This window comes from Hafnia sp. (assembly GCF_036648275.1).
GTDB classification, from domain to species: Bacteria; Pseudomonadota; Gammaproteobacteria; order Enterobacterales; family Enterobacteriaceae; genus Hafnia; species Hafnia alvei.
This window is the reverse complement of sequence record NZ_JAVXIQ010000001.1, coordinates 115,343-201,551: the sequence shown is the minus strand read 5'-3', so window position 1 is coordinate 201,551 and position 86,209 is coordinate 115,343. Positions and strand designations below refer to the sequence as shown.

101 protein-coding genes, 5 tRNA genes and 6 pseudogenes (1 of these 112 only partly in view) are annotated in these 86,209 nt (G+C 46.3%); 47 read left to right on the top strand and 65 right to left on the bottom strand.

Features of this window, described 5'->3' with window-relative positions:
• Nucleotides 1–439, bottom strand: a 439-nt coding sequence (locus RSC70_RS01110; RefSeq protein ID WP_332541413.1) for a nickel/cobalt efflux transporter, incomplete at its 3' end; no start/stop codon positions are given.
• A gap of 120 nt (nt 440–559) precedes the next feature.
• Between RSC70_RS01110 and rcnR the strand changes: the two genes are divergently transcribed.
• Nucleotides 560–832, top strand: coding sequence for a Ni(II)/Co(II)-binding transcriptional repressor RcnR (rcnR, locus tag RSC70_RS01105; protein ID WP_040047185.1), 273 nt, complete (start codon nt 560–562; stop codon nt 830–832).
• A gap of 65 nt (nt 833–897) precedes the next feature.
• Here rcnR and RSC70_RS01100 read toward each other — a convergent pair whose 3' ends face one another.
• A complete protein-coding gene (locus RSC70_RS01100; RefSeq protein WP_332541410.1) occupies nt 898–1,182 on the bottom strand; it encodes a YciI family protein in 285 nt (94 codons plus the stop codon).
• 1,003 nt (nt 1,183–2,185) lie between these two features.
• On the opposite strand from RSC70_RS01100, the gene RSC70_RS01095 reads away from it, so the two are divergent.
• Complete coding sequence (locus tag RSC70_RS01095; RefSeq protein WP_332541408.1) at nt 2,186–3,103, top strand: M14 family metallopeptidase; 918 nt, start codon at nt 2,186–2,188, stop codon at nt 3,101–3,103.
• Nucleotides 3,104–3,322: 219 nt separating this feature from the next.
• Here the strand turns inward: RSC70_RS01095 and RSC70_RS01090 are convergent, their stop codons facing one another.
• A complete protein-coding gene (locus RSC70_RS01090; RefSeq protein WP_046449200.1) occupies nt 3,323–4,207 on the bottom strand; it encodes a LysR family transcriptional regulator in 885 nt (294 codons plus the stop codon).
• 172 nt (nt 4,208–4,379) lie between these two features.
• Between RSC70_RS01090 and RSC70_RS01085 the strand changes: the two genes are divergently transcribed.
• From RSC70_RS01085 to RSC70_RS01070, 4 genes and pseudogenes are all read left to right on the top strand, one after another.
• Entirely contained in the window at nt 4,380–5,507 is a 1,128-nt protein-coding gene (locus RSC70_RS01085; protein WP_234619188.1) for an alpha/beta hydrolase, read from the top strand.
• 143 nt (nt 5,508–5,650) lie between these two features.
• A complete protein-coding gene (locus tag RSC70_RS01080; protein ID WP_332541404.1) occupies nt 5,651–6,844 on the top strand; it encodes an MFS transporter in 1,194 nt (397 codons plus the stop codon).
• A 1,474-nt stretch (nt 6,845–8,318) separates the two neighbouring features.
• Nucleotides 8,319–8,855: a cytochrome b gene (locus RSC70_RS01075; RefSeq protein WP_282806667.1), complete on the top strand. Its 537-nt coding sequence runs from the start codon at nt 8,319–8,321 to the stop codon at nt 8,853–8,855.
• Nucleotides 8,856–9,433: 578 nt separating this feature from the next.
• Nucleotides 9,434–9,610, top strand: a pseudogene (locus RSC70_RS01070) (integrase); the annotation flags it as partial.
• A gap of 667 nt (nt 9,611–10,277) precedes the next feature.
• Here the strand turns inward: RSC70_RS01070 and RSC70_RS01065 are convergent.
• The 3 genes and pseudogenes from RSC70_RS01065 to RSC70_RS01055 all read right to left on the bottom strand — a co-directional run.
• Nucleotides 10,278–12,974 (bottom strand): autotransporter outer membrane beta-barrel domain-containing protein, encoded by a 2,697-nt coding sequence (locus RSC70_RS01065; protein ID WP_332541402.1) that lies wholly within the window; start codon nt 12,972–12,974, stop codon nt 10,278–10,280.
• Nucleotides 12,975–13,824: 850 nt separating this feature from the next.
• Nucleotides 13,825–14,358, bottom strand: a pseudogene (locus RSC70_RS01060) (DUF4113 domain-containing protein); the annotation flags it as partial.
• 176 nt (nt 14,359–14,534) lie between these two features.
• Nucleotides 14,535–14,642: pseudogene (locus RSC70_RS01055) on the bottom strand (lysozyme); the annotation flags it as partial.
• Nucleotides 14,643–15,096: 454 nt separating this feature from the next.
• Here RSC70_RS01055 and RSC70_RS01050 point away from each other — a divergent pair.
• Nucleotides 15,097–15,567 (top strand): helix-turn-helix domain-containing protein, encoded by a 471-nt coding sequence (locus tag RSC70_RS01050; RefSeq protein ID WP_332541400.1) that lies wholly within the window; start codon nt 15,097–15,099, stop codon nt 15,565–15,567.
• A gap of 137 nt (nt 15,568–15,704) precedes the next feature.
• Here the strand turns inward: RSC70_RS01050 and RSC70_RS01045 are convergent, their stop codons facing one another.
• Complete coding sequence (locus RSC70_RS01045; RefSeq protein WP_025801670.1) at nt 15,705–16,217, bottom strand: YagU family protein; 513 nt, start codon at nt 16,215–16,217, stop codon at nt 15,705–15,707.
• Nucleotides 16,218–16,905: 688 nt separating this feature from the next.
• On the opposite strand from RSC70_RS01045, the gene RSC70_RS01040 reads away from it, so the two are divergent.
• Nucleotides 16,906–17,202 carry a DUF1883 domain-containing protein gene (locus RSC70_RS01040; protein ID WP_332541397.1) on the top strand — a complete coding sequence of 99 codons (297 nt, stop codon included), beginning with the start codon at nt 16,906–16,908 and terminating at the stop codon, nt 17,200–17,202.
• 1,417 nt (nt 17,203–18,619) lie between these two features.
• Here the strand turns inward: RSC70_RS01040 and RSC70_RS01035 are convergent.
• A pseudogene (locus RSC70_RS01035) lies at nt 18,620–18,733 on the bottom strand (antiterminator Q family protein); the annotation flags it as partial.
• Here RSC70_RS01035 and RSC70_RS21005 point away from each other — a divergent pair.
• Nucleotides 18,728–19,278, top strand: a pseudogene (locus RSC70_RS21005) (tyrosine-type recombinase/integrase); the annotation flags it as partial. The pseudogenes RSC70_RS01035 and RSC70_RS21005 sit on opposite strands and share 6 nt — an antisense overlap.
• A gap of 134 nt (nt 19,279–19,412) precedes the next feature.
• On the opposite strand, the gene RSC70_RS01025 reads toward RSC70_RS21005, so the two are convergent.
• The 6 genes from RSC70_RS01025 to uvrY form a co-directional block, all read right to left on the bottom strand.
• Nucleotides 19,413–19,499, bottom strand: a tRNA-Leu gene (locus RSC70_RS01025).
• 10 nt (nt 19,500–19,509) lie between these two features.
• Nucleotides 19,510–19,583 (bottom strand) — tRNA-Cys (locus RSC70_RS01020).
• A 51-nt stretch (nt 19,584–19,634) separates the two neighbouring features.
• Nucleotides 19,635–19,710: transfer RNA gene (locus RSC70_RS01015), tRNA-Gly, on the bottom strand.
• A gap of 158 nt (nt 19,711–19,868) precedes the next feature.
• Nucleotides 19,869–20,417 carry a CDP-diacylglycerol--glycerol-3-phosphate 3-phosphatidyltransferase gene (gene pgsA, locus RSC70_RS01010; protein WP_025801668.1) on the bottom strand — a complete coding sequence of 183 codons (549 nt, stop codon included), beginning with the start codon at nt 20,415–20,417 and terminating at the stop codon, nt 19,869–19,871.
• Between the two features lie 57 nt (nt 20,418–20,474).
• Nucleotides 20,475–22,307, bottom strand: coding sequence for an excinuclease ABC subunit UvrC (gene uvrC, locus RSC70_RS01005; protein ID WP_040047175.1), 1,833 nt, complete (start codon nt 22,305–22,307; stop codon nt 20,475–20,477).
• Nucleotides 22,300–22,956 carry a UvrY/SirA/GacA family response regulator transcription factor gene (gene uvrY, locus RSC70_RS01000; protein ID WP_025801666.1) on the bottom strand — a complete coding sequence of 219 codons (657 nt, stop codon included), beginning with the start codon at nt 22,954–22,956 and terminating at the stop codon, nt 22,300–22,302. Before uvrY ends, uvrC begins: the two co-directional genes overlap by 8 nt.
• 610 nt (nt 22,957–23,566) lie before the next feature.
• Here uvrY and RSC70_RS00995 point away from each other — a divergent pair.
• The 4 genes from RSC70_RS00995 (at nt 23,567) to RSC70_RS00980 (ending at nt 25,782) form a co-directional block, all read left to right on the top strand.
• Nucleotides 23,567–23,791 carry a DUF2594 family protein gene (locus RSC70_RS00995; protein ID WP_004094789.1) on the top strand — a complete coding sequence of 75 codons (225 nt, stop codon included), beginning with the start codon at nt 23,567–23,569 and terminating at the stop codon, nt 23,789–23,791.
• A gap of 128 nt (nt 23,792–23,919) precedes the next feature.
• Nucleotides 23,920–24,264, top strand: a complete 345-nt coding sequence (locus tag RSC70_RS00990) for a GlpM family protein (RefSeq protein WP_025801665.1) — start codon at nt 23,920–23,922, stop codon at nt 24,262–24,264.
• A gap of 118 nt (nt 24,265–24,382) precedes the next feature.
• Complete coding sequence (locus RSC70_RS00985; RefSeq protein WP_332541395.1) at nt 24,383–24,643, top strand: DUF2545 family protein; 261 nt, start codon at nt 24,383–24,385, stop codon at nt 24,641–24,643.
• Nucleotides 24,644–25,335: 692 nt separating this feature from the next.
• Nucleotides 25,336–25,782, top strand: coding sequence for a VOC family protein (locus tag RSC70_RS00980; RefSeq protein ID WP_040047172.1), 447 nt, complete (start codon nt 25,336–25,338; stop codon nt 25,780–25,782).
• Between the two features lie 102 nt (nt 25,783–25,884).
• Here RSC70_RS00980 and RSC70_RS00975 read toward each other — a convergent pair whose 3' ends face one another.
• Entirely contained in the window at nt 25,885–26,103 is a 219-nt protein-coding gene (locus RSC70_RS00975) for a DUF7661 family protein (RefSeq protein WP_332541393.1), read from the bottom strand.
• A 420-nt stretch (nt 26,104–26,523) separates the two neighbouring features.
• On the bottom strand, nt 26,524–26,901 hold the full coding sequence (locus tag RSC70_RS00970) for a HumD family translesion DNA polymerase (protein ID WP_332541391.1): 378 nt from the start codon (nt 26,899–26,901) through the stop codon (nt 26,524–26,526).
• A gap of 241 nt (nt 26,902–27,142) precedes the next feature.
• On the opposite strand from RSC70_RS00970, the gene RSC70_RS00965 reads away from it, so the two are divergent.
• From RSC70_RS00965 to RSC70_RS00955, 3 genes are read left to right on the top strand one after another with little or no spacing between them, the layout of a single operon-like run.
• Nucleotides 27,143–27,508, top strand: coding sequence for a GtrA family protein (locus tag RSC70_RS00965; protein ID WP_332541389.1), 366 nt, complete (start codon nt 27,143–27,145; stop codon nt 27,506–27,508).
• Entirely contained in the window at nt 27,505–28,431 is a 927-nt protein-coding gene (locus RSC70_RS00960) for a glycosyltransferase family 2 protein (RefSeq protein ID WP_332541388.1), read from the top strand. The genes RSC70_RS00965 and RSC70_RS00960 overlap by 4 nt, the downstream gene beginning before the upstream one ends.
• The gene (locus tag RSC70_RS00955) at nt 28,421–29,881 is read left to right on the top strand and encodes a glucosyltransferase domain-containing protein (RefSeq protein WP_224452357.1); all 1,461 of its coding nucleotides are present in this window, start codon (nt 28,421–28,423) and stop codon (nt 29,879–29,881) included. The genes RSC70_RS00960 and RSC70_RS00955 overlap by 11 nt, the downstream gene beginning before the upstream one ends.
• 56 nt (nt 29,882–29,937) lie before the next feature.
• Here the strand turns inward: RSC70_RS00955 and RSC70_RS00950 are convergent, their stop codons facing one another.
• From RSC70_RS00950 to RSC70_RS00825, 27 genes and pseudogenes are all read right to left on the bottom strand, one after another.
• Nucleotides 29,938–32,118 carry a hypothetical protein gene (locus RSC70_RS00950; protein WP_332541386.1) on the bottom strand — a complete coding sequence of 727 codons (2,181 nt, stop codon included), beginning with the start codon at nt 32,116–32,118 and terminating at the stop codon, nt 29,938–29,940.
• Nucleotides 32,119–32,171: 53 nt separating this feature from the next.
• Entirely contained in the window at nt 32,172–33,164 is a 993-nt protein-coding gene (locus RSC70_RS00945) for a gp53-like domain-containing protein (RefSeq protein ID WP_332541384.1), read from the bottom strand.
• Between the two features lies 1 nt (nt 33,165).
• Nucleotides 33,166–33,753: a DUF2612 domain-containing protein gene (locus RSC70_RS00940; RefSeq protein ID WP_332541382.1), complete on the bottom strand. Its 588-nt coding sequence runs from the start codon at nt 33,751–33,753 to the stop codon at nt 33,166–33,168.
• The gene (locus RSC70_RS00935; RefSeq protein WP_332541380.1) at nt 33,750–34,982 is read right to left on the bottom strand and encodes a baseplate J/gp47 family protein; all 1,233 of its coding nucleotides are present in this window, start codon (nt 34,980–34,982) and stop codon (nt 33,750–33,752) included. The genes RSC70_RS00940 and RSC70_RS00935 overlap by 4 nt, the downstream gene beginning before the upstream one ends.
• A gap of 8 nt (nt 34,983–34,990) precedes the next feature.
• Nucleotides 34,991–35,350 (bottom strand): hypothetical protein, encoded by a 360-nt coding sequence (locus RSC70_RS00930; protein WP_332541378.1) that lies wholly within the window; start codon nt 35,348–35,350, stop codon nt 34,991–34,993.
• A gap of 36 nt (nt 35,351–35,386) precedes the next feature.
• Nucleotides 35,387–36,091, bottom strand: coding sequence for a Gp138 family membrane-puncturing spike protein (locus RSC70_RS00925; RefSeq protein WP_332541376.1), 705 nt, complete (start codon nt 36,089–36,091; stop codon nt 35,387–35,389).
• Complete coding sequence (locus RSC70_RS00920) at nt 36,091–36,945, bottom strand: hypothetical protein (RefSeq protein ID WP_332541374.1); 855 nt, start codon at nt 36,943–36,945, stop codon at nt 36,091–36,093. Before RSC70_RS00920 ends, RSC70_RS00925 begins: the two co-directional genes overlap by 1 nt.
• Nucleotides 36,942–37,247, bottom strand: coding sequence for a phage baseplate plug family protein (locus RSC70_RS00915; protein WP_048220955.1), 306 nt, complete (start codon nt 37,245–37,247; stop codon nt 36,942–36,944). Before RSC70_RS00915 ends, RSC70_RS00920 begins: the two co-directional genes overlap by 4 nt.
• A complete protein-coding gene (locus tag RSC70_RS00910) occupies nt 37,247–37,831 on the bottom strand; it encodes a hypothetical protein (RefSeq protein ID WP_332541372.1) in 585 nt (194 codons plus the stop codon). The genes RSC70_RS00915 and RSC70_RS00910 overlap by 1 nt, the downstream gene beginning before the upstream one ends.
• 220 nt (nt 37,832–38,051) lie before the next feature.
• Complete coding sequence (locus tag RSC70_RS00905; RefSeq protein ID WP_332541371.1) at nt 38,052–39,845, bottom strand: hypothetical protein; 1,794 nt, start codon at nt 39,843–39,845, stop codon at nt 38,052–38,054.
• A gap of 211 nt (nt 39,846–40,056) precedes the next feature.
• Nucleotides 40,057–40,461, bottom strand: coding sequence for a hypothetical protein (locus tag RSC70_RS00900; RefSeq protein ID WP_332541368.1), 405 nt, complete (start codon nt 40,459–40,461; stop codon nt 40,057–40,059).
• 8 nt (nt 40,462–40,469) lie between these two features.
• The gene (locus RSC70_RS00895) at nt 40,470–40,910 is read right to left on the bottom strand and encodes a phage tail fiber protein (RefSeq protein WP_227658622.1); all 441 of its coding nucleotides are present in this window, start codon (nt 40,908–40,910) and stop codon (nt 40,470–40,472) included.
• The gene (locus tag RSC70_RS00890; RefSeq protein ID WP_332541366.1) at nt 40,911–42,389 is read right to left on the bottom strand and encodes a DUF3383 domain-containing protein; all 1,479 of its coding nucleotides are present in this window, start codon (nt 42,387–42,389) and stop codon (nt 40,911–40,913) included. It lies immediately after the preceding gene.
• Nucleotides 42,390–42,941, bottom strand: a complete 552-nt coding sequence (locus RSC70_RS00885; RefSeq protein WP_442904244.1) for a phage neck terminator protein — start codon at nt 42,939–42,941, stop codon at nt 42,390–42,392. It abuts the gene before it with no gap.
• Nucleotides 42,938–43,306 (bottom strand): hypothetical protein, encoded by a 369-nt coding sequence (locus RSC70_RS00880; RefSeq protein ID WP_332541363.1) that lies wholly within the window; start codon nt 43,304–43,306, stop codon nt 42,938–42,940. Before RSC70_RS00880 ends, RSC70_RS00885 begins: the two co-directional genes overlap by 4 nt.
• Nucleotides 43,303–43,755 carry a hypothetical protein gene (locus RSC70_RS00875; RefSeq protein ID WP_332541361.1) on the bottom strand — a complete coding sequence of 151 codons (453 nt, stop codon included), beginning with the start codon at nt 43,753–43,755 and terminating at the stop codon, nt 43,303–43,305. The genes RSC70_RS00880 and RSC70_RS00875 overlap by 4 nt, the downstream gene beginning before the upstream one ends.
• Before the next feature lie 2 nt (nt 43,756–43,757).
• Nucleotides 43,758–44,201 carry a DUF4054 domain-containing protein gene (locus RSC70_RS00870; RefSeq protein WP_332541360.1) on the bottom strand — a complete coding sequence of 148 codons (444 nt, stop codon included), beginning with the start codon at nt 44,199–44,201 and terminating at the stop codon, nt 43,758–43,760.
• Between the two features lie 2 nt (nt 44,202–44,203).
• The gene (locus RSC70_RS00865) at nt 44,204–44,545 is read right to left on the bottom strand and encodes a hypothetical protein (protein ID WP_332541358.1); all 342 of its coding nucleotides are present in this window, start codon (nt 44,543–44,545) and stop codon (nt 44,204–44,206) included.
• 3 nt (nt 44,546–44,548) lie between these two features.
• Nucleotides 44,549–45,586: a DUF2184 domain-containing protein gene (locus RSC70_RS00860; protein WP_332541357.1), complete on the bottom strand. Its 1,038-nt coding sequence runs from the start codon at nt 45,584–45,586 to the stop codon at nt 44,549–44,551.
• A complete protein-coding gene (locus RSC70_RS00855; protein ID WP_046450330.1) occupies nt 45,586–46,068 on the bottom strand; it encodes a structural cement protein Gp24 in 483 nt (160 codons plus the stop codon). Before RSC70_RS00855 ends, RSC70_RS00860 begins: the two co-directional genes overlap by 1 nt.
• A 1-nt stretch (nt 46,069) precedes the next feature.
• Nucleotides 46,070–47,266, bottom strand: coding sequence for a DUF2213 domain-containing protein (locus RSC70_RS00850; RefSeq protein ID WP_332541355.1), 1,197 nt, complete (start codon nt 47,264–47,266; stop codon nt 46,070–46,072).
• An 11-nt stretch (nt 47,267–47,277) separates the two neighbouring features.
• Entirely contained in the window at nt 47,278–47,973 is a 696-nt protein-coding gene (locus RSC70_RS00845) for a phage head morphogenesis protein (protein WP_332541564.1), read from the bottom strand.
• A 102-nt stretch (nt 47,974–48,075) separates the two neighbouring features.
• Entirely contained in the window at nt 48,076–48,516 is a 441-nt protein-coding gene (locus tag RSC70_RS21000; RefSeq protein WP_442904243.1) for a hypothetical protein, read from the bottom strand.
• Between the two features lie 27 nt (nt 48,517–48,543).
• Nucleotides 48,544–49,983 (bottom strand): annotated as a pseudogene (locus tag RSC70_RS00840) (DUF1073 domain-containing protein); the annotation flags it as partial.
• A gap of 69 nt (nt 49,984–50,052) precedes the next feature.
• Nucleotides 50,053–51,729: a phage terminase large subunit gene (gene terL / locus RSC70_RS00835; protein ID WP_332541354.1), complete on the bottom strand. Its 1,677-nt coding sequence runs from the start codon at nt 51,727–51,729 to the stop codon at nt 50,053–50,055.
• 1 nt (nt 51,730) lies between these two features.
• Nucleotides 51,731–52,240 (bottom strand): terminase small subunit, encoded by a 510-nt coding sequence (locus RSC70_RS00830; protein WP_130934947.1) that lies wholly within the window; start codon nt 52,238–52,240, stop codon nt 51,731–51,733.
• Nucleotides 52,241–52,431: 191 nt separating this feature from the next.
• Entirely contained in the window at nt 52,432–52,653 is a 222-nt protein-coding gene (locus tag RSC70_RS00825) for a head fiber protein (protein ID WP_332541351.1), read from the bottom strand.
• 245 nt (nt 52,654–52,898) lie between these two features.
• On the opposite strand from RSC70_RS00825, the gene RSC70_RS00820 reads away from it, so the two are divergent.
• Entirely contained in the window at nt 52,899–53,159 is a 261-nt protein-coding gene (locus tag RSC70_RS00820; protein WP_332541350.1) for a hypothetical protein, read from the top strand.
• Between the two features lie 122 nt (nt 53,160–53,281).
• Here RSC70_RS00820 and RSC70_RS00815 read toward each other — a convergent pair whose 3' ends face one another.
• From RSC70_RS00815 to RSC70_RS00730, 18 genes are all read right to left on the bottom strand, one after another.
• Nucleotides 53,282–53,686, bottom strand: coding sequence for a hypothetical protein (locus RSC70_RS00815; protein WP_332541349.1), 405 nt, complete (start codon nt 53,684–53,686; stop codon nt 53,282–53,284).
• Between the two features lie 14 nt (nt 53,687–53,700).
• Nucleotides 53,701–54,405 (bottom strand): phage antirepressor KilAC domain-containing protein, encoded by a 705-nt coding sequence (locus RSC70_RS00810; protein WP_332541347.1) that lies wholly within the window; start codon nt 54,403–54,405, stop codon nt 53,701–53,703.
• Nucleotides 54,406–54,579: 174 nt separating this feature from the next.
• Nucleotides 54,580–55,029: a lysis protein gene (locus tag RSC70_RS00805; protein WP_332541344.1), complete on the bottom strand. Its 450-nt coding sequence runs from the start codon at nt 55,027–55,029 to the stop codon at nt 54,580–54,582.
• Nucleotides 55,026–55,514 carry a lysozyme gene (locus RSC70_RS00800; RefSeq protein WP_332541343.1) on the bottom strand — a complete coding sequence of 163 codons (489 nt, stop codon included), beginning with the start codon at nt 55,512–55,514 and terminating at the stop codon, nt 55,026–55,028. Before RSC70_RS00800 ends, RSC70_RS00805 begins: the two co-directional genes overlap by 4 nt.
• A complete protein-coding gene (locus RSC70_RS00795) occupies nt 55,514–55,729 on the bottom strand; it encodes a class II holin family protein (protein ID WP_004094663.1) in 216 nt (71 codons plus the stop codon). The genes RSC70_RS00800 and RSC70_RS00795 overlap by 1 nt, the downstream gene beginning before the upstream one ends.
• Nucleotides 55,730–55,854: 125 nt before the next feature.
• Nucleotides 55,855–55,931, bottom strand: a tRNA-Asn gene (locus RSC70_RS00790).
• Between the two features lie 368 nt (nt 55,932–56,299).
• Complete coding sequence (locus tag RSC70_RS00785; RefSeq protein WP_332541342.1) at nt 56,300–57,085, bottom strand: antitermination protein; 786 nt, start codon at nt 57,083–57,085, stop codon at nt 56,300–56,302.
• Nucleotides 57,082–57,285 carry a protein ninH gene (locus tag RSC70_RS00780; RefSeq protein WP_061554985.1) on the bottom strand — a complete coding sequence of 68 codons (204 nt, stop codon included), beginning with the start codon at nt 57,283–57,285 and terminating at the stop codon, nt 57,082–57,084. The genes RSC70_RS00785 and RSC70_RS00780 overlap by 4 nt, the downstream gene beginning before the upstream one ends.
• Before the next feature lie 154 nt (nt 57,286–57,439).
• The gene (locus tag RSC70_RS00775; protein ID WP_332541339.1) at nt 57,440–57,667 is read right to left on the bottom strand and encodes a hypothetical protein; all 228 of its coding nucleotides are present in this window, start codon (nt 57,665–57,667) and stop codon (nt 57,440–57,442) included.
• A complete protein-coding gene (locus RSC70_RS00770; RefSeq protein ID WP_332541338.1) occupies nt 57,664–58,263 on the bottom strand; it encodes a recombination protein NinG in 600 nt (199 codons plus the stop codon). Before RSC70_RS00770 ends, RSC70_RS00775 begins: the two co-directional genes overlap by 4 nt.
• Nucleotides 58,232–58,600 carry a hypothetical protein gene (locus RSC70_RS00765; RefSeq protein WP_332541337.1) on the bottom strand — a complete coding sequence of 123 codons (369 nt, stop codon included), beginning with the start codon at nt 58,598–58,600 and terminating at the stop codon, nt 58,232–58,234. The genes RSC70_RS00770 and RSC70_RS00765 overlap by 32 nt, the downstream gene beginning before the upstream one ends.
• A complete protein-coding gene (locus RSC70_RS00760) occupies nt 58,587–58,760 on the bottom strand; it encodes a NinE family protein (RefSeq protein WP_332541336.1) in 174 nt (57 codons plus the stop codon). Before RSC70_RS00760 ends, RSC70_RS00765 begins: the two co-directional genes overlap by 14 nt.
• On the bottom strand, nt 58,757–59,179 hold the full coding sequence (locus tag RSC70_RS00755) for an ASCH domain-containing protein (protein ID WP_226228387.1): 423 nt from the start codon (nt 59,177–59,179) through the stop codon (nt 58,757–58,759). The genes RSC70_RS00760 and RSC70_RS00755 overlap by 4 nt, the downstream gene beginning before the upstream one ends.
• A gap of 274 nt (nt 59,180–59,453) precedes the next feature.
• Nucleotides 59,454–59,903: a DUF1367 family protein gene (locus tag RSC70_RS00750; RefSeq protein WP_332541334.1), complete on the bottom strand. Its 450-nt coding sequence runs from the start codon at nt 59,901–59,903 to the stop codon at nt 59,454–59,456.
• Nucleotides 59,904–59,938: 35 nt separating this feature from the next.
• A complete protein-coding gene (locus RSC70_RS00745; protein ID WP_332541333.1) occupies nt 59,939–60,790 on the bottom strand; it encodes an ATP-binding protein in 852 nt (283 codons plus the stop codon).
• A complete protein-coding gene (locus RSC70_RS00740) occupies nt 60,787–61,659 on the bottom strand; it encodes a replication protein (protein WP_332541332.1) in 873 nt (290 codons plus the stop codon). The genes RSC70_RS00745 and RSC70_RS00740 overlap by 4 nt, the downstream gene beginning before the upstream one ends.
• A 70-nt stretch (nt 61,660–61,729) precedes the next feature.
• Entirely contained in the window at nt 61,730–62,017 is a 288-nt protein-coding gene (locus tag RSC70_RS00735) for a CII family transcriptional regulator (protein ID WP_332541331.1), read from the bottom strand.
• Between the two features lie 98 nt (nt 62,018–62,115).
• Nucleotides 62,116–62,340, bottom strand: a complete 225-nt coding sequence (locus RSC70_RS00730) for a helix-turn-helix domain-containing protein (protein WP_046360911.1) — start codon at nt 62,338–62,340, stop codon at nt 62,116–62,118.
• 108 nt (nt 62,341–62,448) lie between these two features.
• Here RSC70_RS00730 and RSC70_RS00725 point away from each other — a divergent pair, with 108 nt between their 5' ends.
• From RSC70_RS00725 to RSC70_RS00615, 23 genes are all read left to right on the top strand, one after another.
• Complete coding sequence (locus tag RSC70_RS00725) at nt 62,449–63,129, top strand: XRE family transcriptional regulator (protein WP_332541330.1); 681 nt, start codon at nt 62,449–62,451, stop codon at nt 63,127–63,129.
• A 328-nt stretch (nt 63,130–63,457) separates the two neighbouring features.
• On the top strand, nt 63,458–63,727 hold the full coding sequence (locus RSC70_RS00720) for a transcriptional antitermination N peptide (protein WP_332541329.1): 270 nt from the start codon (nt 63,458–63,460) through the stop codon (nt 63,725–63,727).
• 100 nt (nt 63,728–63,827) lie between these two features.
• Nucleotides 63,828–64,259, top strand: coding sequence for a hypothetical protein (locus RSC70_RS00715; protein ID WP_332541328.1), 432 nt, complete (start codon nt 63,828–63,830; stop codon nt 64,257–64,259).
• A gap of 184 nt (nt 64,260–64,443) precedes the next feature.
• Nucleotides 64,444–65,019, top strand: coding sequence for a hypothetical protein (locus RSC70_RS00710; RefSeq protein ID WP_332541327.1), 576 nt, complete (start codon nt 64,444–64,446; stop codon nt 65,017–65,019).
• Between the two features lie 44 nt (nt 65,020–65,063).
• Nucleotides 65,064–65,258: a hypothetical protein gene (locus tag RSC70_RS00705; protein ID WP_316454285.1), complete on the top strand. Its 195-nt coding sequence runs from the start codon at nt 65,064–65,066 to the stop codon at nt 65,256–65,258.
• 32 nt (nt 65,259–65,290) lie between these two features.
• Nucleotides 65,291–65,455, top strand: coding sequence for a hypothetical protein (locus RSC70_RS00700; RefSeq protein ID WP_165490599.1), 165 nt, complete (start codon nt 65,291–65,293; stop codon nt 65,453–65,455).
• Between the two features lie 3 nt (nt 65,456–65,458).
• A complete protein-coding gene (locus tag RSC70_RS00695; protein ID WP_131390950.1) occupies nt 65,459–65,806 on the top strand; it encodes a hypothetical protein in 348 nt (115 codons plus the stop codon).
• Nucleotides 65,807–65,870: 64 nt separating this feature from the next.
• Nucleotides 65,871–66,176 (top strand): hypothetical protein, encoded by a 306-nt coding sequence (locus RSC70_RS00690; protein ID WP_332541325.1) that lies wholly within the window; start codon nt 65,871–65,873, stop codon nt 66,174–66,176.
• 494 nt (nt 66,177–66,670) lie between these two features.
• The gene (locus RSC70_RS00685) at nt 66,671–66,958 is read left to right on the top strand and encodes a hypothetical protein (protein WP_332541324.1); all 288 of its coding nucleotides are present in this window, start codon (nt 66,671–66,673) and stop codon (nt 66,956–66,958) included.
• Nucleotides 66,955–67,740, top strand: a complete 786-nt coding sequence (locus RSC70_RS00680; RefSeq protein WP_332541323.1) for a hypothetical protein — start codon at nt 66,955–66,957, stop codon at nt 67,738–67,740. Before RSC70_RS00685 ends, RSC70_RS00680 begins: the two co-directional genes overlap by 4 nt.
• Nucleotides 67,733–68,434 carry a lambda exonuclease family protein gene (locus tag RSC70_RS00675; RefSeq protein ID WP_442904242.1) on the top strand — a complete coding sequence of 234 codons (702 nt, stop codon included), beginning with the start codon at nt 67,733–67,735 and terminating at the stop codon, nt 68,432–68,434. Before RSC70_RS00680 ends, RSC70_RS00675 begins: the two co-directional genes overlap by 8 nt.
• An 84-nt stretch (nt 68,435–68,518) precedes the next feature.
• Complete coding sequence (locus tag RSC70_RS00670; RefSeq protein ID WP_332541319.1) at nt 68,519–68,839, top strand: hypothetical protein; 321 nt, start codon at nt 68,519–68,521, stop codon at nt 68,837–68,839.
• Nucleotides 68,840–68,849: 10 nt separating this feature from the next.
• Nucleotides 68,850–69,035, top strand: a complete 186-nt coding sequence (locus RSC70_RS00665) for a hypothetical protein (RefSeq protein WP_332541318.1) — start codon at nt 68,850–68,852, stop codon at nt 69,033–69,035.
• Nucleotides 69,035–69,736, top strand: a complete 702-nt coding sequence (locus RSC70_RS00660) for a hypothetical protein (protein WP_332541316.1) — start codon at nt 69,035–69,037, stop codon at nt 69,734–69,736. The genes RSC70_RS00665 and RSC70_RS00660 overlap by 1 nt, the downstream gene beginning before the upstream one ends.
• 2 nt (nt 69,737–69,738) lie before the next feature.
• Complete coding sequence (locus RSC70_RS00655; RefSeq protein ID WP_332541315.1) at nt 69,739–69,960, top strand: hypothetical protein; 222 nt, start codon at nt 69,739–69,741, stop codon at nt 69,958–69,960.
• Entirely contained in the window at nt 69,961–70,248 is a 288-nt protein-coding gene (locus tag RSC70_RS00650; RefSeq protein ID WP_332541314.1) for a hypothetical protein, read from the top strand.
• Nucleotides 70,249–70,560, top strand: coding sequence for a hypothetical protein (locus tag RSC70_RS00645; protein WP_332541313.1), 312 nt, complete (start codon nt 70,249–70,251; stop codon nt 70,558–70,560).
• A gap of 214 nt (nt 70,561–70,774) precedes the next feature.
• Complete coding sequence (locus RSC70_RS00640) at nt 70,775–71,059, top strand: DUF5405 family protein (protein WP_332541312.1); 285 nt, start codon at nt 70,775–70,777, stop codon at nt 71,057–71,059.
• Entirely contained in the window at nt 71,049–71,276 is a 228-nt protein-coding gene (locus tag RSC70_RS00635; RefSeq protein WP_332541311.1) for a DUF4060 family protein, read from the top strand. Before RSC70_RS00640 ends, RSC70_RS00635 begins: the two co-directional genes overlap by 11 nt.
• Nucleotides 71,273–71,815, top strand: coding sequence for a phage N-6-adenine-methyltransferase (locus RSC70_RS00630; protein WP_332541309.1), 543 nt, complete (start codon nt 71,273–71,275; stop codon nt 71,813–71,815). The genes RSC70_RS00635 and RSC70_RS00630 overlap by 4 nt, the downstream gene beginning before the upstream one ends.
• Before the next feature lies 1 nt (nt 71,816).
• Nucleotides 71,817–72,035: a hypothetical protein gene (locus RSC70_RS00625; RefSeq protein ID WP_332541308.1), complete on the top strand. Its 219-nt coding sequence runs from the start codon at nt 71,817–71,819 to the stop codon at nt 72,033–72,035.
• Nucleotides 72,035–72,382 carry a helix-turn-helix domain-containing protein gene (locus RSC70_RS00620; protein ID WP_332541561.1) on the top strand — a complete coding sequence of 116 codons (348 nt, stop codon included), beginning with the start codon at nt 72,035–72,037 and terminating at the stop codon, nt 72,380–72,382. The genes RSC70_RS00625 and RSC70_RS00620 overlap by 1 nt, the downstream gene beginning before the upstream one ends.
• A complete protein-coding gene (locus RSC70_RS00615; RefSeq protein WP_332541559.1) occupies nt 72,283–73,425 on the top strand; it encodes a site-specific integrase in 1,143 nt (380 codons plus the stop codon). The genes RSC70_RS00620 and RSC70_RS00615 overlap by 100 nt, the downstream gene beginning before the upstream one ends.
• A 10-nt stretch (nt 73,426–73,435) precedes the next feature.
• Here the strand turns inward: RSC70_RS00615 and RSC70_RS00610 are convergent.
• Nucleotides 73,436–73,511, bottom strand: a tRNA-Lys gene (locus tag RSC70_RS00610).
• A 120-nt stretch (nt 73,512–73,631) separates the two neighbouring features.
• Nucleotides 73,632–74,291 (bottom strand): gamma-glutamylcyclotransferase, encoded by a 660-nt coding sequence (locus RSC70_RS00605; protein ID WP_063587394.1) that lies wholly within the window; start codon nt 74,289–74,291, stop codon nt 73,632–73,634.
• A 612-nt stretch (nt 74,292–74,903) separates the two neighbouring features.
• Between RSC70_RS00605 and RSC70_RS00600 the strand changes: the two genes are divergently transcribed.
• From RSC70_RS00600 to RSC70_RS00580, 5 genes are all read left to right on the top strand, one after another.
• Nucleotides 74,904–75,473, top strand: coding sequence for a spore coat protein U domain-containing protein (locus tag RSC70_RS00600; protein ID WP_130934023.1), 570 nt, complete (start codon nt 74,904–74,906; stop codon nt 75,471–75,473).
• A 60-nt stretch (nt 75,474–75,533) separates the two neighbouring features.
• On the top strand, nt 75,534–76,016 hold the full coding sequence (locus RSC70_RS00595; RefSeq protein ID WP_332541557.1) for a Csu type fimbrial protein: 483 nt from the start codon (nt 75,534–75,536) through the stop codon (nt 76,014–76,016).
• A gap of 15 nt (nt 76,017–76,031) precedes the next feature.
• Nucleotides 76,032–76,793: a fimbrial biogenesis chaperone gene (locus RSC70_RS00590; RefSeq protein WP_332541307.1), complete on the top strand. Its 762-nt coding sequence runs from the start codon at nt 76,032–76,034 to the stop codon at nt 76,791–76,793.
• A gap of 68 nt (nt 76,794–76,861) precedes the next feature.
• Nucleotides 76,862–79,225, top strand: coding sequence for a fimbria/pilus outer membrane usher protein (locus tag RSC70_RS00585; RefSeq protein ID WP_442904241.1), 2,364 nt, complete (start codon nt 76,862–76,864; stop codon nt 79,223–79,225).
• On the top strand, nt 79,179–80,201 hold the full coding sequence (locus tag RSC70_RS00580) for a Csu type fimbrial protein (protein ID WP_332541305.1): 1,023 nt from the start codon (nt 79,179–79,181) through the stop codon (nt 80,199–80,201). Before RSC70_RS00585 ends, RSC70_RS00580 begins: the two co-directional genes overlap by 47 nt.
• Nucleotides 80,202–80,210: 9 nt before the next feature.
• Here the strand turns inward: RSC70_RS00580 and amyA are convergent, their stop codons facing one another.
• Nucleotides 80,211–81,692, bottom strand: coding sequence for an alpha-amylase (gene amyA, locus RSC70_RS00575; protein ID WP_332541302.1), 1,482 nt, complete (start codon nt 81,690–81,692; stop codon nt 80,211–80,213).
• A gap of 373 nt (nt 81,693–82,065) precedes the next feature.
• Here amyA and RSC70_RS00570 point away from each other — a divergent pair, with 373 nt between their 5' ends.
• Together RSC70_RS00570 and RSC70_RS00565 are read left to right on the top strand one after the other, a co-directional pair.
• Nucleotides 82,066–83,556 (top strand): efflux transporter outer membrane subunit, encoded by a 1,491-nt coding sequence (locus RSC70_RS00570; protein ID WP_332541300.1) that lies wholly within the window; start codon nt 82,066–82,068, stop codon nt 83,554–83,556.
• Between the two features lie 159 nt (nt 83,557–83,715).
• Nucleotides 83,716–86,097, top strand: coding sequence for a DUF3772 domain-containing protein (locus RSC70_RS00565; RefSeq protein WP_332541299.1), 2,382 nt, complete (start codon nt 83,716–83,718; stop codon nt 86,095–86,097).
• Between the two features lie 37 nt (nt 86,098–86,134).
• Here RSC70_RS00565 and RSC70_RS00560 read toward each other — a convergent pair whose 3' ends face one another.
• Nucleotides 86,135–86,209, bottom strand: partial view of a VasL domain-containing protein gene (locus RSC70_RS00560; protein WP_332541298.1) — the 3' end only. Its footprint extends 1,293 nt past the window's final position; the window shows 75 of its 1,368 coding nt (coding positions 1,294–1,368); the start codon falls outside the window, past its right edge; its stop codon occupies nt 86,135–86,137.

The window sequence follows — 86,209 nt, the reverse complement described above, 5'->3', positions numbered from 1 at the left end:
CGTGGTCGTGGTCGTGGTCGTGGTCGTGGTCGTGGTCGTGGTCGTGGTCGTGGTCGTGGTCATGATGATCGCCAGACTCTGTATTTGCCAACCAATTTTTTTCACCTTTCCACGTTCGCCAAAACATCCAAACGGCGGTGGCTAAAATGATAATGGCTGATATCAACTGAAGCCAAGGTTCAACGGACTGCGCGGTAAACTTCTGGCTCACATACATCCCACCAAATGCGATCAACCAAACAATAGTGGTATGAGAGAGCGTTGCCGCAAGCCCGAGCATAACAGCCTGCCGAACCGTACCTTTAATGGCAATAATAAATGCAGCCATCATCGTTTTTGAATGGCCAGGCTCTAATCCGTGTAACGCCCCCAAAAGGATCGCGCTAGGGATAAAAAACCACGCATTACCTTGCTGAAACAGTGACGTAAAATCGTTCATGATAATAATTCTTACTATTATGGGTGCAAAAAAGCATACTCCCCCCCAGTATCAAATACTACCCCCCAGTATAAATGAAGTGCTATATTGAGCACTTAAGAATGTTATGAAGGTGTTGCTGTGTCACATACGATTAGAGATAAAAAAAAGCTAAAAGCCAGAACCAGCAAGCTTCAAGGGCAAGTTGCAGCGCTCAATAAAATGCTCGACGAACCCCATGAATGCTCAGCCGTATTACAGCAGATTGCAGCTATTCGCGGTGCGGTGAATGGATTGATGCGCGAGGTGATTAAAGGCCACCTGACTGAACATATTGTGCATCAGGACAACGAGGGACAGCGCCAAGAAGATCTCGACGTTGTGTTAAAAGTACTGGATTCCTATATCAAATAACGCCAGATCAAATAAACCGACATCAAATAAATTGAGCCTTCGTTCTAGGAAAGCTCTCTTGATGATCAGATATAACGCTCAAATCCCTGCGCGTGTTTGACGGGCATAAACTCAGTTATCTCATACTGCGCAACCCCTGCGCGATGAAAAGGATCTTCCTTGATCAGAGTTTCTAACTCAGTTCGAGTCATTCCCTTTGCCAGAATCACCCTGCCCGTTCTTGGCTCTTTCGGCCCTGACGCAATAAAATACCCTTTCGAATAACAGGCATCTAAAAACTGTCGATGTTCGCTCAGACACGCTTCCACGTCAGCAAGTGGTTTTACATACGATAAAGAAACAATAAACACGCTACCTCCAACTCAATGAATCACATGAACAATATTGCTTGCAGTCGCTAGCGTAGCGCACCGGTAGTATTGTGGGTTGATACATGTCATGAAAGCTGATGGTGTTATTTGGTGGTATCAAAGACCTGAACCGATAGCCGCTCTTTAGCCGTCAGATTGCACGGGAAAACTGATTTTCCGTGCAATCTGAATTGAATAAATAACCGAAAAGGAAAGAGAGACCGTCTGATGATAGACATGTCCGCTAATTGCTCGATGCAGACCAGACAGTAACTTGATCTGTCCGCTTTGTGCTGTGAGTTCCACGTGCCAGTCCGTTCTGTGCCAGGAACGGACGTTTGTGGTTTTAGAAAGACTCCTATGATGTGGCCAGTTTTTGTGGACCAGTTCAAACCCAATGAAGAGAAGGTCAGCCGCTCTTAAGACGCTTGATGCTATTACCTTACCTGGAGTCTTTCATTGCATCCTGCTTCCCGGGATTGCATTGCTGTTTTGTCCCGGGAAGATAAAATTTTCCCGACCGGTCTGGATTGGTTCCGCCCGGACAACCCGCCCGGCCCGGAGCAGAAACAGTATTACTACCGTCTGATCCGTTGCCTCCATCAGAATAATTCCCGCCATTCCCGCCATTCCCGCCATTCCCGCCATCAGCAGCATTTACAGCAAATGCGCATATGATAAAAAAAAGCGCAAAAACACGCCAGATCATAAAAACTCCATTGTTTAACAATCAAATGTTCAACCTAGCCCCCATTGTAGGGCATGTCAAAGGATTAGGTCCGCTCCTCGCTAGATGCAGACCAGACAGTAACTTGATCTGTCCGCTTCGTGCTGTGAGTTCCACGTGCCAGTCCGTTCTGTGCCAGAAGCGGACGTTTAACCTTTGTCCCTTTAGGGAGGCTCCAGTTACTGGTACAGGCTTTTATGATAACGTTCCAGCATCACTATTTAATTTCGCTTGGGTACTTCAGACCCGATCAGCAACTAATTTAATGAGAACCTTATGACGGAACAGCAGGATTACCCTATAGGTACACCAGGTCAGCCTTGGACAGAATCAGAACTACAGCAGTGGCGGAAATGCCAGACTCGTTTTCGTAGCTATCAGAACGACGTGCTAAACACATTGGAAAATATCAAGTCTGTCTATGATGTTATCCAGTATGGAGAGCTAAGCTACGATGGGGATATCTATCCACTGATGGCTGTAAAATCTAAGTCCTGGGACGAAACCTTGCCGATTATTCTGATTACCGGAGGGGTACACGGTTATGAGACCAGCGGCGTGATGAGTGCACTGGAGTATCTATCAGGTGATGAGACAGGCTACGAAGGAAAAGCAAACTTACTGGTGGTTCCCTGCGTCAGTCCCTGGGCCTATGAACGCATATCCCGATGGAACTATAACGCCGTAGACCCAAATAGGCAGTTTTTTAGTGAGGGAAAAGCAGAAGAATCCAGTACATTGATGTCATTAATCTCCCCTTATTCGGGCCGGTTTGTCCTTCATGTTGATTTACACGAAACGACTAACACCGATGAAAGTGAGTTCAGTCCGGCACTGGCCGCACGAGATGGTTTGAAATATGACCCCGAAGAAATCCCGGATGGTTTTTACCTGGTCAGTGATTCGCAGAATTCAAGGCTGGATTTCCAACAGGCAATAATAAACGCAGTCTCGGAAGTAACACATATTGCGCCAGCAGATGTTGAAGGCAATATGCTTGGTTTTCCTGTGGTCAGCGAGGGTGTGATTGAATACGATAACAGTATCTATCATCTTTGCGCCACAATGACCGGCGCACCATTTACAACCACAACAGAAGTTTATCCAGACAGTCCTGCAACGTCTCCAGATGAATGCAACCAGGCGCAGATTGCCACCATCCGTAGTGCGATTAAATTCGCCCTGAGCGGATAGCAGTTTTTTGCCATCAGATTGCACGGGAAAACTGATTTTCCGTGCAATCTGAATTGAATAAATAACCGAAAAGGAAAGAGAGACCGTCTGATGATAGACATGTCCGCTAATCGCTCACTGCGGACCTTCAGCTCAGTCAGCAATGTTCGCGCTGTGTGCCAGAAGCAGAAACTGTTTAACGGTCCTGCTAAGTCTTATGTCATACATCGTCGTTATTCCTTAAACCCTCAATGTATCAATAACTGCTCGCAGAGCGGGGGACACATTGCGATGAGGATAATAGATGAATGAACCTTCAAGACGTAAGCTGTAACGTTGCAGAACCCTAATTAGATTACCTCGTTCTAAATCATCGGAAACTAACTCTTCCGGAACATAAGCCAGTCCCAGTCCTAAACTGGCAGCTTTTGCTTCCATATAGCTGTCAGCAAAAACCCACTGACCCTGCGGCCGATGGGTGATTTTTTTATCATCTTGATGTAGTTCCCATGCATACAGGCTACCATCACCGAATTGATAAGCGATACAAGGATGAGCCACTAAATCTGCGGGGGTTTGTGGAAAACCGTAGCGACGAAAGTGCTCTGGTGTACCGACAACAGCCATCTCCATATCCGGAGTGATGCGAACAGCAATCATGCCACTGCCAACTTCCGGACCTAGACGCACACCTGCATCGAATCTCTCCGCAATAATATCGACAAACCGGCTTTCGCTGATGAGTTCCAATCGGATATCAGGGTAGCGCTGCTTAAACACTGCAAGCTTCGGCAGGAGTACTTTATCAATAGCGTGCTGACTGGCATTGATGCGTACCGTACCTGATGGGGACTGACGATAATGGGCAAGCGTGGCTAGCCCCATATCTAAAGCGTCAAATCCTGACTCAAGGGTTCCATACAGTTGTTCACCTGCATGGGTGAGCGATAATTTGCGGGTGGTGCGTACCAGAAGTTGAACGCCCAGTCGTTCTTCAAGTTCGCGCACAGAACGGCTGATCCCTGATTGTGCCAGGCCAAGGCGTTGTGCCGCGGCGGTAAAACTCCCTTCCCGCACCACCTGCATGAACAGGTATAAATCGTTATAGCTTTCCCGTTTCGCCATAATTTCTCCCTCGCAGCCGCACCATTATTTAGAACAATTTGGTATTAATTCTAGCATTTTTTACCCACTAATCAGCACTTTTACTGCTAACTATAATGTGCTCATTGCAACAAAGCACAGCAGCGTTGTCCGTATGAAACCTGCATCTATCATGTTTTATGAGGAGATTTTGATGACTGCTTTCACCAAAAAACTGACAGGTGCCATGCTGCTATGCGCATCATTAAGTGGAGTCTCAAATATGAGTTATGCCGATACAACCAATCCGAACGCGCCTGCTACGCTGGTCGATAAATGGGATAAAACCTTTACTCAAAGCACGAAAGTTGCTCACCGTAAAGTGACCTTTCAAAACCGCTACGGGATCACCCTCGTCGGGGATCTCTACATTCCCAAGGATCGTGGCGAGCGTAAGCTGGCTGCCATTGCCGTCAGCGGCCCCTTCGGCGCGGTGAAAGAGCAGTCAAGCGGCCTGTATGCGCAAACGCTGGCAGAGCAAGGGTTTGTTACCCTAGCGTTCGACCCTTCTTATACGGGCGAGAGCGGAGGCTACCCGCGCAATGTCGCGTCTCCAGATATCAACACCGAGGACTTCAGCGCGGCGGTAGATTTCCTAGGTCTGCAAAAAGAGGTGGATCGCAACCGTATCGGGCTGCTGGGTATCTGCGGCTGGGGCGGCATGGCTTTAAACGACGCCGCGATGGATACCCGCGTCAAAGCAGTGGCAACCAGCGTGATGTACGACATGAGCCGTGCGATGGGACATGGCGTGGGAGATGGCAAAGATCGTTATACTACACAGGACCGTCGTGCCATATTGCAGTACCTGAATGCACAGCGCTGGAAGGATGCGAAAAATGGCGCTTTCGCGCCCGGCGGGCATGACATTTATGTTGATGAGAAAGGCAACGTCAGTGCGTCGAGTCGTATTCTGCCGGAAACGTTACCCGCCAATCCCAATCCGGTTCTTAAAGAGTTCTTCGATTACTATCGTATGCCGCGCGGTTTTCATGAGCGTTCGGTCAACTCAACCGGCGCGTGGAATGCAACCATGCCACTGTCATTTATGAATATGCCGCTGCTGAGTTATGCAAATGAAGTCACTATCCCTACGCTTATTGTGACCGGCGAAAAAGCCCATTCACGCTATTTTGCTGAAGATGCCTTTAAGGCGATCGGCAGCAAAGAGAAAGAGCTGGTCATTGTCTCAGGGGCAAACCATGTTGACCTGTACGACAACGTTGCGAGTAAGATCCCGTTTGCTAAATTTGAGCAGTTTTTCAAAACCAACTTAAAGTAATGGTCTGAAGCCGCCTGATATTTGCAGGCGGTTGTTTATTTCCCATACATCATCCCCGCCCACGTTTTTATCGTTATTCCCTGAATAGCGTCTATTTTTGCTGCGGCTAAGTCTCGCCGAAGCGATATAAAGAGATACTGATAATGTCCACAGTAAGTCATAAAACATCACCCACTAAAACAGATGCTCACTGGGGGGGCGTGTTTGCCATGACGCTCTGCGTTTTTGTGCTAATCGCTTCCGAGTTTATGCCTGTCAGCCTGCTTACGCTTATTGCCAACGATATGCACATCACTGAAGGACTGGTAGGCCAGGGGATCGCCATATCTGGTGCACTAGCGGTACTGACCAGCCTGACTATCTCTCGTATTGCCGGAAATCTGAATCGTAAATATCTTCTTCTGGGACTGACGGTCTTAATGGCCATATCGGGAATGGTCATCGCTATAGCGCCTAACTATCTAGTTTATATGCTGGGGAGGATTATGATCGGCGTCGTTATCGGTGGGTTCTGGTCAATGTCGGCTGCGACTGCCATTCGGCTCGTGGCGCAGCATCAGGTTCCCCGTGCGCTGGCAATTCTCAATGGCGGGAACGCGTTGGCGACCGTTGTGGCTGCGCCGCTTGGAAGCTATCTGGGGACGACCATCGGTTGGCGCGGGGCTTTTTTATGTCTCGTTCCCGTTGCCATAGCTGCGTTCATTTGGCAATGCATAAGCCTACCTTCAATGGAAAACGATAAAAGACAAAAGCAACAGGGATCTATGATTCGTCTGTTTAGAATCTCGAACGTACCTACGGGACTGGTGGCCTGCGGACTATTCTTTGTGGGGCAGTTTGCCTTATTTACCTACGTGTGTCCCTTTCTGGAGACTGTAACCAGCGTGGGCCCCTCTGGCCTATCCCTAATTTTGCTAGCAATAGGCGTAGCAGGTTTTGTCGGCACAATGATCGTATCGACACTCCTAAACGCTAGGTTCTATCAGACCTTAATTATGATCCCTCTGCTTATGGCAGCGATTGCCGGTACGCTACTGCTGGTAGGCCACAGCATCTGGGCAGTTGCCGTTTTGCTAAGCCTGTGGGGACTGCTTGCGACGGCTGCACCAACGGGATGGTGGACATGGATAGCACGTACGCTGCCCGAAGATGCAGAGACTGGGGGTGGTCTCATGGTTGCGGTCATCCAACTCTCGATTGCACTTGGTTCAACAGCAGGAGGCCTGGTATTCGACAGTTTGGGATGGCGAAGTACTTTCGGATTGAGTGGGATAATACTACTTGGCGCGGTAGCGATGACGTTTCTCACATCGCATAAAAATAGCAATGCGCGCTAGCGTAATCACGTTCGTCCAAGCGTCTGATTCTCACTCTTAGCGGCCCCTGCTACTCACCAGTTTGGCTGCTTAGCACCGAGCATTTTTTGATAGTTGTCCGTGAGGACGCACTCCAGCAGAATGAGACTGTTTTAAGCATGACTATTATTTATGCAGCCACACACTATTGAATATAGCTTCGATAGGGGTTACCGACTCACAACAGAAAGGATGCTGGAAATCGACCTATTCGTACTCATCTACTGAATATGTTCCGTACCGACCGATGGATTGCAGAAAGCCACTCAGAAACCCAAAAAACGTCTTAATAAAAAATATATGGATGCCGAGGCTTATACTCGATTTACCACCGCAATTTAGAGATAATGTTTTTAATAAATTTAATGTTTTTAATATATTCATTCAGAAGCAGGGTTTCAATCGGCTTAGATTCATTTATTCACGCGATCTTATTTAGGTTAACAAAAAATCATCTCATTTGGGTTTTGTTTATAGTTTATTCGCTAAATTATTAAGAAAGCATACTATTGAGAAACTAAAATGCCTATTTACCAAATTGCTTTGTTATGCACCATGCTGCTATCAACATCGAAATCGCATGATCTAAATTTATCTTATGAATCATTTAATTACGTAATATCAACCATAAGCCACGAACTAAAGGTTTCAGTAAAGGACATTATCGATATAAATGATGATTATGCAGATCCCCCAATTACTTCAGATATAATAATCAGCGAAGAAGAAGCGTTCTTAGGCGCAGAATATGATGACTCAAATGATATTCAAAATTATTTCTACAAATCGACCTAGATGATAATCTTTATAATTATTAATAACACCAAACGTTTGCGTAATAATTATCACATGGCATGAATAGCCAATTCTCATGACATTTTAGGCTCTATAGATAATAGTGACACCAGCAATAATCAAATATTTGAATAATGACTAACGTTATTTATGCTTATTTTTTAATAAATACATCTGGCTCTATATAGCAATACAAAATTAACACCCAACTATTTATAACCAAACCAATATATTAGCTAATCCAGAACTCTGAGTGATGGTATAAAAAGAATGCGTGTTTGATGATATCTCGAGTGTCATTCGTGGGTATTTCCAACTGTGTGGATGCTAAATTACTGTAGTACCGTATCAATTCTAGTAGCTCTAAGTGATTTGGATAGGCGTCTGCTCACACCTCTTCTACTGGTGTGATGGCCATCAACTTGCATTGCCTTAACTCGTTCGATAAATCGACAACGCCGCCGGTTTTGAGCCACTGTTTCGCCGCGTGATTCAGCATTATCGCAGGCACTTAGTGAATGTTTGGTGTGATGTAATAATCATCAGCATCACTTAAACAGAGCGTTGGCAGCTACAATCGCCCCCATAACCATATTCTTATTAAGGAATTGTTAAGTATTAGTTTGTAAACTTTATACTCTTAGTTTCAAAGGGCAAAACAATGACAAAATTCTCTACGCTACAAATACGACTCCACTGGCTCACACTAGCCCTCATTGCTGTGACTTATGCCGCTATGGAGCTGCGTGGCTGGTTCCCTAAGGATTCAAGTGCATATCTTGCTATGAGAGCAACTCATTACAACGCCGGTGTGTTTGTATGGCTACTCATGTTCTTTCGTTTAGGGCTGAAACATAAATACAAAGATCCGAATATTGTTCCACCACCACCACGTTGGCAGATGTACACCGCTAAGCTCATGCATATTGCGCTCTATGCAACCTTCCTTGCTTTACCCGTGCTCGGCATTGCTTTAATGGCCTATGGTGGCAAATCATGGAGCTTGCTAGGTTTTACTATTTCGCCTTTTGTGACAGCTGATGACGGAGTAAAAACGACAATAAAAGATCTCCATGAAACACTCGCTAATGCTGGCTATTTCTTAATAGCATTTCATGCCGCTGCGGCGTTATTTCACCACTACATACAAAATGACAACACGCTCTTGAGGATGATGCCGAATAAAAAGACTCAGTAACAAACTGCAAGAGCTAGCATTAGTGGTACAGCTCCTTAATCCGCTGCTGTGCCCAGCCTGCTGTTTGTGCATCTGTATTACTCACGCCCGAAGGATTCTGTTATCTCTGTATCACGGCCATCTCTCTGGCGACAAACGTATCATCATTAACGCGACTGACACACATACCGACAGGCGCCCTATTCAGCATCTCAAATAATCGACTTTGAGTTACAACTGTTGCTTGATCACCACACCTGAATTCCTTCCCCTGAGGCCCTGGCATTTCTAGCTTACCACGGGGAGAAGTAGAGCCGTTTATGGCCCAGTTTAAAGCACTAATTATGCATACCAGCCCAATACCTAACGTAATAAATATTGCTTTTACACCATTGGAAAACTTCACGCAGAGTTCCTTCCCAAAATAAAAGCGAAGATAACAGCATGAAGAGCATGGTTAAAATTGGTTGTATAGATCAATTATCGATTATTGATCGCTCAAAACGATCGGTATTGTAAAGGCATTACGTTGGTATCTAATTCTTTACTTCTGTAAATGAATTATAGATTAGATGAAGGTACAGAAAGCAGCAGCAGTGAAATATTCAGAATTAGACTTTAACTTCACCTTCCATGATTTGAAGGCAAAAGGGATATCAGATCTAGAGGGAACGCTAAATGATAAGTAGGCGATTTCTGGTCATAAAAATGCGACGCAAACTGCACGCTATGATAGAAAAATAGCAGTCGTTCCGGTCGTTGGTGGGCAGAAGTAACGGCAGTTAATGGAGAAAGCCAATGGCGAAACAATGGTGAAAGGCGGATTTTAGATACAAAAAAACCGCTTCTCGGCGGCCACAATTGCTTTGATTATTCTAGTAAATTTCCTTAGCACCCGGGACGAGACTTGAACTCGTACAGCCTTACAGCCGAGGGATTTTAAATCCTGTCTTTTTCAGATTTTTATCATATAGATAGCTTCGAATTTCGTAATATTAAGCTACAAAATAATATCGCAAAAACAATAGGTTATGGATCATCTTTAACCGCTATTACGAAGAAAATCAGCTAGAACCTCTTGCTTTAAATTCGATGGTTTGAGCCTACATAAAAATCTAACGTGGTCGTTTTATTTCAGCTAGCAGAATTTGACGTGATACACCTGACAGTAATTGAACTATTAATACTGAATGGATAATTGAAAGGCATGACATCTAGCCGGCTAACTGAACTACTGTCAATTTACCAGACAAAAAGATAATTATGACAATAGAGTTCAGAAGATGCTTACGAGCGATTGAATATGTTGATGAAGGGAGCGAACATCTAAACTCACAATTCAATTTTGATGAAGATTGCTTTTCGGTTGAGAATTTTTTGGATATTCAACACATAAAATAAAGAAAAAAGGCACCCACAGGTGCCTTTTAGATAGCCTGTCTACTAGAAGTTATATTTCAAACCTAACATTGCCTTTGTGTCAGAATACCCCTTATCGCCAACCTGTTGAGCTATATTACCCCACAAGTTTAGATTCTTATTAATCTGACCTTCTACACCCGTTTTCAATTCACCAATGTTGCCTACACCAGCTTGAGACACGCTTTCCCCATCCATTTTAACACCATAACTCTGAGTATTATGGATCCAGTTTGCCTCAACGAATGGCTGGAACTCACGATCTTTACCATCGTCTATTTTATTATGGCCATTTAAGAACGTTTTAATGCCTAAGCGAGTCTGAATATTATCATTTCCAGTGCCATTTACACGTGTACCATTTGATTCAACATGATCTTTTGCTTTGACCCCCATCCAGATAACTTGGGCCTTCGGTTGAATATACCATTCGTTAGTTGTACCAAGACTTCCAATGAACTCGCCCATTTTCTGAGTGTAACCACTTTCAAGTGAAGCAGTGAATCCATCTGATTTATAAGACTCACTGGCCAGACCTTCCCCATTGACGTGATTATTAAACCAACTGTATTGCAACCAACTATCTACATAGAGGCCATTTTTAGATTCATCGTTTTGATACCATGTACCGTACAGACCAGTGTTGTAGCCATTCAGCGACCCCTTTGACTTATAACCTGTTCTATTTGAGTCAGAATTACTTTTTTGGTTCCCGTAACCAACCATGATACCTAAATGATAACGGTCTAGTTCACTACTACTCCACTGCGCAATATCACCTCCAATCTGCAGAACATAACTATTAGATTGGGTAGATAATTGCCCTCCATTACTCTTCCAACGAGTATGGCTTCCTACATTACGCATCCACATACTAGTGACTTTCTTTTCGCCAGTTAATGCGTCTGTATATTGTGTTTCCCCCAAACGGTCGTGTAGACGGGCGTTAAACATTGTATTCGCAGCCATCAGATTCGAAATATAACTTCCGGCCTCAGGGCGCTCGTTTGGCTTATGAGGTGATGGCGGGTCTACTGGGTCTACTGGGTCTACTGGGTCTACTGGGTCTACTGGGTCTACTGGATCCCTATTTTCGTTTGTTAGATACCAATTATTTCCATTCTTAATCAGTGAATAATCGTAAGCGCCAGCTACAATTCTTCCATTCTGTGTGAACAAACCATCAGAGTTCCCTGCAACAGATATCAGTTCTATACCATTTATAGTTTTCGCACCTGATCCGCCGAGGTTATTAACACTGACAGATGTAGTTCCACTGGTATTGCCTTCAACAATTAACTTATCAACCGCTGAGTCATCTCCAGCCAACTTACCATTAAATAAAATGTTCCCTTCGTTCCCTACATAGTCTCCATGTACAGTTATTGTGTGGATAGAGTTAGTCGAATCAAATAACACTGTTCCACCATTTGTTAGGTTTTTAACATGTGAGTCATCAGTAGTTATCCATGCAGCATTATCAAGTTTTACGCTAGTATAGGCATTCTCGGTATCAATATTACCTGCATCGTTTAATGCAAAAATATTACCTGAGATGATTGAACCATTACTGGCATTAATTTTCATCTCTCCTTGGCTGCCGGTATTATTCACAATATCACCCATTATCTGAGACTTATCCAAATTAAGCTCAAGAGTGGATTGATCGTTATTAATAATACCCTTACTAAAACTTGATGCATCCGCCTGGGTTAGATTTAATGTTAAATCTGTATGATTTTGCGATAAATCAGTTTTCCCGAATACAACGAGATAATTACCATTAGTGTTATTCATGGTAACATCATTTATGTTAATCAGTGTTTTTGCTGAGCTAACTGAATTACCGTCCTGATTGGGCTCCATAGTACTAGAGATCAAATTTGAATTAGTAGTTTCAATCAAACCCGAATTTAAATTTAACGTGAATTCATATTCATTATTAATTTTTTCATTATTGGTTGTTAAAATACCAATTACAGAATCATCATTTTCAGAATTTTGACCATCTTTAATTGTTACATTATTTAAGTTAACTGTATTGCCATCATTTATAGCGTTCACTCCCGAACTTCCGAGTCGTATTATGCGCTTACCTTCAGATGTTAATAACGAGTTATCAATTGTGACAGTATTATTTATTCCACCAACGGCCAATGCAGTAGCTCCATCTTCTGGTGCCATTGGGTTAATTTCTCCAGCCAATATAGAACCAGATGCTATATTGAGCGTATTGCTTTCACCCTGCATAAGAACGGCACGAGATCCTGAAAGCTGAACGCTACCTAAGTTAACAGTATTATCTACTCCACTTAAGCTAACTCCATAGTATGATGCTTTCAGCTTTCCACCATCTCCAACAGAAACTGTGTTACCTTTACCTTGGACAACTAATGCACTACTCTCTGTTGAAGTTAAATTAGCATTTTCTCCTATTGTTACAGTTGAGTCATTTGCTAAAAGATGAATTGCCGAATACTTAGATTCCAGGTTTAGATTATCGCCACTAACCAATGTATGGTCTGAACCCATTATCTTAATGGCTGAGTTATCCTCAGCAGTAATGCTGGCATTATCACCCAATGAAATAAATGCCCCAGACGAGTTAGCATTGAACCCAATACCTGTTTGTTTCTTATTAACATTAATTTTTAGGTTATCAGTTCCATTCAATTTACTGCCATTACCCAAAATTAAAATACCACTTCCAGATTCAGCCACTGTTGAGTTAGTGGAGTCAACCGTTACATTATTTTCTACATTTAATGTACCGCCATTTACATAAATAATTCCACTTGGACCAACTTGCTGGTCGTAGATGGTATTTTCTGTTGCGGTCTCTGTTTTACCATTTGTGACGGAAGGTAATTTTTCTGCTATCGAGTTGTTGGAATTAAGGCAAGTCCGACTAATGATGCAATTAATGACTGGCGAAAAGGATGATTCATATAAATCCTATTATATATTTCAGACCATTAAAATTTAATGGTTTTTTAGATTAGTTATGTAACTTCTAATTTGACCTATGAAACAAGATTTTTGAACTATGCCAGCCCTCGACTATCGCACCAAATAGAAATCGAATATCAAGAAACTATCAATCATGTAAAATCGTTTCATAGTGTGACCATATTACATTTGATATAATTTTATGTAACTAAACATAAGCTAAACAATTTAATTAATTTTCGTTGACAATATTTTACAAAACCTGATCTATAGGATTTTTCTTGATTGCATTCGTTATTTTTCAGTTTTATTAAAGATGTCATTTATTAAACATGTATTTAATATATATCTCGCCCTACTACATTCATTCGAAACACGATTTCTATCTAATATTCGTAACTTAAATAGTTGAAATGCTTAACAGGTATCAAGAATGCGGGATGAGCTATCACGTGGGTGCTGAGACTAGCACTCGATTTGCCATCGCAATAGATATTGAGTTCAGGTGACCAGAAAGATGGTTGAGGAGATATTCGAGGAAATTGATGAATGGTTAGTATGTGAAGAAATTGAAATGGTTTAGTGTTTTTAGGCCGCTATATACAATAATGCGGCCTATGATTTACTTAGCAAACGCTATGGGCCACTCTGAAAACCGCGTGGTATAGGCTGGCGAAAGCATGTTTCGCTTCATCTGCCAGCCCTTCATGATCCCTTGCCCTGCAAACCAATCTTGCCCCTACCCTAATTGTTTATCTCATCTAACACCTTCATCAGCGCCTCGCTGTTTGGCTTTGGCCCCAACTCATCAAAAAGATTAAGCTGTGATACGCCTTTATCGGAAAAGTCACCAAGCATGATCCCCGCGTTTTGATACCAATTACCCGGCTGCCAAATTTTATCTAAACATGACAATGCGTGTTTGATGATATCTCGAGTGTTATTCGTGGGTGTTTATAGCCGTGAGGATGCCAAATTACTGTAGTAGCGTATCAATTCCAGTAGCTCTAAGTGATTTGGATAGTCGTCTGCCAACACCCCACTCCTCTTCTACTGGCATGATGGCCATCAGCTTGCATTGTCTTAACTTATTCGATAAATCGACAACGCCACCGGTTTTGTTCCACTGTTTCGCCGCGTGATTCAGCATTAACGCAGGCACTCAGTGAATGTCGGCTGTGATGTAATAAATCAACATCACTTAAACAGAGTGTTGGCGGCTACCCCCCCCGATAACCATACTATTATTAAGTGATTGTTAAGTTTTAGTTTGTAAACTTTATACTCTTAGTTTCAAAGGGCATAACAATGACAAAATTCTCTATGCTACAAGTAAGCAATAGTACGAACGCCCTCTTTCTCACCAAGAAACTGATCAAGGATTTTGTCAGTTGTAGCCCCACTGAGAACTAGTGCAAGAACCGCTGCGCTAAGTTTGGTTTAGTCGCTCCAGCATTTCCAGCTCTTCATTCACCGGCGCAGGAGCTATCACCTGACGGCTTTGAATCCATTCACGTTATAAGCGCTCACGGCGGCAGCGGAAATAAATCGCCGAAATAAGGCCAGCCAGAGTGCAAAAAATGCCAACAATGATGCCGACAACCATCCCCTCATTAGGTAATAAGTAATTAATCAGGCTGAATAGTCATGACGAAATCCCACTGGCGAGCAAGACATTATCGGCAGTACGTGTGTACATTCATTTCATCCTTCACCTCCACTAGCGAGGTTTTTTTAGAAAAAAAGCACTATCCCACCAGCACGAAAACAACAAAGCCAATCGTTAAATCTGCGCTGTCGGGTCATTGTCAGGTGAGTGTCAGGCCAAAGTCGTGTTAAAAAGAACAACATTGGTCAAACTAGATATGTGTTTAAAACAATCATGGTGGCTAAAATGACTAACAGCATTAAAAGGTTTCGTCTTGCTCGCGGATGGTCTCAAGAACAGTTAGCGGAAATCTGCGCATTAAGCGTTAGAACCATTCAGAGATTAGAAAATGGAGATAATGCAAGCTTAGAGACACTCAGTGCACTCGCGGCAGCTTTTGAAATTAATCTTTCTGAACTAGCAAACGAATCTCAGCCGTTGACTGAAACGAGCCAAGCTGCAGATGACAAAATCAATGCTGCTAGAGAGCGAGTTGAGGAAGAGCATAAATTTTTCCGTTCACTTGTTTCTGCGCTGATCGTCTGCGGTGTGTTAGTAGTTATAAATCTCGTCACTCCACATACCACATTCTGGTTTATATGGCCTATAGGCATATGGTTAGCATTCATTGTGGTTAAGGGGATTCGCGTTTTTTTACTGCGAAATTGGATCATTCAGTGGAAACAAAAACGACTCCAGCGCCTATTGAAAAGATAATCAAGAGTGTGCATCTGTAACTTACCTCATGTAGAAAACCTCATTATATGGATGTCTATTTAGTGGGCGCTATATACGAAAAAGGCCACATAGTATTGTGGCCAGCTAAACTACTTATTTAAGTTTAAATCTTAGGCTTAGATTTTTACCATTTTTTCTCTAAGCGCAATGCGTAGTAATTCAACAGACCATATCCATAAGCAGGTTCCTAGGACCTCAGATATGATTTCGTCTGCTGGCAGATGAATAACCGCTGGTGATAGCCCAAGTATCGGAAGCATAATCCCGTGACAGATAACAGCAAAAAGAATACCAAAAACAATACCTTGAAGCATCGTAATTCTAGGGAATATTTCGGCAACTACGCAATAAAAAACAGTCGCGGCAATAGAAAAAACAATATGTACAAAATTCCCACCCCAGTACACCAGTTGATCAGAATAACTATAAACAAGTGAGTGCCAATCAATGCCCATATCAGTCAGCATTTGTACAGGAGGAGCAATACGATCGGGGGTTCGAGGAGGAAGAATATCCTCCGTTCCAGACTTAACAAATGCCGAAATGATCCCTGTTATAACCCCTATGACTAAGGCTATAAAATAATGACGATTTTGTTTTGGTGTTGTCTCAAGAAGTTTAATTGACATGCTAAATCCTCTGTTAATCCTTGTAATGATTATTTAACATCGAAAAGATTAACAAAGCATATACTTTAGTTAAGTAAGGTTAATTTTAAGAAAAATCTTCTATTATGCATTTCGCTTATCATGCTACTGGGTGGCTACATCTACCACCTAGTTATTATGGTTAACCCGAGATCCCCATTCAGCTTAGCTCTATCCAGCTGTTGAAAGACACGCACCTGTTACCGATGCTACATCGAGATGCTCATGTGATTGGACAGCATACAACCCGTTCTAGGTTTTCCCTTCATCGCTGAGTAATATGCTGAAATCTGATGATAGAGCAAGCAACGAAGAAACCGGCTCAGAAAGCCACTACAACTTAATTATTAAATAACACTAATACATGAATAAACCTCAACTCTTTTTGTTAGTGCAAGCAGCTTTGAATATTAAGCATAAAGACAATTAACTAAGCAATAACAATGATATTTAGAAAGCATATTGTAATTAAATACAATACTTTACAAAAATTCAACATCCACTAATGACGCAGATCAATAGTTCAATAAATTTGATATTTTAAATGTTGCGCAAACAGAAATACCTATTTATAGGTATATAACCTTGTGTCGCTTAGTTTCCCTTAACTTGAGACTTTAATTGATAGGTCTTCCACTGCATCAAATCGGAGCAGTGGATTTTTTTGGACATGGAGTCCCATTGGATGAAATATAAACAACTATATCTAACCTCGAATAGCTACGTGAAAGTTGTCTGTTCAGAACCAGCTAAGGTTCTGCTAATCAATGATAAGTACTACGATCGCTTTAGCCAGGATAGTTGGCCAAATTACCATGGAGGCTTTTTTTCCTACTTTCCTGCAATAATCGAAGTACCCTATGAAGGAATTTGGAATATAGTTATTGAACCCCATTTCACTGGGCGATCACTTCCAACAATTGGTTTGACTGTCATACCACGTGATGATAATCAAATTTTAGATTGAGATTTGAAAGCAATACATGACCAGAGCTTCCATAAGGAAGCTCATACTCAGAAATGAATAACGATAATAAACATATATTATTATGAAAAAAAGTTAGGAAATTTAGATACGTTATTCACAAGAATATTACATCTAAGTTACTTCTTGTACATACCTTATTATTCTTCTTATTTGATGTAAGCCAACATAGTCTCTTTTTAGTAACTTACTCTTCGAGCTATTGTAATAAATTTGGATAGGTGAATTAGGCATTTGAGCAAGCATAACAAACCACATGCTGATGCCAGAGAAAAAAATTACTAGCATCAAAATAATTGGGATAATCTTTCTCATCTATAACTTATTCTGAAAAATTTTAGAATCCCATTATACAACTTAAAACCTAAACACTTTTAAACAAGAACTATAACTCATAGTTACTTATGTGATTCTAATGGAAAAAATACTAGCTCCTAAACAATGCTTAGTGAGATCATTTTATTCTTGTTACAAAATGCTGCTGTGACACTAGAATTGTAACAATTATAAAAAGTAGAGCAGTAAAAACTATACATGATGGGATTATTCCCATATCATTAAAATGATACAATATAACATATCAGGATAATTCAACCTAAAATGAAGTTTTTTATAGTTAAAATCACTGTTTTATTACTTATTTGCTTTACGTTGTTTACCTTTACTGTCTTTGGTTTATGCCTTTTGAATCACAAGAAGTGCTGTCGTTCTGCTACTAAAATTCTAGAAAATAGAATTCCACTAGCTAACAGAGCATTACGGCGTATATGCACAAACCGTTTAAATACACGATTAACTTGAAATCACTTGTGGTGGCCTTAAACTATCTATGTTGAAAGCGATGGTCCACCATAATAAGACTCTTAATTCTTTATAGTGAATCATCAATAGGAATTATTTAATCGAGGATATATTCAAATCATTAGTCATTTAGTTACGAACTTTGGCAGACGTCCTGCCAAATTCATTCTGATCTTGGCTATACATCATAATGACCAAAGTCGTCTTATGAAGATAGTGAATACATATCTTTTTTATGCCAAATGATGACAAACCACACTATTGTGCAGCACATCATACGCTCCAAACTCCTCCTCTTCGCTAAGTAATGTGCTAACTTAATTATAAAAAATACATGAAAAACAATATGTTAATATTAACAAAAATAATACCGCGACGTTAAAAAGATCCAAACCTACTTGTTTTTCAATTTTTATAATTAGTAAATATAAACCGTTCCGAAGTTCCATTAATCAAAAAATCGCCTAAGCGAGGTTTGATTTTGTAAGCAGTGTTACAAACTGACCACTCTTATCAGAATATCAGCGTTTTTACGTACGTAAAGCTATTAAGCAACCTTTTTTGGTTCTCTATCTTTTCGCACCAAACGGTCCATTTCTTAGCGAACATTCAATGCCATCAGTAAACCTTCGACAATACCTTCAGCTTTTTGTAGCAGCTTCTCAATATCGCCATCTGAGCAACTATGCTGCTTGGCTAACGCCATGAACGTTTTAAAGAGCAGGCGCGAACTAGATATATAACTGATGAAGAGTATGCAGCGCTTTATTGTGTGGCTCCAGATATTGTCACGGTTGCAATAGAGTTAGCTTATCGATGCAGTGCACGGCAAGGCGACATATTAGAAATGAAGAAAGGCCAACTCATAGACCGAGTAATTCTAATCCAGCAGAGCAAGGCAGCCTTATCACAAATCAAGGCATGGACAGATCGCTTAAGAGCTGCAAACGATCTATCAGACAAATTGCCCCTATCCTCAGCATGGTGAGTATTTTTGTGCTCCACCAGCAATCTGGTTCACGTTATACCCGAGATAGCTTCAATGCACATTGGATGAAGGCAAAGAAAGCAGCGGCAGTGAAATATTCAGAATTAGACTTTAACTTCACCTTCCATGATTTGAAGGCAAAAGGGATATCAGATCTAGAGGGAACGCTAAATGATAAGTAGGCGATTTCTGGTCATAAAAATGCGACGCAAACTGCACGCTATGATAGAAAAATAGCAGTCGTTCCGGTCGTTGGTGGGCAGAAGTAACGGCAGTTAATGGCGAAAGCCAATGGCGAAACAATAGTGAAACAATGGTGAAAGGCGAATTTTAGACACAAAAAAACCGCCTCTCGGCGGCCACGACACTGCTTTATTGCTTTGATTATTCTAGTAAATTTCCTTGGTACCCGGGACGAGACTTGAACTCGTACAGCCTTACAGCCGAGGGATTTTAAATCCCTTGTGTCTACCGATTCCACCACCCGGGCTAAGGAAATTTGGAGGCGCGTTCCGGAGTCGAACCGGACTAGACGGATTTGCAATCCGCTACATAACCGCTTTGCTAACGCGCCAAAATCTTCAGGCCTTTCAGCCACACCCGCAAATTGCCGATGTTTTAAATTTGGAGCGGGAAACGAGACTCGAACTCGCGACCCCGACCTTGGCAAGGTCGTGCTCTACCAACTGAGCTATTCCCGCTTAGCATTTTAGCTAGTAAATCTCACTAACTTAGCTGCTTGTATCTTCTGGCTTTTCGTCGTTGCCGTCTGATGCGATGCATTCTACTTATCTCACGAACCGCGTCAACATCATTTTTATCTCACAACGACTGTTTGCTGATTTTTAACGCATTTCGATCACGGTTCGAGCAAATCATTCCGTGCAGCGTTCAAATATTGGAACATTGACCAGAATGTCAGTACTGCCGCAATGTACAACGCGATGACGCCCGCAATGATCACATAGGTATCAGGACGCCATAACAGCCCCACTAAGGCCAGCATTTGTGCAGAGGTTTTTACCTTGCCGATCCAAGAGACTGCAACGCTGCTGCGTTTGCCAATTTCAGCCATCCACTCACGCAGCGCCGAAATAATGATTTCACGCGCGATCATCGTTGCAGCAGGCAAAGTGATCCACCAAACGTGATAATGCTCGCACACCAGCACCAGCGCCGTTGCAACCATCACTTTATCAGCAACCGGATCAAGGAATGCACCAAAGCGCGTTGTCTGCTTCCACCGGCGGGCGAGGAAACCGTCAAACCAGTCCGTTACCGCGGCAAACACAAAAATCAATGCGCAGGCGAATGAAGCCCAGGTAAACGGAAGGTAAAACGCCACAACAAAAAATGGGATCAGGACAACGCGAAACAGAGTGAGTAAGGTCGGTATATTTAATCGCATAGCGTGAGGTAACTATCTTCCATATGTGGATATTATTTGTATGTTGCTACAATGCCCCTAGTGTTTCAATGCATTGTGGATCTTTTCTGCCAAAGCCTGTGAAATACCTGGCACTTTTGCAATTTCTTCCACGCTTGCATTCATCAAAGGCTGTAGACCACCCATGTACTTCAAAAGCGTTTGACGACGTTTTGGCCCAACACCTTCTATAGTTTCGAGAGAGCTGGTATTGCGCACTTTTGCACGTTTCTTACGATGGCCTGTAATCGCATGATTGTGAGAATCATCGCGAATATGCTGTATCAGGTGCAGTGCCGGAGAATCGGGCGGCAATGAGAAACCCTCGCCCTCCGGTTGTAAAAACAGCGTTTCTAGACCTGCTTTACGATCGCTGCCCTTCGCGATACCCAGCAATAAAGGGCGATTTTTATCCCAAGGCACATCAAGTTCGGCAAAAACATCTTTCGCCTGCCCCAATTGACCTTTGCCGCCGTCGATAAAGATAACGTCTGGAATTTTATCTTCTTCAAGCGCCTTGCCATAGCGTCTGCGCAACACCTGATTCATCGCCGCATAGTCATCACCAGGCGTAATACCGGTAATATTGTAGCGTCGATATTCAGAACGCACCGGCCCGTGCTGATCGAAAACTACACAAGAGGCAACGGTTTCCTCACCCATGGTATGGCTGATATCAAAACACTCCATACGGCGAATGTCAGAAAGATGTAGCACTTTCTCGAGCTCCGTTAGCCGCTGATGAATAGTCGACTGTTGAGAAAGTTTGGTGATCAATGCCGTCTGCGCATTGGTTTTCGCTAATTTTAGGTAGCGAGCGCGATCGCCTCGTGGTCGTGTTTGAATATTCACCTTGCGACCAGCGAGCTCAGAAATAGAGTCAGACAAAATATCTTTTTCGGGCAGCGTAAAATCGAGCAAAATCTCACCCGGCAGCGTACGTATTTGGCTACCTTGCAAATAAAACTGCCCCACGAAGGTTTGCACGACTTCGCTCAGTTCAGTCCCACTAGGCACTTTAGGGAAATAACTACGGCTGCCTAATATTTTACCCTGTCGGATAAAGAGTACGTGCACACACGCCATACCTGAGTCAAACGCAACGCCAATAACATCAAGATCATCACTGTTGCCAGAAACGAACTGTTTCTCAGTAACGCGCCTTACTGCCTGAATTTGATCTCGAATCCGCGCAGCCTCTTCAAACTTGAGCGTTTTACTAGCCTCTTCCATTCGAACGACGAGTGAATCGAGCACTTGACTATCTTTACCAGACAAAAATAAGCGAACGTAGTTTACCTGCTGCTCATATTCTTCATCGCTCACCAAACCCTTAACGCATGGGCCAAGGCAACGACCAATTTGGTATTGCAGGCAAGGACGCGAGCGATTGCGATAAACGCTATTTTCGCACTGTCGAATAGGAAAAAGCTTCTGCAAAAGTGCGAGAGTTTCACGCACTGCATAGGAGTTCGGGAACGGGCCGAAATACTCCCCTTTCGCATGCTTTGCCCCACGGTGAATGGATAACCGAGGATGATTGTCAGCGCTGAGGAAAATAAGGGGATAGGATTTATCATCGCGCAACAATACGTTATAGCGCGGCTGATAGAGCTTTATATAGTTGTGTTCAAGCAGCAAAGCCTCTGTTTCCGTATGGGTCACGGTAACATCTATCTGGGCGATATTTTTAACTAACGTTTCCGTCTTGCGACTGCCCACGTTTTGGCGAAAATAGCTCGATAGACGTTTTTTGAGATCTTTGGCCTTGCCGACATAGATAACCGTCTCAGTGGCGTCATACATACGATAGACGCCGGGCTGGTTGGTCACCGTTTTTAGAAACTCTACAGAATCAAAACGTTCAGTCACTGTTTAACAGGTTCTCTGCATTGCACAATCCATGGCGAATTGCTAAATGAGTCAACTCGACATCACCGTTAATATTGAGTTTGCTAAACATACGATAGCGGTAGCTATTTACCGTTTTCGGGCTCAAATTGAGCTGTTCAGAAATCTCCGTCACTTTGCTGCCCTTAGTGAGCATCAGCATAATTTGGAGTTCGCGTTCAGATAAGCACCCAAACGGCGAATCTGTCTGCGGCGTCAATTGGCTCAGAGCCATCTGCTGTGCGATATCAGACGCAATATAACGTTGCCCAGAATGAACGGCTCGTATGGCGTTCACCACCTCTTGCGGCGCGGCACCCTTACTTAGGTATCCAAATGCGCCAGCCTGCATAACCTTCGCCGGCAACGGATTTTCCGTATGAATAGTCAGCATAATAACTTTGACGTCAGGGTTATAACGCAATATTTTACGCGTTGCCTCAAGTCCGCCAATGCCTGGCATATTCATGTCCATTAATACGATATCTGCGCTGTTACTGCGGCACCATTTGACAGCATCTTCGCCACATTGTGCTTCACCAACAACTTTGATCCCTTTGATATCTTCAAGAATGCGTCGAATCCCTGCGCGCACCAGTTCGTGGTCATCAACAAGAAGAACGCTGATCAAAGAAAAGTCTCCCAAAAGAAGGAATTAATGACATGTTTTTATTGCCAGTAAGCTTCGATAATACTGTTTTTTTAAGCAAGAATGAATAGTTTAATCACTTAATACTGATTTTATCTTCCTAAGGATACAAGGTTCTATTTCTCAACCCTAGTTATGCGCAAAAAACGGCTTAGTTAGTGAATAGATACAAAAACAAGGCTCTTTTATATCTATAAAAATCAAAGAGTTAATAATAATTCAACATTAACAACATCTTTGTATAATTAAACGTAAACAAGTCGTGAAGTTAATAGTTTTTTTGCTAAAACTTACTCTTTGACCCAACAGAAAATATCGTTTTAATAATGAAAACTATTAAGAACAATAACAATTTGAATATATTTTACCCACGCCGAACAAACATTAACCGTTTGAAACTATTTAACTCTCCCCCTGCGAGTAAAAGTTAAAACTCTGCTTTAATAAAAGCGATCGCTCTCATGCATCCTCAAAGTTTTTAACTTGTGGTATACTCTGCAGCTTAAAAAATTCCGTCCTTGATGAACAGCGCTTCCCATGCATTGATCCATTTAACTTCATCAAGGGCAAAACATTCCATTAAAGGTACAATATGAGCAACGTAGATTTCTCAACCGAATCCACTATCGAAACTCTGGCCAATGAAGTCGCGTGCTTAAAAGCCACTCTGACCTTCATGTTAAAAGCCATGGGCCAAGCCGATGCGGGTAAAGTTATTATTAACATGGAAAAATTTGCGGCTCAGCTCGAAGATGCCTCTCAGTCAGAGTCTTTCAAGCACGCTATTTGCCAGATTAAACACGCTTACCGTCAATAATCTGCTTAGATTTGGCTTGCACCTTGCTGTAGGCCAAATCTTGTACTGTTTTGTCCCTGAATAGTTCTCCTCCTTGCTTTATTATGCAATGATACTGCGTAAATATATAAGTATGAGCGTAACTAAAAATGGGATTGTTGTTCAAAGCATTACTAGGTGCATTCGTTGTTTTGCTGATTGCTATTTTGGCTAGAAGTAAAAACTATTATATTGCTGGCTTGATCCCTCTTTTTCCTACCTTTGCGCTGATCGCCCACTACATTGTTGGTACAGAGCGTTCTATTGAAGCACTTCGTTCAACCATCATCTTTGGGATATGGGCCATCATTCCCTACTTTATCTACCTTCTGTCTCTCTATTTTCTGATAGCACATCTGCGCCTCTCATTCTCTCTCATAATCGCCGTATTCTGCTGGGTTGCCTCTGCTTGGGCTTTAGTAACGTTGTGGAACAAATTTCATGGTGTTGGATAATCACCTTCGCTAGTTTTTTTATCGTCAGTAAAATCAAGTATCTTATGACTGAGGTTAATGTTTTGATGCGAGTTAAGAGCCATTATGTTAATTAACACTTAGCTAAAGGAGCTTGACGATGGAACCTCTCTACGGATTTGTCATTCTGTTACTCGCCATTCTTACCGTTAGTTTATTTGCATATTCTCGCAGAGGCGCAATATACGCGATATTCAGTTGCTTATGCATGGTGATCCTTGCCGCTGCTCTTTACTTTGCTGCATTTTATATCTCTGATGGAGCTGAACTGACTGCAGGAATAGCCACCTTATTATCGCCAATTGCAGGTGCACTTATCGTGTTCACTACTAGTTATGCAGTACGCGAACAGAAGCAATGAAAAGATTTCTCAGCTAGAAGAGCCTTTCGGCAAAGTACGATTTTAGATTTGTGACATGTGATGAAAATACATAGAAGAAGATACAAATAACAAGGCCACCTTGCGGTGGCCTCTTTTGTGAACTTATGCCCCATCCCGGCGCTTATCTCCGGCACTCGCTCTCGACGGTGTTAGCTCTTTAACGGGGCAAAATCACTATGTCATAATACCGTAAGTTATAATTAGCAATTATTGCTATCGCACTTAGTAATTAGTGCGCTAATTGATTCGCTGCTTGCACTCGCGACCTGAGCATCAATAAATTACGTTCAATTCCGGCGCTTATCTCCGGCACTCGCATTTTGCGGTGTTAGCTCTTTATTTGAACGCCAACGCACTATATAGACACTTGGCTAAACACTCTATGAACAAAGGATGATGATTTCTATTGATGCATTCTCATACTTAGTTATTGAGCTTAATTATCTGAATAATTGATATAAATTTTATCTCTATTTTCTAACAACCATTCATATAACAACTTTTAAAAACAATCAGACAAACTTAGCAACATAAATTAACCGTTAACATGTTTTTATATACAGTATTTATTTTTAATTCTCGATAAAATACAGCGACTGCAGGAATATCTTTTCTACATATGAACCCCTACATATAAATATTGAAACAACTAATTTTTGAAGGAAACAAAAATGGATAAACTCACCTGGTTCAACAATGTTGAAGATCGTACCCATCCATGGGAAGGCATGGGGCTAACTTGGTTAACCACCGCACTTAACGTTCCCAGTGTTAGTGCTGCCGTTGATTTCTACACCAATTCGATGGGGATGGTAGCGATTGCAGAACTGGAAGACGATAATGGAGAAATGTTATTCGCACGCATTCGCTATCGTGGAACCAACTTTACGATTAACAAGGAAGGCTGGGACTCTGACTTAAGCAGCCCACAAACATCAGGCTCCCCAACACCGTTCATTTTCTATATGTACGTTGATGACACGGTGGCGTTGGTAGAGGCTATGAAACAAGCTGGCGCCAGTGTGCTGAGTGAGCCAACTGAAATGTTCTGGGGCGATTTAAAAGCACGCGTGAAAGATCCCTTTGGCTTTATCTGGGATATTGCGCAGAAGATATAAGAGCCATGCTTTGGCTCATCGTCGACACTATAATGTGAAAGTGGATGAATGGGTCTACAGCTAGATAAGACTTAACAAAAGTCCGCTCATTGCGGATTTTTGCTATTCAACGCGATAAACATCAGGATGTTCCATCGTTGCTGCCTCATGATATATATCATCAAGCCATTGAGGTATTTCACCTTCGGCAATGAAATCAGGAATAATCACATCATATATTCGCGAACACTTATATTCCGCGCCTGAAACATTAAAAAGCAAATATCCCGCCTCACTTCTTTTAACACCGATAAGACGACCAAAAACATTGAATATCATCATAACAATCCCTCTAGCTCACTCTGCCTTTAGGCATAGTAGCACTGTTGCCCAAGGAAACGAGGCTGGTAGATTGCGATCTGGTCAAACAGACAGGGATAGCACTGGCACAAAACCGCTGTCGCCACTTTGTCGCCATCATTGATTTTAACCTAAGAGAAACCACTGGGGAGAATGTTTTATACTATTGATATTGAAGGATTTTGTTGGTGGGTCGTGGCGGGTTCGAACCGCCGACCAATTGATTAAGAGTGCGTAGAACTACCTTTTAAACCAGTAACTTACCGCATCTTCCGCCGCTCACACGTCCCAAGATGGAAAAGTTTGTAAAACCATTGAAGATGCATGAAAACACTATGAGTCCCAAATCTGTCCCAGAGAATTACCGCAGGCCACTCATGGGTGATCTGCGATAGTGCTCTCTCACATACACGGGTTATCATCAAACTCGCTCATCGACATATCATTGACGACATGCGTCACAACTCCGAATATCTCAAATCCCGCATCTTCATCTGCAAACGTCACATCATCATAATTTTCCAGCTTCGCAAGACAAGGCACCGGCATAGTTAATAATCTGCGCAAGACGAACTCTCCGCAGAGTGCAGCAACAACAACACTTCCATGGACAGGTCGCTTCGAGCTATCGATCACAAGTAGCGCATCTTTAAGCACACCGGCACTTGGACAGTAGTCTGGACACTTCATGAAATATGTTGCATGCGGTGTTTTAATGTATAGCTCGTCCAGACTAATTGGTTTGTCTGTGTAGTCTGCTGCTGGGGATGGGAAGCCCATATGTCACCTATAAAATAACTGTTAATTCATACAGTATATTTATGGCGTAGGCGGTTGTGAAGAGAGTAGACGAAGGAATGTTGGAAAGTTCTGATTAGGAAGGAAATAAAGATACAGCACACAAAACGCGCTCTGCACACGATAGCTCCCTCATAAATGATGGTGCCATGCGATCAATAGCTGATCAGAAGCGTCTCAAATGCTAAACTCTTCCATCACTTAAAATTACTCTTATTGACAAATGCTTAAGCTCTTTTCCAGATACATATCTGTTGGTGTTGTGAACACGGCCATCCATTGGATGGTTTTTGCCATAATTTTCTATGGTGTTAAGGATGATCAAGCCCTCAGCAACTTTGCTGCGTTCTGTGTTGCTGTAACCTTCTCTTTCTTTGCAAACGCAAGATTCACATTCAAGGCTCAAACTACTACCATGCGATATATGCTTTATATCGGGTTCATGGGGGCGCTAAGCGTCGCTACAGGATGGGCATCTGAAGCATGTGGTTTGCCACCAATCTTCACGCTAATCGCCTTCTCTGCAATTAGTCTTGTATGCGGATTCTTCTATTCTAAATTCATCGTTTTCCGGAGTGAAAAGCAGTGAAAATCTCGTTGGTTGTTCCTGTCTTCAATGAAGAAGACACTATACCTATTTTCTATAAAGCAGTTCGTGAATATGAGCCGCTGAAAGAATATGAAGTTGAGATTGTATTCATCAATGACGGTAGCAAAGACTCAACTGAAAATATTATTAATGCGCTAGCTATTTCCGATGAATTAGTTAAACCTTTAAGCTTCACTCGAAACTTTGGCAAAGAGCCCGCATTATTTGCTGGACTAGACCATGCCACTGGCGATGCCGTCATCCCTATTGATGTTGACCTGCAAGACCCGATTGAGGTTATCCCCTTTCTGATTGAGAAGTGGAAAGATGGTGCTGATATGGTACTAGCCAAACGCACAGATCGATCTACAGATGGACACTTAAAGCGTAAATCTGCTGAAATGTTCTATAAACTGCACAACAAAATCAGCACACCAAAAATCGAAGAGAATGTGGGTGACTTCCGCCTGATGTCGCGTGAAACAGTTGAGAACATTAAACAACTTCCCGAACGCAACCTATTCATGAAAGGTATATTATCATGGGTTGGCGGTAAAACTGAGGTCGTTGAATATTCACGTGCCGAGCGCTGCGCTGGTGAGTCTAAATTTAATGGGTGGAAACTATGGAATCTAGCGCTTGAGGGAATAACTAGCTTCTCAACATTCCCACTTCGTATTTGGACGTACATAGGTCTTGGCGTTTCCGCCTTTGCTTTTCTATATGCAGCATGGATGGTAGTAGATAAGCTTATTTGGGGAAACCCTGTACCCGGCTACCCATCACTAATGACTGCGATTCTTTTCCTTGGTGGTGTCCAACTCATTGGGATAGGTGTTCTTGGTGAGTATATTGGACGAATTTACATTGAGACAAAGCAAAGACCAAAATATCTCTTAAAGAGCTTAAAAAATGAAAAATAACATTAAGATTTACTTATTAAGCATATTCTTACTTGCGCTACCATTAATACTTGCAAATGTTTACTACAGCGATGATATGAGCAGAGCAATGAGCGGAGTAACTTATTGGGGTATTGATGGCCGGCCATTATCAGATAGATTAATGATTATCCTTAATTTTAACAATCATCTAACTGACTTGGCACCACTTCCTCTAATAATAGCATGTTTACTATTATCTATTTCATTTTATCTATTTCATATTAAAGTTTTTAATTCAGAAAGGCATTATCTATTTTTACCATTATCATTTTTATTAAGTCCATTTTTAATTGAACCCCTATCATACAGATTTGATAGTTTAACCATATCGGCTTCGATATTTTTTGCCTTTTCATTTATTTGCATAAACTATAATAATAAGGCACTTTCATTTATTTTACACTCTGCCTTTATAACCATTGTATTTTCATTTTATCAAGCATCTATCAATATAGTATTAATATTAATTTCTATAGAGATGTTTGTAAAAATAAAAAACAATGAAACCCCAATAAACATAATACAATCAATAGCATTTCGAGTTATTGAAGTATTAGTTGGTGCTATTATATATATGAAATTTGTATTGCCGTTAACTCATGTTAATGACAACAGCCAAAACCATCCTGGGATTGCTACAAATATCATAGAGATCATTCACAAAAATTTCACTATTTATTATGATTTCTACACTAACAACTTAACCCCTGAATATGGAAGAGAGTTATTAATTGGTAGTTTCATTGTATCATTTGCACTTGCTATTAAATTATTTTTTGTATACTTTAAAAAAAACAAGTGTAAAGCTTCTGTTTTTTTGGCGTTAATGGTAGTGCTATCATTACCGTTGACTTTCATATCATCAATGATTTCATTACTTTTCCTTGAAACGCCTCTAACGACTTTTGCAAGGGTTTACATTGGTTTTAACGGTCTTTTTCTATTTGTCTTTACCATTTTATATCTGTCCATAAATAACACAAAAGCTGTTAACGTTATACTTTTAATATTTATTTTTTATATATTTACTCTATTCTACTCCTATGGAAATGCTTTACGAGCACAGGATGATAAAAATAAGTACGTCGCTGAAATAATTGGGTTAGCGTTAAAAAACACCCCCGAAAATAGTGTTAATGTTATGTTTGATGGTAGTTCGCCAAAATCCCCTATACTACTTAATTCACAATTAAATTATCCACTATTCAAAACAATAGTACTCGACTACTTCTATAACTGGTACGGTTCTCATGTATACCTCAAGATTAGAGGTGTAAATCAAAAATATCCTGACTTTTCCAGTCAAAAAGTATCTATGTTTATGAAGAACTATTGTAAGTCAACATTGATTTATTCATCTAATGATATAAATATTTATCGTGATGATGATAATGTAATGGTGAGTTTTGATAATTCATTATGTAAATAAATTACACAATTAAATTAAGGCCGTTAACCATCAAAATGTTAACGGCTTTCTTATACCTAAATTAACTTAACATCAACATTTCCTGACGTTATAGGTTCCTCAAGAACAGATGCTATGAACCTTGCTACTGTTACAGCCCCAGTGCCTCCATAAACATAGCCTTTAGTTAGGTTTGGAGTTGTTCCTGAGTCTCTTCTTAAATTCGTAGAGATAATAGTGACATATAATCCAAATGAGTTTGTACCTTGATTCTCAAGCCTAAATATTGGTGAGGATATGACAGGATTCGCCGGTACAGCTTGAAGCTGACAACCACTTATCGAGATTGTTCCGTCAATAGTTGAGTTCTTGTCCTGAATCACCCTTAACCGTTCACCCTTGACACCTTCACAACCACAGCCATTCATAGAAATTCCATTAGGGTTATGTAGAAAATAAGAAATAGCCGTATTTTCCGAAGTTCCTGTCATTGGAATAATATTATCAGCCGTACAACAATTTAATGTGGAATAGTTTTGTGCATCTATCTGAAATGCAATTTGGTAGTTAACCACCCCCACTTGGTCAAGTAGATTGCTGGTACCTGATGTGTGATATATGCCATTTCTATATCTTGATAATGAAAATCCTGTTAACTGCCCAACTGCAAGCCCAAGAAATCCACAGCGCTCGAAAATGTTTGAAAAACAATCCTCCCCAATAAAACCATAATATCCGCACTCAACTCTAAGATCTCGCAGTAGACTAGATGCCAAATACGGCGCGTATATACCGCAGTAAGGTTGATTTTCACGACCTGTTATACCTTCCCGCATCAAAGTAACGCCTACAAATTCGATACCTGATGCATAATTATCAGAGTTAAATCCATCTACAACAAAGTTTTCAGGAAGGAGGGTGGCCAATGCATCAACTGCTACTCCATCAATAATATGGAATGCATTATTTGTTGTCTTAGCGATCTTTGTTTTATTCTGTCCTTGACCAATCAATCCAGACCAACTCTTGACAGCTACTGTTTCTGATGTCAGGTATTTGCCAGCTCCAAAATGAATTGGAGTGCTATGGTCATATCCATATGACATGGCCTTAGCTATTGCAGAAGCGTTATCGAAGCCATTTATAGGCTTTGCACCAAAGAACTCAACCCAAACATTACCTTCCACAATCCTCCGCCACGCCAGCGTACCAGTAGACGGCACAATCACTATTCCACCATCATCAGCAATCGGTGAAGTGCTATTGTCGAAAGACTGGAAGTAACCACCACCATAGTGCTTTTCTGTTGCCGTAGCGCTTGCCGCTGAAGCTACATAGACAATCTGCCCCGCCGCTGCCGGAACCTTTGCTCGCAACTCAGACAGATTTAGGAATCGGCCAACAAGGTTAAAGCCATCTTTTGCTGTCAGAGCCGCAATGCTCTGGTTCAATGAAGTAAGTGATTGCTGAACAGTAACGCTGCCCCCTGATAGGTTTGTAGCGCCTATAGTGGTAGCGCCAGCGTTAGCAGATAGCGTTGCCGTATTTGCCTTAGCATCAAGCAACTGCTGGACAGTGGTTGGATTGTCTTCATCATCTTTTGCGCCAATCATTGATGCACCAGACGATTGTGATAATTGGGTTAGTACATTATCAGTTAGTTGTACCCAGTTACTTAGCGTTGACGCAGGGTCTGCGCCGAGCATAAACGAGTATCCGAGATCTGTTCGTTTTGCTACATCCCCCACTTGAGCTGATAAGGCTAGCATTTCCTCTTGATTGCTAACAACGAATGGGACTGTCAAGGCAACTGATGGAATAATGGATACGGGGAGTTTCCCGGTTCCAGAGTCAATAATGGCGAAATCAGAAAGATTCTTTACATCTATGTTTGAGTTAGCATCAAACACAGGAACTGCATTTACCCTTGATGATGCTGCAGGGAGATCGCTAAGCAACTCGCCATCCGGAACCCTTATAGTTCTACCGATTGCTGAGGATGCAGCACTTCCAGCCTCAGCGGCTGATTCTGCGGCGCTTATTGCAGACTGGTTAGCTTGTGCCGCGATTCCGCTAACCACAGTCACGGTTTCAGATGCGGCCTGAGCAGAGCTGGCGGCCGCATTAGCCGCAGCTTCTGCCTGAGCTGCATAATCAGGTGCATTTTCTAGTTTGTCAGCGCTTAACTTCGCCTGAGCGGCGGCGACCTCTGCAATAGCAGCGTATCTTTGAGCTTTATTTGTTTCTGAAATGGACATGGCTGCCCCTTATTAAAGACTTTGTGTGATGCACGGCGTTTTAACTATTCGACTCACTCGCCAATAGCAAAAAATGAACAGTTTTGTAATGTTGAATACGTGTTCTGCAGGCTGAATTGGCTTCTTGAAATAACATCCGCATTGGCCGTTCCTGATGCTGGAATTTTGAATGACGCAGTTATTGATAGGGCGACATTAGGAAATGTAATAGGGAAGCTAAATGTCTGGACGCTATTCCCTGAAACAGGGAAAGCTCCCCATTGGAAAATTCTTCCTGATGGAAGCTTCTGCCATCCCGGACCAGATTCGAAGAACGACATATCTGGCACTTGCCCTGACCCATTGCCAACATCACGATAAGCTGCCGATCCAAATTCAGTTAATATGTTTGTCCCATCACCATAAACTTTAGCCGTAGAACCATTGGCAATAGTTACGCCTGTTCCTGACTGGGTTTTGCAAATAACACCGAAGATACCGGTGCAGTTATTTACAATCGTCCATGACTTGAGCCAGCTAGGGAGTACCAGATTAATATTTGAAGTTAGCGCACCGGACAACGTAATCCGGTCCTTTGATGCCTGCATTGCGGTTAATGTGATGGTACTGGACGTTATCCCGCTTAAGTTTGTGTAACCGTAAGAGTTAAATGGAACCCACGACGCACTTGCTACAGGTTCTGGTGATGTCAGATTATTATCTGAGAGCGACATCCAGACTCCACTTGAGGTGGAGTTTGGGAGCATCGAGCCTTTTGGATATCCGCTTATCTGGTTGGCAAAGTCCTGATTAAACGCATACGTCATTCCTGCGTTTTGCCACTGCTGCTGAAGTGTGACGGCATACAGCACGCCATTCATATCTTGACCTGATGGAGGGATGCCACCTGCGCTTTTAGGCTGCATTGTTATCGGCGGGAATCCCTTGTCAAAGGTGGCGATACCGTTATTGTCAGTGGATGAACTTGAATCAACAGGTACAGTATTCTTTAGGCCGTTAACGCCAAATGCTTTTAAAACGCGAGATGGTGAATCTGATGAGTTCATGTCATACCTGCTGGACTATATTTACAGTTACCCCTATGGGGGACGGGATGGCACCAGAGCTTTGCACAATGGCTAATTCTGCTGTTGATAATGGAAATTCGAAGACATAGCTCATCACCATATCCCCGTCATTCCTCACGTAGCACCTGCCGCTATCACCAAACATGAAGGTGAGTAATTTGTTTAAATTTGGAATTGTGCAATCAGAAATATTTGCCGCAGCTTTCATCATTATTAGCTTGCGGTATACATCATTTGTGAGTGTTACAGTTGATGTAGATACCTCACCTGTATAAAAAGGTGCCTGATTAAAAGGTTGGGGATCATCAACAACAGGAGGTGTAGATGAGGCTTCATCAAAACCGAAATATTCTTCGTTTTGTGTAACCGTCAGCTGCCTGCCGACAACCACTATCTTCCCCCATACGTCCAGTCCATAGGTGTCGGCTGTTTGGATGTTCCAGATGATGTCGTAGAAATCATCCAGAAAATCTTCGATACCTACGGCTTCATTGAACGAGTAAACAAGGGATTTAAGTTTCTGGCTGTCGGCATATTGCGTCAGTATTGTATCTGCGACGTTTATCATGCCAGTGTCACCGAGATGTTAGTTGCATCGAGCGTTGGCACCTCATCGATGCCAAAGGACGCAGAGGTCTGGTAGGTGGTCCCGTCTCTGCTGATTGTAATGCTGAAGATATCCACATTATCGCTGTCGATCGCCTGAACACCGGCATAGTAGCGTCCAGCGTAGATAGTCGAGCCAATCCTTGCCCTAGTTCCGCCGTCCTCGCCATTGAATGCACTGAGAACGGCGGTGCGAACTCTGTTTACGATATCGCCTGGCAGCGCGTTGTTATTGGCAAGCTCAACCTTAAAGTAAACGCTGACAGCCGACGGCGTTTGCCATTTGATTTCGTATTCTGGATAGGGCTGCACGTAGTTCACGTCGTCGACGACGGTATAGCTCGTATTGCCAACCATTGACGGGCCCGGAGGCAGTTTCTGCCAAATGGCTTTTGCAATGTCGGACGATGCTCCTCCGTACACGCTGACGTAGAGTGAATGAGGTTCAAGCTCAAAGTCCGTGAATCCCTTCTCCACTGCCAGCCCTGTGTTGTTCTGCGTAACATACGCATCAGTTACCCCTGGTACTGCGAGCACGTTCGCATACACTGCGCCGAGTTGATTATTCGAGTTGCCGGCTACCGACTGCTTGCGGCGGTATTCAAAGTTGGCCCGGCTCTCTACTTCATTACCGAGCACACCGGCGGTAGCATTGGTGATTCCAGACCAGCCAGATATGGCGCGGTAGATGGTGTTAAGTGCGCCGATAGGACAGGCGATCGGGCCAGTTGCCTGATTCTGGAAAACGATATCAACGGCACCAGATGCCGGGATAACCGCATCAGCCAGCGAGTAATAAAGATATCCGCTGGAGTCCTGCGCGATGCTGTTTGCTGGGATTACAGTTCCCACCAGACCGGTCGCCGTGGCCGTTACCGTCGTTCCGATCGCCGCAATGCGGTCAATGAAGTAAATCTGACCGACCGCATCCTGCATACGACCTTCAGCAAAGTCAGGGTTAATCTGGTTAACCAGCCATGCCAGGTTGTCATTCTTGTCGCCAATGATAGCCGTGTCGCTCATGGCGATCTGTCCCTGCGGCGTGGTAAGGCTCTTACTCATCCCGCCCCCCATAGCGGTATCAAGGTCAGTTAAACGCCCATTGAGAATGTCTATCTCATCAGGAACGGCGATGCCGGTATCGGAAAACGTGACGGAGGGGACGGCTGTGCTAACTGTTACTTCAGCCATTTGTTACCTCAGAATTGGATTGTGGTCTGGATATTGTTCGTGTCGGTGATTGTCATGACGCCAGATGCGAGGCGATCTACTTTTCCAACGGTGGCTGTGCAGAATGCCGACTGGACATATGGCAGTTTTTTGGCTTCGGTAGCCATCTTTGTATTGATAAGCTGAGTGCCCGGCCAGTGACCGAGGATGCGCTCGTAATACGGGATTCCCAGCGTTGTGTCGTACCATGCCTCACCAAGGAAGGTTGAGCACGCACAGGCTACATCCTGAGCCACTGCGTATGGATTTGAGGTGATCGCGATGCTTCCGGTGTCGTCCAGTGAGATGTCCCACTTTTCAGTCACCAACTGGAATGATTTAGTAAGCATGTAAACTCCGGGCAATAAAAAACCCGCCGGAGCGGGTTATGAAGGTAATGGTGCGTCTGATATTTCGTTGCCTCTCTCCACTCCTGGAGTCAGGTGATGCATCAGAGATACACCTCCCCCCTCTACATCCCCAGTTGCAGTAATTGATCCACCGAACGTTGCGTTCCCGGCATAGCTTCCCGATCCCTGTGTCCATTCCCCATTCGCCTCAATGATTGGTGCGTTGAAGGATATTTTCTCATCGGCGTTAACAACAACTTTGTTCCCGTTAACCTGCACGACCAGCGGAGAGACGATATCAATGCCGTCATTGGAAAACTTCACGTACTGGCTTGGCTCAGCATTCAGCACGCCGCCGAGGTAAATGGCATCAGAGTAACTGTGCGTTCTGTTTGATCCGGGTAGAGCGGCGTCTTTTGTTGCTTTTACCGCAGTGATGTCACGGTCACAGATTGCGATCAGGCCAATATCACCTACGACTGGAGGCATAATTACGGCGCTTGCCCCACGCTGCAGCCTCCAGACCGGAACCCCGCTTATCACGCCGGAAGGAATGCGATCGCCGCCGCCAGTGAAACCGTCGACCATTGGCTTAACTGATACCACCTCTCCGCTGTCATTGATGGCAGTCACCAGAGAGAGAGTGATGAACGCCTTACCCATGAGGAACTGATGCATCAGGAACTGCTGCGCATTTGCTTCTGACGATGTGTCCTGCGGTCGGTTAGTGAATAGATTCATCATTGCCTCACAGTAAGCTGACCAATAGACGCCCAGACGATGGTTGACCATGGCCCGCCCTCTGTCCATGTTGACAGGTGGTGGACTGCTGACTGAACCGTGTAAACACCGCTGCCATTTGGCAATGTTGTTTCCAGTTGAACCTTTCGACCTCTCAATATTAGATCGCTGTACTGGCACTGGAAGTTAATGCCATAGTTGCTGAACACGGGGTATCCGATGAGACCGTGCTGCGGAGAAATAAGTGGTATAGTGTCGTCAATACTTCCTCCCTGTGGCCAGATGTAGATAGCGCCAAGCCGGAAGTCTATTTCTATACCTGCAGCATGGGCGCACTGTTGAATCTGAGCGATCGGGTTTCCTTCAAAGTACGGATTTTCAAGCTTTGCCAGCACACCATTATTAACGACGGTATAGCCGATGCTTGAGGCTATCGTGGTGATGATTTCATTGACGCTGGCAACCCCCTCTTTTGAGAATGGCGCGGCGGTAATCGACTGGTCAAATCCGGTTGAGAACGCGCTGATAATCAGCGGCGCATCCGGCATCTGGTTCAGATCCGCGAAACAGTTCGTTATCGCCCCGAAGAAAACAGGGCGGTCATCGGCCCATACCTTCATCATATTCTGCTTGGCACCATTCAATTGGATGCCCTTATAACTGAGCAGAGCCATGTTATCGATGCCCAGACCATACACGCGAGCCTCAAGCGTGGTGCCAGTGATGCCACCGTACGCCCCAATCTCAATTTCTGCCTTGATGTTATCTATGGTGAGGATGTTGTTGCCAGATTCGTCAAACACGCCGTCTTTTAACGTGAACTCAAATTTTAGCGTTCTCTTTTTGTACGTCATGTCGCCATCTCTTCGGCTGTGGCGTAGAAGAGCTTGAATCGCGTTCCTAGCTCATCGTAAACCGGGTCAAGGCTTCCTTTCGTGTCGGCAAAGAAAAGCTCGCCACTAAACTTCAGGTAGGGGTATCGGACAATCTTGTTGCAGTTCAGGCAGAGAACGCCCTGCGCTATCCAGAGATTATCCACGCCAATGTCCATAAACAGGCCAGTGGAACGCTGCACGATACGCAGAGTTACTGACTGCCCAGCGAGGTTTACGCTAACTTCCTGCGCCTTTAAAGGTTTGAGGGATATGTTCTGCATCAGGATAACCCCGCAACCAGCTCATCGACCGTCGTAGATAGGTTGTTTATTGCAGATGTGGCAGCTCCATTAATGGCACTCGTAGCGCCTGATGTCACATTACTTACTGCGTTACTAACCGATGTAGCCACGGTCGTTGCTGCGCTTGATACCGACTCTTTCAGGCCGGTTAGCGCCCCCTTCACATCCTCAAGCGTGGAGTTGGTCGCGGTTGAGTTTGCCTTTTCCGTCACTGTACTGGCAGCCTTGCTCGTGGCATTGGCCGTTGTGTTGCTGTTGGCGGTAGTGCTGGTAAGAGTGACCTCCGCCTCTTCAAGAACAGACTGGAAAATAGCCTCGACGGTGAGAAGGGTCACATCGCGATCTGATGTCCGATAGTTATAACGAATAAGATCGTAATCCTCATACGTCGTGTCAGGGGTTTCAATGTCGTAAACCTGCGCATCAGCAACCATCGCATCCAGAGCAGCCAGCATGTCAGACCGGCTGGTCAGGGTGAAGTTAGTCAGGTTTGGAATGCTTCCGCTAAACCCAGTCCAACCTTCAAGAGTGAAGAGAACGCGAATAACAGGAGGACGTTTCACCTTGTTAAATGAACTGTACGACCCTTTTTCGATCGGTGCAGATACAACCGAGGCATCCGCACCATACTCAATCCCAAGAAACGATGAAGGAGACAGCGCCCTCAATCCAGACTTGAGATAAATCCCGTAGCCAGGATAGAGGGTGCTGTTAATGATAGAAAATATATTCCCGCTGTTTATCGCACTTAGTAACGTTGTTTCGTTCAGTGAAAATGCCATGTTAACCCTGCCCTGTCATTGCCGGTGTTACCAGGCGGTTTCTCTGAAGGTTTTTCTGGATGTCTGCGCCAAGCGCATTGGCACTACCGGCTGATGTCTGCATGTCGATTTTGCTAATGTTGATGTTTGTCTGGCTTCCAGATTGAGCTGGCGCGTTACGAGCCGCAGAAAAGCCAGCACCTAACTGAATGCCCCCCATAATGTCGGATGAGCTGATGTAGCCTTTCCCGTTTTCATGGTCGACAATCCCCTTCATCAGTCGCGCGATAGTTGTGGTATCTCCAGCATCAATCGCCTCATTAGCTCCTTTCCCTGTCGCTTTTGATAGGGCTGAAACGTACGCATCAACGTTGTTCCCATCTGACGCGGGGGCGTATTTTTTGACGATGGATGAAAGGGTGTTCACCCCTTTCTTGAAGTAAACCTGCAGCTGCTTATAGAGCGCCGCTACTCCGTGCTCCATCGACTCGAACACAGCAAACCGTCCGCCCTGACCACCTTCTTTCGTGGCTCCTGCCTGACCTGCGTAGTTAAGATTACCCGGGTTATTGTTTCTTATTCCCCGCGGTATATTTCGTTTATCAACCCAATTACCATTGGAATCATGCTGAGCGTCTCCTTCACCAAGAATGGCTTTCCCAAAATCGCTCCAGTTAGCCGCAGTACGAATTCTTTGGAAGTAATCACTACCACCAAACATCCCATTGAGAGCCTTATCTACATACGGCTCCGAGTAATACGCAGCGGCCGCCGCACCTGCGGTTCCAGCCATCATGCCAACAGATGGAATAGCCTTTCCGATCGATAGAAAACCTTTTGCTACACTACCAATAGCACCAAGCATTCCAACTGCCCACTTGGTAACAACGAAGCCTAGAAGGATTTCCAAGGCATTCTGCCAGCCGCCTACCGCATCAACTACTTTTCCAACTTCATCAGCTGTATTTGCAAAAAACTTTTCTATCTCAGGGCCATGTGTGGCTATCCAGTTACCAAACTTCTCAATGAGAGGGATTAGCTTTTCTACATAGGGAATGAGGGATTCATAAAGAACTTGCGACGCAGCAGAGAAGCTCTGCTTCATCTCCTCCAGACGACGATTAAATGCAAGCGCCTTTTCTGTTGCTTCGGGAAGTGCTCTGGAGATGTCTCTGAAATGATCAGCGTCTTTAACTAGCGCGCCACTTGATAACCCTTGCTGAGTTGCATTATCGAACCCGAACATCCCTCCGAATCTACGCTGCGCATCTTTGCTTAATTTGCCCCAGTTGGCGGCAATCTTGCGCATGATGGCTTCAGAGTTATCATTCTGATAATCGAAGTTCGCTCCGGTCGCGCCACCAAAAGAGGCAAGCGCTCCGAATAATGGATCATCCTGACCGCCACCGGTACGGATCTGGGTGAGCACCTTCTGGAATGAACCCAGAGTGCCAGCCATTTTCTCAGCACTGGAACCAGCAGCGGTCGCAGCTCTTTCCCACCCATCAAGAGACTTAGCAGAGATGTCCAGCGCACGGGACTCAATGCCAAGACGCATCAGATCCGATGTCATGGATGTGATGAACGTCTTAATGCCCTGCGCTGATAGAGTGACACCTACAAGCGCCAGCAACTCAGTGCGAATTGACCCAAAGAAAGAGGCCGCCCTTTTACCGGCAGCCTCCATATCTTTTGCGGTCTGGTCCGCGTTCTTTCTGGTATCGTTAAGGCCCTTCTTAACCTCATCCTGACCTTTTTTAAATCCGGATGGGTCAAGGCCGAGGGTAACGACCAGTGAATCAATAATCGTCGCCATCAGCCACTCTCCTGCGCCCTGTTGATGACCATCTGGTTGTAATTATCCACGGTGTTAATTTCCAGCAAACGCCACAAATCCTCTGTTCCGTAGACTGTGTCCAGTTCACAAAGGGTCGCAAGCTTTGAGGAGACGATGGTTGCGATCGTGCTTGGCACGTTTTCGTAATTCACCAGTCCGGCAACATCACTCCCCATTACTGGCGGAATGTCTAACCTGCGACGGTGGCGAAAAAATCGACGTGAAGCTTAAACACCTCACTGCGCAACTTAAGTCGAGTCACCACCTCTTCGGTGTCGTCATCGATTAGTCCGCGTTTAATGTTCTGATTGGTTGGGTCTGGTACAAACTGAATGCACTTCATCAGCTCATCCAGCAAAGGCCGCGCTTCGTCTGCAGAAATCTGAGCCACCATTTCGAGGCCGACTTTCGCCATGCCTGCCATGCCCATATCTGAAAAATTATCCGGAAGATTAACGCCGTTCTTAGCCATCGCCAGACCTGCGCGGATAGCCCACCATTCAGCCTGTGAAGCAGCCATTTCGCGAATGAAGAACACCTTTCCCTGATCGCGGCCTTTGTCCTCGACGGTGTAATAAATCTCTTTACGTGCCATGTGATCCCTTATGCGTTGTACGCTTCGCCCACTACTGTTTCCCAGTTGATTTGGAATGTCATTGCCTGAAGTACGCGCTGCGCATCTGGGATGGCCTTAACGCGCTGCAAGATTCCGTTTGTGAGCGTGAATTTACGGCTGATTGCCGGGAGAATGATTGTCGCGTTGCAGCGGAAGATTGCTTTTGACGTTAGCGACGTTAACTGCCACGTCTCGAACATGTCCCGAGATGGACTGTCTGGCATGATGGTGATCGTCTGGAGATACTCACCAAACACAAACCCACCAGAAAGTTTACCGTCGGCACCACGAACCCCCACAGCCATCTCTGTATCTCCAAGCGCAAACATCGCGTCAGCAGCGTAGCCCTCAAGAGTTTGGGCGCTTGGGAAAAGGTTGGTAACGGTGAGGGCAAAGATTGCATCAGCGCTTGTAATAGTGTTCGACATTTATTGCACCTCAATGCTGGCGAGAGTGATTTTCTGCACGCAACCGCCGTCGCAGTACCAGAGGGTCATACTTGGACTTGTGCGCTCCTGACGCTGGGTAGGCGTAGCGTCGGCGATATATAGGTAGTAGCCTTTCGCAATCAGCGATGGAGAGATATCCGCGCCGACTGCGTTCTGAATCTCCGAGATCTGAGAGCTTGAAAGGTTAACGCCTGTACGGATGCCGCCAAACGTGATGCCCTGATTCAGGGTGTCAGCGAATGAAGCCTCGATGATTGCCTTGCCGCGCGCGTTGTACGGAATGCTGCGGTTAGACTGGAACAGCTCGATCGCATCCTGCATCAGGTTGGCGTTCAGCCAAATCTGGAAGCAGAAGGAGTCGAACCATTTGAAGTCACCAGTTACGGTGCCATCGGCCCAGTATCGCGTGTCATAGTTGTTAGCCGTGTACGCGCCGTAGAAGTTGTAACCATTGGCGATCAGAGCATCGTAGTTCGCTGACGTGGTAACTTCCGGCAGCAGTCCACCCAGAGAGCGGAACTTAAACGGAACTCGGCCTTCCTGACGGTCAAAGTCGAGAGAGGCTGAGTATCCGAGAACACTGGCCGCATGACTTTGGTCACCGTATACCGGAATAACGTTCGAGTAGTCGTATGTGGTAATTATTTTATATGTCAGGGTGTCCGCTGAACCAGACACTAGAGCAGACTCTTCAAGGGTGAATGGCACGTAGCCAAAGCGATAGTTCTGCCCGTTAACCCATGCTGAGAACGCCAGCGCCTGTTCTTCATCCGGAGTGAACGAGGTGGTGAAGATTGCCCAGTTCTGAGATGCATCCAGTACAGCCTGCATTGCATCGGTCACCACCGCAGCATCAGCACCCTGTGACAGGGACGCGCCGGTAGTAGCAGTCAGCTTCAGCCCTGCTGACAATGTGCCGGTGGCGTAAGTAATGGTGCTGGCATCGCCTGCTGTTGCAGATGTGATGATGAAACGCTTCTGTGTGGTGTCGAACTCAACGGTAACGCTGGAGCCGATACCCGTTTCAATCAGGTCTGCGGCCTGTGCAAAGCTCGTTGCGGTGCTCAGGTCGATACTTGCGGAAGTATGCGATGTACCGTCAACTGACAGGGTAAGAACGCCACTCAGTAGTTTGAGCTGGTCTAGCGTAACAGCGGACATTGATCCAGAGCGAAGCCATGCCGCCGCCGGGTCAGGGTTGAATCTGGCAAACAACAATGCACCAGGGGTTTTGGTCGAATTGTCATAACCCTGAAAATACACTTCAGCCATACTGAATTCAGGAGATGCACTGCCAAAGTACAACGCGACATCTTCCTTTGTGGTAAACGAAATTACTGTACCTACCGGAGCATAACCGCTGTCGGTAAGGATAAGGCCATTCAGATCAAGCGCTGAACCGCCCGCAGGCAAAACGCCAGGGTTAATCTGGATATCTTTGCGTAATGGGATTGCCATTTATGCACTCTCCGGTGGGTATTTTAAATCTGCGGCAATTACGCCGACGGTGATGCTGTCCATAAAGTCCTGTCGCGTGGATACAGTCGGGTTGTATTGCCCGATGAAGTCCAGCGTCCAGCGGCTTTCGTATTGTTGCTCGCCGTTAATCATCGTGGTCTGATGAGGGTCTGAGCAGTAAAGAGGGGATAATGTGCTGCCATTCTGTCGGAACCATTCGCAAGCGAAATCTGACCGGATAAGTGTCCCAATCACCGCTGCGTTATCCGCTGCGTTATCGCCGTAACAGTCAATCTGACAGGGCCATTGCGTACTGCGCTGGTTCTTCTGCAATCCGTCTCCATATACGCCGTTATCGACATACTTCACGCGGTTTGTAGACAGTCCAATCTGTTTCATTGGAGTCATCACGATGAAGTCGCCAAGTGGCATTGGTGTTAGGTTCTGCTGCCCGTCCAGCACGTCGTCAATAGTGAGTCCGGTTATTTCCATCAGGAACGCCTGCAGCGGCACAAGCAGGTCAATCTCTTTTATATCGAGGGTTACCATTATGTTGACCTCTGAAGGTTAATGATTACCCGACACCAGTCAGGCCAGAGCTCTGGCACCTTAACGACCAGCCATTTCTCTTCGCCAATCATCAGGATGTCTCCGCCTTTTTGTTCAGGCCGATTCACACCGTTGAAATTGCCGTTCAGATAGGCGCTTCGCAGAATCCCCTGAATGTTGACGGAATCCACTTGCCGCAGGTCTGTAGATGAGAGTTCCTGAAGCTGCACGATCACATCGACGCTGTTGTACGAAGGTGCTCTCTTTCCTCCGGGTAGCGTGGTGAATCCAGTGTTAACCTGAAACACTCCCGGCACGTTCGGGTTGATTGTGTTGGTAGCTCTGTTAGCTATGCCTCTCAGGTTCATACGCCATCCTTAATGTCATAATCGACGCTATTTAGCATGTGAGAGGTTTCAATCAGCGGCTTTGAGAATCCCTTTTTGGCAATTGTGACTGGCGAAAGCGCTGGTTCCATCAGGTCTCTGATAGAGCCCTGTAACTGACCCTTGATGTGCTCTCCCATCAGCCCAAGCATTGTTTCAGCTTCGTAGCCGGTGGCTTCTGCAATCTTCACTAGGTCTTCTGGCCATTCCGGTGATTTGTCGGCGATCATGTTCCTGAAAAACGGTCTAGGAGGCCTGTTCATTGCTGGGTCGCCGAATTCGTTGGCCGCCGCAATCATGGGAACGGACTTCCCATCAGGGTATGTTGCACCCTCTAGAAAACCAACTCTCAAGGTTTTCCCTTCTCCAAGATTAGCGGCAATCTCCGCCAGTCGTTTTTGCAGTTCATCACCACCACTGAGCGTAGCCATAACTATCTCCGGGTAACTGGTCTGCGGTAATAGTGCGACGGGTAAAACGAAGGAGACGCACCTGGAACATACTGAATGGTTCGATAGGCCGCAGTAGCTTGCCAGTATGCTGCACCATAAGGAGTCTGCAGATACCACCATGAAGATGAGCTTGTAGGCACATCACCCGTGGATACCGAAACAGAACCCTCTGACGCACTGGCAATGCGTCCTACCAGTCCAGATGGTGCCTGACCTCCCGCGCCAGAATTTAGCGCAGCAAGGTGAGCTACCAGCATGTTCAGGTAGACGGAGCGAATCGTCGGGTCAACAACCGGGCTGCAATCGGTGTTATTCAGGTAGACCGTTGCCTCGACAAAATACGCATTCAGCAGCGAGTCACTTACGGCGTTGAACTCCGGGTAACGCTCACGAAATGCGTTAATGTCAAAGACAACGATCGCCATGATTACCCCTTAGCCTTCATGGCCTCTTTGTCTTTCTCAATGCCCGGTGCTGGCTTGTCTTGCGGAAGACCTTCGAGGCCAGAGTTAACCTCTTCGTTCTCTACAGCCTTAGCCTGTGCGCTCGACGACTTGGACTGAGCAAACACCAATTCTTTCTTCACGTATGGCTGGTCTTTGTGTACCTCCAACCATTTATCAAAGGCGTCTTTATCGACGCCCTCGGTCAGACCGTAACCGCCAACAACAATTGCTGAATTAGAACCGTTCAGGGTGACTGCATAGCCACCCATTTCAACCACCAGACCATTCGGGAGTTTGCATCCCACTACGATTTTCTCGGACATCAATTACACTCCTAGCATTGAAGCAATACCCAGTGGCTGGCGAATGATCGCCCCCCAAGTACCGCCGGATTTTTTCTGTTTCCATGAAGACTCTTCGACCACAACTGCGTGGGCGCGCATCTTCTCAGTGAACGCTGCGTAAGCGGTGTCCTGCTCACCCAAACGGTCGGCGATCAGCTGAACCATCTCGCCCGCGTCAGTGGAGTACTCCACCGCTGTTTCTACTCGTAGATTAGGGAAGTTTTTCTTCAGCAGGTCCGACACGTTCACGTTGTACATGTTGGTCTTGGTCAGGTTGACTTCAGCAGTTGGCGACATTGCCAGCGTCATAGAGTCGGTACGCTCGATCAGGCCTTTGGTCTGAGAAACCAGCTGTGCGTACAGCTTGCCAGCGATGTCGTCGTATACTGCTTGACCGTCTTTGCTTGCCCAAGTGATTGCGCCGCCGGTACCAGTTGCACCCGGGGTAACCGGTGCAGACAGAGACGGGTCGTTTAGCAGGCCATAGTTAGCCAGACCAGCGATACCGAAGAAGTAGGATTTGTTCTGGAACTTATTCAGAACCAGAGCAGACGCTACGTTCAGCTCCGCGGCGTAACCAATACGCGCTGCGCCGTACATATCCAGTTCACGCTCACCCCAGCGGGTATGGGTCTGGTAGTGGTAGGACTGACGCGCAACCCAGTTCACGTTTGCTGAGGTCATGCCGTTGTTGTTGAAGTCACCGTAAGAGCTGGTCTCACCGGTTGATTCGACGATCGGGAACTGAGAGCTCAGTGTGGTCCAGTCGCCTTTTTTGGTTTCGCCGATAATTTCTGCCGCCTTCATCGGGGTTACCAGAACGCGGATCAGCTCAGGGTCAACGTAGTTTGTGAAGTACGCCGGGATACCTGCGTTGTTTGCGGTAACCATGGTTGGTTGCGCATCCATCGCCAATTGGTAGTTCTGGGCGAAGTCAGGCTTCAGGTATTCACGTGCGCCCGGCAGGATGATGCCGTATTTGCCGCTTGCGGCTGAGTAGTGCTTCTGAAATTCGCTCATTACTTGCTCCAAGTGCTGATTTTGACAAGCTCGTTAGCGTCACAAGCGCTGCCAGCAGAGAATACGGTTTCGACGTAACCGGAAATGGTTGCGCCAGCTGCACCGGTTTGTACTTGTCCGGTTGTCAGCGATGCGAAGATTTTCTGTCCGCGAGTTGCTGCGGTAGAAGTGCGAGCCCAGAAATCACCGGCAGTCACCAGAGTGACTTCGCGCCCCGGTTGAATCAGCATGGACGCTTCACCAAGCCATGCGGTGATTGACGCCTGCCCATCACGAAGAACAAAGCCTGATGGCGCACCAGAGCCTGCGTTAGTCGCTTTGCCGTTTACGTCCCATGCGAAACGACCTACGGTTAGGCCGCCGGTGCCAGCTACTAGAGCCGCTTCCCCTGCGAGATATGTTGCGTGCGGGTTGGTGCTCGCAAAGCCACCTTCGACGCCCGGGGCTGGGTACTGATTAATTGCCTTCTGAAAACCTGACATATTAGAAACCTCGCTTCAGTTTGCTAGCGGTCGGGTATGCGCTCTCGAACTCGCTAATTGATGCGGAATCCTGAGCCAAAGAGGCAGGACGTGTGCTTTCTTTCTGGCTGATCGCCATTTTCACCAGTGACGGGAACGCGGACGGGTGGACGCCTTTGGTGTCAACGCCTGACTGCTCAAGCGCGGTGCGGTAAACGTCAGATGCAGAGTCCATCGCAACAACATCACCAATCAGTGGACGCACGGCCTGTTCAGCTTCGCGGATTTCGCGGAAGTTCTGAGCGGCCTTTTTGGTTGAGCTGTCAGCTGCTAAGCGGATCGCAGAGTCCATAGCCGTTTTGGAGACTTTGTCGTCTTTCTTGTCATCGTCTTCATCGTCTTCGTCATCAGCGGTCTTTTTCTTTTTGTCGTCGCTGTCGTCTTCGTCATCTTCATCGTCAGCGGTTTTCTTTTTCTTATCGTCCTCTTCGTCGTCCTCGTCATCAGCCGTCTTTTTGTCTTTCTCGTCTTCTTTTTCGGCTTCATCGAGAGCCAGAAGTGCTTTGCGAACTTCTGCTTCCAGATCCGCGTCTGCTGCCAGTAATGGCTTCAGCGTGGCGCGAATAGCCGCAGCTTTGCGTTTGCTCATGTGCTTTAACTCCGGTGGTAGTGAATCTGCGACCAATACGTCGCTTCCTGCGCGGCCTGTTTCGACCAACGCTACGTGGTTCCCGATAATTTCCCGCATGATGCCGTCATAGACTTCACCATTTGGTGTCGTGCCGGGGGTCATGTCAGCGACGTATTGGTACGACGAAGACAATTCTTCCTGCTCTTCCGTCTCGATACCGGCGATAGCGGAGTTGTCCCACACGGATAGGCCGTTAGTGAGATATGTTCCGTCAAAGTCAGCGTTCGAGTGAGTAACCCCTACGCGATATTCGCGAGGTGGGTCACCGGGGAAGTCAGGGGTATGGATTGAAAGGAGTGGGATGTTGTTGAATGTCGCTACGGCTTTCTTCAGTTCGTCAGGATGTCGCCAGAGGTAGTAAATCTTCTCGGGGTCCAGCCCTAATTTATCAGCGCCGGGAATCTCTCGCCCAAAGTAGGGGCAGACGTTCGCCTTGCTGATGTTGCTGACCTTTACCTGAAGCCTGCCGTTGCCATCAAAGGTGCGCACGGATGCGCGGTCAAATGCCAACCGTTCAGTTTGGTTCATAATGATTCCGTTTAGCTAAGGCCGGGGATTACTGCACGCCACCCGCATTTGCAGCCAGGTTCTTCTCCGGGGAGGATGTACTTCCCATCAATAAGGCAACCTTTATCAAGGCGGAATCGGCGCTTCTCTTTTCCTGCCTTAACGTGCGATGGGCGGGGATGTTTTCCAGCGCCAGAGTGCTCCCACTCCCCCTCGACAATTCCTAATGATTGCTGGCGTGCTGCCTGCATCACAGAGGTGGCTTTATTGTTTTGGTCCATCGCGATGAAGGCTGCACGTCTTCGGGTGATGCCGTATCGCTTTTGCAATTCATCGGTGAGGTATGACAAATCACGACCGCGAGCCACAGATCGCATCACCAGACCTTCGACTTCGGTGAAATACTTCTCCGGGATGGAGCGTATCAGTCCGACGTTTTCGGCGATGGTGGCCTGAATTGCGTTGTTCATCGGCGCGGTCATCTTGAACTCAACCGTGAAGCCTGCGGTGTCGAGCGCGTTATGCAGTGACACATCAGAGTTCTTCATGACATCGCTAGCGAACCGGTCAGAAAGCTTCTGCGCAATGTTGTCGAATGACTTAGTCCATCGCTTAGCCAGTTTCTTCATCGCGTCACGCATAAACACAGCCGGAGATGCGTCCATTGCTACCGCTGCGCCGCTCGCTTTGTAGTTTGCGGTTAGCCAGTACACAACGGACTTCTGCATCTCCCGTATCTGCTTATCGAGCTGGCGTCGATACCACGCCTCAACACCTGCGTTAGGCCTGACTGGCCGGATAGTTTTAACCTTCTCCTTTCCGGCCATTTGTCATTCCTTAATTGGCTTGAACCTTTCACCCTCGAGGTAAATTACTTGGAGGGGGATCGGGTTATCTTTCAGCTTCTGCAAATCACCTTCTTCTGGGTCGTACTTTAGAGAAAGGTGGGCCCGGTAATCAGGATAGGAGTGCTCTGCTCCAGATGCTTTCAACTCAGAGAATCTTTTTTGCAGGTCTGGGCTTTCAAGGTGCAAAACTAGGGCTCTCCATGGCGCTTTACCCATTATCTCAATATCACCATTGATGTCCGCCTCGTACATTCTTTCCGGCTCAGAATTAACCAGGATGGGCTTGTTGCGCGAGTACATAAGAGTCACATGCATATCATCAGGATTAATTGCATCCTTTATGCCCAATGATTCAAGGTGTGAGTAGATGGCAGATGCCATTTCGGCGCTAGGCTTCACGCTGGCATATCCATTACCTTTCATCTCATCATTTGCTGTCACAGTTGAATCATCTTCTTCATCTTCTTCATCTTCTTCGTCTTCTTCGTCTTCTTCGAGGTCGATGTCATCGCTTAGGTCCAGTGAGTGATATGGTGATTCAGGGTCTTCAGCAATCTTCTCGCGCACCTCGTTGTTCGATAGCGCTCCGATCGTCGTATAAACCGCATCGGTATCAGCATCAATTTTCCGAATCTCCGCTTTCTCCTTCGTGCTCATCTCGTAGAGGGGCTCGAACTCGAAGTAGATTTCAGGGTCGATGTCGCCAAACTCGGATAGCTGAATGATGTCCAGAACGCGCTTCAGGTTATCCTTGAACATAGACTGCTGCAGAGCGTGGATGTAGTCGTAGAAGACGCGAATCTCACCATCTGACGAAGCGTTAAGCCCGGCGGGTGATATGCCTAGGAGCTTAATCAGAGGGATGCTTGATACTGCCGCCATCTGCTCTTGTGCCTGAGCCTGTAGCGCATCCAGAGTACCAAGGGGTGCGTTTACAAACTCCACAGTCTCTGGAGTCTCTGAGTAGTTGTTTTTGGCGAATGCCCCTCGGTTGTCTCTGCACTGATTGAACATTGACAGTCGATATATAAGATTTTCAGCCCCGCCACCCTGCAGGATGGCGCTCATGTCCGTTCCGATGACCGGGATACTGAACGAGTGGATCATGTCGCTGACACTGTCTCGGGTGCGCAGCCAGTTATTCACGTACGGCTCGGCAATCTGCGTTAAGCTCAACCCACGGAAGTTGTAGGCCGCCTTGAGCAGGTCAGGAACCTCTCGCGATACGAAGTCCAACATACGGCTCGAATTAACCGTCTTAGCCATAACAAACCATTCTGTAGGCTTGTAAAAGTCAGGGCTCATCGGATTGGCCGTGTTGTACACGCCGGGATAGGTCCAGACTGGCTCAATTACAGTGAAGCCTTTTAGGCTGCCTTTCTTAATCTTTTTGTCTGACAGGAAGAGTTTTGACTGAAGTTCTACTGAATCAGTCCATGCAGAAACCCCTTTAGCGGATTGAACGTCGATATAAATCTGACCGCCACCAAAGTAGCCGTCATGCTCAGCCGCCTCACGGAATCGGTCACGAACATTGAACCGGTCTAGCGCGTCGTAGAGCTGCTTAACTCGGTCTGATTTATCCTCATCGCCGACTGTTTTCAGCTTGATCCACTTGCGGGTCATCTCTTCGGCGATGGTGCCGACCATTTTCCGGTATTCCGGTTTCTGCGCCAGAGTCGCCAGATATGGATAGCCGGGGAAGCTATCAGGGTAGCCGTAGGTGTATCCTGTGTACGCGTCGTTCAGCGTTGCGTATGGAGTTGAGTCCATAGCTAGAACGCTTTTCTCGATATTATCTGGGATAACTCCTTTTGGTGGCTTGTACTGCTGAAACTCGCGAGGCGGTTTAGCCTGAATATCTGCTACCGCCTCTAGTTTGATTTTCATCTCAGCCTTTTCAGGCTCTTTCACCGGCTCAGGCGCGGCGATTTCTTTCTTCCACCATTTCCACCGCACTTAAATTCTCCTGAGTTGACTTGGGTCGATTACCATTGGCTGGCGACCGGAAATAAGGTTGTCATCGATGGCGTCCATCCATGTATCAAGGATGTCGTCATTGTCGTGACTGTCATCGGCTGAGAACGCTGCGCATTCGGTCATTGCAGTAAGCACCCAAGATGTCGTGCCGGCGATGGTTCCATCCTCGTAATAGGTGTGCATAATCGCAGCACCATCTTGCGTGTGCGTTGCTGGAACGTAGACTTTGCCGGTTTTAATCTGAGGGATGACGTTGAGACAGCGAACCAGTTTGTTCTGGCCAGCGCCTCGAGGGATTTCTTTCACTGGAATTGCAATCTGACCGGGTGTTGCGCTGCGCTTCTTAAGAGTGGTGATCAGCCCTTGTCCGGCCTGTTTCTCTTCGATAGCCATATGACGCATTGGCATGATTCGCATCGAACCTTGCATTCGCCATTTCTCCCAGACCTCTTCGGCTTTCTTCAGCAGGTCTTCCGGGTCCCAACGACCACGCACCACATCGATGATGTAGAGGTTTCCGTCTACCCCCATACCCACCAAAGTGAATACGGTATAGTCCAGCCAGTCCTCTACCTTTCCGCTGTTGGTATCAACGTAAACGGCGCGGTGAGTCAGTTTAGGAAGCGTGGTATAGGTCTGGAACCATCCGGTGTCGATAATGCCGCCGGTCAGCGCCATTGGGTTTTGCTGATACTGAGACAGGAAGGTGTAACGGTCTTTCTCCCATAATTGCAGGAGGTCGTTCACATCTTCCATCTGAGGCCAGTACGACCAATAGCGGGTACCGGACACTTCGACATAATCAGTGTCTTTGACAGTCTCCCAGCACAGCGAGCGCCAAGGCTCAGCGAGAGACTGAATGTATTTCTCATCAATCATCGCCGGGATTGCGACGTGATGAAATTTAACACCCATGCCACCACCCAGCATGAAGCCGGTAGCATCATCAGTGTGTAATCGTTGCTGAATGCTCACAAACGGTGTTGGATGTTCTTTGGACTTATCACCACGGCGTGATCGGATGGTATTCACCAGCAGCGTGTTGGCGCTGTTCCTGCGTGACTCACTCAGCATATCAACTGGTTTGTTGTAGTCGTCCAGCATAACCATGCCGGAGAACTCAGGCCCGAAGTAGCCACCACGGCCGCCGGTTATCTGCCCGTTACTGGAGCGGGACACTGTCTGCCCGATTGAGCGACCGCGATCGTCTTTTATCTCCCACTCCTCCGCTTGGTTCACGCCGAATGAGCAAGGCCAGAACTCTTGATATTCTCGACTTGCAATGATGTCTCTGGTTCGGCGCGAGTTGCGTTTAACTAGTGTGTCAGCAAACGAGATGTTCAGATTACGGAAACGTTTTAATCTCCCTTCCTGCACCAGTGCGTTGACATACGACGGAAGGTGAATTGAGAAGAACTCTGTTTTTGTCCCGCCAGGAGGAACATTGATAATCAAGTTACCTGGCTCTAAGCGCCGGTAAATTAGATCATCAATTTTCGAGGCCATCAGCCGATGGTGCCAGTTAACTAGTAGCCGATCACCCTGGATAATTTCGAACCATATTCTCGTATGGTTCAGGAATGACTTTGTGGATTTTGACTTAAGCACAACACGCTCAGGAAATGTCAAATCTTCCCATTCGATGATTTCGCTCATATCAGTCCAGTCCGGTTAGTTTGCCCTCAAGATGCTTTGCCGCTTCTTCGTAGTCGGCTGGCGTGTAATTCACCACTTGAATCGGGTTGCCATCCTTTCCGACGTGCTCGTTGATGGTTTGCTGCTTGAACGCCTGAACAGTAACGTGCTCGCCTATCAGCTTGAGTGCAGCAACTGCGCCCTTCGCGTCAAATCCGAATATCGTCTTACCCTGCTCATCTTTAATTTCTTCACCACGACGGTCGGTGATTGGCTCAACTTCCTGCATGCAACGCTCATGAAGTTTCACAGCCTGCCGTAGCACGTAATCAGCATCAATCTGCGTGCGCTCAGACCTGTCTGATTTCAATTCTGCAATCCTTTGCAAGATGTCATCATTTGCCATCATCCTTGCGCCTTGGTTGCGCGATGACCTCTCGCTGTAACCCGCCCTGATGGCCGCCTGAGTGGCGTTGAGGTCTTTTATGAACTCACGGGCAAACAGCTCTTGCTTGTCAGTGAGCTTTGCCATTTATTCTTTCTCTTTCAGCCTAAAACGAAGCACTGTGTCAGTTTTAAAGTATTCGACAGTTCCTCCGGTTAGGTGAAACTGAACAAATCCATACTCTTCAACTGTTTTCTCCGGGTAACACAGCCCAAGATCGACCCATTCGTCTGAATCCTTTAACAGCACAGACGCGCTCATGCGAATTACTCTTCCCATCACATCATCCCGGCTGCTTTAAGCTTGGCGAGCAATGCGTTGAAGTCAGTAACCAGCCCCGCCACATCGGTTGCCGTTGTATCAGCCTGATTTGCCATTTTCTTTACACCACCAATAGCGGTTGTGGTTGCGGGCGGGAGCACATACGCCTCACCATCCACATCTTCTGGTGTCGCTACGCTTACCGGGTACCCGCCAACTGACATACATTTAGTAGGCATATGGAATAATCCTCTACAAATTTAAATACATCACCGGGGAAACCCGAGACATGAGGGTTGTTATATCTATATAAAACTCTGCTGGGCTCTATATAATTATCTATTGACAGGATTTTGTATTCGCAGCATTGCCACTCTTAACAGAGATGCTGCGACAACCCTACGCAATTTAATTTTCAGATGTTTTCCATTGCTTCTTCATAGTCACAGGGTATAACTATCGCCGTTGTAGCTATGGAGTCACCATGAAAGCCGTTATCGTTAAGAAAGTAAGGATGCAAACCAGCCCTCAGTTCGTGCTCATCGTTAAGCGCGGTAATTTTTATTGCTTACATGTGATTGGTATTGCGGTCGATTTGGATGCAGGAGATGAACTTTCATCGGATGCTGAACGCCGAGGAGTATGGCGCATATCTCGCACTGGTGAGCTATATCAAGGTAATTTCATACCTAACTTCTCTCTATCTGAAGCTGAAGAGGCCCTTTGCCAACTTGTTAATAGTTGATTCGCCAGACTCGCCCCGCTTCACGGAGGTGCTAACTGACTTACGGCTTACCCGTCAGCAAGATCGGATCACCCCTGTAGCAGTGACATTATCAAGCGCCTACTTGAGACGCTTTGTAGTGGCTATGCGAGGTTATGTTTCACCACTTCATCTCTTGCGAACGAGCTAGCGAACTTAATGATGAGTGATGCCATCACATAAACAATGGCTGTCACTATCCATCCAGACCAAGCGTATAAACATGTCATTGCAATGAAAGTCACCCAGCCAATAAAGCGAGCAATCCCTGTTTTTTTCTTTGCGGCATCCACTAGAAGCTTTGCAAGCTTAACCTTGTTTTCTTCGCTCGATTTCTCATACATGGCACTCGCCACTACGATAATTACCGCAATGGGAATGGAGAGCATGCAGAGCATCCAGTTGATAGCGACAGCGAGAGTGACAAGCCCTTCAATCTGATAGAAGACACCTGCTAACATGGAAATTAGAAGTAGGAGTGAAACTGTGTATGCGATAACTGTTTTCATGATGATTGTCCCTATCAGGCCGCTTGGTTAATTAGTTGAGATGAAGCCCAAAGCCCAGCTATCCACTGAATGCCTTTGGGTGTGAACTTAACTTGAGTGAATGCGTGGCCGTTGTGCTGGTTCTCGCCTGTCTTAACAGCGAATCGGCCTGCATCTAGGTGCTGTGAGTATGGCGTTAGCTTTCCAGCAAGCTTGTACATGATCCCGTTATCAATCAGGAATAGACGGAAATCGTTTTCTTTTATCTTCAGTAGTTTTGCTGTCTCTCTGAATCCCATCAAGCCGGATGCTTCGACGTACTGATCAACAAATTCTGCTTTGGGTGCAGCGATAGCCAGCTTGCTTTCTAACTCTGCCTTCTGCTCTGCAAGATCAGCAGCTAAGCGCAATGCCTCCGGCAAGGTCTGCGGTATTGAAGGGCTATGCATAACCTTTAACTTAGCCAGAACAGAACGACGAACCGCCTTAGACTCACGCATACCAACTAACGTCATCTGATCCATGTTCAGCATGGTGTAGTGAGTTTTGTGCCCAGTCTTACCAACTACGAAATTTTCGTAGTTTAATTCTTCGTCGATTTCATCATTTACGCGAGCGTGGAAGTCAGCCGGACGAACCGGATTCTCGCCCGCCTCAACTCGCGATGGATTGATGATGTTATTCAGGAAATCCAAGCTACTCATGGAGATTTCCTTTTCTACTGAGATCAACTCTTTCATATCGCTTTTACCTTTTGGTGATAGAGCCTGTTCTCCAGATGTAGGCAGCCCAAGAGCGGTCAGCGATAACCACTGCCCTATCTCAAGCTCTACCCCGAAAGGCTCTTGGTTTTTTATTGCGCGGAGAAAGCGCGGTGAAATGCAGATGTAAAAAAGCCCCACCGAAGTGAGGCTCTATTGGCACTGGGTGCGGATGTAACTCTGTAACCCGTTAATCATTGTTTCGGATTGTCTGATTCGCTCGACGAGACTGAGATAATCCCGTTCAACGGAGTCATTAAGTCGGGGGCTGGTTGCATCAGGCTTGCCGGTGGCGGCGGTGGCTTCGGGCAACTTTGGACAACTGGCCGCGATGCGCAGCCGCTTAGTGCCGTTACCAAGGTCAGTACGCAGACGCTCAATTTCACTTTTTGCATTGGCTAGTTCCTGAGTGACTTTGATATCGAGCTCGGCGGCATGTACTCGCTGACGCTGGATGTTTTCGAGGTCTGCTTTCTGCTGATTGGCTACCTGAGTGATTTCTTTCAGTTTGGTATTTAGCGACTGCATCTGACTTGTCGTGTACCACATGCCAACTAGTAGAGCGATGATGATAGAAAGTAACGCGGTGGTTAACTTGCTCATCTCTGACTCCAGGTGCAAACCTCATATTCAACGTCGCGTCGATTCATCAAGCCTTTCCACTTCTTGCCACCGGCATATACCCAGCGTTTGAGCTCATCACATGCTCCGGCATAGTCACCGGCGTTGAGCTTTTTAAGCATTGTGGACTTGATGAAGGCGTTGGCCCCAACGTTATATGAGAATGAGTAGATGGCGGCGAGCTGCGTTTCTGTGGTTTTAACTTTTATGCTCGGATTGACCTGTTTTGCGATCCGCTCTAAGTCGGCCTTGGTCAGCGCATCACACTCTGCATCTGAATATCGCTTGTTGAGTATGATGTCATTACCGGTATGCCCATCGCAGACTGTAATGATTCCGACCACATCTTTGTAGGGAACGTACTCCCGCCCCTCTAAACCACCGTTACCGCTTAGCATTACCGTTGCGATTGCAATGGCACCGCCACCGATAGCCGAGGCGATTTTATTTCTCAGGGATGGATTCATTACTCACCCCTTGAGGCTTTGCGCCTGTCTTCTTTTACCTTGAAGTAGAGATTCGTTAGAAACGTCAGGAGGCCAAATAGCAGGCTTCCAAGAACGCCAAACGCTGCCCACTGTTCAGGTGAGAAGCCATCAAGGAGTTGTTTAAGCCAGAATAAGGCGCTACCGCCTGACGCTCCGTAGGAAATACCTGTTGTGATTTTGTCCATACGTAGCATCATCTCACCTCCCCGTAGGGTTAGGCGCTGTGTAATTAATTAGGGAATAGCGTCACCCGTATCCATGCCAATCTAGAGGATGTGTGAGTGCGGTTGGTTGGTTTTGGATGACGCTAAATTAGAATTGGCGGTGAGTTAGGGATTCGAACCCTATACCATTCGGTTAACAGCCGACCGCACATGCCTTATGTACTTCCTCACCAGAATGAAAAAGCCCCGCACAATGGCGAGGCTTGAAAATGTGTTGCTGTGGATGCAGGTCTGTCCCAGCCTTTCGGCATCACACCATATCTTGCACCTGTGTTTCGGTATATCCACAACTGTCATGAGCACTGCCAAGCACCACGTCGTTGAGCCCTGGAGGTTATCGAATCAATACTCATGCAGTTGTGCAGCACACCAAACGCTCCGGTTTACCCTTCTTCGCTGAGTGATGTGCTGAAAACTAAAAAGGCCAGCGATTAAGCCAGCCTTTCTTGAAATCACGTTAAACATCTTCACGGATTTCTAGTGTTAGAGCTAGATTATTCTAGTTTAGTGCATTTTGCAAGTAGCAATCGTTGTCGGATTTCAACTTTCTGTAATTCTGCTCGTAACTTTCTTGAGTTGGCTATCAGCAAAACTTTCCTCCTTTTCGATGTGGGAAATTAGCTCTTCATAAAAGGGCTTTGCTCCACGCTTCCACACATCAAGGGTTAGTGTTAGCGCAAGCACTGATACTGCTCTGAATGCTTTTGTGGTTGGGATGCGTTCATAGCCACGGCCTGAGCATTGCTTACAGGTATGTTTCACTGGCACACCCTGCCGCTCCGTCTCTTCGCGATTAACGGCTTCACCGCGTCCATTGCATTTACAACATGCCACGGATACTTCGCCTTTCCCGTTACACTTCGGGCACATCGTATGGGTAACCTCCTCCGCATACTTCGGAGGTGTCTTTCCGCATCCAGCGTGCTTCATAACCATGGCCTTAGCTCTGATAACACCTGCGCCTTTGCAGCATTCGCACTGTTCGGTGCCGGCGGCAGAACGGCAATAGTCTTTGTATGCAAACTTTGCGAGCGTTTGCACAACCTTCACCTTAATATTCATATCAAGCTTGCGTAAGGCGGCAACCTTATCGCAGTGCTTGAGTCCGTATTGAGTGAGTAACTGTACCGAGCGTTTTTTATCGTTTTCGCTGATGTTCATTTTCCCGTTGAAGGCAGCAAATCCGAGTGGTGCTCTACTCTGCACCATCCCCAAAGCGCACATGACATCAGTGTTGGTTAAAGCGTCTGATGCTGTTGCGCGAGGGGAATCGCTGATCTGAGTAGATTTCGGTGAATGGAACTTAACTGTGCTTTCGATATTCATCGCTTGCCCCACCTGTTCTTCCCAATATCACCGCGAGCTGTCATGAATACACCGTTTACTATTGCGTGGTGCTTGGCCTCTTTGTCGTTTAGGTATTTAGATATGGTTTCTCTGTTGATGTGTAGGCGTCGCGCTAGCTCGCTCTGATTGCCGTATGTATCGACTAGCATGTCGGGTATGGTTCGGATTTCAGCATTCATAGCTTCCCCTTATCTACCAAAGCTAAGTAGCGATCGCCCTGTATCAATGCGTAGCAATAAAGAGCCCGAAGCGATCGACGTAGGAATCGTAAGCTAGGCATCATTAACACGGTGCTAATGATGCTAGCCGCCTGCTTGTTGTGTTCTGGTTTGATCACGCTGACTCCCTGTAGACTTTTAACGAGTTCAGGTATAGGCCGCCTAAGCTATAGCGAATGTCATCGAATACGTTTTCATGGGTGGCATATGGAAAGAAGTTCAGGAAAAAGGTTTCAGCTTTATCACATTCCTCCATTAAATCTTCTGCACTGCTTGGCCTGGTCACGAAAACCACATCATTGAAAATTGCCGCAGTGTCACATGGATAAATAATTTTTCTCACGCCGCCTCCAAATGTTGCTTTTCGATATCCCTCAATTTCTTTCTGTATAGCGCCCTGATGCCGTCCAATTCTTCTCTGGTGTATCGGTGTTCTTCATTGTTACTTTCGAGCGCCATGACTCGCTCAAGCCCGATTTTCTTTATCAGGTTGAGTCTGTATGGACCTATGTCACCGGATTTGTGGACGTTACAGGCAGAACATTGAAGGTGTACGTTGTCTTCGTTAAATCTGAGTTGAGATGCCGCTTTCGTTGTCCTGAAATGTCCAGCGTGGAAACTGACTGCGTTCTTAATTCCACAGCTAATGCATCCATTCCCTCTATCCCTAGCCCTGATGTAGTCGTTGAATACTCGCTGAGTCATGTTTTTCCAGTGAGACAACGGCTTTGCATCTGCCTTGCGTTTTCTCCAATTACGACGAGATTCATCCTCAGCTTGTTTTTGCTGATTCTCTTTCTGTTGTTTTTGGTATTTGTTAGCGCAGAGCGGTGAGCAAACTATTTGAAGGGGTCTATCGGGAGTGAATTTGGTTTTGCATATCGGGCATTTCTTTGGCTTCGGCTTTTTAGCCTTGAGCACGTTTAATCCTCCGGTCACACTCTCTACGCCAGACGGCGAGGTTGTTTAATACAATCTCGCTTTTGTTGTTGAGGTATTTACGACGATTTATGATGCACTGTACGTATAATGCCAATCCAGCAATCCAGAAGATAAGCGGCCATGCCAGTGCTATCACTACAGCGACCAGAGAAATAGGCAATCTGTACCAAGCAACTCTTAGCTCAAAGTCTGGAACCTCAAGGATTACATCAACTATTCCACGCCAGATGTTTATTCTCCCTGCTGCCTCTGACATGCAGTCGATGATATTGAAGTCGTAGCCACCGGCGGCCGCCCATGATGGTCTGTCTTTGAAATGCTTAAATGTCAGCATTGCTATTCCTCGCTCGCACTCTCAGCCAACGCACATCATGCAGGTGAGCGCTGTAGTTGAAAGTTACTGTTGATATTGGGTGGGGTTTACTGCGTGGATTGGATTTGTTGAAGATTAAATTGTCTATCGCTATTTGTGTCGGACTTCGCTGTCGCTTCATGCGGCCTCCGGTGGCTCGGGGTCGGCGCTTGATACAAGCAGCGGCTCGATTCCAGTCTCAAAGAAGCTCAACTTCCCTTTCATCGGTATGAACGGCAGTGTTTTGGCATCGGCCAGTACAAATCCTTTCTCACCAAAGAACCATGGAGAATCGCTTTCTTCTACGCAGTCGGTAATGGTTGCAATGCCAACAATGCCACCGGTCTGTAGTTGATCGATTGGTGGAAGCGGTATCCCATGCTCACGGAGTTTTTGGTGAATGAGATTGCACGCCCTGACGTACTCAATGGACTTAACTCCCTGTGAGGCGTGAATCAGTACAGGGCCACGGTATTTAGTGCGCCAACTGCGGTTCTCAATATCTTTGTAGCCATTGACTATCAGCCAAGCCCACGGCTGCCTGATGCTTATTGCTTTCATGCTGCTGAACTCCTAATTATTGGCTTAGCATAGCTCTGCCCGTTAATTGTCCAATCCTTCTTTGGTATAGTTCGTCGCTTTTCCCCGCACCATTGGTGAGGTGTAACTCGGTATAGATAGTGATGATGTTCATGTTGACCAATCATCGTGAATCTATGCCCGTTTCGGACAAGCATGAATTTCACTCCAGGTGGGATATCTCTAACCTTAAGCACCATTTCCCCCTTATTGACTAGCGATATGGGAATTCCCATAACGGAATAGTTTCAATTGGTTAGAAGAAGCTCTGTAACTGATTGAGGATATTTTCGTCTCTCGTTCCGGCGAAAATATGTTTGATGGCTGCGTTAATCATTGCTTTGTAGCAACGTTCGAACTCGTCCGCTTTCATATTCGCGTATGCCAAGCTCTTAGCCTCAGTTCGTATTTCACTATTTAGCCGCACCGTCTGCTCGTAAAAACCTGCGAGTATCGTTAGGTCTTTGCGGAACCGGTCAAACTGGCTGTGCTCATCCATATGCTCAAGCCCTGCCTTGCTTGCACACCAGTGCTGAAAGCAGAATTTGAAGAAGACGAACATCTTTTTGTGAAATATAGGATTACGTGTGAGCTTGAAATCAGCGGTGTAGACTTCACCGTTTTTGAACTTGGTTAGGCGGGGTAAATCGTGTTCGAACATTGGTACAAAAACGCCACCGGAATTTTTAACCATGTCGATTTGCAAATCTCACTCCTCAGGTACCGTTCTAATTTTTGACATCATGCCGCCCTCTTCGACCGGTAGCTTTCCCACGTAAACGCCAGCGTACATCCTCCGCCATCGCTCATACGGTCGAGAACACGCTCCCCGATGAACGTAACAAGCTCTTCCCGAGTGAGGTTGCTTATCAGGATCGTCGGGCGCATCTTCTCGTATCGGGTGTTGATGATTTCAAACAGGATCATCTTTTCAGAGTCAGAGCCAAACTGAACGCCAACCTCATCGATGATCAGCAGATCCGGCGCGGTGTACGTCGCTATGACTTCCGCTTCTGTCATGGTTGCCGTCTTGCTCCATGTTGATTTGAAATTTCTGGCAACGCGTAGCGCGGTCGTAAACAGCGCTGAGTCCTGATGTTCGCGGATCACATGTTTAGCGATAGCCAGTGCCAGATGATTCTTTCCGGTGCCGGGCTTGCCGCACATCACCAACCCACCTCCCTGTTTTAGTCGCTCAGACCATTTAGCTGCATACGCTTTGCAGACATTCAGGCATCGCTGAGACTCTGGATTGACCGGTTCGTAGTTATCGAGTGTGCATGGTGCGAATCGCTCAGGAACCTCTAGCTCTCGCATCAGGTTATCGATTCTGCGTTGCTTTGCACGTTCGTCTGTGGCCTGTTGCTCCGCCTTCAAGTGAGCCAGCTCTTCAGTCAAGCACTTGGGGCATGGTGATGGGTAAGATGGGACTTTCACGGGCCCGACCGACTGCCGCGTTCTCTGCTCAAACTCACCATGCTTTTCACACACGGCAGTTGAGTAAGCGACCACGGTATGTTCGATTTCAATTGGTGGCTTGGATAGGTCATTGAGTCGCTTCTCAACGTTGATGATTTTTTCTATCAGGTTCATGGTTGCTCCGCCCATGCTGGTAAGTCTGTTTGCCCATAGTCTTTGCCAGAGAAGTTTTCCGGTGCCGATTTAGTAACATGCTTGGCTGGTGCCTTAGGCTGCTTAGGGACGAATATCCCAACCCAGCCGCTAGCGATGCTCTGATTGATAATCTCTTCAGGCTGGTAGCCAATTTCACGGCTTTTCATCAGAGTGTTGATGGCCTGCGTGATCGTCTGCGCAGATTTAATCGTCTTGCCGATTTCTTTCCTGTAGCTAACCCATGACAGCCATGTATCCCTGCTAAGCCATTCAGGTATTTCGGCAGCGGCTGCATCAAGCGATGTTTTCGGTTTTTCCTTGGGTTTAGGATTTGATTCTTGGGGGACTATAGGGGGTTTATTAATATTGTCTTTCTTGTCTTTTAAAGAATGTCTTTTGTGTGTCTCTAAACTGGAGACATCGACTGTCTCTAACTTGGAGACACATTTTGTCTCTGACTTAGAGACAAAGTTGCTAACTTGGAGACACTTGCTAAATTGCCACGCAGAAACCTCCTTGTTAACGCCGATTTTGTTTCCATCGAGTAACAGGCAATTCATTGAAAGCAGCTCTTTTTTTGCCTTGTTTACGTTCTGTCGAGACAGCCCTGTAACCTGAGCAATCTGCTCATCGGCAATGCGATCTGTTTTCTTGTTGAAGCCATACGTTTTTCTTACGTAAGCCAGCATGACCTTCAACTGACGCGCTGTTAAATCTGCGCTTGCGATAGCTTCTAGCAGCTCGTTAGCGACTCTGGTATACCCATCATCGATATCAGCCACACGTTGCTCCACGACCTGCAAATCAGGCCTTATCGGGACTACGATTTGTTGAGCGAGGTTACTCATTAGCAACCTCCGTACTGGTTGTTGATCCAGTGGTTGTCATGTATAATTACTCCTGTGAATTGTTCCAGTATTAAAAGTTCATAGTGATCTGAGAGTCGTCGGCTGCAACCGGCGACTTTTTCTTTTGTGGCAATACCGATTCCACAGCCTGACGCGCTACCTCACGAATCAAACTGGTTTCCCATACCTTCTCTAGCAGTACGAACATCGTTGCCATGTCGCGGATATTGAGGCGGCTTACTTTCGATTCGTGCCACCCTGCTTGCTTTGCTAACTCTCGGTTAGTCTTCTGCATCATCCTGCAGCGGAGTTCTGTCTCCACTTCGTTGATGCGCTTGCTATAACTTGCATGTTCCATTTGTGATACTTCCTTTGTTGAATAAATAGTTACACCACCGGTTAGGTGGTTGGTGGTAGGACCCTTTTTCAGGGCTTGATGTTAAGGAGCGGTGTTGCTTAGGCGGCTTGCTTTTTGGTATCGCCAAACATTAGCCAATTGGCTGTGCATTTCAGTGCTTCTGCAATCTCTAGCAGATTGCGAGGTCGTTTGGTTTCACCTGCTTCCAGCTGCTGGTATGACTGCTGAGTAATCCCAGCTTGAGCTGCAACTTCAGCTTGGGTTAAACCAAGTTCAGTCCTTCGCTGCTTCACTCGCTGGGAGAGGGTTTTGTTTGTATTCATTCCGTTCTCCTACAGTTTTATCTGTATTGTTCTACAGGAAAGCCTGTTTGTCAAATACAGTATTTACTGTGAAGATCTACGGAATTTGTTAACACTAGGAGAGGATTTATGAGCCTCGCAGAACGAGTAAAAGAAAGACGTGAGGCGCTCGGGATCACGCAGACAGAACTAGCAGAAAAAGTTGGTATAAAACAACAATCTATTGCTAGTATTGAAAACGGAGAGACTAAGAATCCAAGAAAAATATTCGAGCTCGCTACTGCGCTTAAGTGTTCAATGCAGTGGCTTAAGACTGGTGAGCATGAGTCTAACGCAACAAGTTTAGAAGGGATCTCTCTCTGGGATGATGATGATGTAGATGATGATGACGATGTTTATCTACCATTCTTCAAAGAGGCTCAACTCGCAGCAGGAAATGGCAGAGTGGTGGAACTTGATTGTGATGGGAGAAAGCTTAAATTCTCTCTTAGAAGCTTAAGAAAGCTAGGTGTTAACCCTGAAGATGCAGCATGCATGTCTGTTTGGGGTAATAGTATGGAGCCAGTGTTACCTGATGGAGCTACAGTAGCAATAAATACAGGTAATACAGATATTAAGGATGGGAAGATCTATGCTCTGGACCATGAGGGTATGGCTAGAGTTAAGATTGTTTACCGTCTTCCTGGTGGAGGAATTAGATTGCGCTCCTTCAATACTGATGAGTTTCCTGATGAGTTTTATCATGGAGAAGAAAGCAACAAGATAAGAGTAGTTGGTGCCGTATTTTGGTATGGCGTGACCATCAAATAACCATCCCCCCATCTCATAAACCCGCTAATTGCGGGTTTTTTTGTGCCTAAAAAAACTTTAATACAAACAAATTCAATCACATACTAAAAAACCTGTAAAATATACAGTTTAAACTGTTTACTGAATACAGTTTTGCCTGTACAGTTATTTCCATCAACACGGCAGGACGCCACGAACTACAGGAAGTTGTTCTTTAACAGATAGCCCTGAAAAAGGGCAATTACACCAAAGCAATAAGCTTCGGGGTGATGTGAATTGCAGGCCAACGAGCCAAGCCGAAGATAAGCGCCGGCCACAACACCGCCAAAGTTTATTGATAGGAGGTTGTATGGATTCTCAAGCTCGTCGTCGTGAACGCCGCAAGGCTAAACAGGAAGAATATAAGCATTTCAACCCACTGGCCGTTGGGATATGTGCCAAGCCTTCAGGTCGCCCTCTCCTCACACTTAATAGAAAAGTGAGCAGAGTCGAGAAAGCGCTGATCGCTCGTGATGAAGTGATATATGACAGCGCTGATAACCGTTGCCTGCCAGATGTCGCTCTATACGCAGCAGGTCACCGTAATACACGCAAAGAAGCGGTTCACATTATTAAGTAGGTTTTCTGAATCAGATCGCAGTTAAAAATCAATAAAAGAGTGATAGTAACCTGATTGGCTACACATTGATTTTTCGGAGGTTAATAAATTGAATAGCGGTATGAATTACACAGCAATGAGAGTAAAGCAATATGACACCTCTATAGCGGTTGAGGTCTCATGCATTGAGAATAGAACGAATAAAAAGACTGACTGTTTGCTAATCATAAAGTCCATAGACGATATTGTTTACTATGGTGCTGATATATTTCATCCTCTAATTAAGGCTGAAATGAAAGAAGCAGCCTTCGAAGCAATCAAGGTTGGCATGGGCAAAGCTCAGCTAGAAGCAAAACAAAGTGTATCTGAGCTTGAAAGCAGCAGAAAACGTCAAGCGAATAGAGCCAAGCAGTTCCACGAAGCAATATCAGCATGGTCTGATGAACTATCATCATTGAACACTGACGTTAGAAATGGACTTGATACTCCATCTATACGATCTCGGCTTTCGACACTATCGGCAAGCATGGCTAAATTAAACCCACGAAAGTAAATCAATAAATATTTAGAACCTCGCCACGGCGGGGTTTTTTATTGCCTTTTTCCAGCTAAAGAGCTGGTAGAGGTAGAGCATAAGCAACATCGGGTTGTGTCCGGCGTCAACATTTCAGCGTTCGGGCGTCAGAAGATTCGCGGGAAGAGCATTCCCTTAATTTGAATAACTGAGAGAGAACACCATGAAACTGAATATCACTGTAGATTTAGAGTGGCTTGGCGAAGATGGCGACATGGAAGCCGAAGTTAAGCATGAAATTATTAGCGGTGTGAAAAATGCCATTTCACGTGATTGTCTAGCCAAAGTAGAAAAAGAGGCCTCGGTACAAATCAATCAGGCCATCAACGAGTCAATCATGACGGCTAAAAAGGCTATTGAACAAAAAGCAATCCAGTTTGCAGATGATTGGCTGATGAAAGAAGTAACAGTTACTGATAAGTGGGGTGATGTACAAGACTGCTTGACTGTTACCGACCTGATTAAACGCAGTTTTGATAAAACGCTCGAGAAGAAGGTTGATTCAAGCGGCAACTTCAGCAACGACTACAACGCAATGCCACTAGTCAAATATCTGATGGGCAAACGCATGGAAGAGCTTGTGCAAGCTAAAATCAAACCGCTCCAAAAGGACATTGATAATGCTATTGCCAACGCTGTAAATGCTGGCATACGCAAGAACGTGTCAGATAAGTTTGCTGAGATGATTATCCAGACGGCAAAGCAAACAAATCATGCCGCTATCGAAAACAAACAATAGGTCGCTAAGGCGGCCTTTATTATTGGGTGAAAAAGGGGTGTGAGATGGAAGAAGCAAGAAAAGAGTTTGAGCTTTTATGTCCGCTCAACGGATTGAAAAAAGACAACCCAATCATTCTTTCTGCAAATGCTGGCGTTGTTTATCGTGATGTCAAAACACAGCAGGCATGGCGCTTCTTCTTAAAGGGATGGAGAGCTAAATCAAAAGCACTGGCAAAGAATAGTGAACAGGCCGCCTAGCGGTCTTTTTTATACCCAGAATGGAGATAGATATGAATACCGAGAAAATGACAAGCTTTGAGGAAGCGGCAAAGCCGTTGATTAAGTGGCTAGCTGAAAATGAGCACCCACACCACACCGCCATCGTATCAAGCACACACGCCGAACTATTAGAAAGCAAGATGGCGTTCCCTACTGAAGAGTTCATTAAGGACTAATCAATGAGCGATAAACCTGAGGTTTTGGAGCATAAAAATGTTTGGCTAACGACAGTGAATAGCGATCTTACAGAAGGCCGTGGTTACTCAGTTGTTACCCATGTTTGTGAAAGCCCAACAACAGCTAAGCGATTGGGTAAAGGTAAATCAACTCAGGGGTGCGATGGTGAAGTTAGACAAGCTATCGCTGTTAGGGTTGGCCGTGAATGGTTAGTCCCATGGCGAATCGAGGAAGAAACTCCGGCAGACAAATTAGCCAGAGAGAAGATTGAGGCTCGGGATCTGGTTATCGAGAAAATGCGAGCGCAAGGGTTCTCTGAAGAAGAAATTTTATCTCTACTTGCACGGTAATGCACATCGCAGGTATTCACTGAGTATCTGCTGTGAGCAATCCCGCTCATAACTGGAGAGTTAAATGCCAAAGCAACTTGTTGTTGAAATGCCCGACGGCAGTAAATGGGGAGTTCCGGTAGAAGTTATCGCAATGAACAGAGCTGCATACTATGCGAAACACGATGGAGTAAGCATAGAAGAAAGTCTGAACAATGACACTTTACCGTTATTTGATGCTAACAGTTTTGAGGTTGAAGACTGGGCGGCAAATAACATGAACTGGAGCGACGTTGAACATCTTGCAGTTTGTATTAGCAAAGGTGAGACCGACTACGAAGAAGGTTGGTGCAACGGAGAAAAGGAAATCGTCGAAATACCAGCCGCTTAAATGCGGTTTTTTTATATCCAAATCTCAGGCAAAAAAAATCCCGACTTGAGCGGGGGTGGCATGTTCAAGTCGGGAAAGCTCATATGTCCGTATATGACAAGCCTTCTAGGATAGGCGGCAATCATACCAACTAATCTCCCCATCAATTTTGTGCTTATGCCAGATGTTCAGAAAGCGTTGATATACCCCATCTAAACAAACTAATTCATCGCAAAGCGTAGGCGTTTTGCAATGAAACCAACAATCAAACAGGAGTAACCCCATGCAAGAACTCAGCTTTGCAGGGTGCCCTCGCATGGGCACTCTTCGCGAATCACAACTAGACCGTATCGTTCGTATCGTCACTCAATTCTTCTCACCACTCTGGAGCAAATAACTATGACTGATTTCATGAGAGAACCACGCCGAATCCAAGCGGTGAGAGCTTGTCGATTTCTGCGCTGGGTTAAACGACTTCCGGTAGTTAAGCACTTATTCATTAAAGGTGATCCGCTATGAATGCATCAGTGATTATCGAGCTAAATAAAATCATCAGCAGCTTTAGCGAACAGACCAGTGAATTAGTTCTCCAGCAGGCCGAGGCGTGGGAAAAAGAAACAAAGCAATATCACATCATCAAAGCATTAAGCCATCTATCAGGGCTATCACACGAAGCATTAGAACTAGCTCTTGAACACGGCGACAATCCAGAAATATTAGCCACCGCCCTATTCTCTATTCTCAAATCAGCAAGCCAGTACCAAACAGCCATCGAGCTTAAAAACATGCAGGAGGCAGCATGAGTAACACCATGATGTTGGCACCACAAACTTTTGATCAAGCCATGCAATTCGCAAACGCCATCGCAGCAAGCCAGTTTGCCCCGACCTCATACAGAGGAAAGCCAAACGACGTATTGATCGCTATGCAAATGGGGGCTGAGCTTGGTTTTCAGCCTATGCAGTCAGTTCAGGGGATCGCTGTTATTAATGGTCGCCCATCAGTTTGGGGTGATGCGCTACGAGCATTAATTCTTTCAGCGCCTGACCTTGCTGAATTCGAAGAATCGTATGACGAAGCGACACAAACTGCACACTGCAAGATTAGTCGTCGCCTACAAACAGGGGGCATTGCAACATTCAACAGTTCGTTCAGCGTTACTGATGCGCAGACAGCTGGATTATGGGGTAAGAATGGGCCATGGAAGCAATATCCAAAGCGTATGCAGCAATGGCGAGCTCTGGGGTTTTGTGCGCGAGATTCCTATGCTGATCGTCTAAAAGGAATCCAGTTGGCAGAAGAGGTTCAGGATTACGAGCCAATTGAAAAAGTAGTACATACCCCTTCGCAGGATCAGGATTCGGCGATTGAAAATAAAATTACCGAAGAGCAAAGCAACAGAATAAACGAGATATTAATTTCTGTAGATTCCACTTTCGACGACCTCAAGAAAGCATGTAAGTCGATGACTGGGCGAGATATAGATAATCAGTCAGAACTCACGTCAACCGAGGCTGCAAAGCTTATCTCCAGCCTTGAACGCAAACTTGCGAGCAAAACTGGTGGTGAGAAAGATGCTGCATAATGACATAGCTTCGAAGATTCTCGGGTTCGACGTTTCGACAATATCACAGGGAAGTGACGAGTGGAAAAAGTGCAGATTAGCCTGCATTACGGCCTCTAGAGTTGGTGACATTCTTACAGAACCAAAGGCTAAGAAAGATAAAGATGCAGGTCTACTATCAGGGATGGCAGAAACCTACATGAACGAGCTGATAGCGGAGGTTTGCACTGGGGCTATTCCAGATGAAATACCTGCTCGACCGCTTCTTTGGGGAAAAAAGCATGAAGAAGCCGCGCGTCTACTTTTTGAGTTCGAGAATGACGTTACCACTACTCTCCCGCCAATCTTCTATAAAGATGAAAGCATGCGCTGTGCGTGCTCTCCAGACGGCATGTGCAGCGATGGTCGAGGACTGGAATTAAAGTCACCTTACACATCAGCGCAGTATGTAAAGTTCCGCCTTGGAGGTCTGGAGGCGGTTAAAAAAGAGTATATGGCCCAAGTTCAGTATTCGATGTGGGTTTCAGGTTGTGAGGAGTGGTGGTTTAGCAATTACGACCCACGAATGCGTAGAGAAAATATGCACTCAGTGATTATCAAAAAAGATAACCAGTACCAAGATTTATTCGAATTGAAGATCCCAAACTTCATCGAAAAGATGGATGAATCATTGGACAGGATTGGATTCAAATTTGGTGACCAATGGAAGGTGTAAATGCGCCGATTAGCATTCTACCGGCGGCCTCATAACTCCACAGGGTTCAAGGAAGGCGTAGTTAGGATGCTCGGAAAAAGGCCAATGACAGGATCAGCGTTGGCTGAGCATTTCGGAATGAGGTTGCCAGAATTCAATAAAAAGATTTACCAAGTCCTCATAGACACCAAAGTTGTGAAAGTCGTAGCCACGGAATGGGCTGAGAAAGAAGGAATCAGGGACCGAATCTATTCGATAGAGCGAAAAGCAAAACGAATCATCCCACCCCGACCAAAGAAAACAATCCTCATCAGTCTCAAGTCATTAGATTCAATAACAAACGGAATGAAGCAAAAGCATATCGACGCCGCCAAGCGCCGAGCAAAGCTTATTGCATCTGGTGAGTACAGAGACTGGATGGACTAAGGAGATATTCATGAAAAATCGCAAAGCAAAAATTCTTCTACTCCGCGCCCATAAAAATGGCTTTCCGAGTCAGTGGTTGAAAGTCAGTAATCGACGGGTAGCTCTTTTCTCATATGATGGATGCACGCGCGAAGGATGGCAGGTAAAGAATAGCGCGGCGCAGAACCGCTGGAAGAATCATGTGAGGTATCTGTGATGAACAACCTACCAATAGAGACATACGAATCAGTAGTTCAGCAGCGTGATGCGCTGGAGAAGAAGCTTCTGGCATACGAGCAAGCAGCTAAGAATCCGGTGGCTTTCGTTGATGAGCGTAGCGCTGCATCTGGCGGTATTTGCTGGGCTAAAAGTGGTAAGCGTGAGTTACCGCATGGCACAGAACTCTATGCTGTGCCGGTACTACCTAAACAGCCTGAACTTGTAGATTTGAGCCAGCAAGTGGAAATACTAAACAGAATCTTGAATTGGATATTAAAAGAGCTTCCAGTTCCGACTCAAAAAGCCTCGGCAATGGCTATTCGATTAAGTTCTGTGATTGACATTATTTCAGACCTTGAAGTTTCAGCACCCGCACAACCTGTAATACCAGAACAGCCAGACTCTCAAGATTTAGAGCTCTATATAGACATGCTCGAAAATAGCGATAGTGACGCTGAAGACGGGGAATTAAACAACACTCAGCTAATCGTGTGGCTCAAAGAGTTGCAGCGCCGCCGTGCGTTATCAGCACAACCTGTAAGCGATCCTTACAAGTTGCCTGATGGTTGGAAGCTGGTTCCGATTGAGCCAACTGCCGCAATGTTCCATGCATTTAATGATTGTGACTATGGCAGAAAGTCTATGCGTGAACGCTATATCCAGATGATTGAAGCAGCCCCAGCACAGGAGAGCGAATAATTATGCATGGTGGAAACCCTGTAGTTTATCGCATCGGAATTACTCCGGCATCGTATGAAGTATGGCTGCAAACAGGTAATACATATCATGTCGTGGGGAAGGAATATTTTCATGTTGTGGAAGGTAGAAATTACGCCTACAGGCGCAGAGTCACTAGCGAAAAGATTATTTCGCAACTCAATGCAGCTGTAGCAGAGCATTTAGCAGCACAGGAGCAGAAATAGATGGCGAAAGCAACTTATCTAAAAGACCTGCTAAAAGCATATACAGCAGAGCAAAGCGTTCGGTGGGTTAGAACAAACTCCCCATACAAAAATATGAGCAAGTCTAGATGGCTTGAAGTTATGAATACTTATAACCGGAAGGTGCTCAAAAAACAGCGCCGCTCAGTTGGGAAATCAAATAAGTATGGCGTTCGACTAACAGCATCATCAATGGCTTTGGCGCTTCGTGAAATGAATATGTTGGCGGCGGTGCGTCGTTCTATCCGCGCTAGCAGGGAGCAGAAATAGATGGGTAACATCACATATAACGGATTTTTAGCATTCGAAAAGTATGAGCCGAAACCAGAAGATGTATGCAATTTCTGCAAAGGAATTTGTGGCAAAGAAAAAATGGTAGGTGGCCCAGATGGCTTATCAATATGCCTTCCATGCATTGAGCTTTGCAATGAAATTGCTCAGGAACGCAAGGCTGCTGAGCGAGAGAAGCAAATCAGCGAAATTACCAGCTTGCTAGATAGATTGCCTGACTCATGGCAGAACTATGAAGCGGCAGCGGCGCTCTATGATGCTGGCTGGCGTAAGGTTGATAAACCATGCTAATAGCCGGTTATATCCTTCTAGTCAGCGCCTGCGGATTAGATGCTTGCGACGCCCTCCCCGTTACACCTGAAGTCATGCCAAAAGAAACATGTGAACAATGGATAAAGCTGATTCATGAGAAGCGGCCTAACCACGTTCTAATGTGCTTACCAGTTAACAAAGATTAATAGCCGCTTAACCAGCGGCTTTTTTATTGCCTAAGTTTGGAGAAAAAATGCAAATCGAAATCGGTAAATACGTCATTACGAGTGACACATACAACCTGATTCTCAACGAGAAAAAGGTAGCAAAGGAAGGTAAATCGGCAGGAGAAGAGAGGCTTCAGTCCATCGGGTTTTATTCAAAAATCTCCACGCTTATCTCTGCATTAATTCAGCGCGAGGTTCTGCTCTCTGACGTCCAATCATTGCAGGCAATGCAGCAATTAATAGAGCGAGTTTCATTGCAATGTGAGAAGGCTTTCAAGGACTTTAACAATGCGACACATCATGAAGGGTAATCCAGAACGAACGGAAAGAGCGGCAATGAAAGCTGCTCTAAATCTCCATCAGGAAAAGTACGGAGACTATGGGCCCACCAAGAAAGGCGTCACGTACACAATCAAAGTTAGCGAAGAGAAATTCTTCATCGAGATTATTAACCGTAAAAAATCATATGTGGCGACATCGATGATGCGCCCTAGGGATTTATCCAAAGTGTGGGGGAATGCAGCGTGAGTGAGTTTGCGAGCAATACACCACTCGAACATAAAGACCGGTGGCAGACGCCGATAGAGGTATTCGCCGCGCTTGATGCTGAGTTTGGTTTCTATCTCGACGCGGCAGCCGACCACAGAAACGCCCTGTGCGCCAGATATCTGACAGAGCGCGATGATGCATTGAATAACGAGTGGGTGAGCTACGGCGCTATCTGGTGCAATCCGCCCTACTCCGCAATAACTCCGTGGGTAGAAAAAGCTGCTGAGCAATGCAAAGCACAAAGTCAGCCGATTGTGATGTTACTCCCTGCTGATACATCAACTGGTTGGTTTTCTCTGGCGCTCGAGTCTGTTGATGAGGTCCGTCTAATCACTGGTGGCCGGTTGTCATTCATCAACGCTGGGACCGGAAAACCCGGTAAAAACGGAAACAGCAAAGGCAGTCTGCTATTCATCTGGCGCCCATTCATCAAACCACGTTGCCAGTTTACTACCGTATCACGCGACGAACTGATCGCAATCGGCAGCGGCATTATGACGGGAGTGAAAGCGGCATGACATGACAGCAGAACATGACAACGCGATCCGCAATGTTGCGCGGCGATGCAACGAAGCAATGAAATCTGCAATAAAGTCCGCGCCAAAAAAAACCAACATCGACACAATCACCCGCCCCATTCTTCTCAGCTACTACGAAACCATTAAACCTCTCGGAATTCCATTCGTTAGGTTCCTTTGGACTATTGGCGTTTTGAATGGGCAGTTTGAGGATAAATGATGGAGAAATTTAGTCTCGATACAGATGAGGCATGCGAATTCCTCGGGATATCACGACCAACATTAACAAGTTGGGTAAAAACAGGAAGGCTCATCGCGACACGTAAAAACCCCACCAAAGCTAAATCACCCTACCTCTTCACTCGCCAAGCATGTATTGCCGCACTTCAAGATCCGCTGCACACTGTGGCAGTGAGCGCGGCGGATGCGACAGGAGAAATACCATGTCACTCTTCCGTAGAGGAAAAATATGGTACGCGAGCATCTCTATCCCGGGTGCGAAGCGTATTAAAGAATCACTTGGCACAGAAGACAAGCGGCAAGCTCAGGAGCTGCACGACAAATTAAAGTCTGAGTATTGGCGTGTTGATCGCCTCGGAGAACTGCCAGATATATTGTTCGAAGAGGCATGCCTGCGCTGGATAGAGGAGAAGTCAGATAAGAAGTCACTTGATACAGATAAAAGCCTGATGGGATTTTGGCTGTCACACTTTGAAGGTGTGAAGTTAAAGGATATTACTGAGGCCAAGATATACGCCGCAATTAGCAAAATGACTAACAGGCGCCATGAGGAAAACTGGAAGAGTAAACTCGAGGCGTTAGCTAAAAAAGGAAAGGAAGCACCTCCATTCAAACCTAAGCCAGCAGCAACAGCGACGAAGGCCGCACACCTATCGTTGATGAAGTCAATAATGCGAGCAGCAGAGAGAGAATGGAAGTGGCTAGATAAGGCTCCACTAATAAAGGTTCCACAGCCTAAGAATAAGCGCATACGGTGGCTGGAGCCACAAGAGGCCGTGAGGTTAATTGAAGAGTGCCCAGAACCACTGAAGTCTGTAGTTCGATTTGCTCTAGCAACTGGCCTGCGCCGCTCAAATATACTTGATCTTGAGTGGCAGCAGATAGACATGCAAAGAAAGGTCGCTTGGATTAATCCAGAGGAAAGCAAATCAGGGAGAGCGATCGGTGTAGCCTTAAATGATACCGCGGCCAAAGTCTTGCGCGAGCAGATTGGAAAGCACCAAAAATTCGTGTTTGTTCACACTCATGCGGCTAACCGCTCCGATGGTTCTATTACACCGGAGATCAGGAAAATGCGCGTAGATAGCAACAAGGCTTGGAAGTCTGCATTAGTTAGAGCTGGAATTGAAAACTTCCGCTTTCACGATTTGAGGCATACATGGGCAAGCTGGCTTGTTCAAGCAGGAGTGCCGCTTTCAATTTTGCAAGAAATGGGAGGCTGGGAATCTATCGAGATGGTTCGGCGGTATGCACACCTAGCGCCTAATCATTTAACTGAGCACGCCAAGCAAATTGATGTGATATTTGGCGATTGTGTCCCAAATATGTCCCACATTGGAAATATACAGCTGGAGGTTAATTCTAAGTGATTGAATTTGTTGGTGGGTCGTGGCGGGTTCGAACCGCCGACCAATTGATTAAGAGTCAACTGCTCTACCAACTGAGCTAACGACCCAACGGGAAAGATTATTCTCTTCTGTGACGCATGCGTCAATCATCACACAATCCCTGGGCGAACATCCGGTGTCCGCCTAAGTTTACGAAATGAATAAGAAATAAACATCATTAGCCGCAGTTACTTTGCTTGTTGAATCTGACGCACGCAGCGCGCCAGCTCTGTGATGTTGTGATCGGGTATACGATGCTGTTCTAGCGCAGAGTCTAAAGAGAATAAATACTCTGCGTTGGTGCCTAATACACCAGTCGCCTGAGAGATCAGCGCCGCCACAGTATTTAGCGCCGAACAAGACTCATAGAGCGGATGCTCAGGGTCGGTGATAAAGGTAATGCCTTTAATCTCTCGGCCATCCTCAAGAGCCAGCGAACACCACTGCGGTGTATAAACTCCCGCGAGCATCTCTCGAGTCCAAAGCAACTGCAGTTCGCTACGCGCATTTTCATCCGATAAGCGAAATGCTAGTCCCCGCGTCTCACCTCCCGGCTTTAACCCCAGCATGCGTCCCGGAGTACATTCAGAACCACGACCGGCGAGTAGACGAATATTGAAATCACGTTGCCAGCCTTTTAAGAACGCGGGCTGCGCTTCGGTAAATTCAAGCAACGGATTCCAAATCAGTGAGCCATAGCCAAAAACCCAAATCCCCTGCCCTTCAGGGCAGGTCTCAAGCACCTGATTCAAAGATGCATCCAGCTGTGCTGGTGTCCAGAACAGGTTTTCTAAGGCTGAGTAGGTTTTGGCATAGTCTTGCGACTCTAATAGTTTTCGAGTTAACACGCTAACCTCCCCCGCGCAGAAAACAACGACAGTGAATTTAAACTAATCTATAGATCGTTTTAACTCAACTATCATCATGGGCCGTATGGCGGTTGTGCGGTAATCAAATATTTCGAATGATGTATAACGCAATGGAGGTTTCACAGATAATAATCATTATCGACCAAACCGCTGCCATGAATTGAGATTTGTTTTTAAGAAAAGCATGAAAGGATTGCATAATCTGTTTGCCCATCAGGCATGACCACTAATGTGTATAACAATGCTACTCCCCCGAAAATATTTCTGCAAATTATCAATTTTTATTGATAATACAAAAATCCTCGCTGGCTAGTTTTATTCCCTTTTTCGTTAACGAATCTTTACTCCTTATTTTTCGCTTTTGGAACTCGCGAGCAGAAAATAAGAATACTTCTCATTTCTGATAATTTATCCCTGAATAACAGTAAATTATGTTTTGTCACATAGTAGTGGTGATTTTTTATCACTTAGGCTACATTTGTAATATAAGCCTGAAATATAAGAATTATTGAAGTTTTTGCTTTCTTTGCCCATTTCACCAGTCGAAAATTAATTGCTGTTTAGCTGTCTACTTACCATGAGGGATGGACGATGAAGCTACGGTTTATTTTCGCAATCGCAGCTAGCGCTGGCTTATTTTCAGCACCGGCTATGGCAGTTACCACAACAGGTACCGTTGCCGTAACGTTAACACTTACCAACGGTTGTTTAGTTAACGGCTCACCTGCTCAAACAGGTGTTAACTTCGGCTCTTTGAACTTTGGAACATCTGTCGCTACCTTTGACACATTGTCTGCCTCATTTACCGGTGGAGGCACCGGCGGCAATACATTCAACGTGCAATGCACGGCAGGTGCCAGCTATACCGTCGCACTCACCAGCAGCCTTAACGCAGCCCCTACCACGGTCTATGGCACCGTAGGCACCCCTGGGCGATATTTGATCAGCCCAACCGCCACCACCCAAGGTATCGCCTACAGCGTTTATGGCACATCAGCCATGACCACGGCGTTAGCCAACGGCGCAGTATTAACCGCAGTAAGCACGAGTGGAAACACTAACAGCTATGCCCTTTGGGGGAAAATCGTGGGAGTAGCGAACAGTACCAACGTATTAGCTGGTGCTTATGCCGACACTTTAAACATTACCATTACTTATTAATTTGCCGTGAAAACGCGGGAGTGGTGCGCATTAAAGGTAGCGCTTCAGCCGCTTTTAGCGGTGGTTTTGCTGTGGGGGCTCACTTTGGGGAGCGCCAACGCCATCATCACCGCGCAGTTCAAAGCGCAGGCAACCATCGTAGCAGGGTGCGCAGTTCTAGGCACAGGAAGCCTGTTTGGAACCCTGAGTTTCGGTACTTACTCCGGCACGGGTACTGGCAGTGTCAGTGGTACTTTTGTTCAAAATACCTCGCTGACGCTGGCATGTACTCCTGGTGTGACGCTGAATATGGCTATCAATGGTGGTTCTAATTTCACGACGGTACGTAACGCGATGCAAAGCGGAAATAGCCTGCAACTGCCCTATCGTATTTATACCGATGCGGCGCATACCAATGAAATTATCGTGAATCAAAATGTTCCGCTCAATATTTCCAGTTCTAATAACAACATTATTTTGCCGATTTACGGCGTATTACAACTTAACGGCTTTAGCCCTTCAGGGAGCTACACCGATACATTAACGGTGACGCTCACTTGGTAAATCAAGGAGATTACAATGAGCAACGTGCTGCGCTCCCCGCGTCATCTTAGTCTTATTCTGAGTAGCGCATTATTCGGCGCCATCGCACCAATTAATACCTATGCCGCTACAAATATGTTGATTTGGCCAATAGACCCTGCCTTAGGTGCCAACGATAATGCCACTGAGCTATGGCTAGAAAATAAAGGCTCTACAGCCGCAACGATGCAAATTAGAGTTCTTGGCTGGAAACAGGTTGCTGGAGAAGAAAATTATCGGAGCCAACAAGACGTTGTTGCAAGCCCTCCTATTGTGAATATCGGGGCAGGAAAAAAACAATTAATCAGGCTGATCCGCCAATCCCCTACGCCTGCGGGGCAAGAACAAGCGTTCCGAATTTTGATAGACGAAGTTCCAGCAGCAGAACATTCCGCGGGGTCTCAGACCGGCGTATCACTTTTAATGCGCTATTCGCTGCCTTTATTTGTTTATGGCGACGGCGTTAATTTCCAACGCAATGCGGCACAACCGGTGCATCTTAGCCAAAGCCAACTTAGTTGGAAAATGACCACTAATAATGGTCACCCAGCCATTGAGGTCACCAACCGTGGTGCCGTTCATGCGCGCCTGAGCAAGGTATCGATTAACGGCAGAACGATAGCCGATGGATTGTTAGGTTATGTCCTCGCCGGCTCCTATCGGACTTGGGCATTGCCAGCAGGTGTGACTCATGGCGAAACGCTGAAGGCTGAAGTGAATAGCGACAGCAAGGTCTGGCAGTCAGGCCCAGCGCAATAGTCGCCCCAGCCCGTTAAGATACCGCCGTGAAAGCCATTAGGATTTGGCGCAGCCACGCTGTGCAGCTTATGGTCACATTAAGTTTGCCCGGTATCGCACTGGGCGAACCGGGCAACAGTGAGCTGCCACCGCCTCCCACCGCAAGTATTGTCAATCAGGAGCAGCACTTTCGTTTAGCCTTGGTCATTAACCGTTTCGATACTGGCAAACTCATTCCAGTCATCCAACGCAACGGCCATTTTTATATCCAATCGTCGGAGCTCATTGGTCTTGGTTTGCCGGCAGATAAGTTTTCTTCGCCAGAAACCGATTTAACCGCTGATACAGAAATCGAAACGCACTATGACAGCGAAGGCCAGCGCCTACTGCTCGACATTCCGACGAGCTGGCTGCCTAATCAATCGATATTCACCGGTACCCCAAACCAACAAACCCAAGCCGTTGCCGGTAGCGGTGCGCTATTTAACTATGACGTTTACACCAGCCATACACAGGGCGAATCCACCCTTTCGTCAGCGTGGAACGAATTTCGCATTTTTACTCCAGAGGCAACGCTCTCTAGCACCGGCATATTACGCAAAAGCTTTGGTGATAACAGCGGCGACGACAACAACGATGGATTTCGGCGTTACGACACCACGTTAAGCGGCGTGAACGAAGCCCACGCTTTCAGTTGGCAAGTGGGAGATTTAATCACCGGTGCTCTCAGTTGGAGTAACAGCGTGCGTTTAGGCGGCGTTACTGTCGGTCGCGATTTCTCCGTACGCCCCGACATCATTACATATCCGCTTCCCGCCTTTAATGGACAAACGGCGGTGCCGACCACCGCCGACCTCTTTATTAACGGCTACCAATCGGCCAGCACGAACCTTGAGCCGGGCCCGTTCACCCTCACCAACCTGCCGTATGTTAACGGCGCGGGAGAGGCTGTTTTAGTCACCACGGATGCGCTGGGACGTCGCGTCTCCACCACCCAGCCTTTTTATGTCGCCAGTACCTTACTGAAGCCCGGACTTTCAGACGCAACACTATCGCTTGGCGCAATACGACGTAATTACGGCGAAAAAGATTTCTCCTATGGAAGCGCCGCCGCCAGCGGTTCCTATCGTTACGGTATCAACGATTTCCTTACGCTGGAATCTCACGCCGAAGGCGCGCCAGAGTTAGCGCTCGGCGGGCTAGGTTCAGTGATTAAACTGGGTTATTTTGGCGTACTCAATAGCTCGGTAACCACCAGCGCCATGTACGGCAAAGGCGGAAATCAATATGACTGGGGATATCAATACAGCAATTCGCGCTTCAACGTTGGCACCCAGCACAGCCGCCGCGATAAAAATTTTGGTAACCTCGCGCTGTATGACGTGCCACAGAGCAATTCCAACCAGTCCTCTTATTCGCTAAGCAAAAGCAGCGACCAATACTCGGCGGCAGTTTCGCTAGACCAACTCGGTAGCTTTGGTCTGGCCTATTTCGATATCCAAAGCTTCGCGGGCGATCGCACCCGACTACTCAACCTGTCGTGGAATAAAAGCCTGTGGGGCAACAGCACCGTTTACGTCTCAGCCAGCCGCGATCCTTCGCAGCAAGATTGGGCATTAGCGCTCTCGATTCAAATTCCGTTCAACGCGTTCGATAACGTCAGTGTGACAACCCAGCGCAGTGCTACAGGCGAGAATCAGCAAACCGTCAACTATGACCACGCAATGCCAAGCGACGGCGGGTTTAAGTGGAGTCTGGCCTACGCCAATCAGTCACAACAAAGTAACTATCAGCAGGCCACGCTCGGCTGGCGCAATGAGCATATTCAGCTACAAGGTGGCGTTTACGGCCCATCTAACAGTTATACCCAGTGGGGAGAAATGATGGGAGCGTTAGTTTATATGGACAACACGCTGCTTATGGCTAATCAGATCAACGACTCCTTTGTGATCGTCAGCACCGATGGCTACCCCAATATTGGGGTTAATTTTGAAAACCAACCCAAAGGCACCACAAACCGTCAGGGATACATGCTGGTGCCGGGTGTCTCCTCGTTTTATCCCTCTAAATTCAGCATTGATACCCTAAGTTTGCCTGCTGATATTTACGCGGATACCACGGAGCAACGCATCTCTGTGCGCCGCAACAGTGGTTATGTGGTGCATTTCCCGGTTCGCGAACGCCGTGCTGCCAGCGTGATCTTGCACGATCAAACCGGAGCCGCTATTCCTCTGTCGAGCACCGTATCGCAGCAGGGAAAACCCGACACCTACGTCGGCTGGGATGGATTGGCCTATCTGGAAAATCTGGATCGTCGAAACACATTGCGCATACGCACGCCCAATGGACAAAACTGTACAGTTAATTTCAGTCTACCCGACCAACATTCACAAAAGCTGAGTACCTATGGGCCATTTGTCTGCCAACTTAGCGCCACTGCGGAGAACCAGTAACATGAGGATCTTGCTCACCGTTATGACCACTTTAGTTGCTAGTTTCTTTTTCTCTCCCACTGCGCATGCTCTTTGTACGCTCACAAAGCCTGTGATAGTGAATTATGGCACTCAAAGCTCTGTCGTGGTCAACGCCACGTCCCAATCGCAGACGATAAATATTCAATTAACCTGCACCACGGTGCTAAACATCGCAGCGCCGGGATTTATCAACGTCAACTTTGCCAGCGCAACGCCCGCTAACACGCCACGAGCGTTGCTAACCAGCAGCACCACAACGGATACCATTCCCATTCAACTAAACTGCATTCCACGAACGTGTACGCCGGCTAAGGAAATTCAAGTTGCCGATACAGCTGCAGTTTCCAGCGCAACGCTGCTAACACTATTAAGCAACACCCAGTATACCCTCCCATTTACCATCCAGACTGTCATTGGACAGTCAGTGGCTGCTGGAACCTATACCGCGTCCCTCAATCTTAATATCAGCTGGAGTATTTGTACCGTCGGCGCAGTTGGTATCTGCGCAATCCCCGATCCCGGTTCTGATACCCTGTCTATCCCGATCACACTTATCGTCGCCAACGACTGCGCCACCATTACCGCGCCCGATATCAACTTCGGCAGTGCGCCAGTGGCGGGTAGCTTTAGCACTCAATCTGGGACTATCACCTTGGTTTGCACCAAGAGCGCAACCTATACCGTGGGAATCAGTGATGGGCAAAATGCCAGCGGTGGCGTACGCAACATGCTTAATGGCGTAGCAAATCTACTCAGCTATGATATCTATCAGTCAACCAGCAATAACCGCTGGGGATCGGTCGGCAGCCAGCGCTGGAGCAGCACTGCTGCCACCACCACTAGCCCTGACACCATGACGAAAACCTATAGCTATACGGCTAAAATATTTCCCACTCAGAACACGCCACCAGCCGGCGTTTACAACGATACGCTGGTCGTCGACGTCGCTTTTTAAGGCTTTCGTTTACTGCTCTAGAACCCAAACGCTGACGCTCCCCGCCGACACGGGGAACTCAGCGCTGGCATCATCACCTGCGGTAACCACATCGGCATGGTTGCCGAGAAAATCGTAAAATCGACGCCCCGCCAAACCTTCTGCCAGCTGTACGAGCTTAGACGCCACATCACCGTTGGTCATGATCACCACGCAGCCCGGTGCTTCCTCGGTACCATCACGTACAAAGGCCACACACTGTGGTGTGTCAAAATAATCATGCTGTGCACCGTTAGCAAAACGCTGACGAGCCTCAATCAATTTTTCAAGCTCAGGAATTACGGGCATGATGATTTCATAGTCTTGGCCGTCATCACCTTTATCGGTATAGGTCGCACCAAACAGATCAGGATAGAAAACGCAGGGCACGCCCTGTTCTCGCAGCAGGATTAACGCGTAAGCCAATGGCTTAAACCACGGTTCCACCGGTGCCTCCAGCGACTGCAACGGCTGAGTATCATGGTTCGCAACCAGCGTTACCGTATTCTCAGGCGCACTCGCCACCAGCGTGTCAGCAAACAGCGTGGAAAGATCGTAATCACTGCCCGATTTAGACGCATGATGAAATTTGGTATGCAGAACAGAATCAAACAGCATCAGTTTGTTTTCAGTTTCATGCAGATAGTTCTGTAACGCTGAAACCTCCGGCGACCAATATTCCGCCACGGTAAATAGCTCACGGCCAGAATGCTCACGCAGGTGGTCTAGCCATTGGGAATAAAACCATGCGGGAATATGCTTCACCGCATCCAAACGAAATCCATCGCAGGGCACTGAATCCAATAACCAACGCCCCCAGAATTTTAATTCCTCATTAACGGCCTCATTACGAAATTCAATATCGGCGCCCATGAGATAATCATAATTACCATTTTCTTTATCAACATCGTCGTTCCAGCCATCCTCGCCGAAATCATTCATGATTTTAAAAATGCCGTTTTCATTCGGATCTTCAATGTAATCAACGCCGCTAAAGCAGCGATAATCCCAAACAAACTCAGAGTATTTCCCCTGCCGTCCCGGAAACACGAAGCGGGTGTAAGCTAATGCTTCAAAAGTGCTATCGTCGATATCATTGCGGTCATGCTCTTCGACGCGGCGCACATGCACGCGCTCTTTCTCATCCGCACCCAGCTTATGGTTTAGCACCGCGTCAAACAGCACCTGTAGCCCATGCGATTGCAAACACTGCGCCGCATGTTCTAATCCCGCTCTATCACCGTATTTGGTTGGCACGCTCCCTTTCTGGTCGAACTCGCCGAGATCGAAGAGATCGTAAGAGTCATACCCCACGGAGTAGCCGCCGCTGGCCCCTTTATACGCAGGAGGAAGCCAAACGTGGCTTATTCCCAGCGTAGAGAGATACTCAGCCTTATCAGCCACCTCTGGCCACAATTTCCCGCCGTCGGGGTAATACCAGTGAAAGAACTGAAACAGTGTGGTTTTTGTCATCGTGAGTCATCCCCAAAAAAGGCCGAACTCTAAGCATGGATGAAAAATCAGCACACAACCAAAAATATTCAAAGAAAACGCATTTTATATGCCTGATGGCGCGATGTTCTATCAACGTTAAAAATGCACTAACAATGGAGTTAATTTATTAAATAAAAGAAACAACCATTCATAATGAATATGAAAAAATCATATGAACTATTAATTCAAATTAATTATAAAAACTACATTTAGTTTTTAGAAAAAAATAACCAGTATCCGCACAACTGCATAAAATAAAAATAAGAAAAGCCTTTAGTGTTCGCTCACTAATTACTCCATTTCAATATTAATAATGAAATCATCATCCATTATTATCAATTCAAGTAAACCCATGAATAAAACAAATAAAAAAAATCATTCTATTATTCCTAATAAAAAGCTATTCCGCTCCAGTTTACTTATCGCTTTATCTTTCGCGATCGGTGGCTGCGCGATGATTCATTCAGACAAAACACCGCTACCGCAAACCGATCTCAGCCAAATACACATCAACGATGCCCCCGCAGGCGCACTCCGCGCATGGCCGGGAAACCACTGGTGGCAAAATTATCATAACCCCCAGCTCAACCAACTGGTTGAGCAAGCGCTGGCCGACTCACCGAGCCTTGCCGTGGTTCGCCAACGCGTTGAAATCGCCAAAGCACAGACCGACCGCGCACGCGCCGATGATTTGCCTATCGTGAATTTCGGTGCCGACGTGGAGCGCCAAAAGATGTCGGCTGAAGGTGTGATGGGACCTTTTGCCCTTGACGATCCGGCTGCGGGCACCACGGGGCCATGGTATACCAACGGCACCTTCGGTTTGCAGGCCAGCTACGATCTGGATTTATGGGGGAAAAACCGCGCGCAGGTAGAATCAGCGCTCGGCGTTTACAAAGCACGACAGGCAGAACTGGCTGAAAGTGAACTGCTGGTTTCCTCCGCCGTAACCCAAATCTATTGGGATATTCAAACCGTTAAGGCATTGCAGGACATCCTGATTGAGGTCAAAGCCCAAGAGGCCATCATTGTCGATACGGATCGCGAGCTCTACAGCGAAGGCATTATCTCCTCACTCGAGCAAACAGAAACGGAAACGCAATTCACCAAAATCGATGAACAAATCGACGCATCGCGCGGCAATCTGCTCTTGTTACGGGCGAACTTACAGGCGCTTATCGGGTTGAAAACGCCGTTGCCTGCGCTCAAAACGGTACCGCTACCCGACGTCATTAGCACCCTACCGCAAAATCTCAGCTACGAATTACTAGCCCGCCGCCCTGATTTACAAGCAGCGCACTGGTATATCGACGCGTCGTTAAGCCAAGTTGATGCCGCCAAAGCCGCCTTCTATCCAGATATTAACCTAATGGGATTCTTGCAGAACGATGCACTGCACCTCAGCGATCTGTTCCGTGGCTCCGCGCAGCAAATGGGCGGCATATTTGGCTTAACGCTGCCTATTTTTGATGGTGGACGCCTTAACGCCAATCTCAGCATTGTACAAAGCGACAGCAACTTGAATATCGCCAGCTACAACAAAGCGGTAGTCAATGCCGTCACAGAAGTCACGAAAGGCATTACCCAGATCCAAACGATTTCAGATCAAAGCGTACATCAAACCGAAGTGGTGGACGGCGATCAAAAAATCTGGTCGCTCACCCAAATGCGCTTCCAAGCAGGTTTAATCAGCGGCGTTAACGTGGCAAAAGCTAAGCTTCCTTTGTTAGCGGAACAATCCAAGCTGATCGAGCTGCACGGCCGTTGGATCGATGCCGATATCAACCTCACCAAATCACTCGGCGGTGGATACCGAGCGAGCGGAACATCGAGCAAGTCATAAGTAAATATGGGCAGCAAGGTTTCTCTTAGCTGCCCATATTTCTCCTCGCACCTCTCCTGCCTGTAACCAAGTTCACAAAATGATTCACAAAACGCCTACCTTTTTTTCTATAATTAACGAATATTTAGCCGATTAATGCTCAACCGAGATCTCTTTTACATGCTGAAAATGCTAAAAACCTACGCGCTGTTAGTTATGTTGCTAGCAACGCCGCTCATGAGCCATGCCGCAAGCAACAGCACGCAGCAGGTCACAGCGAGTACGCAAGTCGATAGCGGCGTGTTGCAGAAAAAACTCGACACCATCAAGCAGCAGGTCGCCAACGCCCAACATGAAAAATTACTCGGCCAGCTCAACAGCGAGACGCTACAGCTGGCTGAAGAGGCCGATGCCAAGGCCGCCGCACTCACGCCGGAAATCGCGCAGATACAGGCGCAGCTCGACGTACTCGGCCCCAAAGCCGCTGATGAAACTCCTGAAGTTACCCAGCAAAGAACGGCACTGAACCGCACCAAAACCCAGCTAGATAAACAAATTGAGCAAATTAATGCGGTAAAAACTAACGCAGCCAATCTCTCTACCCAAATTAATAACCTGCGCCGCTCAGCGTTAAAATCTCAAATCGCACTTAACTCAGGCACCATTCTGGGACAAAGTTTTTGGTCTCCAATACTCTATTCTCAGAATCACGATCTGGATAAATTCAGCGATTTTAATCAACAGCTAAGCAATGCGTGGGACAACGCTTGGCAACCCGGTTGGAAAGCAGGTTCGGTGTTCTATCTCTTGTTAGCGCTCGCCTTTGGCGTCTTCAGCCATACCGTGCTGGATAAACCGGTCAGCGCCATGATGCAACGTTGGCTACCCGAAGGTCGCCTGCGCCGCAGCGTTCTCGCCTTCACCACCACCGTGCTCACCGCCGTCATGCTCGGCACTAGCGCCCATTTTCTCTGCTATCTCTTCATTCGCCTGCCCGACACCTCGCCGATGCTGGTCGAATTTGCGCAAACGCTGGTGCGGCTCACCGTGTTCTCCAGCCTGATTGCCGGTCTGGGTAATGCATTACTCTCCAATCGCCATCCTTCTTGGCGACTGCCAAACATCTCCGATAACGCCGCCAAAGCCTTGGCACCTTTTCCAACGCTCATTGCCGCCGCCGTTTTCATTTTCAGCATTCTTGAACAGCTCAATAACTTGGTCGGTGCCAGCATCGCGGCTACAGTTTTTTGCAGCGGATTATTGTCGCTGTTGGTGGCGCTTATTGCGATTTTCATGGCTGTGCGCGTCACTCGGCTGCGTCATGGGCGAAACACTAATAACGAGCAGGTTAGCGCGCGCTCGGCGCTGGCTGGATTTATCCATCTGGCGATCAGCGCCACCTCGTTTGCCATTATTATCTCCCTGCTCACAGGCTACATTCTGCTGGCGCGTTTCCTCACCTATGAGCTGATCTGGGTCTGGCTGGTTTTGGCCTGTTTATACCTGCTGATTCACCTGATGACTGACCTCTGCGAAAGCGTATTTACGCCCAGCAACCACTCAGGGAAAATCCTCAAAAGCACGCTCAGCCTAAGCGATCGCCATCTCTCCTTAGCCGCAACATTGTTCGCCGCGGTAGGCAAAACTGTTTTGGTACTGTTTGCGGTTATCGCACTACTAAGCGGAACCTATGGCTCAACCACCCCGCTCGCCCTGCTACAAAAAGTGGTCGAAATTTGGCGCGGCAAAGGGTTAGGCGGCTTTACGATTATTCCTGCGCACGCCCTGAATGCCGTGCTGTGCTTGGTCATTGGTTGGTATATTCTGCGCACCGCGCGTCGTTGGCTGGATAACGATTTCCTACCCAAAACCATGATGGATCGCGGCATGCGTGCCTCGTTGGTCACGTTGTTCACCAACGTCGGCTACGTGCTGATTATCTTACTCACGCTCTCCACCCTAGGCATTGAATGGAACAAGCTGGCATGGATCGTCAGCGCCCTCTCGGTTGGGATCGGTTTTGGCCTACAAGAGATTGTTAAAAACTTCATCTCCGGCCTGATTTTACTGACCGAACGTCCGGTCAAAGTCGGTGATTTAATCAGCATCAGCGGCGTTGAGGGCGATATTCGCCGCATCAACGTCCGTGCCACTGAGATTCAGCTCAGCGACCGTTCCACCGTGATTGTGCCCAATTCCCAGTTGATTTCGCAAAACGTCCGCAATGCCACCATGGGCAATGCGCAGGGCGTGGTGACGATTGCGCTCACCTTCCCATTGGATATCGATCCTGAGCAAACACGCGCTCTACTGCTCGACGCCTATCACCAGCATGTCGCCATACAGCCGGCTCCCGCACCGTCGGTGAGTTTCAAGGAGTTAGGGCCAAACGGTATTGTGCTCAGCGTCACGGGCTATGTGGCGAGTCCTCGCGTGGTGAGCGGTACGAAGAGTGATTTATTGTATGAGATTTTGAAAAGGCTACGAGCGGCGGGCATCACTCTGAGTCAAAGCCAGACGATGGTGATTGAAAGAGCGCCAGCGGCGCTAACAGAAGAGTAAAACCGCGGGCTACGTCTGAAGACGTAGCCCGCTGAACTTATAACGATCTTGGCTCCATCATCAGCAACATATAACGGCTTTGCAGCTGCTTAAAACGATTGTCGATCTGACG

What these genes read in the sequence shown, in the direction of transcription:
- RSC70_RS00780 (WP_061554985.1), bottom strand. Translation starts at nt 57,285, where the DNA reads ATGAATGCTGAAATCCGAACCATACCCGACATGCTAGTCGATACATAC.
- RSC70_RS00965 (WP_332541389.1), top strand. Translation starts at nt 27,143, where the DNA reads ATGCTTAAGCTCTTTTCCAGATACATATCTGTTGGTGTTGTGAACACG.
- RSC70_RS00650 (WP_332541314.1), top strand. Translation starts at nt 69,961, where the DNA reads ATGGCGAAAGCAACTTATCTAAAAGACCTGCTAAAAGCATATACAGCA.
- RSC70_RS00800 (WP_332541343.1), bottom strand. Translation starts at nt 55,514, where the DNA reads ATGAATCCATCCCTGAGAAATAAAATCGCCTCGGCTATCGGTGGCGGT.
- RSC70_RS00805 (WP_332541344.1), bottom strand. Translation starts at nt 55,029, where the DNA reads ATGAGCAAGTTAACCACCGCGTTACTTTCTATCATCATCGCTCTACTA.
- RSC70_RS01075 (WP_282806667.1), top strand. Translation starts at nt 8,319, where the DNA reads ATGACAAAATTCTCTACGCTACAAATACGACTCCACTGGCTCACACTA.
- RSC70_RS00695 (WP_131390950.1), top strand. Translation starts at nt 65,459, where the DNA reads ATGAGCGATAAACCTGAGGTTTTGGAGCATAAAAATGTTTGGCTAACG.
- RSC70_RS00820 (WP_332541350.1), top strand. Translation starts at nt 52,899, where the DNA reads ATGAAAGCCGTTATCGTTAAGAAAGTAAGGATGCAAACCAGCCCTCAG.
- RSC70_RS01050 (WP_332541400.1), top strand. Translation starts at nt 15,097, where the DNA reads ATGACTAACAGCATTAAAAGGTTTCGTCTTGCTCGCGGATGGTCTCAA.
- RSC70_RS01080 (WP_332541404.1), top strand. Translation starts at nt 5,651, where the DNA reads ATGTCCACAGTAAGTCATAAAACATCACCCACTAAAACAGATGCTCAC.
- amyA (WP_332541302.1), bottom strand. Translation starts at nt 81,692, where the DNA reads ATGACAAAAACCACACTGTTTCAGTTCTTTCACTGGTATTACCCCGAC.
- RSC70_RS00570 (WP_332541300.1), top strand. Translation starts at nt 82,066, where the DNA reads ATGAATAAAACAAATAAAAAAAATCATTCTATTATTCCTAATAAAAAG.
- RSC70_RS00700 (WP_165490599.1), top strand. Translation starts at nt 65,291, where the DNA reads ATGAATACCGAGAAAATGACAAGCTTTGAGGAAGCGGCAAAGCCGTTG.
- RSC70_RS00870 (WP_332541360.1), bottom strand. Translation starts at nt 44,201, where the DNA reads ATGGCGATCGTTGTCTTTGACATTAACGCATTTCGTGAGCGTTACCCG.
- RSC70_RS00975 (WP_332541393.1), bottom strand. Translation starts at nt 26,103, where the DNA reads ATGATGATATTCAATGTTTTTGGTCGTCTTATCGGTGTTAAAAGAAGT.
- RSC70_RS00645 (WP_332541313.1), top strand. Translation starts at nt 70,249, where the DNA reads ATGGGTAACATCACATATAACGGATTTTTAGCATTCGAAAAGTATGAG.
- RSC70_RS00845 (WP_332541564.1), bottom strand. Translation starts at nt 47,973, where the DNA reads ATGCAGAAGTCCGTTGTGTACTGGCTAACCGCAAACTACAAAGCGAGC.
- RSC70_RS00710 (WP_332541327.1), top strand. Translation starts at nt 64,444, where the DNA reads ATGAAACTGAATATCACTGTAGATTTAGAGTGGCTTGGCGAAGATGGC.
- RSC70_RS00900 (WP_332541368.1), bottom strand. Translation starts at nt 40,461, where the DNA reads ATGGCACGTAAAGAGATTTATTACACCGTCGAGGACAAAGGCCGCGAT.
- RSC70_RS00720 (WP_332541329.1), top strand. Translation starts at nt 63,458, where the DNA reads ATGGATTCTCAAGCTCGTCGTCGTGAACGCCGCAAGGCTAAACAGGAA.
- RSC70_RS00725 (WP_332541330.1), top strand. Translation starts at nt 62,449, where the DNA reads ATGAGCCTCGCAGAACGAGTAAAAGAAAGACGTGAGGCGCTCGGGATC.
- RSC70_RS00640 (WP_332541312.1), top strand. Translation starts at nt 70,775, where the DNA reads ATGCAAATCGAAATCGGTAAATACGTCATTACGAGTGACACATACAAC.
- RSC70_RS00875 (WP_332541361.1), bottom strand. Translation starts at nt 43,755, where the DNA reads ATGGCTACGCTCAGTGGTGGTGATGAACTGCAAAAACGACTGGCGGAG.
- RSC70_RS00895 (WP_227658622.1), bottom strand. Translation starts at nt 40,910, where the DNA reads ATGTCGAACACTATTACAAGCGCTGATGCAATCTTTGCCCTCACCGTT.
- RSC70_RS00620 (WP_332541561.1), top strand. Translation starts at nt 72,035, where the DNA reads ATGGAGAAATTTAGTCTCGATACAGATGAGGCATGCGAATTCCTCGGG.
- RSC70_RS00715 (WP_332541328.1), top strand. Translation starts at nt 63,828, where the DNA reads ATGAATTACACAGCAATGAGAGTAAAGCAATATGACACCTCTATAGCG.
- RSC70_RS00755 (WP_226228387.1), bottom strand. Translation starts at nt 59,179, where the DNA reads ATGAAAGCAATAAGCATCAGGCAGCCGTGGGCTTGGCTGATAGTCAAT.
- RSC70_RS00705 (WP_316454285.1), top strand. Translation starts at nt 65,064, where the DNA reads ATGGAAGAAGCAAGAAAAGAGTTTGAGCTTTTATGTCCGCTCAACGGA.
- RSC70_RS00730 (WP_046360911.1), bottom strand. Translation starts at nt 62,340, where the DNA reads ATGAATACAAACAAAACCCTCTCCCAGCGAGTGAAGCAGCGAAGGACT.
- RSC70_RS00785 (WP_332541342.1), bottom strand. Translation starts at nt 57,085, where the DNA reads ATGAATATCGAAAGCACAGTTAAGTTCCATTCACCGAAATCTACTCAG.
- RSC70_RS00865 (WP_332541358.1), bottom strand. Translation starts at nt 44,545, where the DNA reads ATGTCCGAGAAAATCGTAGTGGGATGCAAACTCCCGAATGGTCTGGTG.
- RSC70_RS00665 (WP_332541318.1), top strand. Translation starts at nt 68,850, where the DNA reads ATGAAAAATCGCAAAGCAAAAATTCTTCTACTCCGCGCCCATAAAAAT.
- RSC70_RS00765 (WP_332541337.1), bottom strand. Translation starts at nt 58,600, where the DNA reads ATGCTGACATTTAAGCATTTCAAAGACAGACCATCATGGGCGGCCGCC.
- RSC70_RS00980 (WP_040047172.1), top strand. Translation starts at nt 25,336, where the DNA reads ATGGATAAACTCACCTGGTTCAACAATGTTGAAGATCGTACCCATCCA.
- RSC70_RS21000 (WP_442904243.1), bottom strand. Translation starts at nt 48,516, where the DNA reads ATGAAAGGTAATGGATATGCCAGCGTGAAGCCTAGCGCCGAAATGGCA.
- RSC70_RS00990 (WP_025801665.1), top strand. Translation starts at nt 23,920, where the DNA reads ATGGGATTGTTGTTCAAAGCATTACTAGGTGCATTCGTTGTTTTGCTG.
- RSC70_RS00935 (WP_332541380.1), bottom strand. Translation starts at nt 34,982, where the DNA reads ATGGCTGAAGTAACAGTTAGCACAGCCGTCCCCTCCGTCACGTTTTCC.
- RSC70_RS00930 (WP_332541378.1), bottom strand. Translation starts at nt 35,350, where the DNA reads ATGCTTACTAAATCATTCCAGTTGGTGACTGAAAAGTGGGACATCTCA.
- RSC70_RS00860 (WP_332541357.1), bottom strand. Translation starts at nt 45,586, where the DNA reads ATGAGCGAATTTCAGAAGCACTACTCAGCCGCAAGCGGCAAATACGGC.
- RSC70_RS01090 (WP_046449200.1), bottom strand. Translation starts at nt 4,207, where the DNA reads ATGGCGAAACGGGAAAGCTATAACGATTTATACCTGTTCATGCAGGTG.
- RSC70_RS00850 (WP_332541355.1), bottom strand. Translation starts at nt 47,266, where the DNA reads ATGAACCAAACTGAACGGTTGGCATTTGACCGCGCATCCGTGCGCACC.
- RSC70_RS00635 (WP_332541311.1), top strand. Translation starts at nt 71,049, where the DNA reads ATGAAGGGTAATCCAGAACGAACGGAAAGAGCGGCAATGAAAGCTGCT.
- RSC70_RS00825 (WP_332541351.1), bottom strand. Translation starts at nt 52,653, where the DNA reads ATGCCTACTAAATGTATGTCAGTTGGCGGGTACCCGGTAAGCGTAGCG.
- RSC70_RS00680 (WP_332541323.1), top strand. Translation starts at nt 66,955, where the DNA reads ATGAGTAACACCATGATGTTGGCACCACAAACTTTTGATCAAGCCATG.
- RSC70_RS00585 (WP_442904241.1), top strand. Translation starts at nt 76,862, where the DNA reads ATGGTCACATTAAGTTTGCCCGGTATCGCACTGGGCGAACCGGGCAAC.
- RSC70_RS00795 (WP_004094663.1), bottom strand. Translation starts at nt 55,729, where the DNA reads ATGCTACGTATGGACAAAATCACAACAGGTATTTCCTACGGAGCGTCA.
- RSC70_RS00670 (WP_332541319.1), top strand. Translation starts at nt 68,519, where the DNA reads ATGACAGGATCAGCGTTGGCTGAGCATTTCGGAATGAGGTTGCCAGAA.
- RSC70_RS00660 (WP_332541316.1), top strand. Translation starts at nt 69,035, where the DNA reads ATGAACAACCTACCAATAGAGACATACGAATCAGTAGTTCAGCAGCGT.
- RSC70_RS00955 (WP_224452357.1), top strand. Translation starts at nt 28,421, where the DNA reads ATGAAAAATAACATTAAGATTTACTTATTAAGCATATTCTTACTTGCG.
- RSC70_RS00740 (WP_332541332.1), bottom strand. Translation starts at nt 61,659, where the DNA reads ATGAGTAACCTCGCTCAACAAATCGTAGTCCCGATAAGGCCTGATTTG.
- RSC70_RS00580 (WP_332541305.1), top strand. Translation starts at nt 79,179, where the DNA reads ATGGGCCATTTGTCTGCCAACTTAGCGCCACTGCGGAGAACCAGTAAC.
- RSC70_RS00655 (WP_332541315.1), top strand. Translation starts at nt 69,739, where the DNA reads ATGCATGGTGGAAACCCTGTAGTTTATCGCATCGGAATTACTCCGGCA.
- RSC70_RS00815 (WP_332541349.1), bottom strand. Translation starts at nt 53,686, where the DNA reads ATGAAAACAGTTATCGCATACACAGTTTCACTCCTACTTCTAATTTCC.
- RSC70_RS00830 (WP_130934947.1), bottom strand. Translation starts at nt 52,240, where the DNA reads ATGGCAAAGCTCACTGACAAGCAAGAGCTGTTTGCCCGTGAGTTCATA.
- RSC70_RS00950 (WP_332541386.1), bottom strand. Translation starts at nt 32,118, where the DNA reads ATGTCCATTTCAGAAACAAATAAAGCTCAAAGATACGCTGCTATTGCA.
- RSC70_RS00810 (WP_332541347.1), bottom strand. Translation starts at nt 54,405, where the DNA reads ATGAAAGAGTTGATCTCAGTAGAAAAGGAAATCTCCATGAGTAGCTTG.
- RSC70_RS01085 (WP_234619188.1), top strand. Translation starts at nt 4,380, where the DNA reads ATGACTGCTTTCACCAAAAAACTGACAGGTGCCATGCTGCTATGCGCA.
- RSC70_RS00940 (WP_332541382.1), bottom strand. Translation starts at nt 33,753, where the DNA reads ATGATAAACGTCGCAGATACAATACTGACGCAATATGCCGACAGCCAG.
- RSC70_RS00745 (WP_332541333.1), bottom strand. Translation starts at nt 60,790, where the DNA reads ATGAACCTGATAGAAAAAATCATCAACGTTGAGAAGCGACTCAATGAC.
- RSC70_RS00920 (WP_332541374.1), bottom strand. Translation starts at nt 36,945, where the DNA reads ATGACGTACAAAAAGAGAACGCTAAAATTTGAGTTCACGTTAAAAGAC.
- RSC70_RS01045 (WP_025801670.1), bottom strand. Translation starts at nt 16,217, where the DNA reads ATGTCAATTAAACTTCTTGAGACAACACCAAAACAAAATCGTCATTAT.
- RSC70_RS00905 (WP_332541371.1), bottom strand. Translation starts at nt 39,845, where the DNA reads ATGGCGACGATTATTGATTCACTGGTCGTTACCCTCGGCCTTGACCCA.
- RSC70_RS01095 (WP_332541408.1), top strand. Translation starts at nt 2,186, where the DNA reads ATGACGGAACAGCAGGATTACCCTATAGGTACACCAGGTCAGCCTTGG.
- RSC70_RS00995 (WP_004094789.1), top strand. Translation starts at nt 23,567, where the DNA reads ATGAGCAACGTAGATTTCTCAACCGAATCCACTATCGAAACTCTGGCC.
- RSC70_RS00590 (WP_332541307.1), top strand. Translation starts at nt 76,032, where the DNA reads ATGAGCAACGTGCTGCGCTCCCCGCGTCATCTTAGTCTTATTCTGAGT.
- RSC70_RS00915 (WP_048220955.1), bottom strand. Translation starts at nt 37,247, where the DNA reads ATGCAGAACATATCCCTCAAACCTTTAAAGGCGCAGGAAGTTAGCGTA.
- RSC70_RS00970 (WP_332541391.1), bottom strand. Translation starts at nt 26,901, where the DNA reads ATGGGCTTCCCATCCCCAGCAGCAGACTACACAGACAAACCAATTAGT.
- RSC70_RS00690 (WP_332541325.1), top strand. Translation starts at nt 65,871, where the DNA reads ATGCCAAAGCAACTTGTTGTTGAAATGCCCGACGGCAGTAAATGGGGA.
- RSC70_RS00945 (WP_332541384.1), bottom strand. Translation starts at nt 33,164, where the DNA reads ATGAACTCATCAGATTCACCATCTCGCGTTTTAAAAGCATTTGGCGTT.
- RSC70_RS00735 (WP_332541331.1), bottom strand. Translation starts at nt 62,017, where the DNA reads ATGGAACATGCAAGTTATAGCAAGCGCATCAACGAAGTGGAGACAGAA.
- RSC70_RS00760 (WP_332541336.1), bottom strand. Translation starts at nt 58,760, where the DNA reads ATGAAGCGACAGCGAAGTCCGACACAAATAGCGATAGACAATTTAATC.
- RSC70_RS00890 (WP_332541366.1), bottom strand. Translation starts at nt 42,389, where the DNA reads ATGGCAATCCCATTACGCAAAGATATCCAGATTAACCCTGGCGTTTTG.
- pgsA (WP_025801668.1), bottom strand. Translation starts at nt 20,417, where the DNA reads ATGCGATTAAATATACCGACCTTACTCACTCTGTTTCGCGTTGTCCTG.
- RSC70_RS00925 (WP_332541376.1), bottom strand. Translation starts at nt 36,091, where the DNA reads ATGAATCTATTCACTAACCGACCGCAGGACACATCGTCAGAAGCAAAT.
- RSC70_RS00625 (WP_332541308.1), top strand. Translation starts at nt 71,817, where the DNA reads ATGACAGCAGAACATGACAACGCGATCCGCAATGTTGCGCGGCGATGC.
- RSC70_RS00985 (WP_332541395.1), top strand. Translation starts at nt 24,383, where the DNA reads ATGGAACCTCTCTACGGATTTGTCATTCTGTTACTCGCCATTCTTACC.
- RSC70_RS00855 (WP_046450330.1), bottom strand. Translation starts at nt 46,068, where the DNA reads ATGTCAGGTTTTCAGAAGGCAATTAATCAGTACCCAGCCCCGGGCGTC.
- RSC70_RS00685 (WP_332541324.1), top strand. Translation starts at nt 66,671, where the DNA reads ATGAATGCATCAGTGATTATCGAGCTAAATAAAATCATCAGCAGCTTT.
- RSC70_RS00880 (WP_332541363.1), bottom strand. Translation starts at nt 43,306, where the DNA reads ATGAACCTGAGAGGCATAGCTAACAGAGCTACCAACACAATCAACCCG.
- RSC70_RS00565 (WP_332541299.1), top strand. Translation starts at nt 83,716, where the DNA reads ATGCTGAAAATGCTAAAAACCTACGCGCTGTTAGTTATGTTGCTAGCA.
- RSC70_RS00600 (WP_130934023.1), top strand. Translation starts at nt 74,904, where the DNA reads ATGAAGCTACGGTTTATTTTCGCAATCGCAGCTAGCGCTGGCTTATTT.
- RSC70_RS01040 (WP_332541397.1), top strand. Translation starts at nt 16,906, where the DNA reads ATGGAGTCCCATTGGATGAAATATAAACAACTATATCTAACCTCGAAT.
- terL (WP_332541354.1), bottom strand. Translation starts at nt 51,729, where the DNA reads ATGAGCGAAATCATCGAATGGGAAGATTTGACATTTCCTGAGCGTGTT.